77 protein-coding genes and 1 riboswitch (1 of these 78 cut by a window edge) are annotated in these 89,534 nt (G+C 73.0%); of the genes, 21 read left to right on the top strand and 56 right to left on the bottom strand.

Going from position 1 to position 89,534, the window contains the following annotated elements; translation table 11 throughout:
• The first annotated feature begins 466 nt into the window (after positions 1–466).
• On the top strand, positions 467–916 hold the full coding sequence (locus tag ACIRS4_RS12855) for a PTS glucose transporter subunit IIA (protein ID WP_403815141.1): 450 nt from the start codon (positions 467–469) through the stop codon (positions 914–916).
• 105 nt (positions 917–1,021) lie between these two features.
• On the top strand, positions 1,022–2,692 hold the full coding sequence (gene ptsP / locus ACIRS4_RS12850; protein WP_404194003.1) for a phosphoenolpyruvate--protein phosphotransferase: 1,671 nt from the start codon (positions 1,022–1,024) through the stop codon (positions 2,690–2,692).
• 85 nt (positions 2,693–2,777) lie between these two features.
• On the opposite strand, the gene ACIRS4_RS12845 is transcribed toward ptsP, so the two are convergent.
• On the bottom strand, positions 2,778–3,689 hold the full coding sequence (locus ACIRS4_RS12845; protein WP_404194000.1) for a hypothetical protein: 912 nt from the start codon (positions 3,687–3,689) through the stop codon (positions 2,778–2,780).
• Positions 3,690–3,775: 86 nt separating this feature from the next.
• Entirely contained in the window at positions 3,776–5,743 is a 1,968-nt protein-coding gene (locus tag ACIRS4_RS12840) for an acetoacetate--CoA ligase (protein WP_404193997.1), read from the bottom strand.
• A gap of 214 nt (positions 5,744–5,957) precedes the next feature.
• Here ACIRS4_RS12840 and ACIRS4_RS12835 point away from each other — a divergent pair, with 214 nt between their 5' ends.
• Entirely contained in the window at positions 5,958–8,342 is a 2,385-nt protein-coding gene (locus tag ACIRS4_RS12835) for a glycoside hydrolase family 31 protein (protein ID WP_404193995.1), read from the top strand.
• Positions 8,343–8,362: 20 nt separating this feature from the next.
• On the opposite strand, the gene ACIRS4_RS12830 is transcribed toward ACIRS4_RS12835, so the two are convergent.
• Positions 8,363–8,899: an NUDIX domain-containing protein gene (locus ACIRS4_RS12830; protein WP_404193992.1), complete on the bottom strand. Its 537-nt coding sequence runs from the start codon at positions 8,897–8,899 to the stop codon at positions 8,363–8,365.
• Between the two features lie 182 nt (positions 8,900–9,081).
• Here ACIRS4_RS12830 and ACIRS4_RS12825 point away from each other — a divergent pair, with 182 nt between their 5' ends.
• Positions 9,082–9,507 carry a Zn-ribbon domain-containing OB-fold protein gene (locus tag ACIRS4_RS12825; protein ID WP_404194049.1) on the top strand — a complete coding sequence of 142 codons (426 nt, stop codon included), beginning with the start codon at positions 9,082–9,084 and terminating at the stop codon, positions 9,505–9,507.
• Complete coding sequence (locus ACIRS4_RS12820) at positions 9,504–10,694, top strand: lipid-transfer protein (protein ID WP_404193990.1); 1,191 nt, start codon at positions 9,504–9,506, stop codon at positions 10,692–10,694. Before ACIRS4_RS12825 ends, ACIRS4_RS12820 begins: the two co-directional genes overlap by 4 nt.
• 48 nt (positions 10,695–10,742) lie before the next feature.
• Here the strand turns inward: ACIRS4_RS12820 and ACIRS4_RS12815 are convergent, their stop codons facing one another.
• From ACIRS4_RS12815 to ACIRS4_RS12800, 4 genes are read right to left on the bottom strand one after another with little or no spacing between them, the layout of a single operon-like run.
• Complete coding sequence (locus ACIRS4_RS12815; protein WP_404193987.1) at positions 10,743–11,351, bottom strand: GTP-binding protein; 609 nt, start codon at positions 11,349–11,351, stop codon at positions 10,743–10,745.
• Positions 11,352–11,376: 25 nt separating this feature from the next.
• Positions 11,377–11,772 carry a DUF742 domain-containing protein gene (locus ACIRS4_RS12810; RefSeq protein ID WP_404193984.1) on the bottom strand — a complete coding sequence of 132 codons (396 nt, stop codon included), beginning with the start codon at positions 11,770–11,772 and terminating at the stop codon, positions 11,377–11,379.
• 9 nt (positions 11,773–11,781) lie between these two features.
• A complete protein-coding gene (locus ACIRS4_RS12805) occupies positions 11,782–12,213 on the bottom strand; it encodes a roadblock/LC7 domain-containing protein (protein ID WP_358795302.1) in 432 nt (143 codons plus the stop codon).
• Positions 12,210–15,011, bottom strand: a complete 2,802-nt coding sequence (locus tag ACIRS4_RS12800; protein ID WP_404193981.1) for a nitrate- and nitrite sensing domain-containing protein — start codon at positions 15,009–15,011, stop codon at positions 12,210–12,212. Before ACIRS4_RS12800 ends, ACIRS4_RS12805 begins: the two co-directional genes overlap by 4 nt.
• A 416-nt stretch (positions 15,012–15,427) precedes the next feature.
• Between ACIRS4_RS12800 and ACIRS4_RS12795 the strand changes: the two genes are divergently transcribed.
• Entirely contained in the window at positions 15,428–15,958 is a 531-nt protein-coding gene (locus ACIRS4_RS12795; RefSeq protein ID WP_404194046.1) for a hypothetical protein, read from the top strand.
• An 11-nt stretch (positions 15,959–15,969) separates the two neighbouring features.
• Here ACIRS4_RS12795 and ACIRS4_RS12790 read toward each other — a convergent pair whose 3' ends face one another.
• The 4 genes from ACIRS4_RS12790 to ACIRS4_RS12775 form a co-directional block, all read right to left on the bottom strand.
• Positions 15,970–20,589: a hypothetical protein gene (locus ACIRS4_RS12790; protein WP_404193978.1), complete on the bottom strand. Its 4,620-nt coding sequence runs from the start codon at positions 20,587–20,589 to the stop codon at positions 15,970–15,972.
• Between the two features lie 70 nt (positions 20,590–20,659).
• On the bottom strand, positions 20,660–21,538 hold the full coding sequence (locus ACIRS4_RS12785; protein ID WP_404193975.1) for a hypothetical protein: 879 nt from the start codon (positions 21,536–21,538) through the stop codon (positions 20,660–20,662).
• 68 nt (positions 21,539–21,606) lie between these two features.
• Complete coding sequence (locus ACIRS4_RS12780; protein WP_404193973.1) at positions 21,607–23,145, bottom strand: hypothetical protein; 1,539 nt, start codon at positions 23,143–23,145, stop codon at positions 21,607–21,609.
• A 62-nt stretch (positions 23,146–23,207) separates the two neighbouring features.
• Positions 23,208–23,915, bottom strand: coding sequence for a GntR family transcriptional regulator (locus ACIRS4_RS12775; protein WP_404193970.1), 708 nt, complete (start codon positions 23,913–23,915; stop codon positions 23,208–23,210).
• Between the two features lie 81 nt (positions 23,916–23,996).
• On the opposite strand from ACIRS4_RS12775, the gene ACIRS4_RS12770 reads away from it, so the two are divergent.
• The 3 genes from ACIRS4_RS12770 to ACIRS4_RS12760 are packed head-to-tail and all read left to right on the top strand — an operon-like array spanning position 23,997 to position 26,274.
• Positions 23,997–24,755 (top strand): LamB/YcsF family protein, encoded by a 759-nt coding sequence (locus ACIRS4_RS12770; protein WP_404193967.1) that lies wholly within the window; start codon positions 23,997–23,999, stop codon positions 24,753–24,755.
• Positions 24,752–25,378 carry an allophanate hydrolase subunit 1 gene (locus ACIRS4_RS12765; RefSeq protein ID WP_404193964.1) on the top strand — a complete coding sequence of 209 codons (627 nt, stop codon included), beginning with the start codon at positions 24,752–24,754 and terminating at the stop codon, positions 25,376–25,378. The genes ACIRS4_RS12770 and ACIRS4_RS12765 overlap by 4 nt, the downstream gene beginning before the upstream one ends.
• On the top strand, positions 25,375–26,274 hold the full coding sequence (locus tag ACIRS4_RS12760) for a biotin-dependent carboxyltransferase family protein (protein WP_404193961.1): 900 nt from the start codon (positions 25,375–25,377) through the stop codon (positions 26,272–26,274). Before ACIRS4_RS12765 ends, ACIRS4_RS12760 begins: the two co-directional genes overlap by 4 nt.
• Positions 26,275–26,388: 114 nt before the next feature.
• On the opposite strand, the gene ACIRS4_RS12755 is transcribed toward ACIRS4_RS12760, so the two are convergent.
• Positions 26,389–27,810: a HEAT repeat domain-containing protein gene (locus ACIRS4_RS12755; protein WP_404193958.1), complete on the bottom strand. Its 1,422-nt coding sequence runs from the start codon at positions 27,808–27,810 to the stop codon at positions 26,389–26,391.
• A 310-nt stretch (positions 27,811–28,120) separates the two neighbouring features.
• Positions 28,121–28,528, bottom strand: a complete 408-nt coding sequence (locus ACIRS4_RS12750; RefSeq protein WP_404193956.1) for an ankyrin repeat domain-containing protein — start codon at positions 28,526–28,528, stop codon at positions 28,121–28,123.
• Between the two features lie 261 nt (positions 28,529–28,789).
• On the opposite strand from ACIRS4_RS12750, the gene ACIRS4_RS12745 reads away from it, so the two are divergent.
• Together ACIRS4_RS12745 and ACIRS4_RS12740 are read left to right on the top strand one after the other, a co-directional pair.
• Positions 28,790–28,984 (top strand): hypothetical protein, encoded by a 195-nt coding sequence (locus ACIRS4_RS12745; protein ID WP_351097402.1) that lies wholly within the window; start codon positions 28,790–28,792, stop codon positions 28,982–28,984.
• A gap of 67 nt (positions 28,985–29,051) precedes the next feature.
• Positions 29,052–30,620 (top strand): hypothetical protein, encoded by a 1,569-nt coding sequence (locus ACIRS4_RS12740; RefSeq protein ID WP_404193953.1) that lies wholly within the window; start codon positions 29,052–29,054, stop codon positions 30,618–30,620.
• A gap of 219 nt (positions 30,621–30,839) precedes the next feature.
• On the opposite strand, the gene ACIRS4_RS12735 is transcribed toward ACIRS4_RS12740, so the two are convergent.
• The gene (locus ACIRS4_RS12735) at positions 30,840–32,345 is read right to left on the bottom strand and encodes a PLP-dependent aminotransferase family protein (RefSeq protein WP_404193951.1); all 1,506 of its coding nucleotides are present in this window, start codon (positions 32,343–32,345) and stop codon (positions 30,840–30,842) included.
• Between the two features lie 99 nt (positions 32,346–32,444).
• Between ACIRS4_RS12735 and ACIRS4_RS12730 the strand changes: the two genes are divergently transcribed.
• From ACIRS4_RS12730 to ACIRS4_RS12720, 3 genes are all read left to right on the top strand, one after another.
• Positions 32,445–33,101, top strand: a complete 657-nt coding sequence (locus tag ACIRS4_RS12730) for a YitT family protein (protein WP_404193949.1) — start codon at positions 32,445–32,447, stop codon at positions 33,099–33,101.
• Positions 33,098–33,865 (top strand): glycerophosphodiester phosphodiesterase, encoded by a 768-nt coding sequence (locus ACIRS4_RS12725; protein ID WP_404193946.1) that lies wholly within the window; start codon positions 33,098–33,100, stop codon positions 33,863–33,865. The genes ACIRS4_RS12730 and ACIRS4_RS12725 overlap by 4 nt, the downstream gene beginning before the upstream one ends.
• Positions 33,866–34,212: 347 nt before the next feature.
• The gene (locus ACIRS4_RS12720; RefSeq protein ID WP_020128921.1) at positions 34,213–34,587 is read left to right on the top strand and encodes an RNA polymerase-binding protein RbpA; all 375 of its coding nucleotides are present in this window, start codon (positions 34,213–34,215) and stop codon (positions 34,585–34,587) included.
• A gap of 105 nt (positions 34,588–34,692) precedes the next feature.
• Here the strand turns inward: ACIRS4_RS12720 and fxsA are convergent, their stop codons facing one another.
• The 4 genes from fxsA to ACIRS4_RS12700 form a co-directional block, all read right to left on the bottom strand.
• The gene (fxsA, locus tag ACIRS4_RS12715) at positions 34,693–35,232 is read right to left on the bottom strand and encodes an FxsA family membrane protein (protein ID WP_404193944.1); all 540 of its coding nucleotides are present in this window, start codon (positions 35,230–35,232) and stop codon (positions 34,693–34,695) included.
• A gap of 46 nt (positions 35,233–35,278) precedes the next feature.
• A complete protein-coding gene (locus ACIRS4_RS12710; protein ID WP_404193941.1) occupies positions 35,279–36,163 on the bottom strand; it encodes a polyprenol monophosphomannose synthase in 885 nt (294 codons plus the stop codon).
• 586 nt (positions 36,164–36,749) lie between these two features.
• A complete protein-coding gene (locus ACIRS4_RS12705; RefSeq protein WP_404193938.1) occupies positions 36,750–38,366 on the bottom strand; it encodes an amidohydrolase in 1,617 nt (538 codons plus the stop codon).
• Positions 38,367–38,473: 107 nt separating this feature from the next.
• On the bottom strand, positions 38,474–38,914 hold the full coding sequence (locus tag ACIRS4_RS12700; RefSeq protein ID WP_130444603.1) for an Lrp/AsnC family transcriptional regulator: 441 nt from the start codon (positions 38,912–38,914) through the stop codon (positions 38,474–38,476).
• Between the two features lie 274 nt (positions 38,915–39,188).
• Here ACIRS4_RS12700 and ACIRS4_RS12695 point away from each other — a divergent pair, with 274 nt between their 5' ends.
• Positions 39,189–39,626 carry a hypothetical protein gene (locus ACIRS4_RS12695; RefSeq protein WP_404193936.1) on the top strand — a complete coding sequence of 146 codons (438 nt, stop codon included), beginning with the start codon at positions 39,189–39,191 and terminating at the stop codon, positions 39,624–39,626.
• 413 nt (positions 39,627–40,039) lie between these two features.
• Here the strand turns inward: ACIRS4_RS12695 and ACIRS4_RS12690 are convergent, their stop codons facing one another.
• The 4 genes from ACIRS4_RS12690 to ACIRS4_RS12675 form a co-directional block, all read right to left on the bottom strand.
• Positions 40,040–41,212 (bottom strand): acyl-CoA dehydrogenase family protein, encoded by a 1,173-nt coding sequence (locus ACIRS4_RS12690; protein ID WP_404193933.1) that lies wholly within the window; start codon positions 41,210–41,212, stop codon positions 40,040–40,042.
• Positions 41,213–41,334: 122 nt separating this feature from the next.
• Positions 41,335–42,000, bottom strand: a complete 666-nt coding sequence (locus ACIRS4_RS12685) for a TetR/AcrR family transcriptional regulator (RefSeq protein WP_404193931.1) — start codon at positions 41,998–42,000, stop codon at positions 41,335–41,337.
• 107 nt (positions 42,001–42,107) lie between these two features.
• Positions 42,108–42,251 carry an SCO1431 family membrane protein gene (locus ACIRS4_RS12680; RefSeq protein WP_404193928.1) on the bottom strand — a complete coding sequence of 48 codons (144 nt, stop codon included), beginning with the start codon at positions 42,249–42,251 and terminating at the stop codon, positions 42,108–42,110.
• 165 nt (positions 42,252–42,416) lie between these two features.
• A complete protein-coding gene (locus tag ACIRS4_RS12675) occupies positions 42,417–43,874 on the bottom strand; it encodes a peptidase C39 family protein (RefSeq protein WP_404193926.1) in 1,458 nt (485 codons plus the stop codon).
• Between the two features lie 214 nt (positions 43,875–44,088).
• Here ACIRS4_RS12675 and ACIRS4_RS12670 point away from each other — a divergent pair, with 214 nt between their 5' ends.
• Together ACIRS4_RS12670 and ACIRS4_RS12665 are read left to right on the top strand one after the other, a co-directional pair.
• A complete protein-coding gene (locus ACIRS4_RS12670; RefSeq protein WP_404194044.1) occupies positions 44,089–44,709 on the top strand; it encodes a uridine kinase in 621 nt (206 codons plus the stop codon).
• Positions 44,710–45,149: 440 nt separating this feature from the next.
• Positions 45,150–47,015, top strand: a complete 1,866-nt coding sequence (locus ACIRS4_RS12665; RefSeq protein WP_404193923.1) for an AAA family ATPase — start codon at positions 45,150–45,152, stop codon at positions 47,013–47,015.
• Positions 47,016–47,253: 238 nt separating this feature from the next.
• Here the strand turns inward: ACIRS4_RS12665 and ACIRS4_RS12660 are convergent, their stop codons facing one another.
• The 10 genes from ACIRS4_RS12660 to ACIRS4_RS12615 form a co-directional block, all read right to left on the bottom strand.
• The gene (locus tag ACIRS4_RS12660) at positions 47,254–48,309 is read right to left on the bottom strand and encodes a hemolysin family protein (protein ID WP_404193921.1); all 1,056 of its coding nucleotides are present in this window, start codon (positions 48,307–48,309) and stop codon (positions 47,254–47,256) included.
• Positions 48,306–49,631 carry a hemolysin family protein gene (locus ACIRS4_RS12655; RefSeq protein WP_404193919.1) on the bottom strand — a complete coding sequence of 442 codons (1,326 nt, stop codon included), beginning with the start codon at positions 49,629–49,631 and terminating at the stop codon, positions 48,306–48,308. The genes ACIRS4_RS12660 and ACIRS4_RS12655 overlap by 4 nt, the downstream gene beginning before the upstream one ends.
• A gap of 200 nt (positions 49,632–49,831) precedes the next feature.
• Positions 49,832–50,299, bottom strand: coding sequence for a PH domain-containing protein (locus ACIRS4_RS12650; protein WP_404193916.1), 468 nt, complete (start codon positions 50,297–50,299; stop codon positions 49,832–49,834).
• A gap of 19 nt (positions 50,300–50,318) precedes the next feature.
• On the bottom strand, positions 50,319–51,173 hold the full coding sequence (gene hisG, locus ACIRS4_RS12645) for an ATP phosphoribosyltransferase (protein WP_404193914.1): 855 nt from the start codon (positions 51,171–51,173) through the stop codon (positions 50,319–50,321).
• 51 nt (positions 51,174–51,224) lie between these two features.
• Positions 51,225–51,497 (bottom strand): phosphoribosyl-ATP diphosphatase, encoded by a 273-nt coding sequence (locus ACIRS4_RS12640; protein WP_404193912.1) that lies wholly within the window; start codon positions 51,495–51,497, stop codon positions 51,225–51,227.
• Positions 51,498–51,531: 34 nt separating this feature from the next.
• Positions 51,532–52,017, bottom strand: coding sequence for a 6,7-dimethyl-8-ribityllumazine synthase (gene ribH, locus ACIRS4_RS12635; RefSeq protein ID WP_003988915.1), 486 nt, complete (start codon positions 52,015–52,017; stop codon positions 51,532–51,534).
• An 84-nt stretch (positions 52,018–52,101) separates the two neighbouring features.
• On the bottom strand, positions 52,102–53,391 hold the full coding sequence (locus tag ACIRS4_RS12630) for a bifunctional 3,4-dihydroxy-2-butanone-4-phosphate synthase/GTP cyclohydrolase II (protein WP_404193909.1): 1,290 nt from the start codon (positions 53,389–53,391) through the stop codon (positions 52,102–52,104).
• Complete coding sequence (locus ACIRS4_RS12625; RefSeq protein ID WP_404193906.1) at positions 53,388–54,029, bottom strand: nicotinamide riboside transporter PnuC; 642 nt, start codon at positions 54,027–54,029, stop codon at positions 53,388–53,390. The genes ACIRS4_RS12630 and ACIRS4_RS12625 overlap by 4 nt, the downstream gene beginning before the upstream one ends.
• On the bottom strand, positions 54,026–54,628 hold the full coding sequence (locus ACIRS4_RS12620; protein WP_404193904.1) for a riboflavin synthase: 603 nt from the start codon (positions 54,626–54,628) through the stop codon (positions 54,026–54,028). Before ACIRS4_RS12620 ends, ACIRS4_RS12625 begins: the two co-directional genes overlap by 4 nt.
• Positions 54,629–54,771: 143 nt before the next feature.
• A riboswitch (FMN riboswitch) is annotated at positions 54,772–54,902 on the bottom strand.
• Between the two features lie 194 nt (positions 54,903–55,096).
• Positions 55,097–56,380, bottom strand: a complete 1,284-nt coding sequence (locus ACIRS4_RS12615; RefSeq protein WP_404193901.1) for an ROK family transcriptional regulator — start codon at positions 56,378–56,380, stop codon at positions 55,097–55,099.
• Between the two features lie 120 nt (positions 56,381–56,500).
• Here ACIRS4_RS12615 and ACIRS4_RS12610 point away from each other — a divergent pair, with 120 nt between their 5' ends.
• Positions 56,501–57,712: an MFS transporter gene (locus tag ACIRS4_RS12610; protein ID WP_404193899.1), complete on the top strand. Its 1,212-nt coding sequence runs from the start codon at positions 56,501–56,503 to the stop codon at positions 57,710–57,712.
• 100 nt (positions 57,713–57,812) lie between these two features.
• Positions 57,813–59,204, top strand: a complete 1,392-nt coding sequence (locus ACIRS4_RS12605; protein ID WP_404193897.1) for a uracil-xanthine permease family protein — start codon at positions 57,813–57,815, stop codon at positions 59,202–59,204.
• Here ACIRS4_RS12605 and ACIRS4_RS12600 read toward each other — a convergent pair.
• A complete protein-coding gene (locus ACIRS4_RS12600; protein WP_404194041.1) occupies positions 59,171–60,328 on the bottom strand; it encodes a glycoside hydrolase family 6 protein in 1,158 nt (385 codons plus the stop codon). The two genes, ACIRS4_RS12605 and ACIRS4_RS12600, sit on opposite strands and share 34 nt — an antisense overlap.
• Positions 60,329–60,470: 142 nt before the next feature.
• Between ACIRS4_RS12600 and ACIRS4_RS12595 the strand changes: the two genes are divergently transcribed.
• Complete coding sequence (locus ACIRS4_RS12595; RefSeq protein WP_404193894.1) at positions 60,471–61,172, top strand: DUF5995 family protein; 702 nt, start codon at positions 60,471–60,473, stop codon at positions 61,170–61,172.
• A gap of 19 nt (positions 61,173–61,191) precedes the next feature.
• On the opposite strand, the gene ACIRS4_RS12590 is transcribed toward ACIRS4_RS12595, so the two are convergent.
• The 11 genes from ACIRS4_RS12590 to fmt all read right to left on the bottom strand — a co-directional run bounded on the left by ACIRS4_RS12590 (position 61,192) and on the right by fmt (position 74,090).
• On the bottom strand, positions 61,192–62,889 hold the full coding sequence (locus ACIRS4_RS12590) for a flavin monoamine oxidase family protein (protein WP_404193892.1): 1,698 nt from the start codon (positions 62,887–62,889) through the stop codon (positions 61,192–61,194).
• A 59-nt stretch (positions 62,890–62,948) separates the two neighbouring features.
• Positions 62,949–63,737 (bottom strand): carbon-nitrogen hydrolase family protein, encoded by a 789-nt coding sequence (locus ACIRS4_RS12585; protein WP_404193889.1) that lies wholly within the window; start codon positions 63,735–63,737, stop codon positions 62,949–62,951.
• 185 nt (positions 63,738–63,922) lie between these two features.
• Complete coding sequence (locus tag ACIRS4_RS12580) at positions 63,923–65,173, bottom strand: MFS transporter (RefSeq protein ID WP_404193887.1); 1,251 nt, start codon at positions 65,171–65,173, stop codon at positions 63,923–63,925.
• Positions 65,174–65,431: 258 nt separating this feature from the next.
• Complete coding sequence (locus ACIRS4_RS12575; RefSeq protein WP_404193884.1) at positions 65,432–65,884, bottom strand: Lrp/AsnC family transcriptional regulator; 453 nt, start codon at positions 65,882–65,884, stop codon at positions 65,432–65,434.
• A gap of 10 nt (positions 65,885–65,894) precedes the next feature.
• Positions 65,895–67,382, bottom strand: a complete 1,488-nt coding sequence (locus tag ACIRS4_RS12570; RefSeq protein ID WP_404193881.1) for an amino acid permease — start codon at positions 67,380–67,382, stop codon at positions 65,895–65,897.
• A gap of 288 nt (positions 67,383–67,670) precedes the next feature.
• Complete coding sequence (locus tag ACIRS4_RS12565; RefSeq protein ID WP_404194038.1) at positions 67,671–69,110, bottom strand: GuaB1 family IMP dehydrogenase-related protein; 1,440 nt, start codon at positions 69,108–69,110, stop codon at positions 67,671–67,673.
• 132 nt (positions 69,111–69,242) lie between these two features.
• Positions 69,243–69,548, bottom strand: a complete 306-nt coding sequence (locus tag ACIRS4_RS12560) for a barstar family protein (RefSeq protein WP_404193879.1) — start codon at positions 69,546–69,548, stop codon at positions 69,243–69,245.
• Between the two features lie 76 nt (positions 69,549–69,624).
• Complete coding sequence (locus ACIRS4_RS12555; RefSeq protein ID WP_404193876.1) at positions 69,625–70,668, bottom strand: sugar-binding transcriptional regulator; 1,044 nt, start codon at positions 70,666–70,668, stop codon at positions 69,625–69,627.
• A 77-nt stretch (positions 70,669–70,745) separates the two neighbouring features.
• Positions 70,746–71,432 carry a ribulose-phosphate 3-epimerase gene (gene rpe, locus ACIRS4_RS12550; RefSeq protein ID WP_404193873.1) on the bottom strand — a complete coding sequence of 229 codons (687 nt, stop codon included), beginning with the start codon at positions 71,430–71,432 and terminating at the stop codon, positions 70,746–70,748.
• Positions 71,433–71,605: 173 nt separating this feature from the next.
• Complete coding sequence (locus ACIRS4_RS12545) at positions 71,606–73,030, bottom strand: RsmB/NOP family class I SAM-dependent RNA methyltransferase (protein ID WP_404193870.1); 1,425 nt, start codon at positions 73,028–73,030, stop codon at positions 71,606–71,608.
• A 127-nt stretch (positions 73,031–73,157) separates the two neighbouring features.
• Positions 73,158–74,090: a methionyl-tRNA formyltransferase gene (gene fmt, locus ACIRS4_RS12540; RefSeq protein ID WP_404193867.1), complete on the bottom strand. Its 933-nt coding sequence runs from the start codon at positions 74,088–74,090 to the stop codon at positions 73,158–73,160.
• 326 nt (positions 74,091–74,416) lie between these two features.
• Here fmt and ACIRS4_RS12535 point away from each other — a divergent pair, with 326 nt between their 5' ends.
• Positions 74,417–74,962, top strand: coding sequence for a hypothetical protein (locus tag ACIRS4_RS12535; protein ID WP_404193864.1), 546 nt, complete (start codon positions 74,417–74,419; stop codon positions 74,960–74,962).
• A 667-nt stretch (positions 74,963–75,629) separates the two neighbouring features.
• Here ACIRS4_RS12535 and ACIRS4_RS12530 read toward each other — a convergent pair.
• The 12 genes from ACIRS4_RS12530 to ACIRS4_RS12475 form a co-directional block, all read right to left on the bottom strand.
• Positions 75,630–77,813, bottom strand: coding sequence for a primosomal protein N' (locus ACIRS4_RS12530; protein ID WP_404193862.1), 2,184 nt, complete (start codon positions 77,811–77,813; stop codon positions 75,630–75,632).
• A gap of 137 nt (positions 77,814–77,950) precedes the next feature.
• Positions 77,951–79,159 carry a methionine adenosyltransferase gene (metK, locus tag ACIRS4_RS12525; RefSeq protein ID WP_358799111.1) on the bottom strand — a complete coding sequence of 403 codons (1,209 nt, stop codon included), beginning with the start codon at positions 79,157–79,159 and terminating at the stop codon, positions 77,951–77,953.
• Between the two features lie 252 nt (positions 79,160–79,411).
• Positions 79,412–80,614, bottom strand: a complete 1,203-nt coding sequence (gene coaBC, locus ACIRS4_RS12520) for a bifunctional phosphopantothenoylcysteine decarboxylase/phosphopantothenate--cysteine ligase CoaBC (protein ID WP_404193858.1) — start codon at positions 80,612–80,614, stop codon at positions 79,412–79,414.
• Between the two features lie 120 nt (positions 80,615–80,734).
• On the bottom strand, positions 80,735–81,007 hold the full coding sequence (gene rpoZ, locus ACIRS4_RS12515) for a DNA-directed RNA polymerase subunit omega (protein ID WP_003977348.1): 273 nt from the start codon (positions 81,005–81,007) through the stop codon (positions 80,735–80,737).
• 50 nt (positions 81,008–81,057) lie between these two features.
• Entirely contained in the window at positions 81,058–81,651 is a 594-nt protein-coding gene (gmk, locus tag ACIRS4_RS12510) for a guanylate kinase (RefSeq protein ID WP_404193855.1), read from the bottom strand.
• A gap of 60 nt (positions 81,652–81,711) precedes the next feature.
• Entirely contained in the window at positions 81,712–82,035 is a 324-nt protein-coding gene (locus ACIRS4_RS12505) for an integration host factor (protein WP_130444535.1), read from the bottom strand.
• A gap of 278 nt (positions 82,036–82,313) precedes the next feature.
• Complete coding sequence (gene pyrF / locus ACIRS4_RS12500) at positions 82,314–83,165, bottom strand: orotidine-5'-phosphate decarboxylase (RefSeq protein ID WP_404193852.1); 852 nt, start codon at positions 83,163–83,165, stop codon at positions 82,314–82,316.
• Positions 83,162–84,268: a quinone-dependent dihydroorotate dehydrogenase gene (locus tag ACIRS4_RS12495; protein ID WP_404193849.1), complete on the bottom strand. Its 1,107-nt coding sequence runs from the start codon at positions 84,266–84,268 to the stop codon at positions 83,162–83,164. Before ACIRS4_RS12495 ends, pyrF begins: the two co-directional genes overlap by 4 nt.
• 64 nt (positions 84,269–84,332) lie before the next feature.
• Positions 84,333–87,641, bottom strand: a complete 3,309-nt coding sequence (carB, locus tag ACIRS4_RS12490; protein WP_404193847.1) for a carbamoyl-phosphate synthase large subunit — start codon at positions 87,639–87,641, stop codon at positions 84,333–84,335.
• Entirely contained in the window at positions 87,634–88,776 is a 1,143-nt protein-coding gene (gene carA / locus ACIRS4_RS12485; RefSeq protein WP_404193845.1) for a glutamine-hydrolyzing carbamoyl-phosphate synthase small subunit, read from the bottom strand. Before carA ends, carB begins: the two co-directional genes overlap by 8 nt.
• On the bottom strand, positions 88,773–89,339 hold the full coding sequence (locus tag ACIRS4_RS12480) for a hypothetical protein (RefSeq protein ID WP_404193842.1): 567 nt from the start codon (positions 89,337–89,339) through the stop codon (positions 88,773–88,775). Before ACIRS4_RS12480 ends, carA begins: the two co-directional genes overlap by 4 nt.
• Positions 89,336–89,534, bottom strand: the 3' portion of a protein-coding gene (locus tag ACIRS4_RS12475) for a dihydroorotase (protein WP_404193839.1). It continues 1,088 nt past the right edge of the window; the window shows 199 of its 1,287 coding nt (coding positions 1,089–1,287); its start codon lies off the right edge, out of view; its stop codon occupies positions 89,336–89,338. The genes ACIRS4_RS12480 and ACIRS4_RS12475 overlap by 4 nt, the downstream gene beginning before the upstream one ends.

Below are 89,534 nucleotides of genomic sequence, written 5' to 3'. Positions count from 1 at the left end.
ACGGCTATCACTGCCGCAGACGGGGTATCAACATATCTGGCGTTGATTTTTGGCACGCTGTTGAGTTCTCAAGGAACGGACGCTTCCTTTGTACTCACCCGAGAGACTCTCTCAGGCTTTCCTCCGGGCGCTTCCCTTCGGTCTTGCGTTTCCGACTCTATCAGGGTTTTTCCGGCCCCCTGACCACTCTCCCGCAGGCATGCAGAAGATGATCCGAAGTAAGGATCCACTGACAAGTTGGATGCCGCCCGGTCAAGCGCGCTCGTCGGCGTCACTCACCCCCAGGCAGGTCTACGACTGTACAGCGGGCGGCGGAGCCGGGGCAAATCCCGTAAGCTAGTGGTCTAGACCACCGTCGTACTGTCATGCGGAACCGGTAGTTCATGTGACATACCCTGCTGGACAGTGCGCCGTCCGGGTCTGGCAATGACGGCCCCTGTACATCTCCACCCCTGGGAGGCTTCCCATGACCACCGTGACGTCCCCTCTGGCAGGACGCGCCATCGGACTGGCGTCGGTGCCGGATCCGGTCTTCTCCGGGGCCATGGTCGGCCCGGGGACGGCGATCGACCCGGTGCGCGAGCCTTCCGAGGCCGTCGCCCCCGTGGACGGCGTCATCGTCTCCCTTCACCCGCACGCCTTCGTCGTGGTCGACGCCGACGGGCACGGTGTGCTCACCCACCTCGGCATCGACACCGTGCAGCTCAACGGCGAGGGCTTCGAACTCCTTGTGAACAAGGGGGACACCGTGACCCGGGGGCAGGGCATCGTGCGCTGGAACCCGGCCGCGGTCGAGGAGGCCGGCAAGTCGGCGGTGTGCCCGGTCGTGGCGCTGGAAGCCACGGCGGGCTCGCTGGCCGAGCTCCGTGAGGACGGCGACGTGAAGACCGGTGACGTCCTCTTCTCCTGGCGCTGACGCCGGCTCCCGGCACTGACGCCGAAGCCGTCCCCACGACGGCGCCGGCCACGTAGGACAACCATCGCGGCGGCGGGACCCGCCGCACTATCGGAGACGGGTGAGATGGAGACAACGCTGCGAGGCGTCGGCGTGAGCCACGGTGTGGCCATCGGCGAGGTACGGCACATGGGAACGGCGGTGCTGGAACCGCCTGCCAAGCAGATCCCCGCGGAGGACGCGGAGCGCGAGCAGGGGCGTGCCCGCAAGGCCGTGGAGGCGGTGGCCGCCGATCTCATCGCGCGCGGCAATCTGGCCGGCGGCGAGGCACAGGCCGTGCTCGAGGCGCAGGCGATGATGGCTCAGGACCCCGAGCTGATGGCGGACGTGGACCGGCGCGTCGCCGTCGGCAGCACTGCCGAGCGTGCCGTCTACGACGCGTTCGCCGCCTATCGGGAGCTGCTCGCCGGCGCCGGCGAGTACCTCGCCGGGCGGGTGGCCGACCTCGATGACGTGCGGAACCGCATCGTCGCCCGGCTGCTGGGCGTACCGATGCCGGGCGTTCCGGACAGCGACGAGCCGTACGTCCTGGTCGCCCGGGACCTGGCGCCGGCGGACACCGCTCTGCTGGACCCGACGCTGGTGCTCGGCTTCGTCACCGAGGAGGGCGGGCCGACCAGCCACAGCGCCATCCTGGCCCGCGCCCTCGGGGTGCCGGCCGTGGTGGCGCTGCCCGGGGCCGGTGAGCTGGTCGAGGGGACGATGATCGCCGTCGACGGCAGCACGGGTGAGATCTTCGTGAACCCGAGCGCCGAGAAGAAGGCGCGGCTGGAGGCCTCGGCGGCGGAGCGCAAGGCCGCGCTCGCGGCGTCGACGGGTCCGGGCGCGACGGCTGACGGTCACAAGGTGCCGCTGCTGGCGAACGTCGGTGGGCCGGCGGACGTGCCGGCCGCCGTCGAGGCGGGTGCGGAGGGTGTGGGTCTGTTCCGCACCGAGTTCCTGTTCCTGGACGACAGCAAGAACGCGCCGTCCGAGGAGAAGCAGGTCGAGGCCTATCGGCAGGTGCTGGAGGCGTTCCCTGAGGGCCGCGTCGTCGTGCGTGTGCTGGACGCGGGTGCGGACAAACCGCTGGAGTTCCTGACTCCTTCGGACGAGCCGAACCCGGCGCTGGGCGTGCGGGGTCTGCGGACGCTGCTGGACCACCCGGAGGTGCTGCGGACGCAGCTGACGGCGCTGGCGAAGGCCGCCGAGGGGCTGCCCGTCTACCTCGAGGTCATGGCACCGATGGTGGCGGACCGTGCTGACGCCAAGGCGTTCGCGGACGCGTGCCGTGAGGCGGGGCTGCGGGCGAAGTTCGGCGCGATGGTGGAGATTCCGTCGGCCGCGCTGCGGGCGCGTTCGATTCTGCAGGAGGTCGAGTTCCTGTCGCTGGGGACGAACGACCTGGCGCAGTACACGTTCGCCGCGGACCGGCAGGTGGGTGCGGTCTCCCGGCTCCAGGATCCGTGGCAGCCCGCGCTGCTCGACCTGGTGGCGCTGTCCGCTGAGGCGGCCAGGGCCGAGGGCAAGAGCTGTGGTGTCTGCGGTGAGGCCGCGTCGGATCCGCTGCTGGCCTGTGTGCTGACCGGTCTGGGTGTCACCTCCCTGTCCATGGGTGCGGCGTCGATTCCGTATGTGCGGGCGACGCTGGCGAAGTACACGGTGGCGCAGTGCGAGCGGGCCGCGGCGGCGGCCCGGACGGCGGACAGTGCCGAGGAGGCGCGCGCCGCCGCTCAGGCCGTGCTGTCCGGCGAGTAACGGGCAGGGCCGTCGGCGCGGCCGGCGCCGCGTCTGTCGGTGAGGAGGGGCGCTCCGCCTTCGGGGGGAGCGCCCCTGCTGTGTCTCAATGGCGGTGGTCCGGCGTCGGTCCCTGCCGTCCGGTGTCTTCGTGGTCCCCGAGGTCGGGCGGTGCGCAGTAGTCGACGCCCGGCTCGGGTGCGATGAGGTCGCCGGACTCGGCGTCGGTGCAGTAGGCGTCGAAGACCTCGCCGGCGGTCAGGGGTTGGAGTCCGTTGTCGCGCATGCGCCAGCCGTAGACGCGGTCGGGGCTGTCTGGGGCGGTGGTGCGCATGACGAGGCCGCCGGGGCTGTGGGTGGCGAGGCCGACGGCGAGGACGGTGGTGAATTCGAGGGCTTCTGCGTCGTCGAGGGGGGTGGGGCCCTGTGCCGTCCGGTCGGCGTGGAGTGCGGCGACGAGGGTTTCGGGTGTTCCGGTGACGCTGCAGACGAGGTGCCGGTCGCCCGGCGGCGCGGTGTCGAGGATGCGGGCGAGCAGGTCGGAGGCGCGGTGGAAGGCGGTCCGGCCGAGGTCCTCGCCGCAGGTGGCGCAGGTTCCGAGGCGGGCCAGGAGGGTTGCCGCGTACTCCCAGGTCGCCTGGCGGACGGCTTCGTCGACGAGGGCGGGGACGAGGTCGGCGAGAGGCTGGCCCTCGTAGGGAAGGGTGGGCCCGGTGGTGGCGAGTTCTGCGGTGAAGAGGCCGCGGTGGGCCGGGACGTCGGGGTCCAGGCCCTGGATCGCGCAGAACTCGGCGTACTCCTGGGGGTCGAAGAGGGCGACGGTCGTGTGGATGCCTTGGAGGGCGCGGGTTTTGAGGAGGGACTCCACCTCTCGTAGGTAGGTGACGTGGTCGTCGAAGGTGAAGCTGCGGTAGTGCCGCATGGCGTGGAAGTCGTGGTCGTCGGTGAGCAGGCCGATGGTGCCGGCGATCTCGCGGCGCAGGACGCGTCGCATGGTCTGGCGGTCGGTGTGTGCCATGGTTCCCCCTGTTGCGCACAGTCGATCAATGCTCACTCACAGTAATCGACGGCACTGACAACGGGTCCTGCGCGGGGGTGCGGGCGTCAGGCTCGCTTGCGGGCGAGGTCCTCGTAGAAGTGCAGCAGGTCGAGGTTGTCGATGGAACCGGGGTTGACCGCCTTGTCGAGCGGGGTGCCTTGGAGGAGACGCTTGACCGGGACCTCGATGCGCTTTCCGGTGAGGGTGTGCGGGATTCCGGGGACCTCGATGACCTCGTCGGGGATGTGGCGTGGGGAGAGCTGTTCGCGGATGGTCCGCTTGACGCGGTCCAGGAGCGCCTCGTCGAGGACGGCGCCGGGGGCGAGGTGGACGAACAGGGGCATCCAGTAGCCGCCGTCGGGTTGTTCGATTCCGATGACCAGGGATTCCTTGATCTCGGGAAGTCGTTCGACGGCTTCGTAGATGTCGGCGGAGCCCATGCGGACGCCCTGGCGGTTGAGGGTGGAGTCGGAGCGGCCGTGGATGACGACGGAGCCGTGTGAGGTGACGGTGATCCAGTCGCCGTGGCGCCATACGCCGGGGTAGGTGTCGAAGTAGCTGTCGTGGTAGCGGCTGCCGTCGGGGTCGTTCCAGAAGCGGACGGGCATGGACGGCATGGGGTTGGTGACGACGAGTTCGCCGACCTCGTCGACGACGGGTCGGCCGACGGGGTCCCAGGACTGGAGGTCGGTGCCGAGGCCGGGGGCCTGGAGTTCGCCGGTGTGGACGGGGAGGGTGGGGACGGCTCCGGCGAAGCAGGAGCACACGTCCGTGCCACCGCTGACGGAAGCGATCCAGAGGTCGGTCCTGACCTCGTCGTGGAGCCAGCGGAAGCCGTCGGGCGGGAGGGGGGAGCCCGTGGTGGCGACGCAGCGGACGGTGGAGAGGTCGAAGTCGCGGGCGGGGTGGACGCCGGCTTTTCGGCAGGCCATGACGTAGGCGGCCGAGGTGCCGTAGAGGGTGGCCCGTGTGCGTTCGGCGATGCGCCACTGGGCGGCGGTGTCGGGGTGGCCGGGGCTGCCGTCGTAGAGGACGACGGTGGTGCCGGTCAGGAGGCCGGAGACGAGGAAGTTCCACATCATCCAGCCGGTGGAGGTGTACCAGAAGAAGCGGTCCTCGGGACCGAGGTCGCAGTGCAGGCCGAGCTGCTTGAGGTGTTCGACGAGGATGCCGCCCTGGGACTGGACGATGGCCTTGGGCAGGCCGGTGGTGCCGGAGGAGTAGAGCACCCACAGGGGGTGGTCGAAGGGCACCTGTTCGAAGAGGGGTTCGGTGTCCCCGGCGGTCAGGGCCGACCACTCCAGGGCTCCTTCGGGCGCGTCGGTGCCGAGGAGGGGGATGTGGACGACGGCTCGCAGGGTGGGCAGTTCGCGGCGGAGTTCGGCGACGGTGTCGCGGCGGTCGTGCTCCTTGCCGCCGTAGCGGTAGCCGTCGACGGTGAACAGGACGACGGGTTCGACCTGCTGGAAGCGGTCGAGGACGCTGCGGGCGCCGAAGTCGGGGGCGCAAGAGGTCCAGACTCCGCCGACGGCGGCTGTGGCGAGGAGGGCGACGACGGCTTGCGGGATGTTGGGCAGGTAGCCGCTGATCCGGTCCCCGGGGCGGACGCCGAGGGCGCGCAGTTCGGCGGCGAGGGAGCCGACCTGGCGGCTCAGCTCGGACCAGGTCACGGGGCGGGGTTCATGCGTCTCGTCGACATGCAGGAGGGCGGGTTCGTCCGCACGGGTGGCGCCGGCGCGCAGGGCGTGCTCGGCGTAGTTGAGGGTCGCTCCGGGGAACCACCGGGCGCCGGGCATGGTGCGGTCGCCGAGCACGCGCGTGTAGGGGGTGGAGAACCGTACGTCGAACCATTGGGTGACTGCTTCCCAGAAGGTCTCCAGCTCGTCCACGGACCAGCGGTGCAGGGCCGGGTAGCCGCCTTCGGAGGGGGCTCCGTGGTGCTCGGCGGCCCAGGTCTGGAATCGGGTGACCTGTGCTTCGGCGATGCGCTGCGGATCGGGCCGCCACAGCGGCTCGGGGTTCACTGTCGGCATGGGGCGGCTCCCGGGACTGTGCGCGTCGTGTGCGTCGACCGCGCACGGGCTGGGGTGTGCGCGTGACGCGGCTGACACGGACGATGCCATGTGATCGACTTCTGCACCAGGGTGTGCCCCACACAGTCCCGGTCGTGAACATGTGCTCTGAACACGGGTGAACGGCAGTTGAACGCGGCTCGTGCGTGGGGCGGTCAGTGACAGGGTGAGCAGCATGAACGGTCGTGACCTGGTGCGTTCGATGAAGGCGGTCGGTTCCGTGGGGGCGGCCCACGGGATGGCCGCCGTGCGGGCGGCGTGGCGCAGGCGGCGCGCCGACGCCGGCGGGTTGCCGACGCGGGGCGCCGAGCGGGCGAGGGTGCCCGGGCAGGTGGTGGAGGCGGTGCCGGGGCCGGGCGGTGGGACGATCCGGTTCAGCCGCTCCGAGCTGCGGATCCATGTGGCGGTGAACGGGGCGGTGTTCTGGGGCTGGGACGGGGCCGGCCCCGAGCCGTCGTACGCGCTGGCCGGGGGGTGTCCGCAGGCCGATCCCCGGGCGGAGCTGGAGCCGGACAAGGACGGCGGCTGGCGGGTCGTGGCCGAACGGGTGACGGTCGTGGTGTCGCGGCACGGGGCGGTGGAGGTGTGCACGCCGGGCGGGGTGACGTTGCGGCGTGATCTGCCGCCGCGTTGGTGGGAGCCGGTGGGCGGGGGGCCTGGGCGGTGGATGCAGCGGTCGGAGGTGGCGGCGGACGCGCGGTTCTTCGGGCTGGGCGGCCGAGCGTCCGGGCCGCGTCTGCGTGAGGGGACGTACCGGCTGTGGAACACCGATCCGGGCCACGCTTTCGATCAGGGGGAGGATCCGCTGCACGTCACGATGCCGGTGCAGTTGGTGGTGGCGGACGCGGCGTGCCATCTGGCCTTCCACGACTCGTCGTGGGACGGCACGGTGGTGCTGCGGGAGGGCGCGGAGGGGGCCGGATCGGGGCATGACCGGCCCGGGGTGTGCGAGCTGCGGATGGACGGCGGGCCGTTGCGCTGCTGGGTGATGGTGGGCACTCCCGCGCGCGTGCTGCTCGCCTGGGCTTCGCTCACGGGGGCGCCGGCGGTGCCGCCCGCCTGGGCGTTCGGCCACCATCACGCGACGCGGGGCTCCGGCGGCGAGCAGGAGGTGCGGCGGGTGGTGGCGGGGCATGTGGAGCATCGGCTGCCGCTCGAGGCGGTCCACCTGGGCGTGGGCCACCTCGACGGGCGGCGGGTGTTCACGGTCGACGAGGAGCGTTTCCCCAAGCTGCCGGTGCTCGCGGAGGAACTGCGCCGGGACGGGATCCGTCTGGTGTCGGTGGTCGGTCCTGCGGTGAAGGCGGCGGCGGGCGATGCCGTCCATGACGAGGGCGCGGCGGCGGACGCGTTCGTGCGGGACGCCTCGGGGCGGGTCGTCGAGGGGCTGGGGTGGCCGGGTGAGGCGGTGTTCCCGGACTTCACGCACGCGCGTGTGCGGCGGTGGTGGGGCGGGCTGTACGCGGAGCGGCTGGCGCGGGGGTTCGCCGGGTTCTGGCACGACATGAACGAGCCGACGTCGTTCACCGCGTTCGGGGAGGCGACGCTGCCGCGGTCGGCTCGGCATGCGCTGGAGGGGCGGGGCGGCGATCACCGGGAGGCGCACAACGTCTATGGCCTGTGCATGGCCCGGGCGGGCTACGAGGGGCTGCGGGAGCTGCTGCCCGAGGAGCGGCCGTTGGTCGTCTCACGGTCGGGCTGGGTGGGCCTGCAGCGCTACGGGGGCGTCTGGTGCGGGGGCGTCGCCACCGGCTGGGCGGGGTTGCGGGCGTCCCTGTCGTCGGTCATGGGGCTCGGGCTGTGCGGGGTGCCGTACGCGGGGCCGGACGTGGGCGGTGTCGACGGGGCGGCGTCGCCCGAGCTGTATCTGCGGTGGTTGCAGTTGGGCGCGTATCTGCCGCTGTTGCGTACCCGTGCGGGCGGGCGGCCGCCGGCCGGCGGGGAGGCGTGGGAGTTCGGCGCGGAGGTGCTGGAGCATGCGCGTGCTGTGCTCGCGGAGCGGCGCCGGCTGCTGCCGTACTTCGTGACGCTGGCGCATCTGGCGCGGCGTACGGGGGCGCCCTATGTGCGTCCGCTGTGGTGGGGGGCGCCCGAGGACCGGGCGCTGCGGGACTGCGAGGACGCGTTCTTGCTGGGCGATTCCCTGCTGGTGGCGCCGGTGCTCGACCCGGGTGTGCAGCGGCGGGCGGTGCGGCTGCCGCGGGGGCGCTGGTACGACACGGCGACCGGGGCGGCGTACACGGGGCCGGGGCGGGTGGTGGTGGACGCTCCTGTGGGGCGTGTGCCGGTGTTCGCGCGCGCGGGGGCCGTCATACCGGTGCGTGGGGAGGACGGGGGGATGGAGCTGGAGGTGTGGGCGCCGGCCCGGGGGCGGACGGGCGGCGGTCTGGTGGTGCGGGATGCGGGCGACGGCTGGGAGGCGCCCGAGATCGAGCGGTACGTCGCCCGCTGGGAGGGCGGTCGGGGGGTCGTGGTGGAGCGGGAGGGCCGGGCAGGCGTGGACGGCGTGTGCGAGCCGTCCCACCCGGTACGCGTGCGTGGCCTGGCCGGACCGACCTGACGCGCTCCACTGCCTCGGTGCTAGATGTAGCGGCCCTCGAAGAAGGCCCGGGCCGCCAGGGTGTGCAGGGGGAAGGCCAGTTCCTCCGGCCCGCGCAGGAGGTGCCAGCCTTCTGTCTCGTCGGTGGCGGCCGAGGCGGGGAGGCGGTCCGCGGGTCGTTCCGGCAGCAGGCCGAAGAGCAGGAGGTGGCCGTCGGGCGAGCTCATGGCGTCGGCGAGGCGTACGTCGCGGCTCGCGGCTTCGATGCCGGTCTCCTCCCTGAGTTCCCGGACGACGGCGTGCTTCCAGTCCTCGCGGTCGTCGATGTAGCCGCCGGGCAGGGCGATGCCTCCGTCGGCGGGGGCGATGGTTCGGGTGACGACGACCAGGGCGGTGCCCTTGGTGTCGTACACGGGCTGGAGCGCGACGGCGACCGGGAGGGGGTTGCGGTAGGCCACGCGGGCGCAGGCCGGGCAGGTGCGGGGCCAGCCGGTGACGCCTTCCCCGTAGGGCGCTCCACAGCTCGAACAGTGGGAGTCACGCGGGGAGTTGGAACTGGAGTGCTGAGTTTCGGACACGCGGCGGACTGTATCCGATCGAGGGACGCCGTCGCGCGCGGGTGACGTCTGCGGCGGTCCCGGCGCACCGGCGGACAGGGCCGCGGGCGGGGCTGTCCGTTCCGGGTCGACCGTGGCACACTTCTGACGTCCCGTCAGATCGCTTGTCTCCGGGAGGTGTTGTGGCTCGTAGGCGCAGACCTGTGGTCGCCGGGTGGTTCACCGGGGAGGGCGAGGACTTCGCGCTCCTGGGAACGCGGTGCTCGGCGTGCGGCTCGGTGTTCTTCCCGCGTGAGGACGCGTTCTGCCGCAATCCCGGCTGCTCGGGCGGGGAGCTGAGCGAGGTTCCGCTGTCGCGGAGGGGGCGCGTCTGGTCGTACACGGACAGCCGCTACCGGCCTCCGTCACCCTATGTGAGCGATCCGGAACTCCCATGGGAGCCGTACGCGTTGATCGCTGTGGAGCTGGAGTCCGAGCGGATGGTGGTGCTGGGACAGGCGGCTCCCGGGGTCACCGTCGCCGAGCTGACGGTGGGCATGGAGGTGGAGGTCGTCCCCGGCGTGCTCGGGGAGGACGGCGACACGACCTGGACGACCTGGCAGTGGCGGCCCACGGGGGTGAGGCGATGACCGCGGACGTGGCGGTGCTCGGAGTGGGCATGCACCCCTGGGGCAAATGGGGCCGCGGCTTCGTCGAGTACGGGGTGGCGGCGGCCCGGGCGGCGCTCGCCGACGCCGGCCTGGACTGGCGGGACGTCGACGCCGTCGTCGGCGCGGACACGGTGCGTGGCGGCTATCCGGGGTATGTGGCGGGCGCGACCTTCGCCAGGGCGCTGGGCTGGCAGGGAGCCCGGGTCACCAGCGTGTACGCGGCGTGCGCGTCGGGGGCGCAGGCGATCGACGCGGCGCGTACGCGGATCCTCGCGGGACTGGCGGACACGGTGCTCGTGGTGGGGGCCGACGCCGCGCCCAAGGGGTTCTTCCGTCCGGCCGGAGGAGACCGGCCGGACGATCCCGACTGGTTGCGGTTCCGTGTGCTCGGCGCGACCAATCCGGCGTACTTCGGGCTGTACGCGCGCCGGCGGATGGCGGTGCACGGGGACACGCCCGATGACTTCGCCCAGGTCAAGGTGAAGAACGCCGCCATGGGGGCGCTGAATCCGAACGCGCGCTACCGCAAGCGGGTCACCGCTCAGGAGGTCGCAGCCTCGGCGGTGGTGGCCGATCCGCTGCGACTGCTGGACATCTGCGCGACCTCGGACGGCGGTGCGGCCCTGGTGCTGTCCGGCCTGGAGTTCGCCCGGCGGCACGGCTCGGCGGATCCGGTGCGGATACGGGCCGTGTCCACCGTGACGCCCCGCTACCCGAGCACGGTGCTCGACCTGCCGGACATCGCGACCGACTCCTCGGCGGCGGTGTACCCGGCCGGCGCCTCGTTCAGGGCGTCGATCGCCGCGGCCGCCTACGAGGAGGCGGGCCTCGGACCCGAGGACCTGTCGCTGGCCGAGGTCTACGACCTGTCGACGGCCCTGGAGCTCCAGTGGTACGAGGACCTCGCGCTGTGCGGTGAGGGCGAGGGGGCCAAACTGCTGCGGGAGGGCGTGACGGCGCCCGGCGGGCGCATACCGGTGAACCCGAGCGGGGGGCTCGCCTCCTTCGGGGAGGCCGTGCCGGCGCAGGCCATCGCCCAGGTCTGCGAGCTGACCTGGCAGTTGCGGGGACAGGCGGGCGCTCGCCAGATCGACGGCGCGCGCGTGGGGATCACGGCGAACCAGGGGCTGTTCGGGCACGGGTCGGCGGTGGTCGCCGTACGGTGAGCGGCACCGCCTCGAGGGTCGGGCGCCGGCCACGCGGACGCCGCCCGGCTACGCCGTGGTGACGGGGCTGCGGCGCTCGGCGCCGTACTCCATGGCGTGCTGGACGACGCCCACCAGGATGTCCTTGGCCGATTCGCGTTCGCGGGCGTCGCAGAGCAGCACGGGCACGTCGTCCTCGAGGTCGAGGGCGCGGCGTACGTCCTCGACGGAGTGGCGGACGGCGCCCTCGAAGCAGTTGACGCCGACGATGAAGGGGATGTCCCGGCGCTCGAAGTAGTCGACGGCGGCGAAGCAGTCCTCCAGGCGGCGGGTGTCGGCGAGCACGACGGCGCCGAGCGCACCCTCGGACAGCTCGTCCCACATGAACCAGAACCGCTCCTGCCCGGGGGTGCCGAACAGGTAGAGCACGAGGTCCTCGCGCAGGGTGATGCGGCCGAAGTCCATGGCCACGGTGGTGGTGTGCTTGCGTTCGACGCCGGTGGTGTCGTCGACCGGACGGCCGGCCTCGGTGAGGGACTCCTCCGTCCGCAGCGGTCTGATCTCGCTGACCGAGCCGACCAGCGTGGTCTTGCCCACGCCGAAGCCGCCGGCGACAAGGATCTTGAGCGTGACGGGCTCGACCGGGGGCCTGCCGCGCTCGGAGCGCCCGAGGATCATCGATTGCTTCTCCTGCTCGAGGGGGTCACAGTGCCCTGAGGCCGTTGATCACGTCGCGGAGGATGCCCTCGTCCGGTAGTTCGGCCGGGGGCACGGGGCGGTTCACATGGACGAGCTCCGCGTGCACCAGGTCTCCGACGAGGACGCGGACCACGCCGATGGGCAGATCGAGTCCGGCGGACAGCTCGGCCACGGACTGCGGCGCCTCCTGGCACAGTTCCACGATGTGCACATGCTCCGGGGACAGTGAGGGGTCGTCCTCCGCCTCGTCGGCGTGCGGCTCGGCGACGACGACCGCGATCAGGTCGAGGCGGTGCTGGACCGCGCTGGTGGTGCGCCCGCGCGTCATGGCGTACGGGCGGACGACCGGCCCGGCCTCGTCGTCGAACCAGCGGCTGCTTCCCTGACCGTCTGTGCTCATGCCGTCCCACTACCCGCCCGAGGGCAGATCGGTGCGCGGAGCGGTCGCCAGATGTGCGCCGACCCGCTTCACCAGGAGCGTCATCTCGTACGCCACCAGGCCGACGTCGGAGTCGGCGTCCGCGAGGACGGCGAGGCAGCTGCCGTCGCCGGCGGCGGTGACGAACAGGAACGCCTCGTCGAGTTCGACGACGGTCTGGCGGACGCTGCCGGCGTCGAAGTGACGGCCGACGCCCTTGGCGAGGCTGTGGAAGCCGGAGGCGACGGCGGCCAGGTGTTCGCCGTCCTCCCGCGTCAGGTCCTTGGACACGCCGGTCGCGAGGCCGTCGCCGGAGAGCACGACGGCCTTGCGGATGCTGCCGACGCGGTCGACGAGTTCGTCGAGGAGCCAGTTCAGTTCGCCGTTGCCGGTGGTGTGGCCGGTCGCCTTCGGTGCGGTCATCGACCGTCCCCCTTTGTCGTTCCTCGTGGTGCTGTGCCGCTGTGGGCCTCGTCGCCCGCGGCGTTCTCTGCGCGGCCACGCTGCCAGCCCCGCTGGAGCGAGGCCATACGGCTGCGTACCTCGTCGGCGTCCCGGTCCGCCGGGTCCGTCGTGCGGTCGGCGGTGCGGGGCGCCGGGCCCTGCCGCAGCTGCGGGGCCAGGCTGGCCTGCCGTACGCGTCGCGGCAGGGCTCCCTGGAGGCCGTCCGCGCCGGCTGCCGGGCCGTCGGCGCCACCGGTGGGCGTCTCGGTCTGCTGCCGGTCCCGCCGGGGAAGGGCGGGGGGCTGGGACGGCTCGTCGGCGGTCCGGCCGGGGTGGTCGGCCGGGCCGGTGCTCCGGGGGATCTGGGGGGAGGCGCCTCGGCGGCGCGAGGGCAGGGGGGCCGGGGCGTCGTCCTGCGGTCGTGCGCCCGGCCGGGGCGGGAACTCCTCGACGTCCGCGCGCCGGGAGCGCTGGCCGGTGACGGGGCGGCCGTGGGAACTGACCAGTTTGGGCGTGCGGCGGCTCGGCAGGGGCAGCGGGGCGACGGCGGGGTCACCGGCGTCGGCCGGCTGGGTGCCGCCGCCGCTGCGCTGGTCGGAGACGTCGGGGGCCGGTCCGTCCTCCGCTCGGGGCAGGGAGCGGCGGGGGCCGAACAGGGCGCTGTGCGCCGCGTCGTTGCCGTCCAGGCGGATCGGGAAGCCGTCGAGGGCGTCCAGGTCGACGGGCGCTTCCAGTTCGACGGGGCCGTCCATCAGCGCGGCGGGCACGCCCGGCAGTTGGACCGGGGTCCGCGAGAGCGCGACCCGGCGGGCGTCCGCGGGTTCGGCCTCCTTGGCGGGGCGGGGGCGGTCGAGGCGGAAGCCGATGCCGTTGGTGTCGGGGACGTCGTCGGTGAGCAGCGCGTCGGGGATGAAGATGACGGCGGTGGTGCCGCCGTACGGGGAGGGCTGGAGGGAGACGCGGACGTTCTGCCGCTGGGCGAGCCGGCTGACGACGAACAGGCCGAGCCGGTCGGTGTCGGAGAGTTCGAACTCGGGGGTCTCGGCGAGCCGGAGGTTGGCCTCCAGGAGCGCTTCGGGCGCCATGCCGAGGCCCCGGTCGTGGATCTCCAGGGTGAATCCGTTGGCCACCCGGTCGCCCAGGACCTGCACGGCGGTGTGCGGCGGGGAGAACACGGTGGCGTTCTCCAGCAGTTCGGCCACGAGGTGGGTGAGGTCGGCGACGGCCGGGCCGGTCACGGCGACGCGCGGCAGCCGGCGGACCTCGATGCGTTCGTAGTCCTCCACCTCGGCGACTGAGGCGCGCACGATGTCCATCAGCTGGATGGGCTTGCGCCACTGCCGCGAGGGTGCGGCACCGGAGAGGATCACCAGACCCTCGGCGTGCCGGCGCATCCGGGTGGTGAGGTGGTCGAGGCGGAAGAGGTCGGCGAGTTCCTCGGTGTCCTCGGTGCGGCGCTCCATGGTGTCGAGCAGGGTGAGCTGCTTGTGCAGCAGAACCTGGCTGCGGCGGGCCAGGTTGACGAACACCTCGGAGACGCCGGCGCGCAGTTCCGCCTGTTTGACGGCGGCCTCGACGGCGGCGCGCTGGAGGGTGTTGAGGGCCTGGCCGACCTCGCCGATCTCGTTCTTGTCGTATTCGAGGCGCGGGACCTCGGTCTCGACGTCGACCTGTTCGCCCGCGGAGAGGCGGCGCATCACGCTGGGCAGGCGCACGCCGGACGCGTCGTGCGCGTCCAGCCGCAGCTGGCGCAGGTCGCGGATGTGGCCGCGGCCGATGCGCACCGACAGGTAGAGGGAGAGGAGCAGCGCGATCAGTCCGAAGACGCCGGCGACGACGGCCTTGACGATGACCTGGGTCGCCACGGGGCGGACGCGGTCCTGGTAGCGGTCGCCCGCCTGCTCGTCGAGGGTGCCGAGTTCGTCGAGGACGTTTGCGGCGGCGGTGTCCCAGCTCCTGGCGGTGACGCCGCGCGGCATCTCGCCGGGCGTGGCGGAGACGACGGCCTGCTCGGCGGAGCGCAGGGGCGCGGTGGTGGCGTTCTTCCAGAAGCTGTCGTAGCGGGCGCGTTCCGCGGCGGGCAGCTGGGCGAGGCTGATGTCGTAGACGATGTCGCGCTTAGCCTCCAGGTCGGAGACGTCTCGGATCTCCTGGCGGCTGAGCCGGCCGACGACCAGCGCGGAGCCCAGCAGGGCGTCCTCGCGGGAGAGCAGTTCGCGGGCGCGGGCGACGCTGATGAGGGCCCGGTACTGCTTGTCCATCTCCACGCTGTCGACCACGTCGAGCTTGGCCAGCAGGACGTAGCAGGGGTCGATCAGCCGGTTGTAGAGGTCCAGGGCCTGGGCGCGGGTGAGGCTGCCCTCCTCGACGCTGCGGCGCAGGGACTCCATGCCGTCGAAGGCGTCGAGCACCGCGGTCAGGCCGTCGCCGTCGTCCTGGTCGAGGACGTCGCGCACCTCGTCGTCGTCGGCGTTGGAGCGGATCTCGGCGAGGGCGCGGTCGGTGGCGTTGCGGGTGCGCCGGAGTGCCGAGAGCGCGTCGGAGGCGCGGGGGTCGGCGAGGTAGACGAGGGTCTGGCGGCGTTCCTGCTGGACGTAGCGGACCGTGTCCTCGATCGGGTAGCCGACCTTCTCCACGAGGTGCGACACGGTGAACAGGCGACTCGCCTCACGTCCCGTCAGCACCGTGGCGAAGCCCCAGATCGCCGTCAGGGAGAGCAGCGGCACGAGGAGCAGCGCCACGATCTTCCGGCGGATGGACTTCCCGCGAAAGCGCATGGCCTCCCCCAGCTCGGACCCCCCTCCGGTCAGGGGGTTCGCTCGTGCGTCAACAAACGGCGCGAGCCTACTACCGACACACAGTTAACTCGAAGACGTGTCCGGAACCTGAACGTCCGTATGGAAGTCGAGGCGTGATGGGTTGTCCTGGTATCGCGGGAGTTGGGCGCCGAGGGGGCCGGTATCAGGGTGAAGCGGGAACCAGCGGGCGGGGTGGGCGGGTTGGCCAGAATTTTTCCAAACCGGGGAATCTTCGCCGCGTGTTCTTCGTCTTGATGATCGGGGGCGAAATCGGCCACACGAGCCGCACGCCGTACCTGGGCGGCGTAAAAGAGCGCAAGCCGGGCAGCCAACTGGGGAGCCGGTCTTTTCGGGCCGGGGCAAGCTGTCTGCCGGCGGTGGGGAGTGACACGGTGATGGGCACGGCGGAGCGGCGCACGGCGAGCGAGGACACGGCGCGGTCCGGTGCTTTCGTGCGGGCGGGGAGCGGCAGCGGGAGATCGGGGGGCGGTGGTGTGACAGCCGAGAAGCGGGAGCGGCCCGTCCACCGGCCGTTGTGGGTCGAGGAACCGGCGCGTCGGCGTCGTCTTCCCGACCCGGTCCGTACGGCCGCCGTACGGGCGGTGATCATCATCGCTGTGACGCTGTTTCAGGCGATGGTGGCCTTCCTGTGCACCTTGGCCGGATCCTGGCTGGCCTTCCCCATGGTGATCAGCAGCGTGGTGAGCACGGTGGTGGCGACATGGGGCGCGCTGGACGTCTGGGTGACCCGTCAGGTGTGGAACCAGCGCTACGGCGTGGTGTCGGCGCCGAGCAGCACCGCGCGGGCGCTGCGCCAGGAGCGTCGCCGTGCGCGCCGGCAGGCTCGGGCCGCCGCGCGCACCGAGCGGGGTCAGGAGCGGATACGCCGGCGGGGCGGCAGGGCGGGACAGTTGTCCCACCCTTGAGCCGCACCTGATCAGGCGGTGGCGGCGGGCCGCTTGTACATCCGGGTCGCCGTGATCTCGCTGCGCACCGTCTCCCCCGCCTGCGGCTGCTGGGGCAGACCCGGGCGGAGGTGTTCCTCGACGCTGATGTACTTCAGTCCCGCCCTCAGGTCGGCGTCGTTGCGCAGCCTGATGACCAGCGGGAACTCCGCCAGCGCCGTCGTGTCGAACAGTCCGGTGGTGTAGAGCAGCTGGACGCCCAGGGCGTCGGAGACGGCTCGCTGGAGTTCCAGCAGATAGGTCGCGTTGGCGCGGCCGATGGGGTTGTCGAGGAACAGCGTGCCGGCGTGCCGGTGCTTGTCCCGGCCACGGTCGTTCGACCTGAGCGCGGCCATCGTGCAGTACAGAGCGATCGCGGCGGTGAGCAGCTGACCGCCGGAGAACACGTCGCCCATCTGCCCGACGGGCACCCGCTCGGCCCGCAGCACGGCGTCCGGCTTGAGGATCTCGACGGCGACGCCCTTCGGCTGGAGCGCGGCGGCCACCCCCCGCAGCAGCAGGGACATGCCGTCGCGCCGCAGGTCGGAGTTCTTCTTCACGGCCGCGCGGGTCGCCTCGTCGATGACCTCGCCGAGCCGCTCGACGAGGGTGGCCTGGTCGGGCTCGTCGAAGCGGATGCGCAGGAACTCCTGTCCGGACCACTCGCCGAGACCCTCGGGCAGCCGGGACAGCCGCTGGGCGGAGCGCAGTGTGGCGAGCGCCGACTCGACCAGACCCCGCAGACGGTCGACGATCGAGTCCCGATTGCGTTCCAGCTGCTCCAACTCGTCGGTGAGGACGCGCAGGCGGGGCGCGAAGGCGTCGGCCCACTTCTTGGCGTGCTCCGGCAGCGCGGCGGCCGGCAGTTCGCGGATCTGCTGCCGGGCGGGGGTGCGGACCTGCTCGTAGCGCGTGGAGTTGGCGTGCCGGACGAGGATGTCGCTCGCCTCCCGCACGGCGGACTCGGCGGCCGAGAGGTCGGCGGCGCAGCCGCGCAGGGAGCGGCGGGTCTCGGCGGCGGAGTGACGGGCCTCCTCCAGGGTGCCGGGGTAGGGCTCCGGCGTCTGCTGGTCGTCTTCGGGGGTGTGCTCGCGCAGCAGGTCGCGCAGCATCGCGGCGATCTCGTCGAAGCCGCCGGCCGCGTCCTCGGCGGCCCGGTGGGCCTCCAGCAGCTCGGCGTGCGCCGCGCGGGCCTGGTCCAGCGCCTCGACGCGGGAGGAGAGTTCGGCGGTCGCGGTGCGCAGCAGCGCCTGGGCGTGCTCGGCGTCGCGCGGCTGGAGCTCCTCGGACAGCTCGGTGTGGGCCTCGCCTTCCTCGGGGGCGAGCCGCTCGGCCTCGCCGCGCAGCCGTCCGAGCTGCTCGCTCGCGGTGGACATACGGGTCTCCAGGAGCTGCACCAGCTCCTCGGCGCGGGCGGCGGCGGCCTGCCGGGACGGCCCGTCGGAGCCGTCGGGCGACTGGAGCAGCTGCTCCGCACGGGTGCGGACCTTGTTGCTCAGCCGGTCCAGTTCGGCGCGTGCCGCGCTCTCGTCGCTCTCCGCGCGGGCCTGCTCGGCGCGCAGGTCGGCGCCGACGCCGACCTTCTCGTACAGCTGCGAGGCGGCCCGGTAGGCCTCACGCAGGGCGGGCAGGGACGACCTGGGCGTCGCGTCGGCGTCTTCCGGTACGTCGTCGGGGGCGCCGGCGATCTCGGAGCGCTCGGCGCGCAGCGCACGCGCGGTGCGGCGGGCGTCGTCGGCGGCGCGCTGGGCGGCGCGGCGGTCCTCGTCGGCGGCGCGGGCGCGCTCCAGGCACGTCTGGGCGCGTGCCTCGGACTCGGCGGCGTCGTCGGCGAGTTCACGCAGTTTGACCTGCCAGCCGGCGCGTTCGCGCAGCCGGAAGGCGAGTCCGGCGAGGGCGTCGGCGGCGCGCCGGGCCTTCTGCGCGGCTTCCTGGCGTTCGTCGCGGACCTGCGCCGCCTCGGCGGCGGCCTCCTCGCACTCCGCGCGCGCGGTCCGCGCCTCGGCCAGCTCGGCTTCGGACTCCTCGGCGAACGCGCGCGCCTCTTCCGCGGCCCGCGCCAGTTCGGTGAGCCGCCCTGCCGGGCATCCGGTGCGCCAGGAGGCGAGGCGTGCGGCCAGTTCGCGGTCCTTGCCGAGCCGGGCGGCGAGCCGACGGATCTCCTCGTCGCGCTCGGTGGCCCGGGCGCGCAGCGCCTGCCGTTCCTCGTCGGCGGCGTGCTCGTCGTGCATGGCCGGGTTCGGCGGCACGAGGAACACGTCCTGGCGGCCGGTGTCGGCGTCGGGCTCGGGGGTGGGGGCGAGAAGGGCGGCGGCGGTGCCGACCGCGACGGCGGAGCGGGGCAGCAGGGCGGCGTCGCCGAGCGCCTCACGCGCGCGGGCGTGCGAGGCGGGGTCGGTGATGATCACGCCGTCGACCAGTTCGGGCCGGGCGGCGAGCACACGCGCGTGGTCGGCGGGGTCGACGGCCTGGGCGAGGTAGCGCCAGCCGGGCAGGGCGGGGATGCCGTGCTCGCCGAGGAACTCCACGGTGGCCAGGACGTCGGGGCCGGGCGGCAGCAGTCCGCCGTCGCCGAGCGCGCCGAGGATGCGGGAGTCGTCGGCGGCGGCGGTGCGCAGCTCGAAGAGCTGGCGTTCGGCGGAGGAGACGGCGTCGTCGAGGAGTTCGCGCAGTTCGTCGGCGTAGCGGTCCAGGTCCTCCGGGGTGAGTCCGGTGCCGGCCTGCTCCTCTGCCGACCGCGGCTGCGGGATGGCGCGGCGCTCGGGGGTGCCGGTGACGCCCAGCAGTTCCGCGAGGCGTTCCTCGGCCGCGAGGGCCTCGGCGAGCCGGCGTTCGGCGTCGTGGGAGCGCTGGGCGGCGGTGGCGGCGTCGGCCGCGCGGGCCGCGGTCAGTTCGGCGCGGGACTCGGCGGAGGCGGCCTCGCGGGCGTGCTCGGAAGTCCTGCGGGCCTCCTCCCGGGCGGTGTCCCAGGCGGCGACCGTCGTCTTCTCCGCGTCGCTGGCGGCGAGGGCGGCGCGTGCGGGGTCGGCGTCGGGGGCGCTGTCGTCCAGCCAGCCGGCGCGCACGGCTTCGGCGGTCTCCTGCTCGACCTCGGTGAGGCGCTGGCGCAGGTGCCCGATCTCGCTGCGGGCGCGCTGGGCGTCGGTGGCGGCGGAGGTGGAGTCCCGGTAGGCGGTCTCGCCTGCTTCCTGGAGGGCGGCGGAGCGCTCCTCCTCCTCGTTGGCGAGGGTTTCGGCGCTCTCGGCGGCGGCGTGCAGGGCGCGGACCAGGTCGACGGCGGCGCGGGCGCGGGCGGCGAGGGCGGGGGCGGCGTCGCGTTCGGCTTCCTGGATCGCGGCGGACACCCGTGCGACGCGGTCGGCGGCGGCGCGGTGGCGCAGGACGGCCTCGGCGGCCTGCCAGGCGGAGTGCAGGGTGCGCGCGTCGGCGAGTTCGCGTTTCTGCGCCGCGGCGGACTTCTCGGCACCGGCCAGCGCCAAGGAGGCGTGCCGGTAGGCCAGTTCGGCGGCGATCAGGGCGCTGCGCTCGCGGGCGCCCTCGGAGTGCGTGACGGCGTAGGCGGCTGCGGTGACGCGCTGGGCGAGGTCGGCGGCGCGCGCCCGCTCCCGTACGCCCCGCGCGGACAGTCGCCGCGCCAGGGTGCGGGTGCGCCGCTCGGCGCCGCTGTGGACGTCACGCGCGCGTGTCCGCGCGTCGGCGGCCTCGACGATCCGCCCGAGGAGGTCCACCGACCCGGCGGTGAAGTCCCGTTCGGCGATCAGTTCGGCGCGCCGGCCGAGTTTGTTGCCGAAGCCGCTGACGAGGTCGGCGAGTCCGTCGGTGTCGCGGGTGTCGGTGACCGCCCGCAGCAGCAGGTCGGTGAAGTCGGAGTCCTTCTTGACCGCGAACAGGCCTGCGGCCTCGCCCTCGTCGGCGTTCATCTCACGCTGGTAGCGGAAGAGTTCGGGGTCGAGGCCGAGGTCGCCGAGGTGTTCGATCCACCGGTCGTGGATCTCCTCCCAGTGCACCTCCAGGTGCGGGTACGCCTTGCCGGCGTCGGTGAGGGCGTCCCGGAAGCCCTTCATCGTGCGCCGGCGTCCCTGCGCCCCCGACTGCCCCTCGACGGACGGCCGTACGGCGGTGGACTCGGCGACGGGCAGGCTGTCCAGGGTGAGTCCGGGGCCGGGCCGGAAGGAGTACCAGGCCTCGGCGAACTTGCGCGGGTCGTTGGACACCTGGCGGCCGCGCCACTCGCTCGCCTTGCCGACGACGACGCACTCGCCGGTCAGCACGTGCTGCCACTCCAGGGCGACGTGGCCGCAGTCGTCGGCGAGCAGGAACTTGCGCAGCACGCCGGAGCTGGCGCCGCCGAGGGTGTTGCGGTGGCCCGGGAGCATCACGGAGAAGATCAGCTTGAGCAGGACGGACTTGCCGCCGCCGTTCTCCAGGAAGAGCACTCCGGCGGGCGCGGGCCGGCGGGGCGGACCGACCGGCTCTTCCTCGAAGAACTCCGCCTGTGTCGGGGCGGGTTCGGGCACGACGTCGCCCACGCCCCTCAGGTCGAGCACGGTGTCGGCGTAGCGCGCACCTGCGGGCCCGATGGAGTAGAGGCGGACGCGGGACAGCTCGTACATGGCGGACTCTCGTAGGTCTTCGGCAGATCGGTGGGGGGGGGCGGGCCAACGGGTTTCGGGCCCGGGTGCTTCAGGAGTGGAACGGCAGTCCTGCGTCGGCCACCAGCTCCAGGTCGTCGCTCTCCTCGGCGGGCAGCAGCGTCGGCGAGCCGTCGGTGATCGGGACGACGCCCAGCTCCAGCAGCTCGGCCAGGGCGGCGCTCCCGGCCATGTCCCGTACTTGGAGCTGGTAGCGGGCGGTCGTGCGGTAGGTGCCGCCGTTGTCGTCGCCGGTGCGCTGGAGGAATCCGGAGTCGGTGAGGAAGGCGACGGCCTTGCCGACGATCCCGGTCGTCGAACCCGCCAGCCGACGGGCGTCCTTGGTGGCGCCGGTGGCGCTGCGCCGCACCCAGATCCGCCAGGCGGCCTCCAGGCCGGGCGCGTCGGTGGCCGGGTCGGTGTTCTCGCCCGCTTCCGCCGCCCGTTCCTCCAGCCGGCGGCAGGCCTGCCGGACGAAGGCGTCGACGCCGTTGACGCTGACGCGGCCGATGTAGCCGTCGTCGGCGAGGTCCTCGGGACGCGGGAAGGCCATCGCGGCGACGGCGAGATGGGCGAGCCCGTGCAGGAAGCGGTCCGAGCCGTCGGCGGACGTCCGCCGCGCGTAGTCGCCCATCCGCACCGCGAACACGGAGTCCTCGGCCGCGGTCACGGCCATGCCCGCGCGCGGGGACACCTCCAGCACGATGAGTCCGAGCCCGGTGGCCACCGCGTCGGCGAGCCGGGCGAACGCCGGGTCCTCCCGATAGCGCCGCAGCAGTTCGGTGTACTCCTGGTCCCGCGCGGGCTGCGTCTTGGGCTGCAGTCCGAAGGCGACGAGCCGAGCGGCGTCGGCGGCGTCGGCGGGGGTGACGGCGGCGGGCGCCGACGGGGCGGGCGCTTCCGTGTCGCTCCACTCGACGTGCTCGGTCACGGTCTCGGCTCCTTGCGCTGGTGTTCGTCCATACGGTTCCCGGCCCGGCGTCCGGGTCTCGGCCCTGCTCATGCCGCTTCCGTCCGGTCGGCGGCCATGCCCGCCGCGTCGAGCAGCGCCGTGCCCACTATCAGGTCGGCCCCGCCGAACTCGGGGTCGTCGAGCTCGGCGCCGTCGTCCACGGCGAACAGCAGCTTCTCCTCGCCCTGCCGGTAGGCGGTGCCGACCGCGGGGCTCGCCGCGTGCACCGCCAGCAGCGCGACCAGGTAGGGCAGATCGAGGTCACCGGTGCGCCGCGCCTCGGCCAGCAGTCCCGACAGTCTGCGCGGCGCGTCGGCGGGCAGGTCGAGCAGTTCCCTGGCGGCGGCGAGCTGTTCCTCGCTGAACCGGCTGTCGTCCGGGGTGGCGATGAGGTCGGGTTCGGGCATCTCGGCGCCCAGGTGCTCCCGCTCCACGGGCGGCGTCAGCAGCAGGTCGACCAGGTCGCCCACGCGCACGGACACGGGGGTGCGCAGTCCCGTGCCGCGCGCGAAGAACGCGTCGGTGACGCGGACGGCCTCTTCCAGGGGCAGCGGCAGCAGGGGGGCGAGGAGATGGCCGTACAGGTCCGTGCCGGAGGAGGTCATCGGTGTGGCGAAGGCCTGCCGGTCCTGCTCGGCGCGGAAGAGGGGGCCCGCCTCCAGCAGCCGGGACTGGAGCTGGGTGTGCCGCCGGATGCAGTCCTTGACGATGTCGACGAGCTCGGCTGCCCGCCGCTTGTTGTCGGCGTCCTCGATCTCGTCACGCGCTTTGCGGATGTTGGTGAGGATCGCGTTCTCGTGGCGGTACCGGTCGGCCACGTGGTCGAGGGCTTCGGCGATCATGTCGGGGACGGTGTGGAGCCAGTCCACCGCGCGTACGTTGCGCCGGGTCGCCTCCAGGGCCCTGCGCAGCGTCTCGGAGTACTGCACGGTGCGGTAGCGGGCCTGTTCGGCGGCGAGCTGGGCGTCGGCGAGACGCCCGCGCCGGATGAGGACCTCCAGCTTGACCTCGGCGGCGATCTGGGCGCTGGTGACGTCGGTGTCGAGGGCGCCGACCAGGACGTTGACCGCCTCGTCGGTCGTGCGGAGGTAGACCGCGCCGCCGTAGCCGGGGACCTCCTCGATCAGCTTGAAGTCGTAGTCGCGGCGCACATAGGCGCCGTCGGCCGTGAAGGTGCCGTACACGGCGCGGAAGCCGCGGTCGACGCTGCCGACGTTGATCAGGTTCTCCAGGACCCAGCGGGCCACGCGCTCGTGTTCCTCGGCGGGCCGCGGCGGGGCCTGCGCGGCCACGCGCGGAACCAGGCGGGCGACGATCTGGTCGTGGTCGGCGCCGGTGTCGAAGTCCATGTTGAGGGTGACGAGGTCGATGGCGGCGAGGGCGATCTCCGCCATGCCGTACACCGAGTACTCGCCGGCCAGGTTCGCCTTGCGCGCGTCGAGGTCGTGGATCGGGGCGGTGCAGGCGAGCGCGCGCAGCCGCCGCGCCAGCCCCTCGTCGGCGGCCGGGCCCGGCGCCGGGCGCGGTCCCGCGCTGAGCTGGGGCGGAACACGGTCCGTCGAGTCCGTCGGTGCAGGCGAAGTCACGGTGCACAGACTAGGTCCTCGGTCTGACAACGACCCAAACGACGGGATGCCGTCAAGGGCGCTCAGCCGGCGGCTCGTCCTTCGTCGCCGACTCTGCGCCGGTACACCTCCACGATCCGCCGCAGCGAGTCCTGGAGATAGACCGCGAGCAGTTCCTCCGCCGCGGCCTTGTCCCCGGACTCGAGCGCCTGGAGGATCCGGCGGTTGCGCGCGAGGTACGGCTCGTGCAGCCGGTGCGGGTCGTCGACGACGTGGAAGGCGAGCCGCAGTTCGGCGAAGACGCCGCGCATGAGTTCGTCCGTGCGGGCACTGCCGGCCAGCGCCACCAGCTCCTGGTGGAAGTGGATGTTGGCGGTGCCCAGACCCTTCCAGTCGTTCCCGGCGGCGGAGCCCTGCCCCTCGGTGACGGCCGCCCTCAGGCGGTCCAGCCCGTACGGCGGCTCCCCCAGACCACGTACGACGGCGCACTCGACGAGGGCGCGCGTGCGGTAGATGTCCTCCACGTCCTCCACGGTCAGGACGCGGACGAAGACGCCCCGGTTGAGCTCGTGGACGAGCAGGCGTTCATGGGTGAGCAGGCGGAACGCCTCGCGCAGCGTGTTGCGGGAGACGCCGAGCGCTCCGCCGATGCTGTCCTCGGACAGCCGGGTGCCGGGCGGGAAGTAGCCCTCGGCGACGCGGCTCCTGAGGATGTCCGCGACCCGCTCGGCCGTGCTGGTGCGCCCCAGGAGGGCGCGGTCGTCGGCCAGTCCCGCCAGCTGCTCTGCCATGCCCGGAATTCAATCGCAGGGGGGTGAACGAGACAACAGGGGTATTGAAGGATCGTTCAACGATCCTCTAGCTTCGTAGGTATGACCGCGATCGATCTGAACGCCGACCTCGGAGAGGGCTTCGGCCGCTGGCAGCTCACCGACGACGAACGCCTGCTGTCCGTGGTGACCAGCGCCAACGTGGCCTGCGGCTTCCACGCGGGGGACGCGCCCACCATGCGGCGGGTGTGCGAGCTGGCGGCCGAGCGGGGCGTGACGATCGGCGCGCAGGTCTCCTACCGGGACCTCGCCGGGTTCGGGCGGCGTGCGATGGACGTGCCGTCGGCCGAGCTGACCGCCGAGGTGGCCTACCAGATCGGCGCCCTGGAGGTCTTCGCGCGGGCTGCGGGCGCGCGCGTGGCGTACGTCAAGCCGCACGGCGCGCTCTACAACCGGGTCGTGCGCGACGCTGAGCAGGCCGCGGCGGTGGTCGCCGGAGTGCTCCTCGCCGGCTCCGCGCTGCCCGTGCTGGGGCTGCCCGGCTCCCGTCTGCTGGAGCTCGCCGCGGAGGCGGGCCTGCCGGCCGTCACGGAGGCGTTCGCGGACCGCGCGTACACCGAGGAGGGCACGCTCGTGCCGCGCGGACTCGCGGGGGCCGTGGTCGCTGACCCGGACGCCGTGGTGGAGCGGTCGGTGGAGCTGGCCCGGTCCGGCACCGTCGCCTCCCTCGCGGGGCCGCGCATCGACGTACGCGCGCGTTCCCTGTGCGTGCACGGCGACACACCCGGCGCTGTGGAGCTGGCCCGGCGCGTCAGGCTGCGGCTGGAGGAGGCGGGCGTGCGGGTGGAGGCGTTCGTATGAGGGCGCTGGCCGTCGGCGTGGACGCCCTGCTCGTCGAGGCGGCCTCGGGCGAGGAGGCCCAGGCCCTGCACGCGGAGCTGCTGCGGCGCCGCGCGGAGGGCTCGCTCGTCGTCCGCGAGATCGTCCCCGCCGCGCGCACGGTCCTCCTCGACGGCCTGGCCGACCCGGTCCGCTGGGCCCGCGAACTGACCTCGGCCGCCGTCCCGCCCGCTCCCCCGCGCTCGGGGACGGTGATCGAGCTGCCGGTGCGCTACGACGGCCCCGACCTCGCCGACGTGGCCGCCCACTGGGGCGTCCCGGAGCGCGAGGTGGCGCGGGTCCACGCCGCCACCGAGTTCCGGGTCGCGTTCTGCGGCTTCGCCCCCGGCTTCGGCTATCTCACCGGCCTTCCGGCGCGCTACGACGTACCGCGCCGGGTCACTCCGCGTACAGCCGTCCCGGCGGGTTCGGTGGCGCTGGCCGGGCCGTACACGGGCGTGTACCCGCGCTCGTCGCCGGGCGGCTGGCAGCTGATCGGCACCACGGACGCGGTGCTGTGGGACCACACACGCGTGCCCGCGGCGCTGCTCACACCGGGCGCACGCGTGCGTTTCGTCCCGACGGGACGGGAGGGCGTCGTATGACCGTTCGCGCGCTCGCCGTCGTCCGCGCGGGGGCGCTCACCACCGTCCAGGACCGCGGCCGTCCCGGACACGCGCATCTGGGCGTGCCCCGCTCGGGCGCGCTGGACGCGCCGGCGGCGGCGCTCGTCAACCGGCTGGTCGGCAACCCACCGGACGCGGCCGTGCTGGAGACGACGCTCGACGGCTGCGCGGTGCGCCCCCGTTGCCCGGTCACCGTGGCCGTCGGCGGCGCGCCCTGCGCCGTCACGGTGGACGGCCGGCCCGTCGCCTGGGGCGCGCCGGTGCAGGTGCCGTCCGGGGCGCTGCTGGACGTCGGACCCGCCCTCACCGGGGTGCGCGGCTACCTGGCGGTGGCCGGCGGCGTCACCGTGGAACGCGTCCTCGGCAGCCGTTCGACGGACCTGCTCTCGGGCCTGGGCCCCGCACCTCTCACGGACGGCGCGGTGCTGCCCTTGGGACGGCCGCCCGCCCCGTACACACGCGTGGACGTCGCCCCGCAGCCGGCGCCGCCGGCCGAACTCGTCCTGCGGGTGACATTGGGCCCGCGCGACGACTGGTTCACTTCGGATGCGGTGCGCGCGTTCACCACGCGCGTATACCGCGTGTCGGCGTCGAGCAACCGGATCGGGCTGCGCACGGAGGGGCCGGCGCTGGAGCGCGCGAGGGCCGGCGAGCTTCCCAGCGAGGGCATGGTGCTGGGTGCGGTCCAGGTGCCGCCGGACGGCAGGCCCGTGGTCTTCCTGGCCGACCATCCGACCACGGGGGGCTACCCGGTCATCGGTGTCGTCCATCGCCCTGATCTGGCCCGTGCCGCCCAGGCGGTCCCGGGAACGCCGACCCGCTTCGTGGCGGTGCGCCCCCGTCTCACCGCCCGCCGGACGACCGGGGCCCGATAGAGCGCGGAGCGCCCGGCAGGCCGGGCGGCGTCCATCTCCGCCCGGCCTGCCGGTCACCGCCCGTTCACCCGGCGGACGGACGTCCGCCGATCGGCCCTGTCGCCGGGGCCGTCGTCACATCGCCGAGGCCGCGTCCGGTCCGATCCTGCTGCGTACGGCCGTCTGGACCTCGGCCTCCTCGGCCGGATCGGCGGCGAGCCGACGCAGCCGCTCGACGACCCGTGCGTCGCCGGTCTCGGCGTGCCGGGCGGCGATCTCGCGGGTGGTCTCCTCGCAGTCCCACAGGCATTCGACGGCGAAGCCGGCGGCGAAGGAGGGGTCGGTGGCGGCGAGGGCGCGGGCGCAGCGGCCCCGCAGATGGGACGAGCCGGTCTCGCGGTAGATGTGCCGCAGCACGGGGGCCGCGCACACGATGCCGAGCCGCCCGGCGCCGTCGACGAGGGTCCACAGGGTCGGGGCGTCGCAGCCCTCGCCGCGGACGGCCTCGCGCAGGGCGCCGAGGACGAGGTCGCCGTCGTGGGCGCCGCCCCGGCAGGCGAGCACACGGCCGGCGGCGGCGCCGAGGGCGTCGGGCCGCTGGACCCAGCCGCGGGCGCGGTCGACGGCGGCCGCCACCCGCATGCGTTCGAAGGCGTCGACGGCCGCCTCCACCACGGCCGTCGAGCCCGTCACGACGGCCTGTTCGATCAGGTCGAGGGCGCCGGGATCGTCGCTGTCGGCGAGATAGCGCAGGGCGGTGCACCGGGCGCCGTCGCCGCCGTCCCGTGCGGCCCGCACGATCTCCGGCCGGTCATCGGGGCCGGCCACGGCGGCCAGACATCGGGCCGCGGGGACATGGAGCGCGGCGCCCCGGTCCAGGCCCTGCTGGGCCCAGTCGAAGACGGCCTGGACGCTCCAGCCGGGCCGGGGCCCGGTGGGCCTCATCTGCCGCTGCCACCGGTCGAAGGAACCGGCTTCCTGGGCGGCACGCACACGTGTGGAGACGTACTCGCGCGGGTCCTCCGCCCACAGCCGCCACGGCCGTGGCTCGAAGGCGTCGCGTACGGCGACGACCAGTTCGGCCTCGCCCTCGGCGTCGGTGGCGAACCTCGCGAGCACCGGGGCGGCCAGGGCGCGCAGGCCGGCGTCGTCGTCGCGCAGGGCGAGCTCGTCCAGGGCCCAGGCCCAGTTGGAGCCCGAGGCGGCGTACCGGCGCAGCAGTTCCAGGGCGTCCCGCCTGCCGTAGGAGGCGAGATGGCCGAGGACGGCCAAGGCGAGGCCGGTGCGGGACTCCTCGGTGTCGAAGGCGTCCTCGACGTCGAAGAGGTGCGCCTCGATCTCGTCCAGCTCGCCGCCGAGGTCGAGGAAGAGCCGGGCGTAGTAGAGGGAGCGGTTCTCCACCTGCCAGTCGTGGCGGGGATCGCGCAGCACACAGTGGTTGAGGGCCGCGAGCGCCTCTCGGCGGGGCGCGGTGAGCGCGTGCAGGGTGCCGTCGCCGCGGCCCCGCTGCAGCAGGCCGAGCAGCGTACCGCTGGGCGCTATGACCGGATCGAACATGGGAAACAGCCTCACATCAAGCGTCGACGCAACCGGGGAACACGCGTTACCTGGCCACGTGACAACACGTCGGGGCGCCCGCCGTCTCTTGCTTGTTGTAGACCATCTCTCTCTGCCTCTCGTCGGTGGCCCATGCGGACCGTGTCACGGCCCGCGCGGTGCGGCAACACCTGCCCATCCGTCGCGTCCGTGAATCACGACGTCATGATGACCCGGCTGTTCTGCCTGCCGCGACCGATATTTCCGGCGGCTTCGTACCGCCTCCCCCGTGTTCGTCGTTCTGTCCGGTCGGGAACTTCGTTCCGGCTGCTCAGGAACTGCCGGTGCGGTGCCCCCCGAACAGTTCGAGCAGCTCGGCCCGGTCGAACATCCTGGCCGTGTCGACGGCCGAGGGGGTGCCCGCGGACGGGTCGGCCCCGGCCTCGACCAGGGCCTTGACGACCTCCGTCTCACCCTTGAAGACGGCTCCGGCGAGGGGGGTCTGGCCTCGGTCGTTGATCCGGTCGGCCTCGGCGCCGCGGGCCAGCAGGGCCCGTACCGCCTCGGCGTGGCCGTGGTACGCGGCGAGCATCACGAGCGAGTCGCCGCGGTCGTTGGTGAGGTTGGCCGGAACGCCCGCGTCGACGTAGGCCACAAGCGCCTCGGTCTGTCCCTGCCGGGCCAGCTCGAAGATCTTGCTCGCCAGCTCCACGACCTCGGGGTCGGGGGCTTCGGTCATCGTCGGACCGCCTCTCGTCACAGCCGTTCAGGTGAATCGCCAGGGTACTGGCTCGCCCGGCACATGACGGGCCGCGCGAGAGGCAAAGATCACGGCGAGACCCGTTCGACGCAACTCCGCTGCTCAGACCCCTCTTCGGGGCTTCCGCCGACCGGGCGAAATCTCCCGGAATTCACCCAGTTGCACCTTTAATCGTATAGATACATCCTGTGATCCTGGAAGTACTCATGGTGACTGTCCCCACGAACCAGGAGAGCCCAAATGATCCTGTCCATCTCAGGTGTGGTCCTGCTCGGCATCATCGTCTTCCTGTTCTTCCGCAAGGACGGGCTCAAGGCGTCGCACGCCCTGGTCTCGGCCCTGTTCGGCTTCTACCTGGCCAGCACCGCCATCGCCCCCAGCATCAAGGCGGGCGGCGAGAGCCTGGCCGGACTGCTGGGCGGCATCAAGTTCTGACGCCGCCCGGCTCCGCCGTCCCGTCCCCGCCGTCCGATCCGTCCGTACGCACCTCCAGGAGACCGCAGTGGCCCGGCGCCCCCTCCCCCGCATCCTGAGCACAGGCAGCGCGCAGATCGCCCGGAGCCGGGAGCTGGCCCGGACGGCGGCGGACAGCGCCACCGACATCCTGCATCCGCTGATCACCGTCGCCCGCGGTCTGCGCCGGCTGGCCGCGGTCGGCCGGCTCAAATGGGCCGAGACCCCCAAGGACCGGCGCGGTCCGCTGCTGTTCCTGGCGGCCTCGGTGGTCCTGGTCGTGGCCCTCGTCCCGTACGGCCCGCTGCTCGCCGTCATCGCCCTGATGGCGGCGGCAGCCTGGCAGGGCAGGGACCGCACCCCACCGGTCCCCGAAGGCCCCGACGAGTCGCAGACCCAGCGACTCCAGTCGCTGTACGAGGCCCTCGTCCCGTACTTCTCGACGGCCGACGACCCCGCTCCCCTGTACGCCCACGGCGGCGACTGGGAGAAGGCCTTCCCGGAGTACGAGTTCGACGGGTCCGGCCGCGTCGCCCACCTCGCGGTCCATTACCCGGCGTACTTCCCGGACGGCGAGGCCGAGCCACGCGCGCGCGTGGAGCACCTCCTCGCGGCCAAGTCGGGCCGCGGCCGCGAGTACCTCTTCGACTGGGACGAGGAGGGCAACGCACTCACCCTGCGCGTCCTCGCCCCGCTCCCCACCGACATCGCCGCCCAGCGTTTCGTCACCGCCCCCGGTGAGACGGTCCTGGGCTTCACCGACCCCTCCCACGTCCTGCGCACCCTGCCCCTCGACCACGGCGAGGAGCGGCGGGACGTGCCGCCCGTCGTCTGGCGCACCGGCGTCCGCTCCACCGAGCCCCACCTCCTGGCCGTCGGCCAGCCCGGCAGCGGCACCTCGACCCTGCTGCGCTCCCTCGCCCTGCAGGCCCTCCAGCACGGCGACGTCCTGATCGTCGAGGGCGGCGGCACCGGCGAGTACGCCTGTCTCGCCGGCCGGGACGGCGTCCTGGGCGTCGAGGTGGGACTCGCCGGAGCGCTGGCCGGCCTGGAATGGGCCGCACAGGAGACGGAGCGCCGGCTGATCGCCGCGAACCAGGCCCGCCAGGAGGGCCACGCCCCGCCCGACGACGTCAAACGCCCGCTGTGGATCCTCCTCGACCGCCCCACCGCGTTCACCCACCTCGCCGAGGCGGACGGCCGCGAGGACCCGCAGTCCCTCCTCCGGATCCCGCTGCGGCACGGCCGCGCGGCCTCGGTGACGGTGGTCGTGGCCGAGCAGTTCGACAACCTGGACGCCCTGAGCGAAGCGGTACGGCAGCACACGCGCGCGCGGGTCGTCCTCGGCCCGGCCTCGGGCAGGCAGGTGGAGGCGATCCTCGGCGCGCCCGCGCACACCACTCCCGTCGACCACGTCCCACCAGGGCGCGGGTACGCCCGGCTCGGCGCGGGACCGGTGCACCGCCTCCAGGTCCCGGCGACCCCGGACCCCTACGACGACGCGACGAGCGAGGCCCACCGGCAGGCGGTCCTCGACCTGCTGCCGCCCCGCTCGACCCCGGCGGACTCCGAGACCCTGCCGGTCCCGGCGGAGGCCGTGGCTCTGGAGAGCTCGTAAGGACACGGACGGGGCCCGCCCGCACCCTGAGGGCTGTCCCGTAATCCCTGGTGGATCAGCGTGCGGCGTCGGATGCGGTGCATCGCAAGGCGGAGGAACGTCCGCATACTGGATGTATGCGGACGTCCCGACAACGCGGCGAGGTGCCGTAGCTGTCGTCGCACGCCCGCCAGGGATTACGGGACAGCCCTTAGCCGCACCGGCCCGGCCAGGCCCCGTCTACGCGACGAACGTGCGCGGGCCCTCGCCGCCCGCCGTCCCCCCGCTCTCGACGATCCGGGCCGCCGCGGCCAGCCGCCCCGCCGCCTCGTCGGCCACCGCGCCCCCCACGGTGAACGGCAGCCGCACATAGCCCTCGAAGGCGCCGTCCACTCCGAAGCGCGGTCCGGACGGCACCCGGACCCCGACCCGCTCCCCCGCCTCGGCGAGCCGCGACCCGGACAGCCCGCCGGCCCGCACCCACAGCGTCAGCCCGCCCCGGGGCACCTCGAACTCCCAGTCCGGCAGCTCCCGCCGCACCGCGGCGACCAGCGCGTCCCGGTTCTCCCGGGCCTGACCGCGCCGCAGATGAACGGCCTGCTCCCAGCCCCCGGTGCTGAACAGCCAGTTCACCGCCAGCTGCTCCAGCACCGGAGTGCCCAGGTCGGCGTAGGCGCGCGCGGCGACCAGGCTGCGGATGACGTCCGGAGCCGCCCGCACCCAGCCGATGCGCATCCCGGCCCAGAAGGCCTTGCTGGCCGAGCCGACGGTGATCACCGTGGACCCGGCCGGGTCGAAGCCGCACACCGGGCGCGGCATGGCGGCGGCCGCCTCCTCGTCGAGCCACAGCTCGCTCATCGTCTCGTCGGCGACCAGCACCGTGCCCGCCGACCGGGCCGCCTCCACCAGCCGCCGCCGCTGGTCCTCGTCGGCGAGGGCGCCGGTGGGGTTGTGGAAGTCGGCGACGACGTACGCGATGCGCGGCGCGGCCTCGCGCAGGACCTGCCGCCAGCGGTCCAAGTCCCACCCGGTGAGCCCCTCCGCCATGGCGACCGGGACCAGCCGGGCCCCCGCCTCCCGCATCAGCTGGAGGATGTTGGCGTACGACGGCGACTCGACGGCGATACGTTCGCCCCGCCCGCCGAACAGATGGCAGATCGCGTCGATGGCGCCCATGGCGCCGGTCGTCACCATGATCTGCTCGGGCATCGTCGGGATCCCGCGCGCGGTGTAGCGTTCGGCGATCATCGCCCGCAGGGCGGGCAGCCCCGCCGGGTAGTCGCCGTGCGTGTGGGCGTAGGGGGGCAGCTCCTCCAGCGCGCCCTGCACGGCGCGGGTGAGCCACGGCTCGGGGGCCGGGAGGGCGGCACAGCCCAGGTCGATCATCGAGCCCAGGGTCTCCGGCGGCAGCGGTTCGAGCCCGCGCGCGGGGACGGGGTTCCCCGCCGGGACGGCCGTCCAGCTGCCCGCTCCGCGCCGGGACTCCAGGAACCCCTCCGCGCGCAGCGCCTCGTAGGCGGCGGCGACGGTCGTACGGCTGACGGACAGCGCCAGGGCGAGCTCCCGCTCGGCGGGCAGCCGGGCCGCCACCGGGACGCGGCCTTCGAGGACCAGCAGCCGGACGCCGTCGGCGAGGGCGCGGTAGGCGGGCGGGCGGCGCGTGCCGGGGCCCGCCGGACGGTCCTGCTGGGAGTTGAGCAGCCGCGCCAGCTGCGCGGCCCCTACCGCGGAGGTCCACTGCGCCATGATTACCAGTCCACCTTCCCCGAATTGGCCATGGATGGAGTTTCCTCCCCCGCCACAGAGTGTCATGAGTCAGGCCACTACCACCACCAGGGGGACCACTTGTTCGCCAACGGCCACCATCTCGTCCGACGACTGGTCCAGCTGTACGCCGGCCTCGCCCTCTACGGCATCAGCTCGGCCATGCTCGTCCGGTCCGGCCTGGGGCTGGAGCCGTGGAACGTGCTCCACCAGGGGCTCGCCGCACACACCGGCCTGTCCATCGGCACCGTCCTGATCATCGTGGGCGTCATCGTGCTGCTCATCTGGATTCCGATGCGGCAGCGCCCGGGGCTCGGCACGGTGTCCAACGTGATCGTCATCGGGATCGTGATGGACGGGGCGCTCGCCGTCATCCCCGAGGCGCACGGTCTGGCCGTGCGCGTGCCCGTGCTGGTGGCGGGGGTCGTCCTGAACGGCGCGGCGACGGGCAGCTACATCGCGGCGCGTTTCGGGCCGGGGCCGCGCGACGGGCTGATGACGGGGCTGCACCGGCGGACGGGCCACTCGATCCGGATGATCCGCACGGCCGTCGAGATCGGCGTCGTGGCGACCGGTTTCCTCCTCGGCGGCACCGTGGGCGTCGGCACCCTGCTGTACGCGCTGTCGATCGGTCCCCTCGCGCAGTTCTTCCTGCGGGTGTTCGACGTGCCCACGGCATCGGGCGGCAGCACGGTCGTTGCCGCGGGGTCACCCAGGGGAGCGATACTGCGTCCGTGACCGTCCTCCTGCGCCACCCGTACCTCGACCATCCGGGGCCCATCCCCTTCGCCCACCGCGGCGGGGCCGCGGACGGCCTGGAGAACACCGTGGCGCAGTTCCGGCGCGCGGCCGAGGCGGGCTACCGCTATATGGAGACCGACGTGCACGCCACGCGTGACGGCAGGCTGGTCGCCTTCCACGACGCGACGCTGGACCGGGTCACCGACGGAGCGGGCCGCATCGCCGAGCTGCCGTGGACCGAGGTGCGGCACGCGCGCGTGGGCGGCGCGGAACCGGTCCCCCTCTTCGAGGAGCTCCTGGAGACCTTCCCCGAGGTGCGCTGGAACGTCGACCTCAAGGCGGAGACCGCACTGCGCCCTCTGCTCGATCTGATCGCACGGACCGACGCCTGGGACCGGGTATGCGTGGGCTCCTTCTCCGAAGCGCGCGTGGTGCGCGCGCAGCGGCTGGGCGGACCCCGCCTGGCGACCTCGTACGGCACCTGGGGCGTGCTCGGCCTGCGGCTGCGGTCCTGGGGCGTGCCCGCGGCGCCGCGCCGCTCGGCGGTGGCCGCACAGGTGCCCGAGGCCCGGTCGGGCATCCCGGTCGTGGACCGCCGTTTCGTGCGTGCCGCCCACGCGCGCGGACTGCACGTGCACGTGTGGACGGTCAACGAACCGGATCGGATGCACCGGCTCCTGGATCTCGGCGTCGACGGCATCATGACCGATCACATCGACATGCTGCGCGAGGTCATGCGGGAGCGGGGCGTGTGGGCCTGATTCCCGGATCCCGCAAGGGGCCCGTCCGGCGGATCGAGTCGTGGGAATCCGGTACCCGAGAAGATTTAGCGCTCAACGCCAAAGGGCGGTAGTGTACGCGTTTGGCCTGCACGGCGTACCGTTACTGCGCGTCAAAGATGCCGAAACGCTGGGTGACATCTGCTTTCAGATGTGACAAACCGGGCGCCTGTGGGTACTGCAATGGTTGACAAGGCTGCGGCTACGACGGCGACGCATGACCCGGAACGGGACACGGAACGGGAATCTTTACCGCCGACCGGACGTTGACCGGATGACGACGACAGCGACACCTGTCCTGTGGGCGACAAGCCCGGGAGGCACGATTCATGAGTGAGCGAGCTCTTCGCGGCACGCGCCTCGTGGTGACCAGCTACGAGACGGACCGCGGCATCGACCTGGCCCCGCGCCAGGCCGTGGAGTACGCATGCGAGAAGGGGCACCGCTTCGAGATGCCCTTCTCGGTCGAGGCGGAGATCCCGCCGGAGTGGGAGTGCAAGGTCTGCGGTGCCCCAGCACTCCTCGTGGACGGCGACGGCCCTGAGGAGAAGAAGGCCAAGCCCGCGCGTACGCACTGGGACATGCTGATGGAGCGGCGGACCCGCGAGGAACTCGAAGAGGTCCTCGAGGAGCGGCTGGCCGTTCTGCGGTCCGGGGCGATGAACCTGGCGGTTCATCCCCGCGACAGCCGCAAGTCCGCGTGATCCTGCGCGGCTGAACACAACGACAGCGGGCGCCGCACATCTTTCGGATGTGCGGCGCCCGCTGTCGTCGTATGTGCGTTCCGGTCGGAGGTCGGACCTCCGGATTCAGAGGTTCTCATCCCGGACGACCTCGCCCTGGACCACCTTGCCGTCCGGGCGGTGGATGCGCGCCTGCTGGAAGGCGTCGCCCAGGACGCCCGAGCCGGCGTCGCGCAGCTTGCGGTCCACGGTGCGCTGTGTGTAGCTCCCGACGGCCTTCTGGACCGGCGGGAGCAGCAGGAGCAGACCCACCGCGTCGGACACCAGGCCCGGGATCATCAGAAGCAGGCCGCCGAGCATCATCAGACCGTTGCCGCCGCCCCGAGTGGGGGCCGTGCCTCGCTGGATCGCCTCGTTCAGGTTCCGGAAGGCGCGCCGGCCGGCCCGCTTGATGACCACCGCGCCGAGGACGAGCCCGGCCAGGAGCAGCACGAAGAGCGCGAACCCGCCGGCCGCGCCCGCGACCACTGACAGCAGCCAGATCTCCAGCACCAGCCACGCGGCGAACCCCAGGGGCAGGAACGTCCGCAGCCGGGAGCGTCGGGGCCGGGGCTGCGGAACGGGCTGCTGAACGGAGTACGCGGGGGTCGGAGCGCCAGTCGTCATGGTTCCAGTGTGCCTGGATGCGGCTCAGAGCGGCATAAGGGGACGATCAGCTGTCGCTGTGCGGCTTCTCGGGCGCCGCCGGGTCCTTCGTCTCGTCGCGCGCCGGCGACTGCGGACGCTGCGGGACGGCGGGTCTTGCGGACTTGGCGGACTTGCCGGCGATCTTGCCGACGCGTTCGCCCACTCCCCACGCCGTGACGCGCCACAGCGCCTCGACGAGGATGTCGCGGCTCATCTTGGAGTCGCCGAGTTCGCGCTCGACGAAGGTGATGGGCACCTCGACCACATGGAAGCCGGCCTTGACCGCGCGCCGGGCGAGGTCGACCTGGAAGCAGTAGCCCTGGGAGGCGACCCCGTCGAGGCCGAGTCCCTCCAGGGTCTCCCGGCGGAACGCGCGGTAGCCGCCGGTGATGTCGCGCAGCGGGAGGTCCAGCGCGAGGCGCGAGTACAGGCTGCCGCCGCGGGAGATCATCTCGCGGGACTTCGGCCAGTTCACGACCCGGCCCCCCGGCACCCAGCGGGAGCCCAGGACCAGGTCGGCGCCCTTGAGCGCGGTGAGCAGCCGGGGCAGTTCCTCGGGCTGGTGGGAGCCGTCGGCGTCCATCTCGATCAGTACGCCGTAGCCGTGCTCCAGGCCCCAGCGGAAGCCCGCCAGGTAGGCGGCGCCGAGGCCTTCCTTGCCCTTGCGGTGCAGCACGCGCACCTGGCCGTCCGCGGCGGCCAGCTCGTCGGCCAGCTTGCCGGTGCCGTCGGGGCTGTTGTCGTCGGCCACGAGGACGTGGGCCTCGGGGACGGCCTTGCGCACCCGGCCGACGATGGCCTTGATGTTCTCCGCCTCGTTGTAGGTCGGGATGATCACCAAGGCCAGGCCGAGCGGGCCGAACTTCCTCCCCCGGTCCTGTGCCGCGAGAGTCCCGTCGCCGTCGTTCACTGCTGCCCCTTCGAGTCCGTACGCAGGGGACCACCATAGTGGCCGCCGCCTGCGATGACATGGCGGGACCTTTCACAAGGTGGTGTCGTTATCCGAAGATCGGGGTAAGTAGGGTCTTTTCGGCTTCTTCGCAGGCGCGCGCCGAGCGTACTGCGTACGGGTGAGTCCGCTGTGCCGCGTCGCTGCGGATGGGGGCCCGGCGCCCTTCGGGCCGACCTGGGGCCCGCTGGCTGCGGGTCGACCTAAAGCCGTTGTCTACTGAGCGCCCGGGCCCCACCCGGGTCACACCTCCCCGACCGGCCGGAAAGTTCCCTCGCGCGCGGCGCGGGCGCTGAGCCTGGCTCCCAGTGACGGCGGCCCGGCGGGGCGCACCGTCCCTGACCCAGCGGCGCCGCGGCGAGTGCGCGAACGTTCGCCGGCGGGGTGTCCGGTGGTGGACCCGGCCGAACCTACCGGCCCCCCGCCGTCAGCTGTCAACAGCCGCCCTACCTGCGGATCTTTGGTCAAAGCGCTGGTCAGCGCGGAGAAGGCGGGATGCGCGCGGCGGCGCGCGGACGGGTGATCTTCGCCGCTCCGCGCGGCCGGATCACTCGCCCGGCCGTACGAACACCGTCCGTCCCGCGACCACCGTACGCAGGCATACGGGCAGGTCGGCCCCCGGGGTGAGGTCGGGCAGGCCGGGCGTTCCCGAGCGGGGGTCGGTGGACCAGCGGGCGACCCGGTCGTCGGGCGCCTGCACGACCAGGTGGTCCGTGCGCCACACCGCGTAGTCCGCGGGCGCGCCGGGCACCAGGACGCCGGCGTCGTCCCGCCCGATCGCCCGCCAGCCGCCGCGGGTGTGGGCGGTGAACGCGGCGCGCACCGAGACGCGGTGCTCGGGGGTGCGGTGGAAGGCGGCGGCCCGGACCGTGCCCCAGGGGTCGAGCGGGGTGACGGGGCTGTCGGAACCGAAGGCGAGCGGCACCCCGGCGCGCAGCAGAGCCGCGAAGGGGTTCAGCGAGCGGGCCCGCTCGGCGCCGAGGCGCTGGGCGTACATGCCGTCCTCGCCGCCCCACAGGGCGTCGAAGGCGGGCTGCACGGAGGCGGTGAGGCCGAGTTCGGCGAACGCGGCGATGGTTTCGGGGGTGAGCATCTCGGCGTGCTCGACGCGGTGCCGGGCGGCGCGGATCCGAGCGAGGCCCACCTTCTCCGCGGCGGCCCGCACGCCCTCCACGACAGAGGTGACGGCCGCGTCGCCGATGGCGTGGAAGCCGGCCTGGAGCCCGGCCTCGGTGCAGGCCGCGACGTGCTCCGCGACCTGGCCTGCGTCGAGGTAGGCCTTGCCGGTGTGGGCGGCGTCGGTGTAGGAGGCGTGCAGGCAGGCGGTGTGGGAGCCGAGCGCGCCGTCGACGAAGAGGTCGCCGGCCGCGCCGAGGGCGCCGAGCGCGCGCGCCTTCGCCACTCCGTCCGTGCCCTGTTCGGCCCAGTAGCCGACGATCCGAGGGCCCGTCTCCTCGGCGGCGAGCCGCAGCAGGCCGGCGAGGTCGTCCTCGGAGGAGATCTCCGGTCCGGCGCACTCGTGCACCGAGCCGATGCCGAGGGAGGCGGCGTGGGCGAGGGCGGCGCGCTGGGCCTCGGTGCGCTGCCCGTCCGTCACGGCCGCGAACGCGGCGGCGCGTACGGCGTGGTGGGCGTCGGCGGTGAGCGGGCCGTCGCCGGGACGGGCGGCGAAGCTCGGGACCAGGTCCAGCAGGGTCGTGGTGACGACGGCCGAGTGGACGTCGATGCGGGACAGGTAGAGGGGGCGGCCGCCGGTCGCCTCGTCGAGCTCCGCGCGCGTCGGGGGGCGGCCTTCGGGCCAGCGGGAGGCGTCCCAGCCGTGACCGAGCAGCACCTTGTCACCCGGCCTGGCCGCGGCGAAGTCCCGTACCCGGGCGAGGGCCGCCGTCAGGTCGGGAGCGGTCGAGAGGTCCAGGCCGGTCAGGGAGAGGCCCGTGGCGGTGGTGTGCACATGGGCGTCGGTGAAGGCCGGGGTGACGAGGGCGCCGTCCAGGTCGACCACCTCGTCGACGCCGTCGGCGAAGGCGTCGGCCGCCCCCTCGGAGCCGACCCAGGCGACCTGGCCGCGCTCTACGACCATCGCGGTCGCGAAGGGGTCGGCGGGGCTGTGGACCTCGCCACGGCGGAGCAGGACGGTCTTCGGCTCGGGGGTGCGCTCACTCATGGGCACCAGTCTCGCGCCTTGCCGGACCGGCCCCGCACACAGGCCCCCTCAGGCGCGCCCCGCCGGTCCGTCCGCCGGTCGCGCCGGGGCCCCGCGGCCGGGCGTCGTCATATCCGCGGCGGCCGGGCCTCGTACGGCGTGGACAGGACGACCGTCGTGCGGGTGGAGACGCCCGCGAGGGCGCGCAGCCGGCTCAGCAGCTCCTCCAGTTCGTGCGGAGTGGCCACCCGGACCTTGAGGATGTAGTTCTCGTCGCCGGCCACGCTGTGGCAGGCCTCGATCTCGGGCACGCCGGAGAGGCGGTCGGCGATGTCGTCGGGCGCGCTGGGGTCGAACGGTTTCACCGAGATGAAGGCCGTCAGAGGCAGTCCGACGGCCTCCGGGTCCACCACGGCCGCGTAGCCGCGGATCACGCCGCGCTGCTCCAGTCGGCGCACCCGCTGGTGCACGGCCGACGTGGACAGGCCCGTGGCCTTGCCCAGGTCGGTGTAACTCATCCGCCCGTCCTTGACGAGCAGCTGCACGATCTGTCGGTCCAGCTCCTCCATGGCGCAAGAACCTACAGTGCGCCCGATCTCCGCGTATACCTATGCAGCCCAGGTCATACGCGGTTCGGGGACGGAACGCGGGGTGTCCGGGAGGCGACGGCGGGGTATGCGGGGAGACACGGGTGCGGGCATCTGCGCATGGCATGTGACGAACGCCACAGCGTACGCCGGGGGTACGTGAGTTCCTCGTGGTTACCGCCGAGACAGGCAGGGAAGTGCTTGCTGTGGTCGAGGCCGCAGTGCCGTCACGGCCCAGCCCTAGGGGGAGAATCCCATGCAGAGTCTTAAGCGCCCTGGTCGCACCGCGCCCAAGCGGCTCCAGCCGGTCGTCGTCGAACCCGAGCCGGAGGGCGTCGAACCCGACGACCTCGCCGACGAGTTCGACGCCTACGACACCTTCGAGATGTACCGGGTGATCTGCCCGGACTGCGCGCAGCCCATCGCGCTGCTGGCGGAGGAGGAGGTCCTGCCGGAGCACGCGCTGTGCGCCTCGCCGTGGAACCCCTTCGGGCTCACGGTCTGCGCCGGCACCGGACGCGCGGCGGCCGAGGCCCGCCAGGCGGACGAGTCGGCGGAGCCCCAGGAGCAGGACGCCGCGCTGCTGTTGACGCTCCCTCAGGGACTCGACTGGCGTACGCAGCCCTTCTCGCACGTCGGCGGCCCGGGTTCGCGCCCCATGCGCGTACAGGTGCTGCGCCGCCAGGCCGCCTGAGCCCCGCGACCCGTCCGGCCGCCTCGACTCCCGCCCACGCCCCGAGCCACGGCATCCGCAGACCGCCGTGGTGCGGGACCGGCATGCCCGCGCCCGTCCGAGACGGCGGCCCGGTGAGGGGCCCCGGCTCCCGGGGGAAAGCGGGCCTCCCCCGGCTGACGAGCCGTGACCTGGAACCGAGGGCGCGCGTTGGCCTGGTATGACCCCCACCTACACGGCGGCACCCGGGCGGCACCGCCAGCTGTTCGTCCCCGCGCCGGCAGGAGCGGTCCCGCCGGCTCCGCCGGCCGTGCAGGACCCCCCGATCTACCGTGACCTGATCCGGGCGTGGGCCGACCGGGGCCGCACACTGCCCGGGCGGCACGATCCGGAGTGGGTGCGGCTGGTGGCCCCGCTGGTGCGGCCGGGGCAGTTCAGCGGGTCTCCGGACCCACTAGGTGACGGGCGATGACCATGCGCTGGACCTGGTTCGTGCCCTCCACGATCTGCAGCGCCTTGGCCTCGCGCAGATAGCGTTCGACGGGGAAGTCGGCGGTGTAGCCGTAACCCCCGAGGACCTGGACGGCGTCGGTGGTGACCCGCATCGCGGCGTCGGTGCAGTGCAGCTTGGCCATCGCCGCCTGCGCCGCGAACGGCCGGCCGGCGTCCCGCAGCCGCGCCGCCGCCAGGTACAGGGCGCGGCCGGCCTCGATCCGGGTCGCCATGTCGGCGAGCAGGAAGCGCAGCCCCTGGAAGTCGGCGAGAGGCCGGCCGAACTGCCGCCGGTCCCGGGCGTGGGCGACCGCCTCGTCGAGCGCCGCCTGAGCCACCCCGACCGCACAGGCGGCGATGCCGAGCCGCCCGGAGTCGAGAGCGGCCAGGGCGATCGCGAAGCCCTGACCGACCTCCCCGACGCGCCGCGCGTCCGGGACGCGCACGCCGTCGAAGTGGATCTGGGCGGTGGGTGAGCCCTTGAGCCCCATCTTCCGCTCGGGCGGCGCGGCGCTCAGCCCTTCGGCGTCGCCCGGCACCAGGAACACGGTGATCCCGCGCGGTCCCTCGCCGCCGGTGCGCGCCATGACCGTGTAGAAGTCGGCGATGCCGCCGTGCGTCGTCCAGGCCTTGACGCCGGTGATCACCCAGGAGTCGCCGTCGCGCACCGCACGGGTGCGCAGGGAGGCGGCGTCCGAACCGGAGGCGGGCTCGGAGAGGCAGTACGCGCCGAGGAGCCCGCCGCCGAGCATCGCGGGCAGGTGCGCGGCCCGCTGCTCCTCGGTGCCGTGGGCGGCGAGCGGGTAGGCGGCCAGGGTGTGGACGCTGATGCCGAGACCGACGGTGAGGCGAGCGGCGGCGAGCTCCTCCAGGACCTGGAGGTAGACCTCGTAGGGCTGGTCGCCGCCGCCATGGGCCGAGTCGTACGGCAGACCCAGCAGGCCCGCTTCGGACAGCAGGGTGAACAGCTCGCGCGGGAAGCGGCCGGCCTCCTCGTCCTCGGCGGCCGTCGGGACGATCTCGCGGCGCGCGATGTCACGGACGACTGCGAGCAGGTCACGGGCCTCGTCGGTGGGCAGCGGACGGTCCACCGGCGGCGGGGAGCGATCGGGCATGGTGACTCCTCTCCTCGCCGGCCGGCCGAAGGCCTCGCGCTGTGAGTATGCCCGCGGGCGGTCGCCGCCGCACGGGCTAAGGGGCGTCGGCGGTCAGCGCACACGGGCCGCGCGGCCCGGTCTCACGCGTCCTCCCTCTGGGCCTCCTTCGGGGCGGGGAAGGCGGGGTCGAGTTCCTCGATCGCGCGCAGGGCGCCGCCCAGGGTCCGCACGAGGAGTTCGCGCATGGTGTCGCGGGACAGCCCCTGGGGGCGGTCGATCCAGTCGAGGGTGGCCCCCTCCACGCTGCACACCCAGGAGAGCAGGCCCATCCGGGGCAGCGAGGGGATGTCGCCGCGGCCGTACGCGCCCTCGGCGATGGTGACCACGAAGGCCTCGCGCACGCCGTCCCGGATGCCGTGCACCTCGGCGTCGAAGCCGACGCCGCCGCTCACGATCGTGCGGTAGGAGGCCTGGTGGTCCTCGGCGAAGCGCAGATAGCCGTCGATCGTGCGGTGCACCCGGTCGAGCTGGGGCAGCTCCAGGCCGCTCGCCGCGAAGGAGACCAGTTCGGCGACGGAGTCCTTGATGATCGCCAGGTAATAGCCGCGCTTGGACTGGAAGTAGTAGTAGATCAGCCCCTTGGCGACGTGCGCCTGCCGGGCGATGTCGTCCATCGAGAGTGCGTCGTAGGACGTGTCGGCGAACAACTTCCGCCCGATGGCTATGAGTTCGGCACGACGCGCGAGTGAGCGCTCGGTACCGCGCGCTCGGGGACGGGCGGCGTCGCGCTGGTGACTGATATTCAACTCGACCCTGGTCTCCAACGGTCGGCGGGACGACGTCAGTATGTCAGGTCGAAGCGTGGGTCAGGTCACACCGGCCACCGACCGGAGGACGGTGCTCCGCGTCGGCGTCAGACCAGTTGGAGCTGGGCCACGAGCATCGCGACGACCACGACGAGGGTCCACCCCAGGACGTGTTCGATGATCTTGGGGCCGTCGTCCTGCGGGCCGCCGGTACGGGCTCGGGCGGGGGCGGTCGCGATGTGTGCGGTCATGGCGTCTCTTCGCTGGCTCTCTGCTGGCGGTGCGGGCGGATGTCCGACTCGATCTGCCCACCTTGCCACCGAAAACGGCTTTTGCGGCCGAGAGCTTGCTCACATGGCCCGCTCGGCTCACATGCGAACGGCCCCCGGCCATGCGCCGGGAGCCGCCGCGCGAGGTCAGCGCACGCCGACCGCCGCCAGCGCCGTACGCTGCGCCGCCGTCGGGCGGGCCGGGAAGTAGAGGTAGCAGACGCCTCCGCTGCCGGAGACGACCTTGCCGCCGGCGTTGAGACGCTTGGTCCGCAGCCACACGTTCTCGAACTCCCGCCGCCGGTAGACGCGCCGCACCGCCGCGTTGGTCGGCGAGGCCGGGTCGTTGGCGATCACGTCGCCGTCCGCGGTGAAGCCGATCACGGTCATCAGATGGCCGGCGGTGCCGTAACCCGCGCCGGTCAGCTCCTCCTTGATGAAGGACTGCGACGTCATGGCCGGGATGCCGGCCGCGATCAGCGTCTCGAGGTCGGTGAGGGAGTCGAGCCGGGTCACCACGCCCTGGAGGCCCTCGAAGGTGGCCGCGTAGGCGGCGTTGAACGGCCAGTTGCCGCAGCCGGCGTACTGGTGGTCGTAGGTGTACCGGGCCGCGTGGCAGACCTGGGGGTCCGCGTAGGAGGGGTCGACCCAGGCCAGCTGGCCGGGGGTGAGGCGGCCGCCCCAGTACTCGATGATCATCTGCGAGGAGGTGGGGCTGCACCAGGCCTCGCCGCCGTCGTCGTACTCCGGGTACTGGCCCTCGTGCGTCTCCTGCGAGTAGCGGGGCACCTCCAGCTCTTGGGCGACGCCCGGCACGGAGGCGGGGACGGTGAAGCGGTCGGGGACGCCGGAGCCCATCGCGCCGAGCCGCCACACCGTCGGGGTGCTCTGCGCGCCGGGCCGGCGGTAGAGGGTCAGGCGCAGCCGGTACGAGACGAGGCGCAGACCGCCGGAGGCGTCGTCGATCGCGACGGTGTCCGTCCAGACGGTGCTCTTGCCGTCGCTCTGCCCGTCCACCGAGGCCCGCTTGACGTCCTGGTCGCCGGACGCCCATCGGCCCATCACGTACCAGGGGGTCTCCGTGCCGTCGGAGTACGTGCCCTCGAACTCGACGGCGATCCAGGTGCCGGCGGGGGTGCTCGCGTTCCAGGAGGCGATCGCCTCGGTCGCCGGGGTCGGGAGCCGGTGCACCGGGGACGTCCAGGTCGCGTACTCCCAGCGGGCGGTGGCCCCGGTGTGCGGGTCGGTGTGGTCCACGACCCCGAGCGGCGTGTCGAACACGGTTCCGGGCCGGTCGCCCGCGACCGCCCGGACGCCCTGGGCGACGCCGGAGCGCCAGTCGTCGTACGTGGTCCAGGCCCGGTAGTCGACGGGGCGGGCGGGGGCCGCCGCCGCGTCGGCCGTCACGGTGGCCGGTTCGGCCGGGTCGACGGCCGCCGCGGACCCGGAGCCGCCCGCCACGGCGGCGACGACCGCGGCGGTGAGGACGGACCTGCGGGAGGGCCTGTCGGTGGCGGACGCGCACCGGTCGGCGGCGTGGGAGAGCTGGTCGGTCCCGCCGGGGTCCTGGTCGGTCCCGCTGAACGGCTGTTCGGCTCTGCTCATGGACGGAAGACTCCCCAGGGGTGCGGGACGGGTCCGGTACGACGGTAGTGCGCCCACTATGGACGCGGACGCCCGGGCCCGCCAGCACCCTCACCCGTGCCACGCCGCCCGGCCCGGCGAGGAGAGACCGAATAGACTCGTACGCCACCGGACCAGCCCGCCCAGGGCACACGCCCCCAGGCACGCCACCGGACAAGCCCTTCCTGGAGCCGTCATCCACCAGCTCGCCGCCCGGCTCCGCCGACTGCCGCCGTCCTGCGGTCCGGTCCGCCTCGTGGGCGTCGACGGGCACGCCGGATCGGGGAAGTCCACCTTCGCCGAGCGGCTGGCCCAGGCCCTCGGCGGTGCGCCGGTCCTGCACCTCGACGACATCGCCAGCCATGACGAGCTGTTCGCATGGACGCCGCGTCTGATGGCCGAGGTGATCGAGCCGCTCCGCCGAGGCGAGACGGCGCACTACTCCCCCTACGACTGGCGCACCCGCCGCTTCGCCCCGCCCCGGCCGCTGCCGCCGGCCCCGGTGGTCCTGATGGAGGGCGTCGGCGCGGGCCGGCGCGCCCTGCGGCCGTACCTGGCGCGGCTGCTGTGGATGGAGATGCCGCCCGAGGAGGCCTGGGCGCGCGGCCGGGCGCGTGACGGAGAGGAGCAGCGGGAGTTCTGGGACGGCTGGGTCCAGGCCGAACTGCGCCATGTCGCCGAGGACCCTTCGCGCCCCCATGCCGACGCGCTGGTACGGCAGTTGGGCGAGGGATACGAGGTGCTGCCGGGGCCCGCCGCACGGTCTGGTCCGGACCACGGTGTCACGCACCGTGAGGACCCGCCTTCGATGTGGTGAACTTGTGAAGGGACTTGCGCTCGAACTTCGCCAAGTGCTCCGACGGCGCTTGACCGGTGGCGCGGGCAGGACTTACGTTCTCAATGTGCGGCAATCGAAGCCGCCCAGAAGACGCGAAGCCCCCGGTTGTTCCCCCGTGATCGGGGGCTTCGTTCTGTCCGCACCCCGTTTCCGCGCCCCTTTTCGAGCGCGATGTGAAGCCGGACTCTCACTCAGCGTCACCGTGCTGTCATGCGCCCCCTCTGCTCCCACCAGGCCGGACGGCCCGTGCGGCACCCTACGGCGGGCCACGCCCGCGCGGGTACGATGCCCTCGGTGCGACCTGGGACAGCCGCTGCGCACCTTCCAACTCCGGTCCGCGGCACAGCGGTTCGACCATGGCAGCCGACGGGCGACGGTCCGGCGGCACACCGACGGGGGCAGGGTCTGTGGGGGACGTGATGGACTTCGGCACGCAAGGCCCCGACGCCCCGGCCGACCTGGCCTGGCTGCGCGGCGTGGACGCCTACACGATGGGCGCGTATCCGCAGGCGGAGGAGGAGTTCAGGGCCGCCGTGCGGATGGACCCCGGCATGGCCGACGGCTGGCTGGGCCTGCACGCGCTGCGCGTCGACACCACCACCGCGCTGCTGCGGATGTTCCGCCACCGCGACCGCTTCGGCGAACAGCGCACCCGGCACCGTCGGCCGCTCAACTCCTGGTACTGGCTGGGCTGGTGGGTGCAACCGGTGCTGGAAAGCCCCCGCGACCTGCTCCTGGCGCACGCCTCGCACTGGCTGGACGGCCGCCATGTGCCCGAGCTGGACCGGGCGCTCGCCGGGCTCCCGCCCGTCGACACCGACCACCAGGTCCGCTTCCTGCACGCCTGCCGCGCCTATCTGGTCAAGGACTGGGAGCAGCTCGCCCGGCACACCGACCCGCTGATCGACGACCCGCTGCTGGGCATCGAGGCGGGCCTGTTCGGCGGTATGGCCCGGGTCCGCCTGGAGATGTACGGGCAGGCGGAGCCCCTGCTCTCGGCGGCGCTGATGCGGTGCCGCAGCGAGCAGCCCCAGCGCAAGGAGCTGCGGTACTGGCTGGCCCGCGCCCATGAGGGCACCGGCCGTTCCGCGGCCGCCCTGCCCCTCTACCGGGCCGTGCACCGGGTGGACCCCGCGTTCATGGACACCTCGGCCCGGCTCGCCGCGATCGCCGAGGGCGACGGCTACGACGATCCCGCCGACTTCGCCGCGATCGCGCTGGCCGGCGCCGGCCAGGACGCCGCGGACGGACCGGACGGCCTGGACCCGCTGTTCGGCACGGAGGGCCGGGACCTGCGGCTTCCCGAGACCGCCGATCTGCCGCCCGTCGGACCGCTGCCGTCGGCGATCGACCCGGCGGTGCGCGCCAGGACGCTCGGGGCCACGACCCTGCCCGCCGGCCCCACCGATCCGGGCCTGCTGGAGGAGGCGCTGGCCGAGCTGGAGCGCATGGTGGGCCTGGAGCCGGTGAAACGTCAGGTCAAGGCACTGTCGGCGCAGCTCAACATGGCGCGGCTGCGGGCCGGGCAGGGGCTTCCGGTGCAGCCCCCGAAACGGCACTTCGTCTTCTCCGGCCCGTCCGGCACCGGCAAGACCACGGTGGCCCGCATCCTCGGCCGGGTCTTCTACGCGCTCGGCCTGCTGGGCGGCGACCATCTCGTGGAGGCGCAGCGGGCCGATCTGGTCGGCGAGTACCTCGGGCAGACGGCGGTGAAGGCCAACGAGCTGATCGACTCCGCGCTCGGCGGGGTGCTCTTCGTCGACGAGGCGTACTCGCTGTCCAACTCCGGTTACGGCAAGGGCGACGCGTACGGGGACGAGGCGCTGCAGGTGCTGCTGAAGCGGGCGGAGGACAACCGGGACCACCTGGTGGTGATCCTGGCCGGCTACCCGGAGGGGATGGACCGGCTGCTGGCCGCGAACCCGGGCCTGTCGTCCCGGTTCACGACGCGGGTCGACTTCCCGTCGTACCGGCCGCTGGAGCTGACCTCGATCGGTGAGGTGCTCGCGGCGGAGAACGGTGACGTGTGGGACGAGGAGGCGCTGGACGAGCTGCGGTCCATCGCGGGGCATGTCGTCGACCAGGGGTGGATCGACGAGTTGGGGAACGGCCGGTTCCTGCGCACGCTGTACGAGAAGAGCTGCGCCTACCGGGATCTGCGGCTGTCGGTCTACCCGGGGATGCTGTCGCGGGACGACTTGTCGACTCTGCGGCTGCCGGACCTGATGCAGGCGTACGGAGAGGTGCTGTCGGGGCGGGGCCCGCAGGACCCTTCGGGGATGTGACCCGGAAGGGCCCTGCGGGCAGCCGCCTCTCAGGGCGACACGCCTGAGGTGTGTTTTCGCCCTAGGTCGTGTTTCGAAAGTAGCGTCGTCCGCCCGGAGGGCGGGGCTCGCGGCGTCTGGTGCGTGCGATCGCAAGGCGGAGGGTCGCCCTCGTACTGGGCGTACGAGGGCGATCCCGACAACGCGGCGAGCGCGCGTGCCAGACGCCGCGAGCCAGACGGGACTTTCGAAACACGCCCTAGGTCGCCATCACCACTTCGGGGACGCCGGGGGCGGACCGGTGGGCCGGGTCGCGTACCTCGCCGACCAGCAGTTCGAGCACGTCCTCCAGGGCCACCAGGCCCAGGACTTTGCCCGAGCCGTCCGCCACCTGCGCCAGGTGCGTGGCCGCCCGGCGCATGACGGTCAGCGCGTCGTCGAGGGGCAGGTCCGGGCGGAGCGTCGTCATCGGGCGCCACACCTGCTGGGGCACCGCCCGGTCGGACTCCTCCAGGTCGAGGACGTCCTTCACGTGCAGGTAGCCCATGAAGGCGCCGTTGCCCGCGCCGACGGGGAAGCGGGAGTAGCCCGTGCGGGCGGTCAGCCGGACGATCTCGCCGGGGGTGACCGACGGGCTGACCGTCACCAGGGACTCGCGCTTCAGCAGCACGTCCGTCACCGGGCGGGAGCCCAGCTCCAGGGCGTCCTCCAGCCGCTCCTGCTCCTCCGGGTCGAGCAGACCCGCCTGGCCGGCGTCCTCCACCAGCCGGTTGAGCTGCTCGCTGGTGAAGACGGCCTCGATCTCGTCCTTCGGCTCCACGCGGAAGAGCCGCAGCACGGCCTGGGCGCAGGCGCCGAGGGCGACGGTGATGGGCCGGCACAGACGCGCGAACCAGACCAGGCCGGGGCTGAGCCAGAGCGCGGTCTTCTCCGGGGCGGCCATGGCGAGGTTCTTCGGGACCATCTCGCCGATGACGAGGTGGAAGAAGACCACGGCCGCGAGGGCGATGACGTACGTCAGCGGGTGGATCACGCCCTGCGGCAGGTGGATCCACTCGAAGACGGGCTCCAGCAGGTGCGCGACGGTCGGTTCGGCGACCGCGCCCAGGGTGAGGGAGCAGACGGTGATGCCGAACTGGGCGGCGGCCATCATCTGCGGCAGGCTCTCCAGGCCGTGGAGGACCTGACGGGAGCGGGCGGTGCCGAGGGGTTCGATCTGGCTGCGGCGCACCGAGACGAGCGCGAACTCGGCGCCGACGAAGAAGCCGTTCGCGAGCACGAGGAGGCCCGCGAAGACGAGTTGGAGGACGCTCATCGGGCGACCTCCGCGACCACGCCGGTGCGCACCAGGCGGACCCGCTCGGCCCGGTAGTGGCCGACGCGGCGCACCGACAGCCGCCAGCCGGGCAGTTCCGCCCGGTCGCCGACGGCGGGGATCCGGCCGAGCAGGTCGGCGACGAGCCCGGCGACCGTCTCGTACGGTCCCTCGGGCGCGTCCAGGCCTATGCGCCGCAGGGTGTCGACGCGGCAGCTGCCGTCGACGTCCCAGGCGGGCCTGCCGTCCTCGGGCGGCACGGGGGCGAGTTCGGGCGTGTCCAGCCCGTCATGCTCGTCGCGGACCTCGCCGACGATCTCCTCGACGATGTCCTCCAGGGTCACCACGCCGGCCGTGCCGCCGTACTCGTCGACGACGACGGCGATGGGCTGCTCGCTGCGCAGCCGGGCCAGCAGCGGCTGGACGGGGAGGGTTTCGGGGACGAGCAGCGCCGGGCGGGCGATACGGCCCACGGGGGTGCGCAGCCGGTCCTGGACGGGGACGGCCAGGGCGTCCTTGAGGTGGGCCATGCCGACGATCTCGTCGATCTTCTCGCGGTAGACGGGGAAGCGGGACAGGCCGGTGGCACGGGTCAGGTTGACCACGTCCTCGGCGGTGGCCGACGCCTGGAGGGCGCTGACCTTCACGCGCGGGGTCATCACGTGCTGCGCGGTCAGCTCGGCCAGGGACAGGGTCCGCACGAAGAGGTCGGCGGTGTCCTGTTCGAGGGCGCCGGCCCGGGCGGAGTGGCGGGCCAGGGAGACCAGCTCGCCGGGGGTGCGCGCGGAGGCCAGTTCCTCGGCGGGCTCTACGCCCAGGGCCCGCACCAGCCGGTTGGCGACCGCGTTGAGGGCGGCGATGACCGGGCGGAAGAGCCGGGCGAAGACATGCTGCGGGCCCGCGACGAAACGCGCGACCTGCAGCGGTTTGGACACCGCCCAGTTCTTCGGCACGAGTTCGCCGATCACCATCTGCACGGCGGACGCCAGCAGCATGCCGACGGCGACGGCGACACCGGAGACGGCGCCCTCGGGGACGCCGACGGCGGTGACGGGGGCGTCGAGCAGCTCGGCGAGCGCGGGTTCGGCGAGCATGCCGACCACGAGCGAGGTGATGGTGATGCCGAGTTGGGTGCCGGAGAGCTGGAAGGACAGCTCCTTGAGCGACTCGACGACCGTGCGGGCCCGTCGGTCGCCTTCGGCGGCGGCCTTCTCGGCGTCCGGGCGCTCCACGGTGACCAGGCCGAACTCGGCGGCCACGAAGAACCCGTTGGCGAGAATGAGCAGGAACGCGGCTGCCAGGAGCAGCAGGGGGGTTGTCATGATGCCGCCGCCTCCACGTCGGAGGGGGCGGCGCAGGTACTACAGGACGAACCGTCCATCGCCGGAGAGGGTCACTCCTCGGTTAGCAGGAACCCCCGTGCACCCGGCCGGGCGCCACAGGGGTGGAGGCGAAAAGGGAACGCCTCCGTCACCAGATTAATCAAGACAGGCGCATTTGCGGCAGGGCGGGCGGCCCCGAGTCAGCCCTGATCCTTCCCCGGGTCCTGCTCGGGGTCGCGGACGGAGCGGTTCTCCACGAGGGCGCGCAAGGTGCGCGCGTCGGCGATGGCCTGCTGTTTGGCGATGCCGGGCTGAATGCCGAGCGCGGGCAGGCTGGTGCCGTCGCTGAGGTCGAGGAACACCCAGGGGTCGCCCGGCCGGAGGTTCACCCGGAGGATCTCGGCCCAGTCCAGACGCCGCCTGCTCGCGATGTTGACCACCGTGACGCCTGCGTCCTCGGCGACGACCCGCACCCGGGCGAGCTGGGCCAGCACCCAGAAGATGAGGCCGCCGGTGACGATGAAGCTGAGCCGCTCGCCGGGGCCGAGCTGCTCCAGGAGCAGCGCGATTCCGGAGATGACGACGAAGATCACCGCTCCGGCCGTGAGAAGCACCACACGGGTGCGTCCGGGCCGGAAGGTGACGGGGAGGGCGGGCAGGTCGGACATCGCTGCGTATTCCCCGGGGTCAGAGGCGGCAGGCGTGGATGGCCGTGGTGAGGATGGCGCGGGCGCCGATCTCGTAGAGATCGTCCATGATCCGCTGGGCCTCCTTGGCGGGGACCATGGCGCGGACGGCGACCCAGCCCTCGTTGTGCAGCGGGGAGACGGTGGGCGACTCCAGGCCCGGGGTGAGCGCGACGGCCTTCTCCAGCTGCTCGACGCGGCAGTCGTAGTCCATCATCACGTACGTCCGGGCGACGAGGACGCCCTGGAGGCGGCGCAGGAACTGCTGCACCTTGGGCTCGGCCTCGTCGGGCTCGGCGCCGGTGCGGCGGATCACGACGGCCTCGGACTGCATGATGGGCTCGCCGAAGACCTCGAGGCCCGCGTTGCGCAGCGAGGTACCGGTCTCGACGACGTCGGCGATGACCTCGGCGACGCCCAGTTCGATCGCGGTCTCGACGGCGCCGTCGAGGTGGACGACGGAGGCGTCGATGCCCTCCTGGGCGAGGTGCTTGGCGACGATGCCCTCGTAGGAGGTGGCGACGGTCTTGCCCTTGAGGTCGCCGAGGGTGCTCGCGGTGCCCGGCTTGGTGGCGTAGCGGAAGGTGGAGCGGGCGAAACCGAGGGGGAGGATCTCCTCGGCTTCGGCGCCGGAGTCGATCAGCAGGTCGCGGCCGGTGATGCCGATGTCGAGGCGGCCGGAGGAGACGTAGATGGCGATGTCGCGGGGGCGGAGGTAGAAGAACTCGACCTCGTTGCCCGGGTCGACGATCCGCAGTTCCTTGGACTCGCGGCGCTGCTGGTAGCCGGCCTCATGCAGCATCTCCCCCGCAGGGCCGGACAGGGAACCCTTGTTGGGGATGGCGATGCGCAGCATGAGGTCGGCTTCCTTCGCGTGGTGTGTCGGCGTGGTGGTGACGGACGCGGTTTACAGGTGGGCGTAGACGTCGTCGAGGGAGATCCCGCGGGCGACCATCATCACCTGGACGTGGTACAGCAGTTGCGAGATCTCCTCGGCGGCCGCGTCCTTGCTCTCGTACTCGGCGGCCATCCAGACCTCGGCGGCCTCTTCGACGACCTTCTTGCCGATGGCGTGGACGCCCTTGTCGACGAGTTCGGCGGTGCGGGAGGTGGCGGGGTCGCCGGTGGCGGCCTTCTGCTGGAGCTCGGTGAAGAGCTCCTCGAACGTCTTCTTGGACATGGTGCCGCCCACTGTACGCGCTGCGCCGACCGGCCTAACGCCACGGTTCGGATACTGAGCGCAGGGTGGCCGCCGTGGCCACCGCCGCCGTCACCGCCTCGTGTCCCTTGTCCTCGTTGGAGCCCTCGATGCCGGCCCGGTCCAGGGCCTGTTCCTCGGTGTCGCAGGTGAGGACGCCGAAGCCGACGGGGACGCCGGTCTCGACGGAGACCTGGGTGAGGCCCTGGGTGACGCCTTGGCACACGTACTCGAAGTGGGGGGTGCCGCCGCGGATGACGACGCCGAGGGCGACGATCGCGTCGTAGCCGCGGCCGGCGAGCACCTTGGCGACGACCGGGAGTTCCCAGCTGCCGGGGACCCGGAGCAGGGTCGGCTCGTCGATGCCCAGGTCGTGCAGGGCGCGCAGGGCGCCGTCGACCAGACCGTCCATCACCTTCTCGTGCCACTGGGCCGCGATCACGGCGACCCTGAGGTCGCCCACATTGCGTACGGACAGTTCGGGTGCGCCCTTGCCGCTCACGTTCTCGTCTCTCCTCGGTGCTCGTGTTGCTGGTTGCCGCTCGTCCTGACGGGTCGCGGCGCGTCTTGCACGCTTCTGCTCGTCCTACTGGTTGCCGCAGGGGGACACAGGGGCCGTGTCCAGCCAGGGCAGGTCGTGTCCCATCCGGTCGCGCTTGGTGCGCAGGTAGCGGATGTTGTGCTCACCCGCCTGTACGGGCATCGGCTCGCGGGCGCTGACCTTGAGTCCGTGCCGGACGAGCGCTTCGGTCTTCTCGGGGTTGTTCGTCATCAGGCGGACGCCGCGCACCCCGAGGTCCTCCAGGATCCGCGCGCCGGCCGCGTAGTCCCGGGCGTCGGCGGGCAGGCCGAGCTCCAGGTTGGCGTCGAGGGTGTCGTGGCCCTGCTCCTGGAGTTCGTAGGCCCGTAGTTTGGACAGCAGGCCGATGCCGCGGCCCTCGTGTCCGCGCAGGTAGACGACGACTCCCCGGCCCTCGGCCTGGATGCGCTCGAGGGAGGCGTCGAGCTGGGGGCCGCAGTCGCAGCGGGCGGATCCGAACACGTCGCCGGTGAGGCATTCGGAGTGGACGCGGACGAGCACGTCCTCGCCGTCGCCGATGTCGCCGTGGACGAGGGCGATGTGCTCGACGCCGTCGACGGTGGAGCGGTAGCCGTACGCGGTGAACGTGCCGTGGACGGTGGGCAGCCGGGTCGCGGCCTCGCGGCGGACGGTGGGCTCGGCGGAGCGGCGGTAGGCGATCAGGTCCTTGATGGAGATGATCGTCAGGCCGTGCTTGCGGGCGAAGGGGATGAGTTCGGGCAGCCGGAGCATCCGGCCGTCCTCGCCGGCGATCTCGACGATCGCGCCGGCCGGGCGCAGTCCCGCGAGCCGGGCGAGGTCGACGGCGGCCTCGGTGTGGCCGTCGCGGACCAGGACGCCGCCGGGCTTGGCGCGCAGCGGGAAGACGTGGCCGGGCCGGACGAAGTCGCCGGGTCCGGCGACGCCGCCCGCGAGGAGCTGGAGGGTGGTGGCGCGGTCGGAGGCGGAGATGCCGGTGCTCACGCCGTGCGCGGCGGAGGCGTCGACGGAGACGGTGAAGGCGGTCTTCATCGACTCGGTGTTGTCGGCGACCATCTGCGGCAGGTCGAGACGGTCGAGCTCGTCGCCCTCCATGGGCGCGCAGATCAGGCCGCGGCACTCGCTCATCATGAAGGCGACGATCTCCGGGGTGGCCTTCTCGGCGGCGATGACGAGGTCGCCCTCGTTCTCCCGGTCCTCGTCGTCGACGACCACCACGGGGCGGCCGGCCGCGATGTCGGCGACGGCCTGCTCCACGGGGTCGAGAGCGAAGTCCTCGACCCCGTCGGCGGGGTAGGTGATCTGTGCCGTGTTCATGCCGGCGCTCCTTCCAGGGTGGGCCGCGGTCCCTTGCGGGAGCGCAGCCACCAGTCGCGCATGCCCCACAGGACGAGCGCGCCGTAGATGACGTAGACGAAGCCGGAGAAGGCGTAGCCGTTGGCGAAGTTCAGGGGGACGCCGACGAGGTCGACCAGGAGCCAGGCGAACCAGAACTCGACCATGCCGCGGGCCTGGGCGTACATGGCGACGATGGTGCCGACGAAGATGTAGGCGTCGGGCCAGGGGTCCCAGGACAGGGCCGGGTAGGCCTTGAAGAGGAGGGCGACGGCGACGGTGCCGGCGGCCGCGGCGGCGAGCATGGCCGCGCGCTCGGTCCAGGTGGCGAAGCGGGGGGCGATGTGGCCGTCGTCGGTGCGGCCCTTGTCGCGGTTCCACTGCCACCAGCCGTACAGGGCGACGACCATGACGACGGCCTGCTTGCCGGCGCTGCCGGTGAGGTGGCCGAAGAAGGCGCCGAAGAGGATGAGGCCGGAGAGGAACTGGACGGGCCAGCTCCAGATGGAGCGGCGCCAGCCGAGGGCGAGGGCGACCAGACCGAAGATGTTCCCGATCATGTCCGACCAGAGGATGCGCTGATCGAGAAGGGTGAACGCCTCGGAGTTGAGCCAGTTCACCGGGTGCCTCCCTGACCGGCCATCAGCCGCTCGACGTACTTGGCCACGATGTCGACTTCCAGGTTGACCGGGTCGCCGGGCTGCTTGCGACCGAGCGTGGTCAGGGCGAGGGTGGTGGGGATGAGGCTGACGGTGAAGTAGTCGGGGCCGGCGTCGACGACGGTGAGGCTGATGCCGTCGACGGTGATGGAGCCCTTCTCCACGACGTACCGGGAGAGACCGGCGGGGAGCGAGACCTTGACGATCTCCCAGTGCTCGGACGGCTTGCGCTCCAGCACCGCGCCGGTGCCGTCGACATGGCCCTGCACGATGTGCCCGCCGAGGCGCGCCCCGACGGCGGTGGGCCGTTCCAGGTTGACGCGGGAGCCGACGGTCAGGGCACCGAGGCTGGAGCGGTCGAGGGTCTCCGCCATGACGTCCGCGGTGAACTCGTCGCCCTCGTGTTCGACGACGGTGAGACAGACCCCGTTCACGGCGATGGAGTCGCCGTGCTTCGCGCCATCGGTGACGACGGGGCCGCGCAGCCGGAAGCGGGAGGCGTCGCCGAGATTCTCGACGGCGGTGACCTCACCCAGCTCTTCGACGATTCCGGTGAACACTTCCCGGGTCCTCCTGCCTCTTCGGGCACGGACTCCGGGGCTGTCGAGACGACAGAAGTACGGGCAAGGACACTTGGGGCGACGCCGGACAGACCCGTCCACGGACGGGTACGTATACGGCGGCGCGCACGAATGCCCGCCCGCCGCGCACTGCCTCCCATCCGGACTTTAACCGTCGGTCCAGGAATTCCACCTGGTCAACCGGTCGCTGGAAGCGACCGGGTCGCGGACTATAACCGCCGGTTCGGACTTTCACCGACCCCGGAGTGCGCTGCTTTAGGTACAGAGCCAGTCTGCCACGCCGGATCCGCGTCCATACGGGTGAAGAATGTGGGGTGCCTCACAGGAATTGGTCCGTACCTGTTGACGTATTGGTCTAGTCCTCTTAAGGTCAGCGAACACGGACCCGGCGGCGGTGACGACGGCCCTTGCCCGCCGCCGGGACCCCTGACCTCGTGCGCGAACGCCTCAGCGCGCTTCGGGCGTCGCCCCGAACAACTCGCCCTGAGCGGACTGACGTGCCGTCAGCAAAGCGCCGTGCAGCACCGCGCCGCCGCCCAGGGCGCCGGGCCGCACATCCGTCGGCAGGGGCGCCATCCGCCGCAGCCGCTCCGCCACCCGGGCGGCGAGCGCCTCCCCGCCCGCCTGACCGACCTCGCCGCCGAGCACCACGCACCCCGGATCGAGGACGGCGACGACCGACGCCACCCCGATGGCGACCCGGTCGGCCAGCACATCGAGGAACCGGCTCACCGCGACGCCCGCCGCCTCCGGTGCCCCGTCCTCCGCTCCACCGGCCCCCTCCCCCGCCGCGGCCACGGCCACGGCCCACCGCACCAGAGCGGCGGCATCCGGCTCACCGGCCGCCGTCCCCGGCTCAGCCACCGCCCCCGCCCGGCCGGACGCCGCCGCCGCCGACACCCCGCACTCCCCCGCAAGCTGCACGATCGCCGCCGAGCCCGCCAGGCTGTGGAAGCCGCCCTCGCAGTCCCTCGCCGACGGAAGGGCGCCGGTGCCCGGCACCGGGAGGAAGCCGATCTCGCCCGTGCCGCCGGAGGCCCCCCGGCGCAGCGCGCCGTCCAGGACGACGGCCGCGCCGGTGCCGTGGCCCAGCCAGAGCAGGACGAAGGTGTCGCGGTCCCGGGCCGCGCCCGCGTGCTGTTCCGCCAGGGCGGCGAGGTTGGTCTCGTTCTCGACGCTGACGCGGGCCTCCGGCAGCCGTTCCTGGAGGGCGGCGACCAGTCGGCGGTGCCAGGCGGGCAGGCCGGAGGAGACACGCAGTTCGCCGCTCGCGGGGTCGATCAGGCCGGGCGCGCCGATGCCGACGGTGTGCAGCCGGTCGGCGCCGGCGTCCTTCACCGCGCGCTCGACCAGCGTGACCGCCTGCTCCACGGCGGGACCGGTGCCGGCGTCGTCCCCGATCGGCGCGGACGCCTCGGCGAGGACCCGGCCGAGCAGGTCGGACACCACGACGGTGACGCCCTCGGTGCGCACGTCCAGCGCCGCGAGCTGGGCCCGGCCGGCGACGATGCCGTACAGCCTGGCGTTGGGGCCGCGTCGCTGCGCGCCGGTCTCGCCGACGACCTCGATCAGCCCGGAGACGGCGAGGCGTTCGACGAGGTCGGCGACCGTCGGCCGGGACAGGCCGGTGAGCTCCTTCAGCTGCCCGGCCGTCAGCGGGCCTTCGTCCTGCAGCAGCCGCAGGGCGAGCCGGTCGTTGATGGCCCGGGCGGTGCTCGGGGATGCGGGCATGCGGGGAATCCTCCCATGGGGAGCCTGCGTCCGGCTCCTGACGGCCCCCTATTTATCAGGCAGGCTTCCTGATAGTTTACGGCGCGCACCGTACGACGGTCCGGAAAGGGGACGGGGAGCATGAGCGAAGTGATCTGCGCACCCGCGGAGGTACGGCGGGCCCGGTACGCCGTGGCCGCCGTCTTCGCCGTGCACGGCGCGGTCACCGGCTCCTTCGCCACCCGGGTCCCCTGGATCCAGGACCATGCCTCGGTGAGCGCCGGACAGCTCGGGTTCGCCCTCGCCTTCACGGCGTTCGGCGCGTCCTGCGCCATGCCGCTGGCCGGCTGGATCTCCCACACGTTCGGCAGCCGGGCCGCACTGCGCGGACTGATCGCGTCGTGGACGCTGGCCCTGGTCCTGCCCTCGCTGGCGCCGAACCTGCTCACCCTGTGCCTGGCGATGTTCGTCTACGGCGCCACGGCGGGCATGGCCGACGTCGCCATGAACGCGCTGGGCGTGGAGGTGGAGCGGCTGCTCGACAAGTCGATCATGTCCGGGCTGCACGGCATGTGGAGCGCGGGCGCGCTGATCGGTTCGGCGGGCGGAACACTCGCGGCGCACTTCGGCGCGGACGCGCGCGTGCACCACGCGCTGGCGGCGGCCGTCCTGACGGCGCTCGGTCTGCTGGCCTGCCGCTGGGTGCTCGACGTGCGGGCCACCGAGGAAGAGGAGCCGCCGCCGCGGTTCGCGCTGCCGCCCCGCTCGGCGCTGCTGATCGGCGCGGTCGGGTTCTGCGCGGTGTTCGCGGAGGGCGCCGCGCTGGACTGGTCGGCCGTCTATCTGCGCGATGAGCTGGAGTCCTCGGCCGGTGTCGCGGCGGCCTGCACGACGGGCTTCATGTTCACCATGGCGGTGGCCCGGATCGCGGGTGACGCGGTCGTGAACCGTTTCGGCGCGGTGCGCACGGTTCGGGTGGGCGGCGTGCTGGCGGCACTGGGCGGCCTGCTGATCGTGTTCGGACGGCATCCGGCGGTGGCCACCGGCGGGTTCGGGCTGATGGGCCTGGGCATCGCCGTCGTCGTCCCGCTCTGCTTCGCGGCGGCCGGGCACAGCGGGCCGAACCCGAGCCAGGCCATCGCGGGCGTCGCCACCATCACGTACACCTCCGGCCTGATCGCGCCGAGTCTGATCGGCGGGGTGGCGCAGATGACGAGCCTGGTGGTGTCGTTCGGCGTGGTGACCTTGCTGGCCTGCGGACTGGTGGCGTTCGCCGGTGTGCTGCGCGGCGGCGATCGGATGCCCGAGCGGGCTGCCGCACGGAGCGAGACGGTGCCCGGGCCCCGCTCCTGAGGGCCTCGACGAGGGGCGGGCGGGCAAGCGGTCGATCGCCTTCCGGTTTCACGTGAGAATGGGCCGGACATCCGCACCCGCACGAAAGCGATACCGCACCATGGATCTTGGCGTCGGCTGGAAACTGCACGGCGACGGCCGCACCCCCGCGCCGGGCGCGGTGGTCCGCCCCGACGAGCGGCTCTCCTGGCCCCGCACGGTGGGGCTGGGCGCGCAGCACGTGGTCGCGATGTTCGGCGCGTCCTTCGTCGCGCCCGTCCTGATGGGGCTCGACCCGAACCTGGCGATCATGATGTCGGGCGTCGCGACCGTGATCTTCCTGCTCGCCACCCGCGGCCGGGTGCCCAGCTACCTCGGCTGCTCACTGTCCTTCGTGGGCGTGGCGGCCGTCATCCGCGCCCAGGGCGGCACGAGCGCCACGGTCACCGGGGCGGTGCTCGTCGTGGGCGTGGCGCTGTTCCTGGTGGGGCTGGCCGTGCAGCGGTTCGGCGCGCGGATCATCCACGCCGCGATGCCGCCGATCGTGACCGGCGCGGTCGTGATGCTGATCGGCTTCAACCTCGCACCGGTGACCGCCTCCACCTACTGGCCGCAGGACCAGTGGACCGCGCTGCTGGTCATGGCGTTCACCGCGCTGGCCGTGGTCTGCCTGCGCGGCTTCTGGTCCCGCGTCGCGATCTTCCTGGGCCTGGTCTTCGGCTACGCCGTCTCCTGGGCGTTCGACCGGATCTTCGGCCGGATCCACTCGGCGGACGCGAGCGGCAAGGTCACCGACCACTGGCGGCTGGACCTCTCCGGGGTCGGCCGGGCGGACTGGATCGGCCTGCCCTCCTTCCACGGGCCGAGTTTCCAGTGGTCGGCCATCCTGGTCGCGCTGCCGGTCGTCATCGCGCTGGTCGCGGAGAACGCCGGGCACGTCAAGGCGGTCGGCGAGATGACCGGCGACCCGCTCGACGACAAGCTCGGCACGGCGATCTCGGCCGACGGCCTCGGCTCGGTGCTGTCCACCGCCGTCGGCGGTCCGCCCAACACCACCTACTCCGAGAACATCGGCGTGATGGCCGCGACCCGCGTCTACTCGACCGCCGCCTATTGGGCCGCCGCCGGTTTCGCGCTGCTGTTCGGCCTGTGCCCCAAGTTCGGCGCGGTGGTGGCGGCCGTCCCGGGCGGCGTCCTCGGCGGGATCACCGTCATCCTGTACGGCATGATCGGCCTGCTCGGCGCGCAGATCTGGACCAACGCGGGCGTCGATCTGCGCAACCCGCTGAACCTGGTCCCGGCCGCCGCCGGCATCATCATCGGCGTCGGCAACGTCACCATGGAGTTCACCGACACCTTCTCCCTCAGCGGCATCGCGCTCGGCACCCTCGTCGTCATCGTCGGCTACCACGCGCTGCGCGCCTTCGCCCCCGCCCACCTCAAGACCCAGCAGCCCCTCCTGGACGAGGGCACCAGTTCCTACGGCGACGGCGCCGAGCGCGCCAGCTCGTAGGCGTACGACGGGCTGAACGACCCCGCCTCGCCCTTGCAGCCGTCGGATTCGCCCGGCAGTTTCACCCACAGGTAGGCGTCGACGCGGGCCTCGCCGGTGTCGAGGGTGGGTGCTCGGCCCACCGCCCGGCCGTCCGGGTCGCACCATTGGCCGCCGGCGGGCGCGCCGTTGCCGTTGCGGCTGGTGTCGACGACCGCGCCGAGGCCCGCAGGGCCGCCGAGTGCGGCGAGGACCTGGCGGGCGTAGGCGACCTCGTCGGCGGTGCGCTGGTAGTTGGAGACGTTGCTGAAGATCCCGGCGGACGACGCGGAGGCCGCGCCCGCCTGCCTGAGCAGTTCAGCCTGCCGCGCCGGGCCGTTCCAGTGGGAGTGGCCGGCGTCGTAGTAGACGCGCGCCCTGGGGTCGGCCGCCGTGAGGACCCGGCCGGCGCGGGCCAGCGAGGCGAAACGGGCGGCCCGGCGCTGTGCCGGGAGGCAGTCGGCGTAGGCGATCGCGTCGGGCTCCAGGATGACGATGACCTCCCCCGAGCCGAGGCCGGCGGCGAAGCGGTCGATCCAGGCGTCATAGGCGTCGAGGTCGGGCGCGCCGCCCCCGGAGGCCCCGCCGCAGTCCCGTTCGGGGATGACGTAGGGCACGAGGACCGGCACCCGGCCCTGCGCGGCGGCGCCCGCGGTGACGGCGCGGACCCGGGAGGTGATCGTGGCCGGCGTGTGGTCGGCGAACCACACGGCGGCCGGGCGGGCGGCGATGCGCGACTCGATGACCGCGCGGCGCTCGTCGCCCGGGTTGGCCCGGACCCAGTCCGCGACCTGGGACTCGGGGTGGCGGTAGAGCCGGCCCGACGCGGCCGGCCCGCGTCCGCCGCGGCCTGCCGTGGCGGAGGGCGCGGGCGAGGCGCTCGCGCCGGCCGCGGGAGTCCTCCCGGAGGCTGACGGGGAAGGCGACGTGGTCGGGGACGGGGACGCGGACGCGGACGCGGGAGCCCGGGGGCCGCTCGCCTCCTGCCGCAACGGCTCGCTCGCCCTGCCCCGGCGTCCGTCGTCGGTGTCGTCTCCCTCGCCGGACGACGCCACCATCGCGGCCGCCGCGGCCAGAGCGACGGCCCCCGAGGCGACGGCGACCATGACGCGCCGCCGGACGGCCCGCCGCTGACGCGGTACTCGCACGGTGCTGCTCCCCCTCCCGCGCGGCGGGCGCGTCCCCCGTTCCGGGGAAGCCCCGGGCCCGCCGGCGCCCGAGTCACCCTAGGGCTGCGACCCTTCCCCCATGCCGCACTCGGAACAGTTCGCCCCACTCGTCCCCCCGGCCGCCGCCGCTCTCGACGGGGTGCTCGCCCGGATCCGCGACCTTGACGCGACCCTGCCACCACGGGACGGGGTAGCGGTCTTCAACCGGGTCTACCTGGCCGTCACACAGGAGGCCGAACGGCGCGCCGGCACAGGCCTCTTCACGACCCCCGGCACCGCCGACACGCTGGACGTCCGGTTCGCCGAGCGCTACCTCACGGCGGTCGACGCGGACGTCCGCGGCCGCCGCCCGCCGGCCTGCTGGCGCCCGCTGTTGCAGTTCCGTCGCCATCCCGGCGTACGGCCCCTGCAGTTCGCGCTCGCGGGCATCAACGCGCACGTCGGCCACGACCTCGCGCTCGCCGTCGTGGACGCCTGTCGTAGCCTCGGCTGCGAACCGGCGGACCTGGAGGACGAGTTCGACCGCGTGGGCGATCTCCTCGTCACGCTGGAGGAGCGCATCGGCGAGGAGCTGACTCCGGGCCCCGATCTTCTGCGGATCGCCGATCCGCTCACCCATCTCCTGGGCTCATGGAGCCTGGAGCGCGCGCGGGACGCCACCTGGTCCACGGCCCGCGCCCTGTGGGCCCTGCGCCGGCTCCCGGACGTCGCCGGGGAGTTGACCGACCGCCTCGACGCGGCGGTCGGCTTCGCCGGCCGGATGCTGCTCACCCCGCTGTGAGCCCGACCGACAACACTCCTCAGTCCTCGGGGAGTTCCACCGGGGCGATCTCGTCGTACAGGTCGCCCGGGCCCGGGTTGGTCGCGTCGGTCGCCCCGCCGAAGTGGTGCATCACACCCCAGACCGCGTTCAGCGCGGTCTGCACGGCGCCCTCGGCCCAGCCCGCGGTCCAGGAGATGTCGTCGCCGGCGAGGAAGATGCCCCGCTTGTCCTCGGGGAGCCGGTCCTGCATGAAGTGGGTGAACAGGCGCCGCTGGTAGCGGTAGTGGCCCGGCAGGTTGGCCTTGAACGCGCCCATGAAGTAGGGCTCGTTCTCCCAGGACACCGTCGCCGGGTTGCCGATGACGTGCTTCCTGATGTCGACGTTCGGGTAGATCTCGCCGAGCGACTTCAGCATGACCTCCATCCGCTCGTTCGCGGACAACGGCAGCCACTTCAGGCTGTCGTCGCACCAGGTGTACGACAGGCAGATCACGGCGGGCTTGTCGGGGCCGTCGTCGAGGAGGTAGGTCCCGCGCGTCATACGGTCGGTGAGCGTCATCGACATGACGTCACGCCCGGTGCTCGCGTCCTTGTCCAGCCAGAACGGCCGGTCGACGGGCACGAACAGCTTGCTGGACTCCATGTAGTGGGTGCGCTCGATCGCCGTCCAGTGGTCGATCGGGAACAGCGAGTCGTCGCAGGCGATCTTCGACAGCAGCATCCAGGACTGGGCGGTGAAGATCGCCGCCCGGTAGGTGCGGATGTCGCCGCCGGCGTCCGTCACCGTGATCCGGTTGCCGGCGGTGCGGTGCAGCCGGGTCACGGCGGGACGGGGCTCGCCGCCCTCGTGCAGGCTCGCCAGCGAGGTGCCGTACGGCCAGTGGACGATCTTCTCCGGCTCGCGCTCCCACAGCCGCAGCGGAAGCTGCTGGCTGCCCCCGACGATGCCGCGGTGGTGGTCGTCGGCCTCGGTGTAGACGACGCGAAGGATCTCCAGGATGGAGTTGGGGAAGTCGGTGTCCCAGCCGCCGGTGCCGAAGCCGACCTGGCCGAAGATCTCGCGGTGGCGGAAGGACTTGAACGCCTCGGAGTCGCAGAGGAAGCCGTAGAACGTCTGGTTGTCGAGCTTCTCGACCAGCTTCGACCAGATCTCGCGGATGCGCGGCACGTCCCGCTCGCGCAGGGCGCGGTTCATGTCGCTGAAATCGGCGCCCTCCTCGAGGCACTTCGCCCAGGCGTCCGCCACGTCCCGGTAGACCTGCGGGAGGTCGTCGATCGTCTCGGCGTAGTGGGACTCGCCCTTGAGGTCGACGACGGTCGAAGGCGTCACCTCCGCGAGGGGGTTGGGGAACGGGCGGGTCTGCAGACCCACCAGGTCGATGTAGTGCTGGAGCGCCGTGGAGGACGGCGGGAAGCGCATCGCTCCCATCTCGGCGGTGAGCGAGGGGTCGCAGCCCTCGAAGCCGACGGTGCGCAGCCGGCCGCCGATGCGGTCGGCCTCGTAGACGACGGGCTTGAGGCCCATCTTCATCAGCTCGTACGCGGCCACGATGCCGGACAGTCCGCCGCCGATGACCGCGACCTCGCCGCCGTGCTCGGTCGCCGGTATCTGGCCGAGCCCCGCCGGATGGGCGAGGAAGTCGTCGTAGGCGTACGGGAAGTCCGGGCCGAACATGGTGATCGGCGGCTGCTGCGCGTCGGTGTGCTCGACGGCGTTGGGCACCGTGGACGTCATGGGGTGCGGACTCCTTGCGGCGGGGAAGAGCGGAGGGGCGGGGGCGGCCGGGGGCCGGGTCAGACCAGGGAGCCGTAGAGACCGGGGCGGCGGTCTTGGAGGTAGGGGTTCGCCTCGCGGGAGGCGGCGAGGAAGGCGGGGTCCACGTCGGCGAACACCAGTTGCTCCTCGCGTCCGGCGCGGGTGCGGGCGACGCCGTCGGGGCCGGCCAGCGTGGACAGCCCGACGAACTCGAACTCCCCTTCCACACCGACGCGGTTGACGTACGCGACGTACATCTGGTTCTCGAAGGCACGCACCGGGATCATCGACTCGGCGACGAACTGGAAGGGGTGCATCTGCGCCGTCGGCACCACCAGGAGGTCGGTGCCGGCCAGGGCGTGGGCGCGGACGTTCTCCGGGAACTCGACGTCGTAGCAGACCAGGAGGCCGACGGTGAGGCCGTTCAGCTCGGCCTGGACGACCTGCCGCCCGCCGGGGGCGAAGTGGTCGCGCTCGAAGCAGCCGAAGAGGTGGGTCTTGCGGTAGCCGGCGAGACGGGCGCCGTCGGCGGAGATCAGCTGGACGGAGTTGTGGACCGTCGTGCCCTCGCGCTCCGGGTAGCCGTACGCGACGGCCAGCCCGTGCCGGCCGGCGATCTCGGCGACCGCGTCGGCCGAGTCGCCGTCGGCGGGCTCGGCGAGACGCGCGATGTCGTCGCCGATCGCGTACCCGGTGAGGAACATCTCCGGTGTGACGAGCAGCCCCGCGCCCGCGTCGGCGGCCCGGCCGGCGGCCTCGTCGAGGACCTTGAGGTTCTCGGCGACCGAACCGGGCCGGCCGGAGCTCTGGAGCAGGGCGGTGCGCATGCGTGATCCTCACCGGGGGCAGGGGTGATTGTGGGGGCCACGTAGAAGGTACGGGCGTCGCCCGCGGCGGAACAAGAAGCACCCGTTGCGCGCCGACCAGCGGTTCGTTGCGTCGACCACCGGCCGCGCGGCGATTCGTTGCACGCGCGGCGGGAGGCGTGACCTGCAGCGCCCTCGGGCCGGCCTCACCGCCGTGTGGCGAGCACCGCCGCCGTCAACAGGTACGGCACCGCGAACAGCGCGAACGTCGTGGTGTGGGCACCGGTGGAGGTGAGGGCGGTCGCGTACGCGGCGTAGACGGCGATGGTGGTCAGCTCGGTGGCCAGGCCCGCCAGCGAGGTGACGGTGGCCCGGCCGGTGCTCTCGATACGCCGCTGGAGACGGGCGTCGGCGAGCACCGTCGCCAACTGGAAGCCGCCGAAGGCCGCGGCCACCAGGGCGATCCCGGCCGGCGTCCCGGCGGCCGCGCCGACGGCGAGGGCGAGCGCGGAGACCGCGAGCAGCGCGGCGAGCCCCTTGGGCGCGCTGCCCAGGCGTTCGGCCGGCCCGGCGAGCAGGCTGCCCGCCGTGACACCCGCCCAGATCACCACGAGCACGTAGGGGACGGTCGCGTCCGCCACGCCCGTGTCCCTGGCCAGCAGGGGGGTGTACTCGTCGAGCGCGCCCCAGACCGCCCCGGCGGCCGGGACGAGCAGCAGCGCCCCGCGCACGGAGCGGTCACGACGCACCTCGCCGAGCCCGGCCCGCAGGGCGGCGGACCAGCCGGTCTCCGGCGCGTCGCCCGCCCGGAAGCCCGGACCGGAGGCCGGACCGGAGGCCGGACGTCCCGCGTCCGGTCCGGGGCCGGGGACGCGGTGTTCGGGGAAGCGTGTCGCCGTCGCGGCGCAGAGCAGGCAGGCCAGGACGCTGGCCGCGCCGACGGCCGGGTAGCCGTGGGCCGCGAAGACCGGGCCGGCCGCCGCCATGGCCGTCATCGCGGCGGCCTGTCCGGCCGCATGGGCCCGGCCCATGACCCGGGCGTACCGGTCCGCCGCGCCGAGCCGCTCCAACTCCTCGTAGACCAGGGCCTCCAGCGCCCCGGAGGCCAGCGCGCCGCGCGCGCCCCACAGGACGAAGCCGAGCGCGAAGGCCCAGTACGAGGGGAAGAGCACCCACAGGGCGAAACCGGCCCCGCCGAGCAGCGGGCCGAGCCACAGCAGGGTCCGGCGGGAGACAGCGTCCGCCCAGGCGCCGGAGGGGACCTCCAACAGCACACCGGTCGCCGACCACAGGACGAACAGCGAGGACATCTGCCAGACGGACAGCCCGGTGTCGGCGAACAGCAGCGCGTACACCGGGTAGAGCAGGACGAACTCGTCGAGGAACGCGTAACCGTAGAGCGTGGTGGTGAGACGGCGGACGCCGGCTGCGGGCACGCGCGCGGAAGTGAGTGTCATGGGGCCTTCCCGTGGGAGCGGTTCGGACGTCGTGGGCACGGCGTCCGAGGCGGCCCTCGGGAGGCTTGAGCGGTGGATCAATGTCGCCAGGTCATGGCACCGATGCTAGCCCCGTCCGGCCCGGCGGCCGAGCGAGTTTCCTCAGGCGCCCCGCACCGACGCCGGCGCCCGGCACTCCGGCTCCGGCCTCGCCGGCGATCCGGCCCGGCGGCCGGCGCCGCCGTTTCGGCCCGACGCCCCCGCCCGGCGGTCCGGCGTTCAGGCGGGCGACCCCGACGAGAAGCGTCTCAGCAGCGGGGACAGGACCAGCACCGACTTGGTGCGTTCCACGAAGGGCTCGCCCGCGATGCGCTCCAGCACGCGTTCGAAGTGGCGCATGTCGGCCGCGAAGACCTGGGCGACCGCGTCCGCCTCCCCGGTGACGGTGGAGGCGGCCACCACCTCCTGGTAGCGCTCCAGGCCCCGCTGGATGGTCTCCGGGGAGGTGTTGCGCCGGCAGTAGATCTCGACGAACCCCTCGGTCTCCCAGCCGAGCGCCGCCGGGTCGACGCGGACGGTGAAGCCGGTGATGGCCCCGGTGGCGCGCAGCCGGTCCACGCGCCGTTTCACGGCGGGGGCCGAGAGGCCGACCAGCTGGCCGATGTCCGCGTAGGAGCGGCGGGCGTCCTCGGCGAGGGCGTGCACGATGCGTTCGTCGAGATCGTTCAGCACGGCGGTTGGTTCACTTCACTTCTGACGCAGCTGACGCTGCTGGCGGTGCGAGACGGGAGCGGCGGTAGCCGTAGAGGAAGTAGAACACGAGCCCGACGGCCATCCAGACCCCGAAGACCACCCAGGTGACGGCGGACAGGCTGCCCATCATCCAGACGCAGAGGGCGAAGCCCAGCGCGGGCAGCAGCGGCGACAGCGGGACGCGGAAGGTACGGGGCATCTGCGGGCGCGTCCGGCGCAGGACGACGACGGCGACGTTGACCAGCGCGAAGGCGAACAGGGTGCCGATGCTGGTGGCGTCGGCGAGCTGCCCGAGCGGGACGGCCGCCGCGAGGACACCGCAGAACAGGGAGACGATCAGCGTGTTGGCGCGGGGCGCGCCGGTCCTCGGGTGGACGCGGGAGAACACCTTGGGCACGAGCCCGTCGCGGGACATCGCGAAGAGGACCCGGGTCTGGCCGTAGAGCACGGTCAGGACGACGCTGGCGATGGCGACGACGGCGCAGAACGCCAGCAGGGTGCCCCAGAAGGTCTGCCCGGTGACGTCGCGCATGATCTGGGCGAGCGCGGCCTCGGAGTCGGTGAAGCTCCGCCAGGGCCGGGCGCCGACGGCGACGGCGGCGACGAGGACGTACAGCGTCGTCACGATGACCAGGGAGAGCATGATCGCGCGGGGCAGGTCGCGCTGGGCGTTCTTCGCCTCCTCGCCGGCGGTGGAGGCGGCGTCGAAGCCGATGTACGAGAAGAACAGCGTCGCCCCGGCCGCGCTGACGCCCGTCATGCCGAGCGGCATGAAGTTCTCGTAGTTCCCGGAGCGGAAGCCCTGGACTCCGATCGCGCAGAACAGCACCAGCGCGGCGATCTTCACCACGACCATGACGGTGTTGGCGCGGGCGGACTCCCGGGCCCCGCCGAGCAGGAACGCCATGGCGAGCAGGACGACGATCAGGGCGGGCAGGTTGAACACGCCGCCGTCGCCGGGCGGGGCGGACAGCGCGGCAGGGATGGTGACGCCGAGGGTCCCGTCGAGCAGTTCGTTGAGGTACTCGCCCCAGCCGACGGCGACGGCGGCCACCGACACGCCGTACTCCAGGACCAGGCACCAGCCGCAGACCCAGGCGATCAGTTCGCCCATCGTTGCGTACGCGTACGAGTACGAGGAGCCGGCGACCGGGATGGCGCCCGCGAGTTCGGCGTAGGACAGGGCCGAGAACAGGGCGGTGAGGCCGGCGATCACGAAGGAGAGGGTGACGGCCGGGCCGGCCTTGGGGACGGCCTCGCCGAGGACCACGAAGATGCCGGTGCCGAGCGTGGCGCCGATGCTGATCATGGTCAGCTGCCAGAGGCCGAGGGAGCGCCGCAGGGCCCCTCCCTCGCCCTGGCCACCCTCGGCCACCAGGCGTTCCACGGGCTTGCGCCGCATCAGGCGGGCGGCCGGACCCGGGGGCGGCGGTGCGGCCTGGGTGCGGTCGTCGGGGGGTGCGCCATGGTCGAGCACGCTCTGACTCCTTCGTCGCTGCCTCTCGACGCGAGGGGGACGGGCGGGCACACCTGCACCGGGCAGGAACCCACCGAGCGGGGTCCCCGCCACGCCACGTACAGCGCACGACACTATGACCAGGGACGTCGCAGGTGTAATGCAGCAACCATGCGCACACACGCAAGTTCGTTGCGTTCACGGCGGCAGGATGCGCATTCATTGCGGGACGCACGCCCGAGGGGGCACGGGGAACCGCGCGACCAGCCACGATCGCCCCGTACCCGGCTTCCGGCCCCACCTGCGGAGCTACCAGCTGGCGTGCAGCGGCTTGCCCTCCGCGTAGCCCGCAGCGCTCTGGACGCCGACGACGGCGTTCTCGGCGAACTCCGCCAGGGAGCCCGCGCCGGCGTAGGTGCAGGAGGAGCGGACGCCCGCGATGATCGAGTCGATCAGGTCCTCGACGCCCGGGCGGGCCGGGTCGAGGAACATGCGGGAGGTGGAGATGCCCTCCTCGAACAGCGCCTTGCGGGCGCGGTCGTAGGCCGACTCCTCGGCGGTGCGGTTGCGGACCGCGCGCGCGGAGGCCATCCCGAAGGACTCCTTGTAGGCGCGGCCGTCCGCGTCGTGCTGGAGGTCGCCGGGGGACTCGTAGGTGCCGGCGAACCAGGAGCCGACCATCACGTTGGACGCGCCGGCCGCGAGGGCCATCGCCACGTCGCGCGGGTGGCGGACGCCGCCGTCGGCCCACACGTGCTTGCCGTGCCGGCGCGCCTCGGCCGCGCACTCCAGGACGGCGGAGAACTGCGGCCGGCCGACGCCGGTCATCATGCGGGTGGTGCACATGGCGCCGGGTCCGACGCCGACCTTGACGATGTCGGCGCCCGCCTCGATCAGGTCCCTGACGCCCTCGGCGGAGACGATGTTGCCCGCGGCGATCGGGACCCGGGGGTCCAGGTCGCGGACCAGCCGGACGGCGTTGATCATCGACTCCTGGTGGCCGTGCGCGGTGTCGATGACGAGCGTGTCCACGCCCGCGTCGAGCAGCAGCTTGGCCTTCTCGGCGAAGTCGCCGTTGATCCCGACGGCGGCGGCGATCCGCAGCCTGCCCTCGGCGTCGGTGGCCGGCGTGTACAGCGTGGCGCGCAGGGCGCCCTTGCGGGTGAGGATGCCGGCGAGCCGGCCCTCGGAGTCCACGGCGGGGGCGTAGCGCCGGTTGCGGCGGTCGAGGGTGTTGAAGGCCTCGCGCGGGTCGATGTCCGCGTCGAGCAGCAGCAGGTCCTTGGACATGACCTCGCTGAGCTGCGTGAAGCGGTCCACGCCGGTGAGGTCCGCGTCGGTGACGACGCCGACGGGGCGGCCGTCCGCGTCGACGACGACGCCCGCGTTGTGGGCGCGCTTGGGCAGCAGGGCCAGCGCGTCGGCGACGGTCTGGTGGGGCGCGAGCACGATGGGGGTGTCCAGGACCAGGTGGCGGCTCTTCACCCAGGAGATGACGTCGGTGACGACGTCGAGGGGGATGTCCTGCGGTATGACGACGAGTCCGCCGCGCCGGGCCACGGTCTCGGCCATACGGCGGCCGGCGACGGCGGTCATGTTGGCGACGACCAGCGGGATCGTGGTACCCGTGCCGTCCGGTGAGCTGAGGTCCACGCCCTGCCGCGAGCCCACGGCGCTGCGGCTCGGCACCATGAAGACGTCGTCGTAGGTCAGGTCGTGGGCGGGCTGGATGTCGTTGAGGAAACGCACGTGCTGCACATCCCGGTCGATCAGAGGTGACCCCCGGGCAGGTAGCCAGGGGGGAAGAAGCACGTACTTCATTCTCCCACGGGGCCCGCGGCACGCCGCCCGGTCGGATCGTCCAGGGGAGCCGCCCCGCCGTTAGGAGGATCGTCCGAGGGCCAGCACCACGGAGAGGGCGGGCGCCTGGTCCACCGCCGAGGAGAACACCGCCTGCGCGATCTCCCACTCCTCCGGCCGCGCCTTCGCGTACGGCATCCAGTTCCGTACGACGACGAGCATGCCCTCGGTGTCGGGCCGGGCGGTCAGGTCGGTGAGGCTGTCGGCGAGGGCGTCCCAGTTGCGCCCGAACCGGTCGGGCAGCTCCAGGTCGCGGACGCAGCGGTCCATCAGGTCGGCCTTGTCCTCGACGCCGTCGAGGTCCAGCGTGAGCACGTGATCCGTCATCCAGGCACCGCCCTGCGCGAGTCGTGGTTCCGGCTCCGGGGACGGCCGGGTGGCCGCCCCCGTGACTGACGTTACGTCAGGAACCGTCGGGATCGGTGCGGTTGAGGGCCGGTTTCGGCATCGACCCGGCCGTCATCAGGTAGTCCGCGGCCGAGGTGTCCGTCACCAGGCTGGTGACGAGCCCGGACCGCAGCACCGCGTCGATCGCGGCCGCCTTGCGCTGCCCGCCCGCGATCGCGACGACCTCGGGGACGCGGCGGAGCTGGTCGGCCTTGACGGTGATGCACCGCTCGCCCAGGTCGCGCCCGACCCGGCGGCCCTCCGCGTCGAAGAGGTGCGCGGACATCTCGGCGGCGACGCCGAGCGAGGCGTAGTGGCCGCGCTCCTCGTCGCTGAGCATGTCGTGCACCGTGGAGATGCCCGGCTCCCAGGAGCCGATGGAGACGCAGGCGACCGTGACCTTGTCGAAGTACTCGAAGGCCCGGGCGATCCCGGTCTGGTGGCGCAGCGCCGCCGCCGTGGCGGCGTCCGGCAGCAGCATCGGCGCGTAGATGGGGTGCGCGTCGCCGCCGGACACCTGGGCCGCGCGGCGGACGGCCTCGACCGAGCCGCGCTCGGCGGTCCCGGCGTCGTACACGCCCGTCAGCTGCACCACCGTGCACGGCGGCAGCCGGTCCAGCGCCGCCGCCATGTGGATCGTGGAACGGCCCCAGGCCAGGCCCAGGACGTCCCCCTCGTTGACGAGTTCGCCGAGCAGGTCGGCGGCCACTTCTCCCAGGTTCTCCGGGTCGGGCGACTCCTCGACGTCTGCCGGGGACTCGACCACGACGGCGTGCCTGAGGCCGTAGCGGGCGCGGAGCGCGTCAGAGCGCTCGGCGTCCAGTTCGGCCGGCACACGGATCTCGATGCGTACGAGATCCCGTTCGAGAGCGGTTTCCAGGACCCGGGCCACCTTGAAGCGGCTGACGCCGAACTCCTCCGCGATCTGGATCTTGGACTTGCCCTCGAGGTAGAAGCGGCGGGCCATGGCCGCCGCCTGCACCAGCTCAGCGGGTCCCATCCGCATGGCTGACCGGCCCGCCGACATACCCGACACGGCGATCTCCTCACTGCTGTTCACACTTGGATACGCCGTTCATCCTTGCAGATCCGGCGCACTCGATCAGTCCCGATGAAAGCCGTTCACGTACCTGTGGCTCAGTGGTCGCACGCCCAGGAGGCCTTGGCGGTGGCCGCTTCCGCCTGCGTGCGCAATGCACGTACCGCTTCGGCCGGGTTCTCGGCGCCGTAGACCGCCGACCCGGCCACGAACACGTCGGCGCCGGCTTCCGCGCACCGCTCGATGGTCGAGGCCGAGACGCCGCCGTCCACCTGGAGCCACAGCTGCAGGCCGTGCTTGCCGATCAGCTCCCGGGTGCGGCGGATCTTGGGCAGCATGATGTCGAGGAACGCCTGTCCCCCGAAGCCCGGCTCCACCGTCATGATCAGCAGCATGTCGAGCTCGGGCAGCAGGTCCTCGTACGGCTCGATCGGCGTGGCGGGCTTGAGCGCCATGGACGCGCGGGCGCCCTTCGCCCTGATCTCGCGAGCCAGGCGCACGGGCGCGGCGGCCGCCTCCACGTGGAAGGTGACCGACGAGGCGCCCGCCTCGACGTACTGCGGGGCCCAGCGGTCGGGGTCCTCGATCATCAGGTGGCAGTCCAGCGGGGTGTCCGTCGCCCTGGCCAGGGACTCCACCACGGGCACGCCGAGCGTGAGGTTCGGGACGAAATGGTTGTCCATGACGTCGACGTGGAGCCAGTCGGCTCCCTCCGCCGCCTTCGCCTCGTCCGCGAGGCGGGCGAAGTCGGCGGACAGGATGCTGGGGTTGATCTGCGCGGCCATGCCTCCAAGCCTGCCATGCCCTCCAGGGGTTGGCGGCACCGGTCCGGTCGCTGACCCCGGTGGGCCCGGTCGTGAGCACGGTGCGGGTCGTGGACGGGCGGTCGCGCCCACCCGGCGGAGCCGCACATCGCCACCGTCCCGCGCCCCTTCAGGGGCGCTTGCCACATCCGGCGTCAGGCGGTGCGGCGGAGGATCGCCAGGTACATCGCGTCCGTGCCGTGCATGTGGGGCCAGAGCTGGATGTCGGGGCCGTCGCCGAGGGCCGGTACGCCCGCGAGCAGGGGACGGGCGTCGATCAGCTCGGCCTCGGGGTGCTGCTTGAGGATGTCGGCGACGACGGCGCGGGTCTCGGCGAGGTGCGGCGAGCAGGTGGCGTAGCCGACGACGCCGCCGACGCGCACGGACTCCAGCGCGGAACGCAGCAGCCCCCGCTGGAGGGGCGCGAAGCCCTCCAGGTCCTCCGGCCGGCGCCGCCAGCGCGCCTCGGGCCGGCGGCGCAGGGCGCCGAGCCCGGTGCAGGGCACGTCCATCAGCACCCGGTCGAAGGAGCCGGGCCGCCACGGCGGGCGCGTCCCGTCGGCCGCGATGACCTGGTACGGGCCCGGGTTGCCGTCCAGGGCCTTCGCCACCAGGCCCGCCCGGTGCGGCTGCTTCTCGGAGGCGAGGAGCACCGCGCCGCGCTCGGCCGCGAGGGCCGCAAGCAGCGCGGCCTTGCCGCCGGGGCCGGCGCAGCCGTCGAGCCAGCGCTCGTCGCGTCCGTCCAGCGGCGCGGCGGCGAGCGCGAGCGCGACGAGCTGGCTCCCCTCGTCCTGCACGCCGGCCCGCCCCTCCCGCACGGCGTCGACCGCTCCGGGCTCGCCGCCCTCGGTGAGCCGCACGGCGTACGGCGACCAGCGGCCCGGCACGGCGGCCTCCTCGCGCAGCAGCTCGTCCACGGTGGACCGGCCGGGCCGGGCGACCAGCGTCACCTCGGGCCGCTCGTTGTCGGCCTCCAGCAGGTCCTCGATACCGTTGCGCCCGCCGCCGAGGGAGTCCCACAGCGCGGAGACGACCCACCTCGGGTGCGAGTGGACGACGGCGAGATGGTCCTCGGGGTCGTCGTCGTAGGGCGGCGCGACCTGCTCCACCCATGTGTCGAGGTCGTGCTGCGCCACCTTGCGGAGCACGGCGTTGACGAACTTGGCCCGCCCGTCCCCGAGCACGACCCGCGCGAGCTCGACGGAGGCGGAGACCGCGGCGTGGGTCGGGATGCGGGTGCCGAGCAGCTGGTGCGCGCCGAGACTGAGCACGTCCAGCACCGGCGGGTCGACCTCCCTGAGCGGCCGGTCGACGCACGCGGCGATCACGGCGTCGTACGTGCCCTGCCGCCGCAGCGTCCCGTACACCAGCTCGGTGGCCAGCGCGGCGTCCCGCCCGTCGAAGTCCCCGCTCTCGCGCGCCTTGCGCAGCAGCGGCGGCAGCACGAGGTTGGCGTACGCGTCCCGCTCGTCCACGGCCCGCAGCGCCTCGAACGCGAGGATGCGGACGGGGTCCTTCTGCGGCCGACGGTAGGGCTTGCCGGTGGTACGGGGCCGAGGGCGGCGGGGCTGATCGCTCACGAAAAAGGTGCTCCGGGTGAAGGTGAACCAGACTCCCCCAGCGTACGCGGCAGCCGCCGGGCCCGGACCGCGGGCCGGGGCCCGCCGCAGCCGCTGCAGCGCCCCTTGCCCGCCCCGCCGGACTGCCTCAGCCGCCCACGTGCTCGCCGTCTCCGATGCGGGCCCCGCGGGCCCAGTCCGCCGCGCTCATCGGCTTCTTGCCCTGGGCCTGGACCCACAGCAGCTCGACGGCGTACGAGCCGGTGCCGACGTGGACGCTGTTCTTGCCGACGGCGAGCGCGCCGGGGGCGAGGTCGTCGCGGCCCGGGACCGGACGCACCTGGATCAGCTTCAACCGCTCGCCCCGGAACGTCGTCCAGGCGCCCGGCGCGGGCGTGCAGCCCCGCACGACCCGGTCGACGCGCAACGCGGGTGCCGCCCAGTCGACACGTGCGTCCTCCACGGTGATCTTCGGGGCGAGGGTGACGCCGTCCTGCGGCTGCGGCACGGCCTTCAGGGTGCCGTCCTCGACGCCGTCCATGGTCGCCGCGAGCAGGCCGGCGCCCGCGAAGGCGAGCCGGGTCAGCAGGTCCCCGCTGGTGTCGGTGGCGCGGACCTCCTCCGTCACCGTCCCGTAGACGGGACCCGAGTCCAGCCCCTCCTCGATGAGGAACGTGGAGGCGCCGGTGATCTCGTCCCCCGCCATGACGGCGTGCTGCACGGGCGCTGCTCCCCGCCACGCCGGCAGCAGCGAGAAGTGCAGGTTGACCCAGCCGTGCGCCGGGATGTCGAGGGCCACCTTGGGCAGCAGGGCGCCGTAGGCGACGACGGGACAGCAGTCCGGCGCGATCTCCCTGAGCCGCTCCAGGAACTCCGGCTCCCTCGGCCTGGCCGGCTTGAGCACCTCGATGCCGGCCTCCTCGGCGCGCTGGGCCACCGGGGAGGCGACCAGCCGCCGTCCCCGCCCGGCCGGGGCGTCGGGCCGCGTGACGACGGCGGCCACCTCGTGCCGCCCGGAGGCGATCAGGGCGTCCAGGGCGGGGACGGCGACCTCGGGGGTGCCGGCGAAGACGAGCTTCATGGGTGGGACGGGCCTCTCGGAGGGGTCGGACGGCGGGCAGCGCCCAAGTTTATTGGGGCTCGTGCGCGTGCCCGGAAGGCGAGTACGGGATGCCGGGCGCCGGAGGGCTCAGCCTCCGTCGGCGACCGCCCGGTGGCAGGAGACGTACGCCCGCCCGCCATCAGTCGCGCGCACCCCGCGCAGGGGGCGTACGCATATGCCCATACGCCCCCACACCGTGACCAGCGGAGCTGACCCGCGTTGGTCAAGAAAGAGTTGACCACACCGGACCGCGCCCCACCGCGGCCCGCCCCTTTCTCCTCATCGCCGGTTCGAGAGGCTTGTTCATGGCCGACCACGCAACCCACGACGCCCAGGCCCGGGCCAGCCTGCACTTGCTGGTACGGGACATCGAGCGGGTCCGCCGACAGGTGGACGCGCTCCGCACCCTCACCGCCCAGCTGGGCAACGTCTACCGCCCGCGCCGCTCCGGCCCCTCCACGGGCTTCGTCGTCTACGGACGCGCCCCCGCCCCCACGGTCCGCCTCGCCCAGGAGCTGCGGGACAGCGTGGAGACCCTGGTGACCGCGGCGGTGGACTTCGACCGTTCGCTCGGCTTCTCGTGGGACGCGGTGGGCTCCGCGCTCGGCGTCACCAAGCAGGCGGTCCACCGCCGTTACGGCGCCCGCCGTGCCGCCGCCCAGAGCGCCGCCGCGGAGCCCGAGCGGGCGGCGGAGCCCACGGGCAGCCGCCCGGTGAACGTGGGCGCCGGGATCGCCGCGGTCCCGACGGTGCCGGCGGCCCGCTCCATGCCGACCCAGCCGACGGCGGGCAGCCCGTCCCTGCGCGAGGAAGTCCGCCCGACGGCCTTCCCCGGCCCCCGCAACGGCTGAATCCCCCGACCATCACCTGCCCTCTCGTCCCACCGAGAGGGCAGCGCCACGCCCGGCGCAAGCCGACCCGGCCGGCGGGGCGGGGATTCACGCTCGGAGGGTCGAGGCCACCCGGGGGCCGACATGGCCCAGGCGACCCGACCCGCGGGGCCGGGGCGTCCCGGCCCGCCGGCCGACGGCACCCGGCCGACGAGACGGGGCATCCCGGCCCCCGAGACCGAAGCCACCCGGCCGACGAGACAAGGGCGCTCCGGCCTACGGGCAGGAACTCCCCAGCCCCCAGACCGAAGCCACCCGGCCGACGAGGCAGGAACACCCCGGCCCGCGGGCCGAAGCCACCCGGCCGACGAGACGGGGGCACCCCTGCCTACGGGGCAGGAACGCCCCAGCCCGGCAGGCGCATCCCGGCCTACGAGGCAGGAACGCCCCAGCCCGCCGCGATCCGCTCGCGCTCGGTGCGCGCGCTGACGTAGTCGGAAGCCGAAGCCACCAGGCCGACGCGGCAGGGGCATCCGGCCCGGCAGGGGCATCCGGCCCGGCAGGGGCATCCCGGCACCCGACGCAGGGGCGTCCCGGCCGACAACGCGGGGCGTCCTTGCCGCGAGGCCGAGGCCGGTCGGCCGGTCGGGCGGGGCTCCGTGTGTGTCACGCCGCCCGAACCGCCCCCTCAGCCGATGTCCGGCGGGTCGATCCGCACCCACACCTGGGAGCCCGCGCCGCTCCCCGCGGCCGCGCTGCCCCCGCTGCGGGCCATACGGGCCGCCTGCGCGGTCTTCAGCGCAGCGGCCAGTGCCGCCCCACGGCCCGGTGGGACACGGATCAAAGCCCGTTCCCAGTGTTCGCCGGGCGGTGGCGCGCCGGGGCGGCGCGGCCGGCCCGCAGGAGTGGGCGGCACGGGAACGGGCCCCAGCACCTCGGCCTCCTGCGGCAGCTGCACCGCGTCCAGGAACGCCGCGACCGCCTCCCCCGCCCCCGTCACCGACGCCATCCGCGACACCGGCGGGAAGCCCAGCTCGGCCCGCTCGGCCAGCTCCCGCACGGCGTGGCCGACGGGGTCCCACCGCACCAGCGCCTGCACGGGCCGCAGCGTCGGCTCGGCGACGACGACCACCGTCCCCCCGTCCCCCTGCGGCCGCACCAGCGAGGCCGCCGCGATCCAGCGCCGCAGCGCGTCCTCCCCGGCCCGCAGATCGGGCCGCCCCAGCATGGCCCACCCGTCCAGCAGCAGCGCGGTCGCGTACCCGCCCTCGGCGACCGGTTCCGCGCCTGGCGTGCTCACCACGAGCGCCGGAGTCCCCGGCACGGTGTCCAGCACATGCTCCCGCCCCGAGGTGCGCACCGGTACCGCCGGGAACGCCCGCCCCAGCTCCTCGGCGGTCCGCCGCGCCCCCACGACCTGGGCCCGCAACCGGAAGCCTCCGCACTCGGGGCAGTGCCACGCACCCTCCTCGCGCCCGCACCAGCCGCACGCCAGGGCTGTGCCGCCGTCCCGCGCCTCCAACGGCCCGGAACAGTGCCCGCAGCGCGCCGGCGCCCGACAGTCGGCGCACGCCAGCCGCGGTACGTACCCCCGGCGCGGCACCTGCACCAGCACCGGCCCGTGCCGCAGCCCCTCCCGCACGGCCTGCCAGGCGAGCGTGGGCAGTCGCGCGGCGCGCGCGGCCTCGTCCCGGGCGAGATCCTGGTCGCCCACCGTACGCACCAGCGGAGCCGCCCGCCGCACCTGCTCCCGCCCCGCCGCCAGGGGCCGCGCCCACCCGCTCTCGACGAGCTGGGCGCCCTCCACGGTGCAGCTCCAACCCCCCATCAGGAAGCCGCACTTGTCCTGTGCGGCGCGCAGCAGCAGCACATCGCGGGTGTGCGGCTGCGGGGCGTGCTGCTCGCTGTGGCTGTCGTCGCCGTCGTCCCAGACGGCCACCAGCCCGAGGTCGCGCACGGGGGCGAACATGGCGGCCCGCGTCCCGACGACGGCCCGTACGGCGCCGCGCCGCACGGCGAGCCACTCCCGGTACCGCTTCTGCGGCCCGGCATCGGCGGTCAGCAACGCGTGCCGCCCCTCGCCCAGCAAGGCGGTCAGCGCGCCGTCCACCCGCGCGGCGGCCCGCCCGTCCGGCACGACGACGAGGGCGCCGCGCCCGGAGGCCAGCGTCGCGGCGACGGCCCGCGCGAGCTCCTCGCCCCACCCGGGCCCGGGCAGAGCGTTCCACACGGCCCGTGGGGACGCGCCCGAGGCCAGGGCCTCCAGGAACGCGGGCCCGTGCTCGTAACGCGCCCAGGTGCCCGCCTCGGGGCTCCTGGGCGGCGGCAGAGGAGCGGGCGAGGGCTGCTGCTCCGCCTTGGCGCTGCGCGGGGGCACCGCGAGCTGCAGCACGTCGGCGAGGCTCCCCGCGTACCGGTCGGCGACGGCCCGCGCCAGCCCGAGCAGTTCCGGGCTGAGCACCGGCTCGGGCGACACCACCTGGGCGAGGGCCGCCAGCGGTCCGGAGTAGTCGGATGCGGCGAGCCGCTCGACGAGGAAACCGTCGATGAGCCCCCCGCCCTCGCGCCGCCCCTCGCGCACCCGCCCGCGCCCGGCGCCGAAGCGCACCCGCACCCGCACCCCCGGCTGCGCCTCGGCGTCCAGCTCGGCCGGCACCGCGTAGTCGAAGTAGCGGTCGAGATGCAGCACGCCCTTGTCGACGAGGACCCGAGCGACCGGCAGCTCCCCGGCCAGCTCGGCCCCCCTCCAGGTCCGCGGCTTGGCACGGGGCGCCTTCGCCTTGCGCACGCTCTCCCGGATCAGCGCGAGCTGCTCCGGCGCCGCGGCCTCCCCGGCCCCGCCGCCGGCCCCCTGCCCGTTGTCGCTGCTCACGCTTGCATTCTTACCAAACGGCACCGACAACCACGGCCCACGCACGCGCCGAGGCCCGGCCCCCTCGAAGGGGACCGGGCCTCGTGCGTCGGTCGGAAGCGGCTTCAGCCCTCGGGCCCCGCTTCCTGAAACCGGTGTTACAGACCCGCGGCCTCGCGCAGCGCGTCCACGCGGTCCGTGCGCTCCCAGGTGAACTCGGGAAGCTCACGGCCGAAGTGGCCGTACGCGGCGGTCTGGGCGTAGATCGGGCGCAGCAGGTCGAGGTCGCGGATGATCGCGGCCGGGCGGAGGTCGAAGACCTCGTCGATGGCCTTCTCGATCTTCTCGGGCTCGATGGTGTGGGTGCCGAAGGTCTCGACGAAGAGACCGACCGGCTCGGCCTTGCCGATCGCGTAGGCGACCTGGACCTCGCAGCGCGAGGCCAGACCGGCGGCGACCACGTTCTTGGCGACCCAGCGCATGGCGTACGCGGCGGAGCGGTCGACCTTGGACGGGTCCTTGCCGGAGAAGGCGCCGCCGCCGTGCCGGGCGAAGCCGCCGTAGGTGTCGATGATGATCTTGCGGCCGGTCAGGCCGGCGTCGCCCATGGGGCCGCCGATCTCGAAGCGGCCGGTGGGGTTGACCAGCAGACGGTAGTTCTCGGTGTCGAGCTTGATGCCCTCGCCGAGGAGCGCCTGCAGCTCCGGCTCCACGACGAACTCGCGGATGTCCGGCGTGAGCAGCGAGTCCAGGTCGATGTCGGACGCGTGCTGAGAGGAGACGACGACCGTGTCCAGGCGGACCGCCTTGTCGCCGTCGTACTCGATGGTGACCTGGGTCTTGCCGTCGGGGCGCAGGTAGGGAATGGTCCCGTTCTTGCGGACGTCCGACAGGCGCTTGGACAGGCGGTGCGCCAGGAAGATCGGCAGCGGCATCAGCGTCGGCGTCTCGTCGGACGCGTAGCCGAACATCAGGCCCTGGTCGCCGGCGCCCTGCTTGTCCAGCTCGTCCTCGTCGCCCTCGACGCGGGACTCGTAGGCCGTGTCGACGCCCTGGGCGATGTCGGGCGACTGCGCGCCGATGGACACCGAGACACCGCAGGAGGCGCCGTCGAAGCCCTTCTTGGAGGAGTCGTAGCCGATCTCGAGGATCTTCTCCCGGACGAGCTGGGGGATCGGCGCGTAGGCCTGGGTGGTTACCTCACCGGCCACGTGCACCAGACCGGTCGTGATCAGGGTCTCGACCGCGACCCTGGAGGTCGGGTCCTCGCGCAGAAGCGCGTCGAGAATGGTGTCGCTGATCTGGTCAGCGATCTTGTCGGGGTGACCCTCGGTCACGGACTCCGAGGTGAACAGGCGACGGGACACAACGCTCCCTGGGGTTGCAGCGGCTGCTGGCTGATCATGGGCGGACGCGTCGGGGGCTGCGCCCGGCGTCGTCCGAGAAACAGTTTATCGGTCGAGCTCGTCCATCGGTCCTCGTGTCTCGCTTCTCGGGAGCACTGTGACCTGCGGCACGCGCATTCTGCCCAATGCGGTACGCCGTTGGCCAGGGGGGCACGCCCCGATCGGGAAGGTTCCCCCCGAGCGGGGGGCCATGCGGCGGGTCCCCGGAAGAATTCACCGCAGGCGCTGCGCCACCAGATCCCACACCGTGTCGGCGAGTGCTTCCTTGGGGCCGTGCGGCACGGGGGTCTCGCTGCCGTCGGCGCCCAGCACGACCGCCTCGTTCTCCTCGGCGCCGAAGGTCTTGCGCTCCCCCACCTCGTTCACCACGAGCAGATCGCACCCCTTGCGGCGCAGCTTGGCCCGGCCGTTGGCCAGGACGTCGTCCGTCTCGGCGGCGAAGCCGACGACGACCTGGCCGGGGCGGGCGCGCTCGGCGGAGACCTCCGCGAGGACGTCGGGGTTGCGTACCAGGACGATCGGGTCGGGTTCCTGGCCGTCCTTCTTCTTGATCTTGCCGGTCCGGTAGGCAGCCGGGCGGAAGTCGGCGACGGCCGCCGCCATGACGACCGCGTCGGCGTCCGCGGCGGCCTTCAGGACGGCCTCGCGCAGGTGCACGGCCGTGTCGACCGGGACGACGTCGACGCCCGCCGGGTCGGGCAGTGCGGCGTTCGCCGCGACCAGGGTGACCCGGGCGCCGCGGGCGGCGGCGGTGCGGGCGAGGGCGTAGCCCTGCTTGCCGGAGGAGCGGTTGCCGAGGAAGCGCACGGGGTCGAGGGGTTCGCGGGTGCCGCCGGCGCTGACGACGACGTGCCGTCCGGCGAGGTCGGGTTCCCGCACTCCCCGGGCGAGGACACGGCGGCAGACCTCGAAGATCTCGGCCGGGTCGGGCAGCCGCCCCTTGCCGGTGTCGACGCCGGTGAGGCGGCCGACGGCCGGTTCGACGACGACGGCGCCGCGGCGGCGCAGCGTCGCCACGTTCTCCTGGGTGGCCGGGTGCTCCCACATCTCGGTGTGCATCGCGGGCGCGAAGACGACCGGGCAGCGGGCCGTGAGCAGGGTGTTGGTCAGCAGGTCGTCGGCCAGGCCGTGGGCGGCCCTCGCGAGGGTGTCCGCGGTGGCGGGGGCGACGACGACCAGGTCGGCGTGCTGGCCGATGCGGACGTGCGGGACCTCGTGGACGTCGTCCCAGACCTCGGTGGAGACGGGATTGCCCGAGAGGGCGGACCAGGTGGCGGCACCGACGAAGTGCAGCGCGGAGGCGGTGGGCACGACCCGGACGTCATGGCCGGACTCCGTCAGTCTGCGCAGCAGCTCACAGGCCTTGTAGGCGGCGATGCCACCGCTGACTCCCAGTACGACCTTCGGCTTGTCCACCGTCTCTCCCCGGACCTCGGCGCCGCACGCCGTGGCTTTGGCGTACGGGTCCATCACACACCACAGGCCCGGCAGAACGACTGCCGGGCCTGTGGAAAAACCTGCTGCGAGCTGAAAATACTACTGAGCCGGGCCTTCGATGGCCTCGGAGGTCAGCAGGCCCGCGTTGATCTCGCGAAGGGCGATCGAGAGCGGCTTCTCGTGGACGTGGGTGTCGACGAGCGGACCGACGTACTCGAGGAGGCCCTCGCCGAGCTGCGAGTAGTACGCGTTGATCTGGCGGGCCCGCTTGGCCGCGTAGATCACGAGGCTGTACTTCGAGTCGGTGGCCTCGAGGAGCTCGTCGATCGGCGGGTTGATGATGCCCTCGGGCGCGGAGATGGAAGAGGACACGCTCTACCTTCCGATGGATGGGAAACGAGGAACGGTGATCACACTCGCGATCACACGCCATCCGTCAAGGCTAGCAGCTCACGCGCCACATCCTCGACGGAGGTGTTGACCAGGGTCTCGTCGAACTCGGGCTCGGCCGCGAGTTCGATCTTCGCCGCCTCCAGACGGCGCGCGATCACCTCGGGCGGCTCGGTGCCCCGGCCGGTGAGCCGGCGGACCAGTTCCTCCCAGGAGGGAGGAGCCAGGAAGACCAGCTGGGCCTCGGGCATGGACTCGCGGACCTGCCGGGCGCCCTGGAGGTCGATCTCCAGGAGCACGGGCTCGCCCGCCTCCAGCCGCTCCAGCACGGCGGCCCGCGGGGTGCCGTAGCGGTTGCCGGCGAACTCGGCCCACTCCAGCAGCTCGCCGTTGGCGATCAGCTTGTCCATCTCGTCGTCGCTGACGAAGAAGTAGTGGACGCCGTGCCGTTCGCCGGGGCGCGGCTTGCGGGTGGTCGCTGACACCGAGAGCCAGAGCTCGGGGTGCTCCTTGCGCATATGGGCGACGACCGTGCTCTTGCCGACCCCGGAGGGGCCGGAGAGCACGGTCAGCCGCGGACGTGCGTCCGGGGGTACGGGGGACGTCCCCCGGGGTGTTGCAGCCATGCAGCGATTATTCCAGTTGTCACGCGGTGCCCGGGACGGTCCTCCCGGAGCACCCGGGACTCACTTGGCGGTCTCGCCGAACTCGCGCTCCAGGGAGGCGATCTGGTTCGAGCCGAGACCGCGCACGCGGCGGCTCTCGGAGATGCCGAGCCGCTCCATGATCTGCTTGGCGCGGACCTTGCCCACGCCGGGGAGCGACTCGAGCAGGGCGGAGACCTTCATCTTGCCGATGACGTCGTTCTCCTGGCCCTGCTTGATGACCTCGTGAAGGGAGGCGCCGGAGTGCTTGAGTCGATTCTTGACCTCGGCCCGCTCCCGGCGAGCCGCGGCGGCCTTCTCGAGCGCGGCTGCGCGCTGTTCGGGGGTAAGGGGCGGAAGAGCCACGCCTACGTCACCTCGGATGTCGAACTGTCGGATACGGACCGGTGAGGAACCTAGTCGCCCCACACCTGGTGAGCGACGAGCAACACGCTCGCCCGTTCACTCTCCGTCGGAGACTAGCGGCCAACTCCGCCGGAGTCAGCGAGAACCAAGGAAAAGTCCTGGTCAGCCTCCGCCAGGACGGACATTTAGGGCATAACGCCCTGGATTCGGGACTGTAATCGGACTCGAGCCCCCGCCGGGCCGTCCGACCGAGCCCCCGGTCGGACGGCCGAGGAGGCTCAGACGGCCGTCACGGCGGTGCGGATCTCCTGTGCGAACCGTTCCGCCTCGTCACGCAGCGCGACCACGTCGGGCCCGTGACGCAGCACACCGCGGCTGACGTTCGGCACGACGTTGCGCACGGCGCCGCGGAAGACCCGCGGCAGGTCGGCCGGCGTCGCCCCCTGGGCCCCGATGCCCGGCGCGAGCAGCGGGCCGTTGACGTCGAGGTCGTACGCGGACAGGTCGCCCAGCGTGGCGCCGACGACCGCGCCGAAGGAACCGAGAGGCTCCTCCCCCGCGTTCTCGGCGGCCAGGTGCGCCAGCATCGTCGCGCCCACGTTCCGGCCGGCGTGGTCCTCCACGCGCACCGCGTGCTGCACCTCGCGGCCCTCCGGGTTGGAGGTCAGCGCCAGCACGAACAGTCCGGCGCCGCTCTCCCGTGCCATCGCCACCGCCGGCGAGAGCGAGCCGTAGCCGAGGTACGGCGAGACGGTGAGAGCGTCGGAGAACAGCGGGGCGTCCTTGCGCAGGAACGCCTCGGCGTACGCGGCCATGGTCGAGCCGATGTCGCCGCGCTTGGCGTCCATCACGACCAGCGCGCCGGCCGCCCGCGCCTCCGCCACCGACTTCTCCAGCACGGCGACGCCGCGCGAGCCGAAGCGTTCGAAGAAGGCGCTCTGCGGCTTCAGGACGGCGACCCGGCCGGCCAGCGCCTCCACGACCGTCCGGCTGAACCGTTCCAGCCCGGCGACGTCGTCGTTCAGCCCCCACTCGGCGAGCAGGGAGGCGTGCGGGTCGATGCCGACGCACAGCGGGCCGCGCTCGTCCATGGCCCGGCGCAGCCGCGCGCCGAAGGACTCCAGGGTCATGCCGTCCTCCTGACGTCGGCGCCGACCGCGTCGGCCAGCGTGGCGTAGGGACTGGTGCGCAACCGCGCCGCGAGCCCCTTGTGGATCGCGCGGCCCCAGAAGGGCCCCTCGTACACGAAGGCGCTGTAGCCCTGGACGAGCGTGGCGCCGGCGAGGATGCGCTGCCAGGCGTCCTCGGCGTTCTCGACGCCTCCGACGCCCACCAGGGTGATCCGGTCGCCCACGCGCGCGTAGAGGCGGCGCAGCACCTCCAGGGAGCGTGTCCTGAGCGGGGCGCCGGACAGTCCTCCGGTCTCCTTGACCAGCGCGGGCGCGGAGGTCAGACCGAGGCCCTCGCGCGCGATGGTGGTGTTGGTGGCGATGATGCCGTCCAGGCCGAGTTCCACGGCGAGGTCGGCGACCGCGTCGACGTCCTCGTCGGCGAGGTCCGGCGCGATCTTCACCAGCAGCGGCACCCGGCGGGTGGTCACCGTGCGGTCGGCGGCCTCGCGCACGGCGCTCAGCAGCGGGCGCAGCGCCTCGGTGGCCTGGAGGTTGCGCAGTCCCGGGGTGTTGGGCGAGGAGACGTTGACGACCAGGTAGTCGGCGTACGGCGCGAGCCGCTCGGTCGACTTCACGTAGTCGCCGACGGCCTCCTCCTCGGGGACGACCTTGGTCTTGCCGATGTTGACGCCCACGACCGTCTTGAAGACCGGCTCGCGGGAGGCGAGGCGGGCGGCGACGGCCAGCGAGCCCTCGTTGTTGAAGCCCATGCGGTTGATCAGGGCGCGGTCGGACACCAGCCGGAACAGCCGCTTCCTGGGGTTGCCCGGCTGCGCCTCCCCGGTGACCGTGCCGATCTCGACGTGGTCGAAGCCGAGCATCGCCATGCCGTCGATCGCGACCGCGTTCTTGTCGAAGCCGGCGGCGAGCCCGAAGGGGCCGTGCATCCGCAGTCCGAAGGCCTCGGTGCGCAGCTCCCGGTGGCGGGGCGCGAGGGCGGCGGCCACGAAGGTGCGCAGGACGGGGACGCGGGCGGCGAGGCGGATCCAGCGGAAGGCGAGGTGGTGGGCCCGCTCGGGGTCCATCCGCTTGAAGACGAGAGTGAAGAAGATCTTGTACATGATTCCCTCATGAAGAGCCCTCATGACGAGGGGGACACCGTTTCCGGTGTCCCCCTGTGGGCTGCTAGTCGCGGGCCGCGGTCAGGTGTTCCGCGTGTTCCTGGAGCGAACGGACGCCCACGTCTCCGTGGTTGAGGGCGTCGATGCCCTGGACGGCGGCGGCGAGCGCCTGCACCGTCGTCAGGCACGGCACGGAGCGGGCCACGGCCGCCGTGCGGATCTCGTAGCCGTCGAGACGGCCGCCGGTGCCGTAGGGGGTGTTGACGATGAGGTCGACCTCGCCGTCGTGGATGAGCTGCACGATGGTCTTCTCGCCGTTCGGGCCGGTGCCCTCGTACTGCTTGCGCACGACGGTGGCCTTGATGCCGTTGCGCTTGAGGACCTCCGCGGTGCCGGAGGTGGCGAGCAGCTCGAAGCCGTGGGCGACCAGCTCGCGCGCCGGGAAGATCATCGAGCGCTTGTCGCGGTTGGCGACCGAGATGAACGCGCGGCCCTTGGTGGGCAGCGGGCCGTAGGCGCCCGCCTGCGACTTGGCGTACGCCGTGCCGAAGACGGAGTCGATGCCCATGACCTCGCCGGTGGAGCGCATCTCCGGGCCGAGGACGGTGTCGACGCCGCGCCCGGAGGTGTCCCGGAAGCGGGTCCACGGCATCACGGCCTCCTTGACGGAGATCGGCGCGTCCAGCGGCAGTTCGCCGCCGTCGCCGGTCGCCGGGAGGAGCCCCTCGGAGCGCAGCTCGGCGATGGTCGCGCCGAGCGAGATCCGGGCGGCGGCCTTGGCCAGCGGCACCGCGGTCGCCTTGGAGGTGAAGGGCACCGTGCGCGACGCGCGCGGGTTGGCCTCCAGGACGTAGAGGATGTCGCCGGCCATCGCGAACTGGATGTTGATCAGGCCGCGCACGCCGACGCCGTGGGCGATGGCCTCGGTGGAGGCGCGCAGGCGCTTGATGTCGAAGCCGCCGAGGGTGATGGGGGGCAGGGCGCACGCCGAGTCGCCGGAGTGGATGCCGGCCTCCTCGATGTGTTCCATGACGCCGCCGAGGTAGAGCTCATGGCCGTCGTAGAGCGCGTCGACGTCGATCTCGATGGCGTCGTCGAGGAAGCGGTCCACGAGGACCGGGCGGGTGGGGCTGATCTCGGTGGACTCGGCGATGTAGGCGGACAGCCGGGTCTCGTCGTAGACGATCTCCATGCCGCGTCCGCCGAGCACGTACGAGGGCCTCACGAGCACCGGGTAGCCGATCTCGTCGGCGATGGCCTTGGCCTCGGCGAAGGTGGTGGCCGTGCCGTGCTTGGGGGCCGGCAGGCCCGCCTCGGCGAGGACCCGCCCGAAGGCGCCGCGGTCCTCGGCGGCGTGGATCGCCTCGGGCGGGGTGCCGACGATCGGCACGCCGTTGTCCTTGAGCGCCTGCGCCAGGCCCAGCGGGGTCTGGCCGCCGAGCTGGACGACGACGCCCGCGATCGGGCCGGCCTGCGCCTCCGCGTGGACGATCTCCAGCACGTCTTCGAGCGTCAGCGGCTCGAAGTACAGGCGGTCGGAGGTGTCGTAGTCGGTGGAGACGGTCTCCGGGTTGCAGTTGACCATCACGGTCTCGTACCCGGCGTCGGACAGCGCGAAGGAGGCGTGGACGCAGGAGTAGTCGAACTCGATGCCCTGACCGATGCGGTTGGGGCCGGAGCCCAGGATGATGACGGCCGGCTTCTCGCGGGGGGCGACCTCGCTCTCCTCGTCGTAGGAGGAGTAGAAGTACGGCGTCTTCGCGGCGAACTCGGCGGCGCAGGTGTCGACCGTCTTGTAGACCGGGCGGACGCCCAGGGCGTGCCGCACCTCGCGTACGACGTCCTCGCGCAGGCCGCGGATCTCGGCGATCTGCTGGTCGGAGAAGCCGTGCCGCTTGGCCTCGGCGAGCAGGTCCGCGTCGAGGCGGTCGGCGGCGGCCAGCTCGTCGGCGATCTCCTTGATCAGGAAGAGCTGGTCGACGAACCAGGGGTCGATCTTCGTGTACTCGAAGACCTCCTCGGGCGTGGCGCCCGCGCGGATGGCCTGCATGACGGTGTTGATACGGCCGTCGGTGGGCCGCACCGACTCCTCGAGCAGCGCGGTCCTGTCGCCGGGGTCGCCCACGAAGGTGAACTGGCTGCCCTTCTTCTCCAGCGAGCGCAGCGCCTTCTGGAAGGCCTCGGTGAAGTTGCGGCCGATGGCCATGGCCTCGCCGACCGACTTCATGGTGGTGGTCAGCGTGGAGTCGGCGGAGGGGAACTTCTCGAAGGCGAACCGCGGGGCCTTGACGACCACGTAGTCGAGCGTGGGCTCGAAGGAGGCCGGGGTCTCCTGCGTGATGTCGTTGGGGATCTCGTCGAGGGTGTAGCCGACGGCGAGCTTGGCGGCGATCTTGGCGATCGGGAAGCCGGTCGCCTTGGAGGCGAGGGCCGAGGAGCGCGACACGCGCGGGTTCATCTCGATGACGATGACGCGGCCGTCCTCGGGGTTCACCGCGAACTGGATGTTGCAGCCGCCGGTGTCGACGCCGACCTCGCGGATCACGGCGATGCCGACGTCGCGCAGGATCTGGTACTCGCGGTCGGTGAGCGTCATCGCCGGGGCGACGGTGATCGAGTCGCCGGTGTGCACGCCCATCGGGTCGAAGTTCTCGATGGAGCAGACGACCACGACGTTGTCGTTCTTGTCGCGCATCAGCTCCAGCTCGTACTCCTTCCAGCCGAGGATGGACTCCTCGAGGAGCACCTCGGTGGTCGGGGAGAGCGTGAGGCCCTGGCCCGCGATGCGGCGCAGCTCCTCCTCGTCGTGGGCGAAGCCGGAGCCGGCGCCGCCCATGGTGAAGGAGGGGCGCACGACGACCGGGTAGCCGCCGAGGGTGTCGACGCCGGCGATCACCTCGTCCATGGCGTGGCAGATGACCGAGCGGGCGGACTCGCCATGGCCGATCTTGCGGCGGACCTCCTCCACGACCTCCTTGAACAGGTCGCGGTCCTCGCCCTTGTTGATGGCCTCGACGTTGGCGCCGATCAGCTCGACGCCGTGCTTGTCCAGGACGCCGCTCTCGGCGAGGGAGATCGCCGTGTTGAGGGCCGTCTGGCCGCCCAGGGTGGGCAGCAGGGCGTCGGGGCGCTCCTTGGCGATGATCTTCTCGACGAACTCGGGGGTGATCGGCTCGACGTAGGTGGCGTCGGCGATCTCCGGGTCGGTCATGATCGTCGCCGGGTTGGAGTTGACGAGGATGACGCGCAGGCCCTCGGCCTTCAGCACCCGGCACGCCTGGGTGCCGGAGTAGTCGAACTCGGCGGCCTGGCCGATGACGATCGGGCCGGAGCCGATGACCAGGACGGACTGGATATCGGTGCGCTTAGGCACGCTGGCCCTCCATCAGAGATACAAAGCGGTCGAACAGGTAGGCGGCGTCGTGCGGGCCGGCGGCCGCTTCGGGGTGGTACTGGACGGAGAAGGCCGGCTGGTCCAGCAGCTGGAGCCCCTCCACCACGTCGTCGTTCAGGCAGACGTGGGAGACCTCGGCGCGGCCGAACTTCGTCTCGCTGATCTTGTCGAGCGGCGCGTCCACGGCGAAGCCGTGGTTGTGGGCGGTGACCTCGACCTTGCCGGTCGTACGGTCCTGGACCGGCTGGTTGATGCCGCGGTGGCCGTACTTCAGCTTGTAGGTGCCGAAGCCGAGGGCGCGGCCCAGGATCTGGTTGCCGAAGCAGATGCCGAACAGGGGCGTCCTGCGCTGAAGCACCTCGGTCATCAGCGCGACCGGGCCGTCCGCGGTGGCCGGGTCGCCGGGGCCGTTGGAGAAGAACACGCCGTCCGGGCTCACGGCGTACACCTCGTCCGCGGTGGCCGTGGCGGGCAGGACGTGCACCTCGATGCCGCGTTCCGCCATGCGGTGCGGGGTCATGCCCTTGATGCCGAGGTCGATGGCGGCGACGGTGAACCGCTTCTCGCCGACCGCGGGGACGACGTACGCCTCCTGGGTGGCGACCTCCTCGTAGAGGCTCGCGCCCTTCATCTGCGGCTGGGCCTGCACACGCGCGACGAGCTCGGTCTCCGGGGCGATCACCTCGCCGGAGAAGATGCCGGCCCGCATCGAGCCGCGCTCGCGCAGGTGGCGGGTGAGGGCGCGGGTGTCGATGCCGGAGATGCCGACCACGTTCTGGGCGACCAGCTCGTCGTCGAGGGACCGCTTGGCGCGCCAGTTGGAGGGCACGCGCGCGGGGTCGCGGACGACGTAGCCGGAGACCCAGATGCGGCGGGACTCGTCGTCCTCGTCGTTCCAGCCGGTGTTGCCGATCTGCGGGGCGGTGGCGACGACGATCTGACGGTCGTACGACGGGTCGGTCAGGGTCTCCTGGTAGCCGGTCATGCCGGTGGAGAACACCGCCTCTCCGAAGGTCTCCCCCACGGCCCCGTAGGCACGGCCGCGGAAGGTCCGGCCGTCCTCCAGGACGAGTACGGCGGGAACCTTGGTGGCTCCCCTGGTGGAGGTCGTCATCGTGCGCCTTCCGTCGTGTTGTTCTTGGTCATGGAGTTGATGGCGGCGACCCACTCGTTGTGCTCGGCCGCGTGGTCGGAGCGGAAGCCGGAGTCGATCAGCCGGTCGCCGTGCGCCCAGGTCACCACGAGCAGTCCGCCCTCGGTGAGGACCTTGCCGGCGATGCCCTTGCCGAGGACCGCCTCGCGCAGCGCGCCGGCCGGGATGAAGAAGTCGCCCGCGCCGGGGCGTACGACGTCCACTCCCGCGTCCGTGAGGGTGAGCTCGACGCGGCTGCGGGTGCCCAGGCCCTGCGCCACGATGCGGTCGAGCCACTGCCCCGCGGTGGTGGAGCCGTGGTAGCGGCCGCTCATGGTCAGTCTCGCGGGACCGGGGTCGTCCGGCGCGGCCGGCAGCTCGGGCAGGTCGCCCTGGAGGGTGCCGCGCCACTTCCAGCCCTCGCGCATCAGCCAGTAGACGAGCGCGACGAACAGGGCGAGGCCGACGACCCAGCCGGCGCGGGCGGCCCAGTCGGTCACTTCGGCCGATTCCTTGTCGGCCGCCAGCAGGATCACAGGTGTCACGTGAGCTTCCCGTCGACGAGCGTGGCCTTGCCCCGCAGCCAGGTGTGCGTGACACGGCCCGGCAGCTCGCGCCCCTCGTAGGGGGTGTTGCGGCTGCGCGAGGCGAAGCCCGCGGGGTCCACCTGTCCACGGTATGCCGAGTCGACGAGCGTGAGGTTGGCGGGCTCACCTGCCGAGACGGGACGCCCGTGGCCG

The sequence above is a fragment of the Streptomyces sp. NPDC101166 genome (assembly GCF_044768125.1).
Classification (GTDB): Bacteria; Actinomycetota; Actinomycetes; order Streptomycetales; family Streptomycetaceae; genus Streptomyces.
Note: the sequence above shows the minus strand (reverse complement) of the source record. Positions and strands in the feature narration are given on the sequence as shown.

Bases quoted from the DNA above. Each gene is read 5' to 3' on its own strand.
- ACIRS4_RS12610 (WP_404193899.1), top strand. From the start codon at position 56,501: ATGAGCGAAGTGATCTGCGCACCCGCGGAGGTACGGCGGGCCCGGTAC.
- fxsA (WP_404193944.1), bottom strand. From the start codon at position 35,232: ATGACGACTGGCGCTCCGACCCCCGCGTACTCCGTTCAGCAGCCCGTT.
- ACIRS4_RS12745 (WP_351097402.1), top strand. From the start codon at position 28,790: ATGATCCTGTCCATCTCAGGTGTGGTCCTGCTCGGCATCATCGTCTTC.
- ACIRS4_RS12680 (WP_404193928.1), bottom strand. From the start codon at position 42,251: ATGACCGCACACATCGCGACCGCCCCCGCCCGAGCCCGTACCGGCGGC.
- ACIRS4_RS12695 (WP_404193936.1), top strand. From the start codon at position 39,189: ATGCAGAGTCTTAAGCGCCCTGGTCGCACCGCGCCCAAGCGGCTCCAG.
- ACIRS4_RS12855 (WP_403815141.1), top strand. From the start codon at position 467: ATGACCACCGTGACGTCCCCTCTGGCAGGACGCGCCATCGGACTGGCG.
- ACIRS4_RS12795 (WP_404194046.1), top strand. From the start codon at position 15,428: ATGGGCACGGCGGAGCGGCGCACGGCGAGCGAGGACACGGCGCGGTCC.
- ACIRS4_RS12755 (WP_404193958.1), bottom strand. From the start codon at position 27,810: ATGTTCGATCCGGTCATAGCGCCCAGCGGTACGCTGCTCGGCCTGCTG.
- ACIRS4_RS12615 (WP_404193901.1), bottom strand. From the start codon at position 56,380: ATGCCCGCATCCCCGAGCACCGCCCGGGCCATCAACGACCGGCTCGCC.
- ACIRS4_RS12810 (WP_404193984.1), bottom strand. From the start codon at position 11,772: ATGAGCACAGACGGTCAGGGAAGCAGCCGCTGGTTCGACGACGAGGCC.
- ACIRS4_RS12660 (WP_404193921.1), bottom strand. From the start codon at position 48,309: ATGAGCGTCCTCCAACTCGTCTTCGCGGGCCTCCTCGTGCTCGCGAAC.
- ACIRS4_RS12820 (WP_404193990.1), top strand. From the start codon at position 9,504: ATGACCGCGGACGTGGCGGTGCTCGGAGTGGGCATGCACCCCTGGGGC.
- gmk (WP_404193855.1), bottom strand. From the start codon at position 81,651: ATGGCTGCAACACCCCGGGGGACGTCCCCCGTACCCCCGGACGCACGT.
- ACIRS4_RS12735 (WP_404193951.1), bottom strand. From the start codon at position 32,345: ATGGCGCAGTGGACCTCCGCGGTAGGGGCCGCGCAGCTGGCGCGGCTG.
- ACIRS4_RS12805 (WP_358795302.1), bottom strand. From the start codon at position 12,213: ATGACCGCACCGAAGGCGACCGGCCACACCACCGGCAACGGCGAACTG.
- ACIRS4_RS12700 (WP_130444603.1), bottom strand. From the start codon at position 38,914: ATGGAGGAGCTGGACCGACAGATCGTGCAGCTGCTCGTCAAGGACGGG.
- ACIRS4_RS12590 (WP_404193892.1), bottom strand. From the start codon at position 62,889: ATGACGTCCACGGTGCCCAACGCCGTCGAGCACACCGACGCGCAGCAG.
- ACIRS4_RS12760 (WP_404193961.1), top strand. From the start codon at position 25,375: ATGACCGTTCGCGCGCTCGCCGTCGTCCGCGCGGGGGCGCTCACCACC.
- ACIRS4_RS12800 (WP_404193981.1), bottom strand. From the start codon at position 15,011: ATGCGCTTTCGCGGGAAGTCCATCCGCCGGAAGATCGTGGCGCTGCTC.
- ACIRS4_RS12775 (WP_404193970.1), bottom strand. From the start codon at position 23,915: ATGGCAGAGCAGCTGGCGGGACTGGCCGACGACCGCGCCCTCCTGGGG.
- ACIRS4_RS12815 (WP_404193987.1), bottom strand. From the start codon at position 11,351: ATGATCCTCGGGCGCTCCGAGCGCGGCAGGCCCCCGGTCGAGCCCGTC.
- ACIRS4_RS12750 (WP_404193956.1), bottom strand. From the start codon at position 28,528: ATGACCGAAGCCCCCGACCCCGAGGTCGTGGAGCTGGCGAGCAAGATC.
- ACIRS4_RS12650 (WP_404193916.1), bottom strand. From the start codon at position 50,299: ATGTCCGACCTGCCCGCCCTCCCCGTCACCTTCCGGCCCGGACGCACC.
- ptsP (WP_404194003.1), top strand. From the start codon at position 1,022: ATGGAGACAACGCTGCGAGGCGTCGGCGTGAGCCACGGTGTGGCCATC.
- ACIRS4_RS12535 (WP_404193864.1), top strand. From the start codon at position 74,417: ATGGCCGACCACGCAACCCACGACGCCCAGGCCCGGGCCAGCCTGCAC.
- ACIRS4_RS12790 (WP_404193978.1), bottom strand. From the start codon at position 20,589: ATGTACGAGCTGTCCCGCGTCCGCCTCTACTCCATCGGGCCCGCAGGT.
- ACIRS4_RS12655 (WP_404193919.1), bottom strand. From the start codon at position 49,631: ATGACAACCCCCCTGCTGCTCCTGGCAGCCGCGTTCCTGCTCATTCTC.
- ACIRS4_RS12765 (WP_404193964.1), top strand. From the start codon at position 24,752: ATGAGGGCGCTGGCCGTCGGCGTGGACGCCCTGCTCGTCGAGGCGGCC.
- ACIRS4_RS12840 (WP_404193997.1), bottom strand. From the start codon at position 5,743: ATGCCGACAGTGAACCCCGAGCCGCTGTGGCGGCCCGATCCGCAGCGC.
- pyrF (WP_404193852.1), bottom strand. From the start codon at position 83,165: ATGACCCTGGAGTCCTTCGGCGCGCGGCTGCGCCGGGCCATGGACGAG.
- ACIRS4_RS12845 (WP_404194000.1), bottom strand. From the start codon at position 3,689: ATGGCACACACCGACCGCCAGACCATGCGACGCGTCCTGCGCCGCGAG.
- ACIRS4_RS12605 (WP_404193897.1), top strand. From the start codon at position 57,813: ATGGATCTTGGCGTCGGCTGGAAACTGCACGGCGACGGCCGCACCCCC.
- ACIRS4_RS12495 (WP_404193849.1), bottom strand. From the start codon at position 84,268: ATGTACAAGATCTTCTTCACTCTCGTCTTCAAGCGGATGGACCCCGAG.
- ACIRS4_RS12690 (WP_404193933.1), bottom strand. From the start codon at position 41,212: ATGCCCGATCGCTCCCCGCCGCCGGTGGACCGTCCGCTGCCCACCGAC.
- ACIRS4_RS12580 (WP_404193887.1), bottom strand. From the start codon at position 65,173: ATGACACTCACTTCCGCGCGCGTGCCCGCAGCCGGCGTCCGCCGTCTC.
- ACIRS4_RS12675 (WP_404193926.1), bottom strand. From the start codon at position 43,874: ATGAGCAGAGCCGAACAGCCGTTCAGCGGGACCGACCAGGACCCCGGC.
- ACIRS4_RS12630 (WP_404193909.1), bottom strand. From the start codon at position 53,391: ATGAACACGGCACAGATCACCTACCCCGCCGACGGGGTCGAGGACTTC.
- ACIRS4_RS12585 (WP_404193889.1), bottom strand. From the start codon at position 63,737: ATGCGCACCGCCCTGCTCCAGAGCTCCGGCCGGCCCGGTTCGGTCGCC.
- ACIRS4_RS12640 (WP_404193912.1), bottom strand. From the start codon at position 51,497: ATGTCCAAGAAGACGTTCGAGGAGCTCTTCACCGAGCTCCAGCAGAAG.
- ACIRS4_RS12600 (WP_404194041.1), bottom strand. From the start codon at position 60,328: ATGGTCGCCGTCGCCTCGGGGGCCGTCGCTCTGGCCGCGGCGGCCGCG.
- ACIRS4_RS12705 (WP_404193938.1), bottom strand. From the start codon at position 38,366: ATGAGTGAGCGCACCCCCGAGCCGAAGACCGTCCTGCTCCGCCGTGGC.
- ACIRS4_RS12665 (WP_404193923.1), top strand. From the start codon at position 45,150: ATGGACTTCGGCACGCAAGGCCCCGACGCCCCGGCCGACCTGGCCTGG.
- fmt (WP_404193867.1), bottom strand. From the start codon at position 74,090: ATGAAGCTCGTCTTCGCCGGCACCCCCGAGGTCGCCGTCCCCGCCCTG.
- ACIRS4_RS12720 (WP_020128921.1), top strand. From the start codon at position 34,213: ATGAGTGAGCGAGCTCTTCGCGGCACGCGCCTCGTGGTGACCAGCTAC.
- ACIRS4_RS12560 (WP_404193879.1), bottom strand. From the start codon at position 69,548: ATGACGGATCACGTGCTCACGCTGGACCTCGACGGCGTCGAGGACAAG.
- hisG (WP_404193914.1), bottom strand. From the start codon at position 51,173: ATGCTGCGCATCGCCATCCCCAACAAGGGTTCCCTGTCCGGCCCTGCG.
- rpe (WP_404193873.1), bottom strand. From the start codon at position 71,432: ATGGCCGCGCAGATCAACCCCAGCATCCTGTCCGCCGACTTCGCCCGC.
- carA (WP_404193845.1), bottom strand. From the start codon at position 88,776: ATGACGACCTCCACCAGGGGAGCCACCAAGGTTCCCGCCGTACTCGTC.
- ACIRS4_RS12770 (WP_404193967.1), top strand. From the start codon at position 23,997: ATGACCGCGATCGATCTGAACGCCGACCTCGGAGAGGGCTTCGGCCGC.
- ACIRS4_RS12835 (WP_404193995.1), top strand. From the start codon at position 5,958: ATGAACGGTCGTGACCTGGTGCGTTCGATGAAGGCGGTCGGTTCCGTG.
- ACIRS4_RS12595 (WP_404193894.1), top strand. From the start codon at position 60,471: ATGCCGCACTCGGAACAGTTCGCCCCACTCGTCCCCCCGGCCGCCGCC.